Raw genomic sequence first — 106,047 nt, 5'->3', positions numbered from 1 at the left:
CAGGCGGGGCGGGTGGCGGAGCGGTTGGGGGGGATTTTGGAGGGGTGAATTAGTTGTGGGGAGCTGGGGCGTAAGCCCGACACGAAGCCCGCCGGTTGAAAGCTGAACTGAAGGGCCCTGGTCGTATCGGCTGAATCGACACGCCCGCAAGCCCCTCTCACGCTTAAAGACTCTGCATCGTTCGGCATTTGGGGAATGCCGAACAACCCCAAAACTGCTGCCCTGCCTTCGCCCCTGATTTGGCGGTCCGAACCAGCAGCGCATTGCCACATTTAGGGCATTGCCGCTCGGCTGTCGGGTCGCTGCGGCGTTTCAGGTTTTGCACATGCTCGCGGTGAGTAGCGCGGGTAGGGGCACGGCGGCCGGTTTGCAGGGTTTGCAGCATGGTGTTCACATCGGCCTCGGTGAACACCGGCTGATTAAACGATTTGATGTAGCGAATGAACTTGCTGCCTTGGGTAACGTTTGCAGGCATCTGCGTTTTGAACGTGCTGTCACCGACGAAGGTGATCACCGAGTGCAGGTGCTCGGCATTCACGCCCAAGGTCGTTTCCAGTGCTTTGAGGTGCTTGTAGTTCTGCCGCAGCGGGTTCTGGAATTTGAACGTGCGCTTGTAGAGCTTCTGCGTCCACTGGGGCTGCTTTTCGCTGCCGAAGATCCAGCCGTTCATATTCTTCGTTTCGAGCACGAAAATACCGTACACCGAGACGAAAACGTGGTCGATCTGGGTGGTGCCGTCCGGGGTGTCCAGGGTGATGTTGTGCAGGCGGCGATAGGTTTGCTCGTTCAGGTACAGGTAGGCGAAGTAGCGTACAAGCAGCTCGCCGAGGTAGCCCTTTACACCTGGAGACTTGAGTGCGAAAAGCAAGATGACGAGGGGGATGAACCAGCTCAGGGGGATCCAGTGCTGGGCGATGATGGGTGTGAAGTCCATTTCTTACCTTCCAAAAATATGGGTGACAGCGGCTATTCCAGACCGCTGTACGAACAGCCGTTGACCTAAAGGCTGGCTTTTACTTGAGCGATTGCTTCCCCGAGACGTTCGGTGAACCCCGACTCACCTTGATGGCTCATTACCAGGCGATCGACTGCGCGTGTCATCGCCACGTATAGCAAGCGCATCTCGTCAGCTTCATCTTCGCCCTTGGCTGGCATTTCATGCAGGCGCGGGATCATCACAAAACCAAACTCCAGCCCTTTGCTGGAGTGCATGCTGACGATTTTTACCGAATGGTGGGCGTAAAGCTTTGTGCGCTGAGAGCTCACGCGTGCGGTGGTGTAGGGGATACCTGCCGCCTTTAGCGCCTCTTCAACCCAGAAGGCCTGCTCGGTATGCCGGTAAATGACCGCCATGTCGTCCCAGGCTCTGCCGTTTTCATGTTCTGACCTCAGCCTAGCAACCAGGCATTGCGCCTCTTGTGCAGCCCCAGCAAGGCTTAGAAGCTGTGGCATCTCACCCCGGCGACCTGCACTTTGGGGTGCAAGCACAGGTACATGGTCGTCTTCGGCGTCGCGTGCGCTTAGCAACTCCTTGGAGAATGCATGGGCAACCGACAGCACTTCCAGCGTGTTGCGATAATTGATACGCAGCACCGTGGTACGGCCAGAAGCCTTGATGCCCACGCTGGCAAAACTGAACGCCAATTTTGTGCTCGGCGCCTTGCCGCGATAGATCGCTTGGGCGTCGTCATACAGTACCAATAGGTCCTCGCGCTCACGATCCACCTGATGGACGACTAAGCGGAACCACTCGGGTTTGAAGTCATGCCCTTCATCAATCAGGATGGCACCGTACTGTTCGGGCGCGAGGGCGCCGCTTTCCATTTGCCGAAGCACCTCTTCTTCCAGTGCTTGAATAAACTTCGCCCCTTTCATTTCGGGGATGGCGAGTTTTGCTTGGGTCAGCAAGCTGTGGCACCAGGCGTGAAAGCCTACGACGGTTACCTTGTGCTCCTGGCGGTGCTGTTGCAGCACCTGGTTCAAACGCGCGGCAAGTGTTTTGTTGAAGCACAAGACCAGCACCGGTTTAGTGGCTGCGCGAGCCAGGTACAAGCAGCGATAGACCAGGATCATGGTTTTACCGCTACCTGCTACACCATGGATCACCCGATGGCCATCGCCCATTGAGCGCGCCAACTGCTCTTGCTGAAGGTCCATCACTTTCAGCAGGCAGGGAAGGGGCGCGTCTTGTTCGCTGAACAACCCGAACTGGGCGGGGGCAGGGCTCAAGCGGATCTCTGGAAACAAGTGATAACGCACTCGGTCGATCTGTTCTGGTACCAGATGCACGGGAAACTGATGGACCAGCATCTTGCAAACCTGCTGTTCGAATACGCTGCTGTCGGCGGTTTCGTACATCTCGTCCTTGCAGATGACCCGCGTCCCCTCCATCGCGGCACCAAGCTGTCTTGCCTCGAACTCTTTGCGAGTGATCTCGGTGAGCACCACCCCCCAGCTGTACGGCATGATCAGCTTGCCGGGCCGGTAAGCCTCAGCACCTTGGGTCAGCGCGCTGTCTTTCTCCAGTGCCTGAACGGTTTCAAAGGCATTCTTGCGGGCCTGCGCCAGGGGATTGATAACGGTTTTTTCCTGACCATCATCATATTTTTTCACATCGCTGGCCGTTATCGAGATTAGCGAAGTCGTTTTCCAGTCTTTGACTTCGAGCACTAATAGCCCGATTTTCGGGTGCAACAGGACAAAGTCAGGTTGCAGACCCTTTGGGCCTACTGGCACGTTGAACCAGCATAGCCAGTCGTGTGAGAGCTTTTTCTCGAGTCGCTCCGCCAGGCGTTTTTCGCCGGGAGCGTCGAAGCGACAGGCACTGAGTGCCGGGAAGAGTTGGGCCATATCCTTATCGTCCATATCCAAAAACGCCGTGCACAGTAGGATTTAATGCTGCGAGGTGCAAATCCAACAGGAGGAGGGGGCGGTTTGGGGCAGCGGCGCTGGGGGATTCACTGACTGCGATTTTGGGCCGTGAGGGGAGGGCTGGGGGTAAGCGTTAAGCCGAGGCGGCTTACTTGATTTTACCAAATAGCAGCTGATAGGGCCGGGGTAAGTTGAATCGACGGATTAATATATTGATTATTAGGCTTAATTTCGGTTTGGATTTTAGCCTGGAATACCAACTGGAATGCTGAGATACCTAATCCTAGCCTGCCAACAAACAACAGTGACGACTGTAAGTCGACCTGCGCCCAAATCGCGGTCGACCTGGTCGAAGCGTCAGCCTGCTTCGACTGACCTGCGCGAGCTCCTGATCCGATCGTCGGCCCGACTCGACACCGACGCGGCGCATCGAACTGAAGGCATAGCCCGCCATCAGCCTGCACTGCACTTGCCTGAGGTTTTTCACCCCGATCAGATGTACCTAGAGGGCTGCTCTTAAGCTAAGCGGGTAGATGGGAAATCGCTTCGCTTCAGGATGCCGAATACAGGGGTTGAGCTTTCAGCTTTACGACAGTTACGGCTCAAGCTAAGGTGCTGGCATAAGGACATTATCTCCCTCCATTTGTCCACGGAAGGTTATAGGGTGCACGTGGTGCGCCGGCCCATTCCGAGTTTGTGGCGCCCCGAAGCGCGCGCTTGGCAAGGTGCTGTCATTGATCCAACTGGATTGGTCTTTGACGCATCAGTGTCGGTAATGCGGTCATGCTGAACATCAAGAATTAATTGAAGGCGGAAGGTATGGATTTTTCGACGTTGGTGCACCTATGGGGTGCAGCAAGCTCTGAGCAGCTGATCGCACCCAAAATGGTTGTTGGTCTCGTTTTCATTCTTTGCGCTTGGTATTTCGTCCGTTACTTCTGTAGGTCATTCAAGCTGAGCGCCAAGCTGAAACGTTTGACTGCAAGCTTGCAGAGCGTAAAAACTCTCGCTCCACCTCTTCGGCGCTCTGAGCTGGAACGTCTGTTCAGTGGCGGCAGGCTGGAGCATTCCTGGCGCGAGTATGCTGAAACGCTGCACGATCAGTTCGAGCTAAAGGAGGGCGAACAGGTCCTTGTCCGATCGCGAGCCACCGCAGGAGCTGCACACTTCTTCTCGCCGCAAAGTGTGGTTGATACCCCGCTGGGAACCGAATTCTATAAGCACCTGCCTGGTATCTTGACTGGTATCGGTATTGTCGGAACCTTCTTCGGCTTGATGCTGGGGCTTCAGCACTTTGACCCGAGCACGCCTGAGCAGGTTAACGCTAGCGTGGATAAGCTGTTGAAAGACGTGCTGTTCGCTTTCATCGGCTCCTTCATTTCAATCATGGCCTCTATCGCTGTCACGCTTACTGAAAAGTGGCGCTTGGGGCACTGCTACAAGCTGCTTGAGGCACTCAACGAAACAATCGACGGCCTTTTCGACAGCGGAGTCGGTGAGGAATACCTTGCCGAGCTGGTGCGATCAAGTGCTGAAAGCTCGGTGCAAACCCGCCAGCTAAAGGACAGCCTGGTTACCGATCTGCGGGAAATGCTACAGAACCTCGTTGATACCCAGGTTCGTGAAAGCCTCAAATTGGCAGATACCTTGTCCACGACGTACCGTGACTCAGGGCAACTGCTGGCCGACCAAGTGAGCGGCGCAATTGAAAATAGCCTCAAGTCGCCGCTTGAAGCTATCGCGGGAGCCGTGCAGGCCGCCAGTGGCGATCAGTCCGGGCAGGTGCAGAACCTGCTTCAGGATGTTCTGGTGGCGTTCATGAACAAGCTTGAAGGTACGTTCGGCCAGCAGTTCAATGGCCTGCACGAGTTGATGGGCCAGTCGGTTGCTGCCATGCAGTCGATGCAGCAAGGCTTCTCGACGCTGATCCAGGATATGCGTTCGGCTAGCGAGTCTTCGAATCAAAGCAGTTCGACCATGATTGCCCAACTACTGGCCGATATGCAGGCCGGACAAAACGCCATGCAAGCGGGGATGAACGAGATGCTTGCCAATCTTCAGGCTTCGGTTGCCCGTATCGGCAACGAAGGCGAGGGGGCTGGCGCGCGAATGGCCGAGCAACTGGAGAAGCTGTTTGCTCAAAGCGAGGCTCGCCAGCAGGCAATGGCGGAGAATCTCCAGGCTTTTGTCGAGTCAATCAAGCAGAGCATCGGCCAAGGCCAACAGGAAACCATGGCCAAAATTGCAGGCTCGGTCGAGGTGCTGGGTGAGCAGCTTTCTGCAGTCTTCAAGCAACTGGAACAGGGCCAGCAGCAGATGGATCAATCCACCCGCGCTGCCCAGGCAGACCTGCACCAAGGTACCCGCGACCTGGTGGGCGGCCTCGACGAGCAGGTCAAGGCGTTGCTGCAGACGGTTTCCGAGCAACAGAAGTCTGCCCAGGACACTGTCAATGCATTGAGCGCCCAGACAGAGCAGCATCTGCACAGCATGCAGCTAGGTGCGGACAAGATGCGGGCGGCGGCTGAGAGATTTGAAACTGCCGGGCAAAGCGTTGTGCGCGCCAGTGAGTCGACTGCAGGGCTGATGAGTACAGTTCAGGGCGCAGGGGCTGAGCTTGCACAGGCGTCGCGTGAGCTGAACACCGTTGTCGCGGACTATCGGAACAATCGTGAAGCGTTAGCGAAAACGCTCGCTGTCATCGAAGGGGTAGTTGCCAGTGCTCAAGGGGAAGCCAGCGGTCGCAGCCAGTATCTCCAGGACCTGAAGGTTCAAAGCGAGCGGATGCAGGCGCTCAACCGTGAAGTGTATGAGTACCTCGAAAACATCAGTGGTGTGCTGGGTAACGGCTTCAAGGAATTCGGTGAAGGCATGGACCGGGCGTTGAGACAAACCCTGGGTAGCCTCGACACCGAGCTCGATAAAGCAGTCAAGAGCCTCGCTGGCGGTGTGGAAGGGGTCAAGGAAAGCCTTGAAGACTTCGGCGACATCATGGAACGCATCAGGCGGTAACGGAGGCTAGTCGATGTTTGGTAAGCAAATGCCTTCGGCTGCCCGTTCAAAGGACGAGGGAGAGAAGCCTTTCTGGATTTCCTTTGCTGATTTGATGACCGCGATGATGATTCTGTTTCTCGTGGTCATGGTCGCGGCTTTGAGCTCCGTGACACAGCGTATCAACCAGTCGGAGCAGGGGGAGAAGCAGCGTAGCAAGGACATCAGTCAGATTTGCGAGCACCTCAGCCTCAAGGCGAAGACTGCCAGCAAGACCATCGTCGTGGACTGCAAGGACAACCGGATCAGCTTCGGCGATGCTGGCCGCTTTGGGCATAACCAGTACGCGCTGAGTAACGATGGCCAATCGGCACTTCAGGAGGTCGTGCCGATGATTCTGGACGCGGCCAACAGTGAAGAGGGGCGCAAGTGGTTCAAACAGGTCGTGATCGAGGGATCTACCGATACCGACGGTTCCTACCTTTATAACCTGCACCTGTCACTGCAGCGCTCGGAGTGGGTGATGTGCAGCCTGCTCGATAGTCGCAGCCCGCTCCAGGTCGGATTGTCGCCGGAGCATCAGCAGCAGATCAGATCGATGTTTCTGGCGGGTGGTGTGTCGTTCAACAATGCAAAGGACACCAAGGAAGAAAGCCGGCGTGTGGAGTTGCGCATGCAGTTCTTTGGCTTGAAGGAGAAGGAGGGCAATCTCAAGCCTGATGTGCCGGTGTTCACTAACACTGATGTGGAAAAATGTCAGTTGGCGATGAACCGATGACCAGTTCGATCGCGAGGCTTTCCGCCGCCATTAGCCAAAGCCTGTCAGCTCATCGCACGGTGCAGGCTCCAGAACCGTTGGAGCGATTTCCCCGTCTGGCTGCTGCGGGAGTCGATCTTTACGAGCGATTCGAGCGCGCAGAAAAGGCCTTACCGCCACCCGAAGAAAAGCGCCGTGCTGCGATAAGCAAGTTTCGCAATGTACTACCACTCAACGCCTCGGAATGGCGCTTGGTTTTCGCCGGCCTTTCCGACAAAAGTGAGCGCGTCGGGCCGATACTGGACGATGACCAGCTTTATGCCCGGGTGCACGAAGAAGTACATCAGCGTATCGAAAAGCGAAGACTGAGCCGCCGGGATTGGTTGGCGCTGTGCTTCAGCTACTTTGGCTACGACGCTGCCAAGCCTGCGCAGAATGCCAATTGGTGCCTGTTGCGCGAAGACGTTCAGCTCGGTTTCGAATGCGTCAGAGACCAGCAGAAGCGAGTGAAGGAATGGGTGCAGATCGTTCAGCAACATCAGGAGCTTTTTTCCGAGCAGGCAGGTGCCACGCTGGGTGACCAGATGTTCAAGGGCGAGATTAGCGACCTTTCGGCATTGCAGACGATTGCGCAGATCCCGGACAACAGCTGGCTGTGGCGCAGGGTTTTTACCGTACTGATTTCTCGCATTTTCATGTTGGATGACGCCGAGTTTTCTCAGCGCTTGCCCGATCTGGTCGACATCGGCCGACAGCACCCGCGGTACATGAACGACATTCTGAGTGCATGCCTGTCGCGTTACCACTTGGCAGCTTATCGGGAGAAGCCGTCGTCGCTGCTCAAACAGCTGGCGCTAGACAATTGGGGTAGTCCGCAGATCCGCTCTAGACAAAACAGCTGGCTGCAGTATGTCGATAAAGATGTCTGTGCCATGGTTGTGGCGTGGTTTGCGAAGGAGGATCTAGAGCACTTCTTCAACCTGCTCAAAGGGGAGGCAGAAGTCGATCAATCTCGTCTGCATTATTGGCTGCGTTTTGCCAACCAGATGAGTTACACCCGGATTGTCATGGGTTCGGATGCCTGGCATGACAGCGGGCGAGACTTCGTCCACTTCCGAGAGAAGAACAAGGGGCGCCTCAGCCGACTGCTAGGCGGGCCTGGCCATAACAATGCCGTCATCATGCAGATCGGGAACTACTTTTTCGTGGAATTCTCCGGTACGGGTAATGCCTGCTATGTGTATCAAGCAGACAAGTCGCCTTTCAACCCAGACAAGATGCAGCTCGAATTGGCGAGCGAGCTGAAGCAGCCTAATCGTGCACTGGATCGAATGCGGCATTCACCCGCACCCAGCCGCCCGGACCGCATAGAGGGTTGGCTCAGCAAATTCGATTATGCCCTCGAACAATGGGGTATTCGTGTACAGAGTCAGGCCGCAGCGGCAGGCTCAGCCAAAGCGTTGCCTTTTGAAGACCAGGTCCGTGACGCTCTAAAGTCGGTCAAACACAAGGTCTATGATCAGCGCGAGCGCGGCGGTGCATTTCAGGTCCAGCTTGATGATCATGACCCGGCCGCAGTAACTGCACTGCAGCGCCTGGGCTTCAGGCCCGTCAATAACCAGCCACTCCGGTTCTGGAGACAGTAATGCTCAAGCGTTTCCTCAAAGGCATTGGCCTGCAGCCTAACTCGGCAGCAGAAAATACTGAGCCGGTTTTTTCCATTGAAGAGCAGGGCATCTGTTATCCCCTGAGCTTGGCGGAGAGCACGGAGTCCTGGTCGCTGGCGAGTTACCTTGATCAGCTGGAAGAAGAGGAGTTCGTCTCCCAGTTGAGCGATCGCTGGCTCTTGACGTGGGATGAGCTCTACCGGCTGCTGGATGAGCCAGAGCACGAAACAAGCCTGCCACTATTGGGGTTGCCGCCGCAGACAGCCCTCATCCCTCAATTGAGCAGCCAGGGCAGCCTTGCCTCCGACGATTTCAAGGTCTCCATCAGTGGCTGGCGTGATCCGCAGTCCAATGCCAGCGTGCATGTGCAGCGAACGGGGGCCATCGTTCAACATCAGGGAGCCACAGAAACGCTGCCTGAGGCGTCCTGGAAACTGACCGGTGCTATACGGCAGCTTTATCAGGCACAACAAAATGAGCCCGGTGAAGTGACCAACCAGATCGGCTGGGCCAGCATCAGAAAGCTGGCGCGCAAGGCTGGCGCTGGCATGGATGGCTTCCTGGACAAGACCGTCGTTATCAAACCCGAGAAACTGCGGCTCAACCCACGAAAGTCGACGCTTGGCGACACACCAGTTATCGAGTTGCAACCGAGCTTTGATGGCCAGCCGGCCAACTGGCTTGAGAGCTTTGACGGTGCCAAGCAGGTTCAGGATCGGTACCGGATAACGGGTGACGATGGCTCGCTGACTCATGTTCTGATTGAGCCTGAAGTCAAATCGGTACTGGAGTACGTGCGTTCCTTACCCGGGCGTCGGGTTGCTGGTGACGATGCCCTTTCATTCGTCCGTAACCCTTACAGCACACTCGGCGAAAGTGCCGCACACGTGCTGGATGCCGAAGCCTATGAAGACGAGCTCGCTGAGGCCGGTATTTTCTTTCATCGCTTCCATCTGGAACCCAAACTGGATGAAGCGGGCCAGCGTATCGAGCAGGTAACACTGACGCTCGAGCCGATTTCTCCAACCCCGCAGGCGCCTATCGAAATTGAGTTCAAAGCGGCCCATGAATTCGCGCCGCTTGTGCATGAACTGCACCTGAAGTTGGCCGCCTGCATGCCTGCAGGCTTCTGGCAGGGCTATGAGCTGGAACTCAGCGATTTTGATTTGCGCCAGTTGGCAGGCATCAATGACCTGCTCAAGCGTTGGCAAAACGAAGCGGCCGGAATCGAGTTTGAATCGGTCCTGGACCTTTCTCTCTACGGCGACCGTGTGACAGGCATTGGTGAGGCGCAAAGAATTACTTCGCCTTTCCTGGTCAAAGAGGCGACCGAGAACTGGTTGCCGAAAGATGTGGCAGCGCTGGGCATCGACGCAGAAATCCTGGGGCGGTGGGATCCTTCCGATCGTGCTCAATTTGAAGCGTTTGGGCAGCGGCTGGATGAAGCACGCGCTGCCGGTGATGACACGGTCTGTTTGCCAGAGTCCGAAACACCACTCTCGATCGCCGCAGCAGAACAACTGTTGGATGCCTGGTCGAAGAAGATTGCACCTGTCGAGACCGGCCAAGTTGAGCAACGGGAGAAAGTTGGCCGCGCCGTACTACAAATCGGCCACAACATTGACGAGCCGACTTACGTACAGGTACGTCAAGCAGCGTTACGCGCCGCTTTGGATGCAACGCCAGAGTTGCCTGGTTTGCTCAAGCCTGAGGTCGTTCTGCGTGACCATCAGCTGCAAGGCGTGGCGTGGTTGCAGCATTTGTTCCGCTTGTCACCCACGGACGTATCGGGTTGCTTGCTCGCTGATGACATGGGGCTTGGGAAAACGATCCAGTTGCTCACCTTCCTGGTCTGGTACTTGGAACAGTACCCAAACGATCAACCAACACTGATCGTCGCTCCGGTTTCGTTGCTCGATAACTGGGAGCGAGAGCTTCACCGTTTCTTCTTTGCTGACGCGCTGCCTGTATTGAAGCTGTACGGCTCAGCCTTGAGTGCAGTGAAGTTCAAGAAAGATGAAATCCCAGCGGACTTGAAAGCCAAAGGCATCAAGAACCTGCTGCGTCCAGGTTGGATGGGCGATGCCCGAATCGTCCTGACGACTTACGAGACACTGCGTGATCAGGAGTTTTCCCTGGCGCGCCAGCAATGGTCCATCGTCGTGTGTGACGAAGCTCAGAAGCTGAAGAACCCGGCGGCACTGGTGACTCAAGCGATCAAAGCTATCCCTGCACGCTTCCGAGTGGCGTGTACTGGTACACCAGTCGAAAATACCTTGATCGATCTCTGGTGTCTGTTCGACTTCATTCAGCCAGGATTTCTGGGCGGCTTGAACCAGTTCGGTCGCGACTATCAGCGCCCCATCGAAGCCGCACTGGAGCGTGATACGGATGCGCTGGAACGCCTGCGTGGGCTTATCGAACCGCAGACTTTGCGGCGGACCAAGCAGGATATCGCCAAGGACCTACCGGCCAAGATCGAAGACGCAGCATGCCGTTCACTTGGCATGCATGTCCTGCAGCGTAACCTGTATCTGTCCGAAGTATCTGTATACAGCCAGAAGCAGCAGATCGAAGAGCAGCTCGATCAGAAGAGCTCCGGCATGCTGGGGTTGCTGCACAAGCTCAAGCTGATTTGTGCCCATCCTTATAGCGTTCAACCAGACACGCGGTTGCGCGACAACTCCCCGAAGCTTCAGTGGCTGATTCAGACGCTCGAGTCGATCAAAAGGGCTGGCAACGGCGACAAGGTCATCGTCTTTACGGAGTTGCGTGATATTCAGCGTGAATTGCAGCACGCGATTCAGCAGCATTTCGGGTTTCGGGCGACGGTCATCAATGGCGATACCAGTACCAGCAGTCAGAGCGCCAATAGCCGGCAGAGGCTCATCGATCAGTTCCAGGAGCTGCCAGGTTTCGCCGTCATCATCCTGTCCACTATCGCCGTCGGATTCGGGGTGAACGTGCAGGCTGCCAACCACGTCATTCACTTCACGCGTTGCTGGAACCCGGCCAAGGAAGATCAGGCGACCGATCGGGCTTATCGGATTGGGCAGCAGAAGGATGTGTATGTGTACTATCCGACGGTTCGAGATGCAGCGATGCCGACGTTCGAGGCGACGCTGGATGAGCTCTTGAGTAAGCGACGGGCGTTGGCGCGGGATATGTTGAGTGGGGCTTCGGAGCTTCATGCTTCGGATTTTGAGGGATTGCTGGGGGCGCGGTGAAGGCTGAGCCTTTAATTAATCAAAATCACAATCGAATTAGAAAGGTGACGGCCAGCCTCGACACACTGTTAATGCCTGCCTCCTTATGCGGGGTTACTTAGCTATGTGTCAATTTTGCGTGCAGGTTGTTCATTACTGCATTTGCAATTGCGGAGCTTTCAGCCGCCTGAGGGGTTTCCAACGCAGTATCGCCAGCGAGGCCTGCCTGGATTGTTTACCTGTGAGCTTGTCCAGTCTTGGCGCCGGCAGCTCAATGGCCTACGGTGCGCTGAAGTTTGCATCGCAGGTCGCATACGTCGAAGCAGCTGTGGTGTCCATGATGCCGAGTAGGTTGAGCGAAGAGCTATCCGCCTCGGACTCAGCATCGCATTCTTCGTGACGGCGGCATCGATGGCCTATTGGATTACTCGCATCCGCTGTTCTGTGAGCGCAACTGCCTTTGCTTTCTCACCGTGGACAGCTCCCGGCAGCTTCAGGACAGACGGGGGATAGGGATGATCCAGCGGCGTGATCCAATCGCACGGGGGATGTTCATTTCGCCATGCTCTGACGTCACAACGCCGCGCGAGTAGCTTGAGTGGAATACTGGTGCTACCTCTGCGCAAAAAACAACGCGTTCTGATGGGACGCGAGCTTTACCCATGCTGGCTGGATAGATATTGTGACGTCATTCGCACACAGTTAGGTCAAAGAGCCATCAGGGACGTAATCAAGGGTTCTAGCGTACAATTTACGCCGTCCCAATAATCGCCTCGCCAACCAGATATGCGAGGTCAAGGCAGTTCAACGGGACGGATACATGGACAAGAATTCACTGACTGAGCGTGACATCTGCAGCAAATACATCACACCGGCCATCACCGCGGCGGGCTGGGATTTGCACAAGCAGGTTCGTGAGGAAGTCAGCTTTACCAAGGGGCGCATCATCGTCCGTGGCAAGCTGCACAGCCGAGGCGAATCGCGCCGCGCCGACTACATCCTGTATCACCAGGCCAACCTGCCGCTGGCGGTTATCGAGGCCAAGGACAACAAGCACGCGCTCGGCTCCGGTATGCAGCAGGCGCTCGGTTATGCCGAGGCGCTGGATGTGCCGTTCGTATTCTCCAGCAACGGCGACGGCTTCCTCTTCCATGATCGCAGTGGCACCGGCGCGCAAAAGGAAACCGAGTTGAGCCTGGAGCAGTTTCCCAGCCCCGATGAGCTCTGGCAGCGCTACTGCCAGTGGAAGGGCCTGAGTGGCGAAAGCCAGCAGAAAGCCGAAGCCCCGTATTACGACGACGGTTCCGGGCGCATGCCGCGCTACTACCAGATGAACGCCATCAACCGCACCGTCGAGGCCGTGGCGCGCGGGCAGGATCGCATCCTGCTGGTCATGGCCACCGGCACCGGCAAGACCTACACCGCCTTCCAGATCATCTGGCGCTTGTGGAAGTCCGGGCAGAAGAAACGCATCCTCTTCCTCGCCGACCGCAACATCCTCGTCGACCAGACCAAGAACAACGACTTCAAGCCCTTCGGCCAGGCGATGACCAAGATTGCCAAACGGCAGATCGAAAAGTCCTACGAAATCTACCTGTCGCTGTATCAGGCCGTGACCGGCAACGAAGAAGAGAAGAATGTCTACAAGCAGTTTTCCCGCGACTTCTTCGACCTCGTGGTGATCGACGAATGCCACCGAGGCAGCGCCTCCGAAGACTCGGCCTGGCGCGAGATTCTCGACTACTTCTCCGGTGCCACCCACATCGGCCTGACCGCTACGCCGAAGGAGACCAAAGAGGTTTCCAGTATCACCTACTTCGGTGAGCCGGTGTACAGCTACACCCTCAAGCAAGGCATCGAAGATGGCTTCCTCGCCCCGTACAAAGTGGTGCGCATCGACTTCGACAAAGACCTGCAAGGCTGGCGCCCGCCCAAGGGCACGCGCGACAAGAACGGTGAGCTGATCGAAGACCGCGTCTATGACCTCAAGGACATGGACCGCGACCTGGTGATCGAAGCGCGCACCCAGTTGGTCGCCCGCAAGGTGACCGAATACCTGACCGCCACCGACCCCTTCCAGAAAACCATCATCTTCTGCGACGACATTGACCACGCCGAGCGCATGCGTCAGGCCCTGGTCAACCTCAACCCCAAGCGCGTTGAGGAAAACCGCAAATACGTGATGCGCATTACCGGCGACGACAAGGAAGGCAAGGCCGAGCTGGACAACTTCATCAACCCCGAGTCGCGCTACCCGGTGATCGCCACCACCAGCAAACTCATGACCACCGGCGTTGATGCCCAGACCTGCAAACTGGTGGTGCTCGACCAGCACATCAAATCCATGACCGAGTTCAAGCAGATCATCGGTCGTGGCACCCGTATCAACGAGGATTACGGCAAGTACTGGTTCACCATCATGGACTTCAAGAAAGCCACCGAACTGTTTGCCGACCCGGCCTTCGACGGTGAGCCGGTGGTGATCTACAACCCCGAGGGCGACTCCTCACCGGTGCCGCCGGAAGAAACCGAGGGTGAAGAGGGTGACGTGATCGACGGTGGTGCTGGGGCAACCGAAGGTGACGAAACCACCGGCGGCGCTGACGACGATGGCGGCAAGAAGCGCGTCAAATACGTGATCAACAACGTCGCCGTGCACGTCATTGCCGAGCGCGTGCAGTACTACGGCCCGGACGGCAAGCTGATCACCGAATCACTACGCGACTACACCCGCATCTGCGTTAAGAAACAGTTTGCCTCGCTGGATGACTTCCTGCACCGCTGGAGCGATGCCGAACAGAAGAAGGTCATCATCGATGAGCTGGCCGCTCAAGGTGTGATGTGGGAAGCTCTGGACGACGAAGTCTCAGCCAAGCGCGGCCAGCCGCTCGATCCATTCGACCTGATCTGCCATATCGCCTTCGACCAGCCGCCGCTCACCCGTAAGGAGCGCGCCGAGCAGGTGAAAAAGCGTAACTACTTCGCCAAATACTCCGGCGCCGCCCGCCAGGTACTGGAAGCCCTGCTCGACAAATACGCCGACACCGGCGTCGAGCACATCGAAGACATCAAGATTCTTCAGCTGGCGCCATTCAGCCAGATCGGTGCGCCGATTGAGCTGGTCAAGGCCTTTGGCGGCAAACCGGGCTATCAGCAGGCCATTCAGGAGCTTGAGCGACAGCTCTACGGATAACCGATGCGCAAACTTAACTCATTTGAAATCGCAGCTGCGCTCATCCGTAAGGGCTTTGTTCTGACCATCAAAAATCAACATGCTAACGGGTATGAGCATCCTGATTTTAACGGTCGTGTATTCGTCAAAATGAGCAGAGCGGGTGCTCCTGTTGCCAAGCAACCCTTCATCATTCATCCCGAACATGCCCCCGCAGGTAATTGGGACTCCATCAAGGCACTTTCCCCTTCGTTGCCAAATACCGGGTATCGAAACACCAACATGACGGGTTATCCCGCCGTAGCTGGCTCTGACAGTAAATTGGCAATTGCACTGGATATCGCTGTAGAGGCCGATCTTCATCAACTGCTTGATCTACTTGGTTATAAATCCTCTGTTTCTGCCCTCCAGTCCTGGGCTGCTCAACCTTCGGTCTCAACAGAGGAATTTCTAAACGAACCCAACCTCACCGACACCGAACGCGACGCCCTGATCAAGGCGCGCATCGGCCAGAGCGGCTACCGCGATGATCTGCTGGCCTACTGGGGCAGTTGTGCAGTTACCGACTGCTGCGTACCGGAGCTGTTGCGGGCCTCGCATATCAAACCCTGGTGTGCTGCCAGCCCGGCCGAGCGACTTGATCCATTCAACGGCCTGTTGCTCACCCCCAATCTCGATCTGGCCTTCGACCGTGGCCTGATCAGTTTTGACGATCACGGGCAGATTCTCCTTGGTGAGGATCTCGACCCCGACAGCAATCGTGCGCTCAACATTACCCCCTCTCTGCGCTTGCGCCAGATCGAGCCTCAGCATCGCGGCTATCTGGCTTGGCACCGTGAACACCTTTTCAGGAAGTAAGCATGTCTATCAGCAGCACCATCAAATCCATCCAGGACATCATGCGCAAGGACGTCGGCGTCGACGGCGATGCCCAGCGTATTGGCCAGCTTGTCTGGATGCTGTTCCTGAAAATCTTCGATGACCGCGAGCAGGAATGGGAACTGCTTGATGACGACTACCGCTCGCCGATTCCGGAGAGCTGCCGCTGGCGCACCTGGGCGGCCAACCCGGAGGGCATCACCGGTGATGCCCTGAAGGACTTCATCGACAACAACCTGTTCCCGCAGCTGCAGAACCTCCACGAATACAGCACCACGCCAGCCACCTACGTGGTGCGTGGCGTGTTCGAGGATGCCTACAACTACATGAAGTCCGGCCAGTTGATCCGCCAGGTGATCAACAAGATTCAGGAAGGGGTGGACTTCAACAAGGCGCAGGAGCGCCACGCCTTCGGCGACATGTACGAGCAACTGCTGCGCGACCTGCAGAACGCCGGCAATGCCGGTGAGTTCTATACCCCGCGCCCAGTCACCGAATTCATGGTGCGCATGGTCGATCCCAAGCTGGACGAAAAGGTCATGGACCCGGCCTGCGGCACTGGCGGCTTCCTCACCTGTAGCATCGAGCACAAGCGCAAGCGCTATGTGCAAACCGCCGAGGACGAGCGTACCCTGCAGTCGAGCATCTTCGGCGTGGAGAAAAAGCCGCTGCCGCACCTGCTGGCCACCACCAACATGATCCTGCACGGCATCGAGGTGCCCAACCAGATCAAGCACGACAACACCCTGGGACGTCCGCTGATCAGCTGGGGGCCGGCTGAGCGGGTCGATTGCATCGTCGCCAACCCGCCGTTTGGCGGCATGGAAGAAGACGGCATCGAAACCAACTTCCCCACTGCCTACCGTACCCGCGAAACCGCCGACCTGTTCCTGGTGCTGATCATGCACCTGCTCAAGGACGGCGGTCGCGCCGCCGTGGTGCTGCCCGACGGCTTCCTCTTTGGTGAAGGCATCAAGAGCCGGATCAAGGAAAAGCTGCTGACCGAATGCAACCTGCACACCATCGTTCGCCTGCCAAACGGCGTGTTCAACCCCTACACCGGCATCAAGACTAACCTGCTGTTTTTCACCAAGGGCACGCCCACCAAGGATGTATGGTTCTACGAGCACCAGTACCCGGCCGGTTACAAAAGCTACTCCAAGACCAGACCCATGCGCGTCGAGGAGTTCGCCGTTGAAGAAGCTTGGTGGGGCAGCGAGGCCGATGGCTTTGCCGCACGGCAGGAGAACGAATTCGCCTGGAAGGTCAGCTTCGACGAGCTGCAAAACCGTAACTGGAACCTCGACTGCAAGAACCCTCACATCGGCGAGCAGATCAGCCACAACGCGGACGAGCTGCTGCGCGACTACGCCGCGTTGCAAGACGAGATTGGCGAACTGCGCGACCAGCTCAAGGCCGTACTGGCCGAGGCCTTTGCCGATCAGGTCGCGGAGTGTCAAGCATGAGCGCAGTGTTGACCGACAATCTGCCGCTGCTGGCCGGCGCGCCCAATGGCATCAAGAAGCTGCGCGAACTGATTCTGGAGTTGGCGGTGCGCGGCAAGCTGGTGCCGCAGGATGCGAATGATGAGCCGGCCAGTGACTTGCTTGAGCGGATTGCCGAGGAAAAGGCGCGGTTGGTGGCGGAGGGCAAGATCAAGAAGCAGAAGCCGCTGGCTGAAATTAGTGAAGAAGAGAAACCGTTTGACGTACCTACCAACTGGGAGTGGGCGCGCGTAGCCGCAGTTGGTCACGATTGGGGACAGAAAACCCCGGACAAAAAATTCACGTATATCGACGTTGGGGCTGTTGATAATTCTGCTGGAAAGATTACTTCCCCCCAAGTTCTTATGGCTGAGGACGCGCCATCGCGAGCCCGGAAAGTGGTTAGGCCGGGAACGGTGATTTACTCAACTATTCGACCGTACCTTCTTAATGTTGCTGTCATTGAAGAGGTATATGAGCAGGAACCAATTGCTAGTACTGCTTTCGCGATCATTCACCCCTACTTAGAAATGCCTGCGAGGTATTTTCTCTGTTTTTTGAGAAGTCCCGTTTTTGTCAGATACGTTGAGTCTGTACAGATGGGAATTGCTTATCCAGCCATCAATGACGGTCAATTTTTCAGTGGGTTAATTCCGCTACCCCCTCTCCCCGAACAACACCGCATCGTCGCCAAAGTCGATGAGCTGATGGCCCTGTGCGACCGGCTGGAAGCCCGGCAGGCCGATGCCGATAGCGCCCATGCCCAACTGGTGCAGGTGCTGCTGGGCAGCCTGACGCAGGCCAGCGATGCCGAAGGCTTTGCACAAAGCTGGCAGCGCCTGGCCGAACACTTCCACACCCTGTTCACCACCGAATCCAGCATCGACGCCCTAAAGCAAACTCTGCTGCAACTGGCGGTGATGGGCAAGCTGGTACCGCAAGATCCTAGTGATGAGCCGGCACGGGAGTTGTGTAAGCGGATTGACATCGCGAAACAACGCGTATTGATTGAAACCAAAGCAAGAAAACAAAAAGAGCTAGCTGTCGATGCATTGTCAGTGCTCCCTTATAGCGTCCCGAATGGCTGGGAGTGGAAGACGCTAGATTCAGTTTTATATGTGACTGGTGGCGTCACGCTCGGACGTAAATTTGCAGGGCGAAAGCTGCTAATCAAGCCATATCTTCGTGTCGCGAATGTCCAGAGGGGGCACCTTGTCCTTGATCAGATCAAAGAGGTGGAAATTCCAGAGGATGAGGTCGAAAAATATCTCCTGTCGAATGGTGATTTGCTTATTACCGAAGGTGGTGATTGGGACAAGGTCGGACGTACTGCTATTTGGCGTGAAGAAATTTCGGAGTGCTTACACCAAAATCATGTATTCCGAGCCAGAGCAGTGACAACGGAATGGGAACCGCGCTGGGCCGAAATTTATCTGAACTCAGCTACAGCTAGAGAGTATTTCGCAGGATCGTCAAAGCAGACAACGAACCTCGCGTCGATCAACATGGCTCAGCTTCGAGCATGCGCTTTTCCGCTACCCCCTCTAGCCGAACAACACCGCATCGTCGCCAAAGTAGATCAACTGATGGCCCTCTGCGACCAACTCAAAGCCCGCCTTAACCAGGCCCGGCAGGTGCACGAGCATCTGGCCAGTGCGCTGGTCGAGCAGGCCGTGACCTGATTTAACAAGAACACCGATAAGGACATCCTATGCGTCCCGACAAGAAAGCCGTCACCGACCTGTTTACCGAGCGCGCGCAGTACCTGATCCCCTTGTTCCAGCGTGGTTACGTGTGGACGCTGAACGAGCAGGTGCAGCCGCTGTGGGAAGACTTCGTTGACCGCCTGGAGGCTATTGTCCAGCATCAGGCTGATGCAGCCATGGTCGGGGCTGGCCGGCTCAGGCCGCTACGCCGGCACTTTCTCGGGACAGTGGTGATCGGTAGCCTCAAGGGCGGCAGCAGTGATGCCGTGGGCAACCGCGATGTGATCGACGGCCAGCAGCGTATCACCACCCTGCAGATTCTGTTGCTGGCGTTTCGCGACCTAGTCGCGCCGCTGAATGACGAAGCGCTGAGCTATGACCTCAAGCCGCTGACGCAGAATATCGGCCGCTACCGCCTTGCCAGCGATACCCTCAAGGTACTGCCGACCAATGTCGGTCGCGATGTGATGCAGGCACTGGCCGAGCTGGGCTGCGCCGAAAAGATCTGCGAGCGCTTCCCGGCCAAGGTCGGTCGACAGTATCAGGAGCGTCCGGCCATGGTGCGCGCCTACCTGTTCTTCCACGCCATGCTGGCCTGCTACCTGCGCGGCCTGCGCTACGATGACCTGTTGCCGGACGCGGCTGCAGATGAAGAACGCACCGTGGCCCATTCGGTGATTCGCTCCATCGACGCGGATAGCCAGCTGAAACTGCCTGGCGCCGACCTACCGCTGCAGGTGGAGCGCGCCCATGCGCTGCTGGCCACCCTGCGCGAAGGCTTCCAGATCATGTCGCTGGAGCTGGAGGACGAGGACGACCCGCAGATTATCTTCGAAACCCTCAATGCCCGGGGTGCGCCGCTATTGCCGAGCGACCTGATCCGCAACTTCATCTTCCTCCACGCCACCCGCAACGGCGAAGACGTGGATGAGCTGTATCGCCAGGGCTGGCAGCATTTCGACGAGACGGTAGACACCAGCACTGGCAAGGGCGCCAAGTTCTGGAAGCAGCAGGAGCGGCAGGGCCGCCTGAAGAACTCGCGACTGGACCTGCTGCTTTACCACTACGTGGGCATGCGCAAGTGCGAGGATCTGAAGGTGGCCCACGTATTCAACGAGTTCAAGGACTGGTGGCAGGATGAGCCGCGCGACACTCAGCGCGAGCTGGCGCGCATCACGCACCTGGCGGGGTATTTCCAGACCTTTATGGTGCCGGGGCAGGCGAGTCGCCTCGATCTGTTCTGCCGGCGTCTGAAGCTGCTGGATGTATCCACGGTGACGCCGCTTGTGCTGTATCTACTGGAGCACCATAAGCCGGATTCCGCGGAGTTCCTGCAGGCCATTGGTGATCTGGAGTCTTACTTGGTGCGCCGCTTTATCTGTGGCTACACCACCAAGAGCTACAACCGCACCTTCCTCAACCGCTTACTGGCGGAGATGGTGCGCGAGCAGAAGACCGATGCCGCGACCCTGCGTGACAAGCTGCTGTCCCTGCAGGGCGACAGCCAGTGCTGGCCGGATGACGAGGCCTTCGCCCGTAACTGGTGCCATCGCGCTCTTTACCAGGGCCGCAACACCAGCAAGGTCCGTGCGGTTCTCGAGGCGCTGGAGCTGTCCATGCGCGGTAGCAAGCAGGAGAGCCTGGTGCTACCTGATGGCCTGACCGTGGAGCATGTCTTGCCGCAGAAGTGGCAAACGAACTGGCCGCTGGCCGAGGACACACCAGAGAACCAGGAAAGGCGCCGCCGCCTGCTGCACAGTATCGGCAACCTCACACTGGTGACCCAGGCCTTCAACTCCGCCCTGAGCAACGAACCCTTTGTCGTGAAGCGGCAGGAGATCGTGACCACCAGTCTGCTGATGCTCAATATGCACTTCCAGGCGTTTGGTGAGAACGATGCCTGGGAAGAAGAGCAAATCGTGTCGCGCGCCGACAAGCTGTTTTCCTATGCCCTGAGCCTCTGGCCTAGGCCGTAAGCCCCTCAACGTTGAGTTTTTGCAATTACGTCTTGGATGACTTGAAATGTTGGACCTTCTAAAGCTTCTCTGGCCGGATTTTTCGTTGCTGTTCTCAGCAGAAACCAATGGCGTCAGTGCCTGGTTCTGGATTGCTACGGCAGCTATCTTCGCTATTTCTGTGGTATTCGTCGGGCTTCACGTAGTGTCTTGGAGGAGCGATAAGCTGCTGGTCACAAAAATCGGATGGCGATCGGCACCAATTCTTTAGCATTTCGTCGCCCTTGCTGATGGCATTTTGCCTTTATGCCATTAAGGTTGAAAGAGTGGATTTTGAACAGGTTCACTCAGCGATAGAATGTCCACGCTAAGATAGTTGAAGGGGAAAAGAGAGCCCTGTGGACTGCCTACCCTCGATTCGAGCGTCAGATCAGCAATCCTCGGCCGCTCCCTAATCGCTTCCAGATCAATAGGGCGGTGAGTCGATAATAATACCGGGTGGCGTCGGAATGGTCTTTCAGGTGCTGAGTGAGAAACCAGCGCACATGCTTGAGCTGCCAGGTCCAGGGATTATCGCGTTGCCATCGCTGTTGAATGGCCGCTTGCATGACTCGTGCTTGGCGTAGGTGACGTTGCTGCGTGGCCTTCGAACCGGTCAGTACGCCGCTCAGGAACAGCGTCATATCGAAGGGTTTGCTCATATTCTCCCGCCAATGTAGGCCGACACCACAACGATCCGATTATGCCCGAGCTCTAGGCTGATTTGTTGGCGCGCCTGTTGATCAAGGTCACGGTCAATGCGATAGCAGTGGCCGCCATTGACCGGTGCGGCGTGGCCCGTGAGCTGCTCGTAACGTTCGCAGGCGTAGGCTGCGCGCAGTTCATGAAAACCCTTCAGCGCGTGTGCATGCAGCGTTTCGCGGGCGGGGAGCACGGTTTGGTGCAGAAACATGGCGTAGCTTTCGTCTCGGGCAAGCAAGTTGCGGCTGCCGGTCGGCGATGCCTGACGAACCAACTGCAGGGCCGCTTTCACCGCTTCATTGGCCACGACCCATCGCGGCGCTGATGAGCCTGAACGGCCGCCTTTGGTGCCGTCTTGGATGTTGATGCGGCCTAAGCGTTCGGCTTCGCGGTGTAAGCGTGGCAGGTCAGCCAGGATCGCTTCGCGCAGGCGCATGCCGGTTGCTCGAGCTAAAAGGACTATGGCGGCCACCCGATCGTGTTGCTGTTCGCCAAGCACCTCAGCCAGTCGCAGCACCTGTTGGTGATCTTTGCCATCCGGCGCGCGAGTGCGTACGCTCGAGCGCTGCTGTCCCAACGCCTGACTCGGGCTGGCGATCCTCACATCCTGATCACCGCGCAGCGCAGCAAGGGTGCGGTTGACGCTGCTCAGGCGGTCCTGCGCGGTGGCGATGCAGAGTGCACCTTGCTGGATCTGATGGCGCAGATACTCGGTGTAGTCTTGTAGCGTCTGTCTATTGATCTGGCGCGCATCGTTGTAGCCGGGGCCGTTCTCTGAGCGGCACCAGCGCACGAAGGCTTGCCAGCGATCGCTGTGTGCTTTGACCGTGGCGAAGTGGCCGCCGGCAAACAAATCTTCCAATGCCTGCCGACCGGCATAGGCCAGTTGGCGGCCGTAGCCAAAGTTGCGACCGTCACGCCGACCGACCAGCGCCATTGTCTTCACCTTGACCGTTGGTTTGTAGGTGCAGCAGCAGGGCTTTCCAGTGGGGACCGATGCTGTCCAACTGTCCCCAGTGTGCTGGGCGGATGAGAAGGGCGTTTTCGCTGTGTTGCAGCGAAGCTCCTTCTTCTTGCAACTGCTCGATAAGCCGAGCGAGGTCGGTTGACTCAGAGGTTGGAGTGGCGACAGCGGCGACACTGGCGACAACCCCCGCCGCATCTGGATTGGCACGTGGCGACAAAGTGGTGGCAGTGGTGGCGACACACCGTAAGTCGGTCGGCGAGCGATGTTGCGCTCGATAGCGGCGCACGGCGTCATTGAGTCGGAACATGGCGCACCTCGAATATGTCCCCGTCATTGTCCAGCCAGCTATGGGCAACCAGTTGCAGCAATAACTCGAAGGTGTGCCGCGTGCTTTTACGGGCAAAGCGGGGGCCGTTGCGCGTAAGGTCGCGCAGGCGAAACGGTGGCCAGTTCTTCTTTATCAACCAGCGCAGCAGGCAATCAGCCTCTGCGCGAAGCTTATTCAGAGGCTCCTGCTCGGTCAGTCGTTGGTTTTCGGCCAGGTAGTAATCCATCAGCGTAGAGGCGCGCTGAATGTGCATGTCTTCCAATACAGTCGATTCCTCAACCACCGCCATCACACCAGCCATGCGTAGTACGTTCGCGGCGGCTTTGCTCGCTGCAGCTTGGACGTTGACCAGCTCGCCGAACTCCCCTGACTCGCATTCGATGGTGTCGTGAATGGCAATCCATGCTTCACGGGCGCTGGAGCTCAACTCTATGACCGCAGGTGTGAGGCCACCATCTGTATGCCGTGACCAAGGCTTCTGCATCAGCGCGGCAATGCGCTGCTGGTACAGGTGCACCTTTGGATCTCGGGTCAGGTCGATGGCTTTGTACAGCCGTTGTCCAACCAGACGCTCCGGCCAACTGATCAGACAGCGTCCCAGGATGCCCTGGTCTTTGATATCAGCGTCCTGCAGCAAGCGGTCAGCCATGCGGGGTTGCAGCATCAAGTGCATGCTGAGGCGGCGATCATAGGCACGCAGACTTTCCCCAGCCATCGCGCGCGACCGATCAATCGGGCTACCGTCCCATAACGTCGACAAGTGAGTGATCGCCTTGATCATGTTGTCCTTGTTCATGGTGCTGCCGCCCAAAAACTGCCCGCCTTCATCGCTGAACAGCCCCATGCTCGGCAAACCATGGCAGAGGCTTTTGACCAGGCCTTCAATGGTCGGCTCAGCACTGAGGAGTCTCGGTTGGACGGGTTCAGGTTGGGCGTCCAGCGCTAGCTGTGCTGACTTTTTCGAGGTTGGCGATTTCGCGGTGAGGCTCATCGCTGCTCGGTGCGCCTTGAGTTGTTCGCCGTAAGCGATCCACTGCTGTCTCTCCCAGTCGCGTACGGCCTGCAGTGCAATATGGTCCACCGCGCTTTTGCGATCACCCGAGCAAGCTACCGTCAGCAAGTACAGCGACAATGGATAGATTCGGCCGTCGAGGTGAACATTGGCGTGCGCCTGGCTCGCCAAAGCTGCCGTGGCTAGAACAGATTGCGCGGCCATGGCGCAGGGCACGCCGATCACATCGGCCATGCGTTCCACGGCAGGCCCCAATAGATCGCCCAGCGCCGCGACCGGGTAGGGTAGGGGCGTAATCTGCTGTTCCAACAAGGGGCGTGGTGGCCCTTGTACTTCGCGCAGTTGCATAGCCTTCCTCCATAAATTACCGATCTCTCCCTCACGTCATCCCGCCAAGAATGCTGAGTGTTATCAGGGATCAAGGCCCCTGCGACCTGTGAGGGTGTCCACTGACGCGGGACTGGCGGCTCCTTACGACCAAGAGCAAGGGCATCTCATGATCTGGCCTCCTGAGCACCGATAGCGGTGGGCGGGTGGAGGCTGCATTGGCTGACGAGACCAGTGCCGCGAGATCCAGAGCAGGGTGCAAGCAGCACTGCGATGACAGGGGCATGCCTGACTGTCAGTCAGGTGCAGTCCATTCCCTGGTCTGCGGCACCATCATCTACAGCGCTGTTGCTGGTGACATCGGCGTTTGTCACGCCAATTGTCACGAGGGGGATTGCCGCAAAGCTTTGTGCGATCAGGGCTGCAGCAGTGTTAGAAGCGCCCGTCTCTTTTCTGGAAAAAGAGACGGGCGCAAGTTGGCGCAAAATTCGGCCAAGCGATTAGGTTGCTGCAGCACATCACAGTACGGTGTAGCTGGCGCACGAGGGCCATGAGGTTAAAGAGCACCCATCACCGGGAAGGTGACCGGGCGAGCTGCCGGATGCTAATCGCCCTTGGGAGAACCACCGCATAAAGCGGCGTGACCTTGAAGGTTCGGGCCACCTGGGTGCTGCCAACAGCAGCGCTTCGAGGCTTCTTTCTAGCGCCGGTGGGATGGCTGGGTCAATCAAGTTAGGCACTGCTCATTGCGCCAAAATTCGATAGCGGAAAGTGGTAGCCGTGAGTGGTGGTGAGTGGACGATGGGCCGTTTGTCGCCTTCTAGATGCGAGCCCCTGTGCATGGGAATGCGGAGCCTTCCCATGCACACGGACTTTGCCTGAAAAGCGCAGAGCAAACGGAGAATTGGCGACGGTCGCTATACCAGTCGCCATTCTGTACCCCAGGTATTTCAACGTGTAGCGCCGTTGTCGCCGCTGTCGCCAAAACAGTCAGCTTGCGCTTGTAGCCGGGTCAGCGGATCGGCACAACGTTCTTGTCTCTGACTTGGCCATATGCTGAGGCGAGCAGGTTGCCGGTCGCGGCTTTCAGGATGTACTCACTCCACCAAGCCATCATCGGACGCCGGCGCTCGATGTAGTCGGCTCGGTTGTAGGCACTGCGCACCTCATCCTTGTCTACGTGAGCTAGTGCGACTTCGATGAGCTCCGGATCCCACCCATGCTCATTCAAAATGGTGCTGGCCATAGAGCGCAGGCCGTGGCTGACTAGGCGATCCTGGAACCCCATGCGTTTCAACGCCATGTTGGCAGTCTGGCTATTGGCGTGGGTACGCGGATTTCTGTCTGACGGGAAGACGTATTCGCGATGGCCGCTGTGAGTTTTTAGTGATTGCAGCAGCGCGACTGCTTGATCACTCAACGGGATGCTGTGTGGGCGGCGCTTTTTCATTCGCTCCGGAGGGATGGTCCAGACACGCCTTTCAAAATCAATGTCTGCCCAGCGAGTAGTCGCCGCCTCGGCGGGGCGAGTCATCGTGTGCAACTGCCATTCGATCAGGCATCGGGTGGTGCGTTTGATACTGGCGTTCGCGATTTCCAGCATGAGCTCGGGGAGCTCTTCTGGTGGAAGAGCAGCCATGTTTTCTTTCTTCGGCTTCTTGAATACAGCACGAAGTCCATTGAGCGGATTCGCGTGTATCAGGCCGGCGTTCACCCCATAGGTCATGATCTCGTTGAGTCGTTGGCTCAACCGCTTCACAGTCTCCAGGCTGCCTTTCGCCTCGATTGGGCGGAGGATTATGATGACCATCGGGGCGCTGATTTCCGAAAGCGGCGTTGTCTTCAAATCGGGGAACACGTGCAGCGTGAGCGACCGCCAAATGTCCTCGGCGTAGGCGGGGGTTACCGAGTCTTTCTTCAGCTCGAACCAGGCGGTGGCCACCTTCTCGAAGGTGTGCTCGGTCTCAGCAAGCTTGGCTTGCCTTACCTCATCACGTTGGACCTTGGGATCAATACCCAGGGCAAGCAGCTCGCGCGCCTCGACAGCTTTTTTCCTAGCATTGGCTAGTGAGAGGTCGGGGTAAGGACCGAGTGCCATGTTGATACGGCTTCTGGTCAACGGCTCGCGGTAATTGAAGTTCCACATCATCGAGCCGCTGGCTCTGACGCGAAGCTGTAGGCCGTCACCATCGCTGAGGACGAAATCTTTACCAGTTGCTTTGACCGCCTTCAGCTGGCGGTCGGAGAGACGGGTTGCTTGAGTAGGCATGAGAGCTACCTCCGGCACCGTTTTGGTATCCTAAAAATAGCACCGGGTAGCCCGGGATACCACCTGGGATACCAAACCGTCTGGAACTCAAAAAACCTCTATGGCCCTCAAAAGCACTGTAAGTCATTGATTTCAATGAATTACAGGCACAAAAAAAGACGTCCGTGGACGTCTTTGATTGATCATTTGGTGGAGCCGGGGGGATTTGAACCCCCGTCCGCCAGTACTCCGCTGTCGGTACTACATGCTTAGCCGTGTCTACTGATTTAATCCGCAGCCGCCCGACGGGCAGGGTGCTTTGGATGAGTTGGGTAAGTTTTAGTCGCTTTGCCCCCAACGTGCTACACGACGATCCTGTTCTGTATGACAATCATTTCGGGTTTACAGGCATCCCCTGATGATTGCTGGAGCCGAAGCTACCAGGAGAGCGGGCTCAGCTGCTTACGCAGCGAGAGCGTAACCCTCGTAGTTTTCGTCATTGGCAACTATAGAAAGTTGCAACAGTGGATTTACGAGTTCTGTTACCAACTCGGCATGCACCTAGAGTTTCGCTACCGGCGTCGAATCCTAATCGGCCCCACACTCAGCTCTAGCTGACCGTACCTTTCGGCACGTGGGCTGAGTATACGCGCTAAAGCGGGCGGCGTCGACAGCAGGTTCCGCCGCCCGCTTCAGGCTCAGGCACCGCCGCCGCCCGAGCCGCTGCCTTTCTCGGTTTTTTCCAGGCGTTCCAGGACTTTGCTGGTAATGGCAATGCATTCCTTGGTGTCGCCCGAGGCCTGTGCGGCTTTGGCTTTGTCGACGTGCTCGGTGAGGGCTTTATCCAAGCCCTCGGAGGTGGCGCCGGCGGTGGCCATGCTGTCGTCGATTTTCTGCAGGTTGGCGGTGCAGAGGTCCTCTGCGGCGAACACTGGCGAGGCCAGGAGGGTAGCGGCCGCGAAGAGGGCCGAAAGCGCGGTACCTTTCATGGGTGACTCCTTCTGAGGCCTCTGGAAGGTGGGCCTGTAAGGTGGACTGTGCGGATTTGGTGAGGGTTCAATCGGGTTGGGGGCGGGGCGATATGATGGGGTGGCTAGGCGTGATTGCGTCGCTTTGGGCGGCGGGGCTGTAGGGGAATTCGGAACTTGAAACCAAATGCTTCAGGTGGAATTGGTTTAGGAATTATCCTACCGGCGCCGCAGCCGTTTCTCTGTTGTCGATGATGAGCGCAGGGGCTAGTTTCCCTGGGTCGCCATGGTTTGGCGATCGGGTGTGAGAGCCCGGCGATTACATCGTGCCAGTGTTATGGCAGCCGTTCGTGGGCAGGCTTCGGCCTGGCCGGAATTCCGATGTTCGCCGGTCTCTCACCCCGCGTACGGCTGCCACCTCCTTCTGTGAGAGGAAGAGGGTGATAGCTCCGTTTATGACATCGGAGAATTCATCATGAAGAAGAGTGTTCCTGACCCACCCAGCCAAACGTCTTCACGTTCGTTCTACACCATCGACAACAAGGTGCCTTCACCTGAGGCGCTGTTGTACGCCATTCAGCTGATGCGCGGTATTGAAGACACCTTGGACGAATACATCTGCGGTAATGCCGGTGAGCCGGGTATCGGTATGCTGGTGAATTCGGTGCATAACGTGCAGATGAGCAGGGCGTTGGCTGAGTTGGTGCTGGCACGCGAGCCTTGAGGGCTTTGGGGGCCTAGTGCTTGTCATGGCATTTTTGGCGCCCATGAGATCGAGCGCCGCCCGCGCGGCGCATCGCGACGCAAGGCCGCTCCTACATTTGTTTCGGGCCAGTTATTCCAGAGGCATTGGCGCGCGACCCCTTGGTGCCCGCCTCGATATCGCGTCGTACAAACAAGGCGGTCGCGCGCCAATGGCACAGGCCTCACTGGCCCGAAACAAATGTAGGAGCGGCCTTGCGTCGCGATGCGCCGCGCGGGCGGCGCTCGATCTCATAGGCGCTGAACATGCATTGGCGAACACCTGTCAGCCATAACGCCATCTCATGCTTCAGATACTACGCGCCCGCGTCACCCGATCCACCAGGTAAACCAACCCGTGATAATCAATACCACTATGGCTGGACAATCCAATCTCACAGGTGCGGCTGGTAGAAATCCCTTCACTGCAATACTGCACCGCATCCTTCAAGCTCCGCAGCGAATGTGCATTGAGCTCCGGGGTGGTAAACCCCTTGTCCCCGGCAAACCCACAACAGTGAATCCCTTCCGGAATCACCACCTGCTTGCTGCACCGCCGCGCCAGGTCGATCAGCGCCTGGCTTTCCCCCAAATGCTGGGTGCTGCAGGTCACATGCACCGCCACCGGCTCTTCCTGCGGGGTGAACTCCAGCCTGTCCAGCAGATGGCTACGAATGAAGCGCACCGGGTCGTACAGGTCCAGGCGGGTTTCCCCAAGGTCCTGAACCAGGCGCAAGGTACACGGGCTGGTATCGCAGTAGATCGGGTCAAGCCCTCCGCGGCTGGCATGCAGCAGGGCGTTGATCAGCTCCTGGCGCTTGTGCTCAGCCTGCTCCGGGTACCCCTTGGACGCAAACGGCTGCCCACAGCACAGGCTGTCGGCATTCTCCGGAAACACCACTTGGTAACCGGCCTTCTCCAGCAGCCCGCGGGTCTTGTCCAGCAATGAGCTTTGCTCCCGGTCTGCATAGGCCGGCCCCATCACGCGTGACACGCAAGCCGCCAGGTACACCACCCGTGGCCGGGCATCATGGCTCGCCGGGCCAAAGTCGATGCTGCGCAGGGGCTGTGGCATGGCCGGGGTCCACTGCGGCAGCCGGCCTTTGCTGGCTTTGCTCAACGCTGTGCTCAAGCGGCCCAGGCGCGGGGCGCCGAGCAGCTTGCGGGCGGTGTTGGCGGCGGTCAGGGTCAGGCGGGCACCGCTCAGTGCCGTGTGGAAGTGGTCGGCCAGCCAGTCGGCGGCCTTGTCGTGCTCGGCGGCCTGGCTGCGCAGCTTCTTCACCAGCTCGCCGGTGTTGATGCCGACCGGGCAGCGCTGGGCGCACAGGCCGGTGGCGGCGCAGGTGTCGAGGCCTTGGTATTGGTAGGTCTTGAGCAGCGCTCGGGTATCGACGCTGGCGCGTTTCTTGGCCTGGATATCACGCCACATGACGATGCGCTGGCGCGGGCTCAGGGTCAGTCCCTTGGACGGGCACACCGGTTCGCAGAAGCCACACTCGATGCACTTGTCGACGATTTCATCGGCGGCCGGCAGCGGCTTGAGGTTTTTCAGGTGGATATCGCGGTCTTCGCTCAGCACCACATCGGGGTTGAGGATGCCGTTGGGGTCGAGCAGGCGCTTCAGCGCCCACATCAACTGGTACGCGTCATGGCCCCACTCCAGCTCCACGAACGGCGCCATGTTGCGGCCGGTGCCGTGCTCGGCCTTCAGCGAGCCACCGAACTCCACGGCCACCAGCTGGGCCACGTCGTCCATGAAGGCTTGGTAACGCTTCACTTCCTCGGCGCTGTTGAAGCCTTGGGTGAAGACGAAGTGCAGGTTGCCCTCCAGGGCATGGCCGAAAATGATCGCTTCGTCGTAGTGGTGCTTGTCGAACAGCTGGATCAGGCGGTTGACGCCCTCGGCCAGTTGCTCGATGGGGAAGGTCACGTCTTCGATGATCACCGTGGTGCCGGTCTGGCGCACGGCGCCGACGGCGGGGAAGGTGTCTTTGCGGATTTTCCACAGCTGGTTGTACACCGCCGGGTCTTCGCTGAACTCGACCTTCTGCTCCAGCGGGAACTCGGCAATCGACGCCATCACCTGCTGCAGTTGCTCATGCAGCAGCGTCTGGCTGGCCGCGCGGGACTCGATCAGCAGCGCGCAGGCATTGTCTGACAGGCCTTTTACCCACAGCGGCATGCCGGGCATGTTCTGCACCGAACGCAGGCTGCGCCGGTCGAGCAGCTCTACGGCAGACACCGGCTGGCGCTTGAACAGGGTGACCGCGCGGCAGCAGCTTTCGACGCTGGGGAAGACCAGCAAGGCGCTGGCTTTGTGCGGGTGGTCGGGCACGGTGTCGTAGGTGACGGCGCTGATGAAGCCCAGCGTGCCTTCAGACCCGACCAGCAGGTGCTGCAGGATGTCGAGCGGCTGGTCGTAGTCCACCAGGGCATTGAGGGACAGGCCGGTGGTGTTCTTCAGCCGGTACTTGTGGCGGATGCGGTCAGCCAGTTCGGTGTTGGCGCGGGTTTCACGGCCCAGGCGCGCCAGTGCTTCGAGCAGGTCGGCGTGGCTGTGCTCGAAGGCGCTGACGCTGGCCGGGTCTTCGCTGTCCAGGCGGGTGCCGTCGGCCAGCACCAGGCGCAGGCCGGCCAGGGTGTGGTAGGTGTTTTGCGCGGTGCCGCAGCACATGCCGCTGGCGTTGTTGGCGACGATGCCGCCGATCTTGCAGGCATTGATCGAGGCGGGGTCCGGGCCGATCTTGCGCCCGAACGGTGCCAGCCAGGCGTTGGCCTGGGCGCCGATCACACCGGGCTGCAGGCGGATCTGCTCGCCCTGGCCACGGATTTCGCGGCCGTTCCAGTTGTCGCCGAGCACAATCAGCACCGAGTCGCTGATGGCCTGCCCAGACAAGCTGGTGCCGGCCGCGCGGAAGGTCACCGGCACGCGCTCGCGCTGGGCCAGTTGCAGCAGGCCGACCACTTCGTCCTCGGACTCGACGCGCACCACCAGCTTGGGGATCAGCCGATAAAAGCTGGCATCGGTGCCAAAGGCCAGGGTGGAGGTGGGGTCGTCGAAACGGCGTTCGGCGGGTATCAGGCGCTCGGCATCACGCAGGAACGCGGCGGGCAGGCTCATGCAATCTCCTCGCGGGGCCGCGGCGTCTGGTGCGCCGCATGCCCCGGTCAATCAGGCGGTGTTTCGTGCAGGCGTTCAGGCGCCCAGTTCGCGGACTAGCGAGTCGCGGGTGATCTCGCTGATCGACTTGGCGCCGGTGAGCACCATGGCCACGCGCATTTCCTTCTCGAACAGTTCGAGCAGGTTTTTCACCCCGGCCTCGCCATGCACGGCCAGCGCCCAGAGGAAGGCGCGGCCAATCAGCACGGTGTCGGCGCCCATGGCGATCATGCGCACCACGTCGAGGCCGCTGCGGATGCCGGAGTCGGCGAGAATCTTCAGCTCGCCCTTGACCGCATCGGCAATCGCCGGCAGCGCGCGGGCGCTGGACAGCACGCCGTCGAGCTGGCGGCCGCCATGGTTGGACACGACGATGCCATCGGCGCCGAACTTGACCGCGTCACGGGCGTCGTCGGCATCGAGGATGCCCTTGATGATCATCGGGCCCTCCCAGAAGTCGCGGATCCACTCCAGGTCTTTCCAGGAGATCGACGGGTCGAAGTTGTTGCCCAGCCAGCCGATGTAGTCGGCAAGGCCGGTGGGGTTACCACGGTATTTGGAGATGTTGCCGAGGTCGTGCGGGCGGCCCATCACGCCGACGTCCCAGGCCCACTCGGGGTGGGTCATGGCTTGCAGTACGCGGCGCATCGGGCCGTTACGGCCGCTCATGCCGGAGTGGGCGTCGCGGTAGCGGGCGCCGGGCACGGGCATGTCGACGGTGAACACCAAGGTCTTGACCCCGGCCGCCTTGGCCCGCTCCAGCGCATTGCGCATGAAGCCGCGGTCCTTGAGCACATACAACTGGAACCACATCGGCCGGTTGATGGCCGGGGCCACTTCTTCGATCGGGCACACCGACACGGTGGACATGGTGAACGGGATGCCATGGGCTGCTGCGGCGCGTGCCGCCTGCACTTCGCCACGGCGGGCGTACATGCCGGTCAGGCCGACCGGGGCCAGGGCCACGGGCATGCTCAGGGTTTCGTCGAACAGCTGGGTTTCCAGGCTGAGCTCGGACATGTTCTTCAACACGCGCTGGCGCAGGGCGATGCTGGCCAGGTCCGAGACGTTGTGGCGCAGCGTGTGCTCGGCGTAGGCGCCGCCGTCGGCGTAGTGGAAGAGGAAGGGGGGCAGCTTGCGTTGGGCCGCGGCGCGATAGTCGGTAGAGGCGGAAATGATCATGGATTCTCGCAGCGTTGCTTGAGGGGAACGCCGGGCGCGCCTTGGCGCCCGGCCCCTTTCACTTTAGTGATGAACCAGCATGCCGGTCAGCCAGTAAGCCTGGACCAAGGTGATCAGGCCCACGATGGTGGCGAAGAACAGGCTGTGCTTGACGGTGAAGCGGAACAGGTCGGACTCCTTGCCCACCAGGCCGGTGGCGGCGCAGGCCACGGCAATGGATTGTGGCGAGATCATCTTGCCGGTCACGCCGCCGCTGGTGTTGGCGGCCACCAGCAGGGTGTCGTTGACCCCGATCTGGTGCGCGGTGGTGGCTTGCAGCGAGCTGAACAGGGCATTGGACGAGGTGTCCGAGCCGGTCAGGAACACGCCCAGCCAGCCGAGGAACGGCGAGAAGAACGGGAACGCGGCGCCGGTGCCAGCCAATACCAGGGCCATGGTCGAGGACATGCCCGAGTAGTTGGTGACGAAGGCGAAGGCCAGCACCATACCAATCGACAGGATCGGCCAGCGCAGCTCCCAGAACGTCTCTTTGAAAGTGGTAAGACCAGTTTTGAAGTTGATCTTCAGCACCGCCATGGAGATCAGCGCCGAGAGGAAGATCGCGGTGCCGGTGGCGGAGATCGGGTCGAGCTTGAACACCGCTGGCATGGCGGTCGGCGCGGCAACGATCGGCGCGGTCTTGATCACCAGCTGGTCAAGGTGCGGGATGGCGAAGTTGAACACGAAGTTGTACATCGCACCGCCCGGCGCGAACGCGGCCTTGAACGGTTTCAAGGTCCAGATGGTGACCAGCACGGTGAGGATCAGGAACGGCGACCAGGCCTTGAAGATCTCGCCGAAGCTGTACGGGCTCGGCTGGCTGCCGCTTGATTGCACGACCGCGGCGCCGACGCTGCCCTTGGCTTGCGCGAACGAGCGCTTGGGCTGCCAGACTTTCAGGAACAGGGTCAGGCAGATCAGGCTGGCCAGGGCCGAGGTGATGTCGGGCAGCTCTGGGCCGATGAAGTTCGAGGTGAAGTACTGGGTCACGGCAAAGCTCAGGCCGGCGACCAGGGCTGCAGGCCAGGTCTCCTTCACGCCCCGCACGCCGTCCATCATGAACACCAGCCAGAACGGCACGAACAGCGACAGCAGCGGCAGCTGGCGGCCGGTCATGGCACCGATGTGGAAGGCGTCGATGCCCGTCACCTGGCCGGCGACGATGATCGGGATGCCCAGCGCGCCGAAGGCGACCGGTGCGGTGTTGGCGATCAGGCACAGGCCGGCGGCGTACAGCGGGTTGAAGCCCAGGCCCACCAGCAAGGCGGCCGTGATGGCCACCGGTGCGCCGAAGCCGGCCGCGCCCTCCAGGAAGGCACCGAAGCAGAAGCCGATCAGCAGCACTTGCAGGCGCTGGTCGTCGGTGATCGACAGCACCGAGCTGCGGATGACTTCGAACTGGCCGCTCTTGACCGTGAGTTTGTACAGGAACACCGCGGCAACGATGATCCAGGCAATCGGCCAGAGGCCGTAGAGGAAGCCGTAACCCGCGGCGGCCAAGGCCATGTCGACAGGCATCTGGAAGGCGAAGATCGCCACCAGTATCGACAACCCGAGGGTGATGCTGCCGGCGACGTGGCCTTTGAGGCGGAACACGGCCAGGGCAAGGAAGAAGAACACGATAGGGATGACCGCCGCCAGTGCGGACAGGCCGAGACTACCAAGCGGGCTATAGAGTTGTTGCCAGGTTTGCATATGGGGTGGCCCCTAATTGTTGTTGGTCAGCACTGGCATTGGATAATTGGTAAGACCAATTTACAATGTCTGGGCGCTAGGTTAAAAGCGCTGTCGTGGGTGTGTCAATTTGTCCGACACAAAACTTTCGTCGCGTGCCGATGAGCGGGCGTCTGATGAGCTTGGAAAAACACCGGGTGATGGGTGTGTGTGCAGCGCGGATCGGCGAGAATAGGCGCCCCCTGATATTTGCCGGGGGTTTGTGGAGAGCATGTGATGGTTTTTGATCAGGTCCGCCAACGGCGCCTGTCCGACGACATCGTCGATCGGTTGGAAGGGATGATTCTCGAAGGCACGCTGACCTCGGGCCAGCGGCTGCCGGCCGAGCGCGTTCTGGCCGAGCAGTTCGGTGTGTCGCGCCCGTCACTGCGTGAGGCCATCCAGAAGCTGGTGGCCAAGGGGCTGCTGATCAGCCGCCAGGGCGGTGGCAATTACGTCGCCGAGTCACTGGGCTCGACGTTCAGCGACCCGCTGTTGCAGTTGCTGGAGCACAGCCCCGAGGCGCAGCGCGACCTGCTTGAGTTTCGCCATACCTTGGAGGCGTCCTGCGCGTATTACGCGGCCCAGCGCGCCACCGAGCCGGACCGTGCCCGGCTCAAGGCAGCCTTCGACACGCTGCAGGACTGCTATACCCGGGTTGACCAAGTGACGCGGGCAGAGGAGGGCGCAGCGGATGCGCGCTTTCACCTGGCGATTGCCGAGGCCAGCCATAACGCGGTCTTGCTGCATACCATCCGCGGCTTGTTCGACCTGCTCAAGCGCAACGTGGTGACCAACATCGGCGGCATGTACCAACAGCGGACCGAAACCCGGGACATGCTGATCAGTCAGCACCGGGAGCTGTACCTGGCGATTGTCGAGGGCAGGGCGGAGGAGGCGCGGGAGGTTTCCAGCCGGCACATTCTGTATGTGCAGGAGGTGCTGGAAGAGGCGCACGAAGAGGCGCAGCGCGTGGCGCGGGCAGAGCGACGCAGCGGACGCTGAGGTCTGCGTTTGCAGTACCGGCCTCTTCGCGGGGCAAGCCCGCTCCCACACGTAACCCACCGAATTTGAAGGCAGTGGGTTAACTGTGGGAGCGGGCTTGCCCCGCGAAGAGGCCCGCACAGGCTAAAGAAGAGCTAGTCTTCCTTGCCCTTGTTCCGCACGGCACGCTGCAGCTCGCGGTTGGAATCGCGTTCGCGCACGGTGTCGCGCTTGTCGAATTCCTTCTTGCCCTTGCCAAGCGCGATCTCGCACTTGATCAGGTGCTTGCTCCAGTACAGCGCCAAGGCCACACAGGTGTAGCCCTTCTGCGCCACCGCCGCTTCCACACGCTCCAGCTCGCGCTTGTTCAGCAGCAGCTTGCGCGAGCGGATGGGGTCGGCGATGACGTGGGTGCTGGCCGTGGTCAGCGGGGTGATGTGGCTGCCGAACAGCCAGGCTTCGCCATCCTTGAGCAGCACGTAGCTGTCGGTCAGGTGCGCCTTGCCGGCCCGCAGGCTCTTTACTTCCCAACCGGACAGGACCAGCCCGGCCTCGAACTTGTGTTCGATGAAGTAATCGTGTCGCGCTTTCTTGTTTTGCGCGATGGTCCCGGTCGGATGTTTCTTTTGTTTAGCCATAGGGGCGGCATTATAGGCAACTCGATGCGTCGTCGGCTATGGGATTTCGGTGTGCTTGAGCCACCGCAATGAATACCGGACAATACAGGCCCTGTCGTAGGTACAGAACCTGTTTTCGGCACGCTGCGAAGCGCCGCCACCCAGCCTTGGAAGTGACGCCTGGATGACTACCCATATTCAACGCTCCGCCCTGCTGCCGTATCCCGCCCAGGCGCTCTATGATCTGGTCAATGACGTGGCCAGCTACCCGCAGTTCCTGCCGTGGTGCTCTGCCGCTACCGTGATCGAGGCCAGCGACACGCACATGCGGGCCAAGCTCGAAGTGGCCAAGGGCGGCATGAGCCAGCATTTCGTCACGCGCAATGTGCTGGTGCCGGGCCAATCCATCGAAATGAACCTGGAGGAGGGGCCGTTCTCCCAGCTGCATGGTGTGTGGGTGTTCAAGCCATTGGGCGAGAAGGCCTGCAAAATCAGCCTGGACCTGTCCTTCGACTATGCCGGCCCCTTGGTGCGCGCCACATTGGGGCCGCTGTTCAATCAGGCTGCCAACACCCTGGTCGATGCCTTCTGCCAGCGTGCCAAGCAGCTGAATAGCTGAGTGCTGGCCGCAAACGAAAAAGCCCGGGCCTAGGCCCGGGCTTTTTAATGCCACCCGCGTTTATTGCGGGGAGGTTTCCAGCGGTGCTGGCGTCGGGACCGGCGTGGCCTCGATGGTGTCGATTTCGCGCTGGATGGACTCTTCCACCGAACCCGGCTTGGCCGGTTTCTCTTCAGGCTGAGGCGTAGCCTGCTCTGGCTGAGCCGCAGGGCTGACAGTGGTGTCGCTGCTGCCACCGAGGATTTCCTGGTCGCGGCTCACCCCTGGCATGAAGTCGCCCGACAGGCTGACCAGTTGGTCGCCCTCGTTGAAGAAAATGCTCATGCGCTCTTGCTGGCGTTTTCCGCCACCAGGTTGCAGGCTGTACAGGTAGTCCCAACGGTTGGTGTTGAACGTATCCTGAATCAGGGGGTTGCCCATGATAAACCTTACTTGCCGTCGGGTCATTCCCGGGCGTAATTGGTCTATCATGTCCTGCGTGACGACATTGCCCTGCTGGATGTCGATTTTGTAAACCCCGGGAAACGAGCAACCGGCGAGTGCGAGCAGTCCCACTAGGGTGAGGCTGGTTAGCAAGAGCTTGGTGTTTTGCATCGGTGGGCGACTTCCACTATCTTGGCTGGACAACGTAAACCCCGATCATACCCGTATTAAGAGAAGCTGCGAAGCAGCATCGGCGAGAAAGCTGACCATGGTTGAAAATAGCGAATTACGCAAAGCCGGTCTCAAGGTTACCCTGCCTCGAGTAAAGATCCTTCAGATGCTCGACTCTACCGAGCAGCGTCACATGAGTGCCGAGGATGTGTACAAGGCCTTGATGGAAGCTGGTGAGGACGTTGGCCTGGCCACCGTCTACCGCGTGCTGACCCAGTTCGAAGCGGCGGGTCTGGTGGTTCGCCACAACTTCGACGGCGGCCACGCAGTCTTCGAGCTGGCGGATGGCGGTCACCACGACCACATGGTCAACGTGGAAACCAGCGAAGTCATCGAGTTCATGGACGCTGAAATCGAGAAGCGTCAGCGCGAGATCGTGGCCGAGCATGGCTTCGAGCTGGTGGACCACAATCTGGTCCTGTACGTGCGTAAGAAAAAGTAACGATTTCGATCGTTATAAATAGCAAAGGCGACCTTCGGGTCGCCTTTGTGCTTTGTGCTGCAGGAAAATGCTGGGGGCACGGCTCACGCCTTGCCGCTGACCACCATCTTGCGCGCATGCGCCAGGGATTCCTTGGTGAGGTCGATGCCGCCGAGCATGCGCGCCACTTCCTCGACCCGTTCGCGTTTGCCCAGGCTGGCCACCGCCGTGTGGGTGGTGTCGCTGTGGCGCACCTTGTGCACGAACAGGTGGTGGTGCCCTTGCGCCGCGACCTGCGGCAGGTGGGTCACGGTCAGTACCTGGCCGCGTTCACCCAGCCGGCGCAGCAGTTGCCCGACGATTTCGGCGGTGGGGCCGCCGATGCCGACGTCCACTTCGTCGAAGACCAGGGTAGGGATGCGTGAGGTCTGCGCGGTAATCACCTGGATGGCCAGGCTGATGCGTGACAGCTCACCGCCCGAGGCCACTTTCGCCAGGCCTTTGAGCGGTTGCCCCGGGTTGGCGCTTACCAGCAGTTCGATCTGCTCCAGGCCGTGGGGCGACAGGTCGTTGCCCTCGTTAGGGATCAGTTCGATACAGAAGCGCCCGCCCGGCATGCCCAGGCGCTGGACCTCCAGTTCCACGGCCACCGCCAGTTGCTGGGCGGCCTGCTGGCGCAAGGCGCTCAGTTCGCGCGCCCGTTCCTTGTAATGCTGGGCATAGGCCGCCAGTTCTTCGCCCAGGCGCTCGATCGACTCGTCGCTGGCGTTCAGGCCTTCCAGCTCTTCCATCAACCGTTGCTGCAGGTGGGGCAGTTCGGTGGGGTGCACGCGGTGCTTGCGGGCCAGGGTATAGATAGTGTCGAGGCGTTCTTCCAGGGCCTGCAGGCGCATTGGGTCGGCGTCGAAGTGATCGAGGAAGCGGTTGAGCTCGCCCACGGCTTCTTCGACCTGAATCTGCGCACTGGCGATCAGGTTGGCGGCCTCGCCCAAGGCCTTCGGTGAGTTGCTGGCGGCGCCCAGCCGGTTGAGGCTGGCGGTGAGGGCGCTGAGCACATTGCCCGAGTCGCTCTCGCTGCACTGGTCGATGACCTGGCGGCAGATGCCGAACAGGGCCTCGGCATTGGTCAGGTTCTTGTGTTCCTGCTCCAGCTGCTCCAGCTCGTTTTCGCCCAGGCCGAGGTTGTCCAGCTCTTCCAGCTGATAGCTGAGCAGCTGGTGGCGGGCGCGCTGCTCGTCACCTGAATTGGACAGGCGCTCCAGCTCCAGGCGGGTCTGGTTCCAGCGTTTGGCAGCCAGTTGCACCTGGCGGGCCAGGTCGATGGCGCCGGCGTACTCGTCCAGCAGGCGCCGATGGGTGTCGGTCTTGAGCAGCGACTGGTGCTCGTGCTGGCTGTGGATGTCGATCAACAGCTCGCCGAGCGACTTCAAGTCGCCCAGCGGGCAGGGCGTGCCATTGATGTAGCCGCGGCTGCGGCCTTCGGCGGTGATCACCCGGCGCAGGATGCACGGGCCGTCGTTGTCCAGGTCGCGCTCGGCAAGCCAGGTGCGCGCTTCGGGGATATCTGCCAGGTCGAAGGTGGCGAGGATGTCTGCCTTGTCTGCGCCGGGGCGCACCACGCCGCTGTCCGCACGGTCGCCGAGGGCCAGGCCGAGGGCGTCGAGCATGATCGATTTGCCTGCGCCGGTCTCGCCGGTGATGACGGACATGCCGCGGGCAAGTTCGAGGTCAAGGTGCTCGACGATGGCGTAGTTGTGAATAGACAGGTGCAGCAGCATGGGGGCGGCTCCCGAAGGGTCAGGTCTGGTTATTTATACAGTACTTTTTTCTACCCTGACAATGCCCGCTCGCACATTCTCATCCGCCCGGGAAAACCATGTTGCCCCTTGAAGCTGGTTTTTCCGGCCCCATATAGCCGACAACAAAGGCGAGCCTGGCTCGCAATCCAGAAATCTGCGCAGGAGAGACCCAATGGCTGACGAACAGCTGAATGAGAAAGACCTTAACGTCGAAGAGACTGGTGCAGCAGATGTCGGCGCCCGTGTTCTGGAGCTCGAGGAACAGCTGGCCGCCGCCAAGGATCAGTCGCTGCGCGCCGTTGCCGACTTGCAGAACGTGCGCCGTCGCGCCGAGCAGGATGTCGAGAAGGCGCACAAGTTCGCCCTGGAAAAATTCGCTGGCGACCTGTTGCCGGTGATCGACAGCCTGGAGCGCGGCCTGGAACTGTCCAATGCCGACGACGAAAGCATCAAGCCGATGCGTGAAGGCATCGAGCTGACCCTGAAGATGTTCCACGACACCCTCAAGCGCTACAACCTCGAGGCTGTCGACCCGCACGGCGAACCGTTCAATGCCGAGCACCACCAGGCCATGGCCATGGAAGAAAGCGCCGAGGTCGAGCCTAACAGCGTGCTCAAGGTGTTCCAGAAGGGCTACCTGCTCAACGGCCGCCTGCTGCGCCCCGCCATGGTGGTGGTCAGCAAGGCGCCGAGCGCCGCTCAGCCTTCGATCAATGAAAAGGCTTGAAATCTGTCGGGGCAACCCCATCTAGGTGTCAAGCCTTCAAGTATTACCGCAGTTGGCCAAAGTAGTCGCTGCTAACCAAATTCAAGTTTCGGGAGAGTTAACATGGGTAAAATCATCGGTATCGACCTGGGGACCACCAACTCGTGCGTCTCCATCCTGGAAAACGGTAACGTCAAAGTCATCGAAAACGCCGAAGGTGCGCGTACTACCCCTTCGATCGTGGCCTATGCCAACGATGGCGAAATCCTGGTAGGCCAGTCTGCCAAGCGTCAGGCTGTCACCAATCCGCACAACACCCTGTTCGCAGTGAAGCGCCTGATTGGCCGTCGCTTCGAAGAGCAAGTGGTGCAAAAAGACATCGAGCTGGTTCCGTACAAAATCGCCAAGGCCGACAACGGTGACGCCTGGGTCGAAGTCAACGGCCAGAAAATGGCGCCGCCGCAAATCAGCGCCGAAGTCCTGAAAAAGATGAAGAAGACCGCCGAAGACTACCTCGGCGAGCCTGTCACTGAAGCGGTCATCACCGTGCCGGCCTACTTCAACGACAGCCAGCGTCAGGCCACCAAAGACGCCGGCCGCATCGCGGGCTTGGACGTAAAGCGCATCATCAACGAACCGACCGCTGCGGCACTGGCCTATGGCATGGACAAAGCCAAGGGTGACCACACTGTCATCGTTTATGACCTGGGTGGCGGTACCTTCGACGTTTCGGTCATCGAAATCGCCGAAGTCGACGGTGAGCACCAGTTTGAAGTACTGGCTACCAACGGCGACACCTTCCTGGGTGGCGAAGACTTCGACATGCTGCTGATTGACTACCTCGTCGAGGAGTTCAAGAAAGAGTCCGGCATGAACCTGAAGGGCGACCCGCTGGCCATGCAGCGCCTGAAAGAAGCCGCTGAAAAGGCCAAGATCGAGCTGTCGTCCGCGCAGCAGACCGACGTCAACCTGCCGTACATCACTGCAGATGCCACCGGTCCTAAGCACTTGAACGTGAAAATCTCCCGCGCCAAGCTGGAGTCGCTGGTTGAAGGCCTGGTGCAGCGCACCATCGAGCCTTGCCGCATCGCGCTGAAAGATGCCGGCATCGACGCCAGCAAGATCGACGACGTGATCCTGGTCGGCGGCCAGACCCGTATGCCGCTGGTACAGAAAACCGTTGCCGACTTCTTCGGCAAGGAAGCCCGCAAGGACGTCAACCCGGACGAAGCCGTCGCCATGGGCGCCGCTATCCAGGGTGCTGTATTGGCCGGTGACGTGAAAGACGTACTGCTGCTGGACGTCAGCCCGCTGACCTTGGGTATCGAAACCATGGGTGGCGTGATGACTGCGCTGATCGAGAAGAACACCACCATCCCGACCAAGAAGTCGCAGGTGTTCTCGACTGCCGACGACAACCAGAGCGCCGTGACCATTCACGTGCTGCAAGGTGAGCGTAAGCAGGCTTCGAGCAACAAGTCGCTGGGCAAGTTCGACCTGGCCGAGATCCCGCCAGCACCACGCGGTGTTCCACAGATCGAAGTGACCTTCGACATCGACGCCAACGGCATCCTGCACGTCGGCGCGAAAGACAAGGCCACCGGCAAGACCCAGTCGATCGTGATCAAGGCCAACTCCGGCCTGTCCGATGACGAAATCGAGCGCATGGTGCGTGACGCCGAGGCCAACGCCGAGGAAGACCGCAAGTTCGAAGAGCTGGCCGCTGCCCGTAACCAGGGTGATGCACTGGTTCACTCGACCCGCAAGATGGTCGCTGATGCAGGTGACAAGGTCACCGCTGAAGAGAAAACCGCCATCGAAGCGGCAGTCGTTGCCCTGGAAGCCGCTGTCAAAGGCGACGACAAGGCCGCGATCGAAGCCAAGGTCGAAGAGCTGTCCAAGGTCTCCGCGCCAGTGGCTCAGAAGATGTACGCCGAGCAGCAAGCCGAACAGCCTCAGGGCGGCGCGCAGCAGGCCGAACCGGAAGCCAAGCACGATGACGTGGTTGACGCCGAGTTCGAAGAAGTAAAAGGCGACGACAAGAAGTAATTTTTGCATGTTGTCGGCCAGCTCACCGCCGTTTGGCGGTGAGCTGGTAGGATGTCGCCGCGCGGGGGCTTGCTCCCGCGTTGGTGTGTCTGGAATACGCGAATTTTTACAGCATCTGTCAGGACGCATTCGCGCGGCAGGTGCTTACGGCACAGCGCCCATGCGCCTATGCGCAGCGCTCTGTCGAACGCCCTCAAGAGTGCAAATGACCTATGGCAAAGCGTGATTATTATGAGGTCCTGGGTGTCGAGCGTGGCGCCAACGAAGGTGATCTCAAAAAGGCCTATCGCCGCCTGGCGATGAAGTACCACCCCGACCGCAACCCGGGCGACAAGGAGTCGGAAGAGCAGTTCAAGGAGGCCAACGAGGCCTACGAAGTGCTGTCCGATGCCAGCAAGCGCGCGGCCTATGACCAGTATGGTCACGCCGGCGTCGACCCTAGCATGGGTGGCGGTGGTGCCGGCTTCGGTGGTGCCAACTTCTCCGACATCTTCGGCGATGTGTTCAGTGATTTCTTCGGTGGCGGCCGTGGCGGCTCGCGCGGTGGCGCCCAGCGTGGCAGCGACCTGCGTTACACCCTGGAGCTGAACCTGGAAGAAGCGGTGCGTGGCACCACGGTCAGTATCCGCGTTCCTACCCTGGTCAACTGCAACCCTTGTGATGGTTCCGGTGCGAAGAAGGGCTCGACCCCGTCGACCTGCCCGACCTGCGGCGGTATCGGCCAGGTGCGCATGCAGCAAGGCTTCTTCTCGGTGCAGCAGACCTGCCCGCGCTGCCATGGCCAGGGCAAGATCATCACCGACCCTTGCGGCGCGTGCCACGGCGAAGGCCGTGTCGAGGAATACAAGACGCTGTCGGTCAAGGTGCCGGCCGGTGTCGATACCGGTGACCGCATTCGCCTGTCGGGCGAGGGCGAGGCCGGTACCCATGGTGGCCCGACTGGCGACCTGTACGTGGTCATCAACGTGCGTGAGCACGAGATCTTCCAGCGCGATGGCAAGCACCTGTACTGCGAAGTGCCAATCAGCTACACCGACGCTGCCCTGGGTGGCGAGCTGGAAGTGCCGACCCTCGATGGCCGGGTGAAGCTGAAGATCCCGGAAGGCACCCAGACCGGCAAGCAGTTCCGTCTGCGCGGCAAAGGTGTGGCACCGGTTCGCGGTGGTGGGGCAGGTGACCTGCTGTGCCGCGTGGCGGTGGAAACCCCGGTCAACCTCAGCCGTCGCCAGCGCGAGCTGCTCGAAGAGCTGCGTGATTCGCTGGAAGGCGACAGCTCCCATTCGCCCAAGGCCAATGGCTGGTTCGATGGCGTGAAGCGCTTCTTCGGCGATCTCTGACAAGGAACAGGTTATGCGACGTATTGCGGTAATGGGCGCGGCAGGGCGGATGGGCAAGACCCTTGTCGAAGCTGTGCAGCACCAAGCGCCTCAGGCGGGTTTGACGGCGGCGATCCATCGCCCTGACAGCAGCCTGGTAGGGGCTGATGCAGGGGAGTTGGCGGCCTTGGGTCGTATTGGCGTGCCGATCTCCGACGACTTGGTCAAGGTTGTGGACGAGTTCGACGTGCTGATCGACTTCACGCACCCTTCAGTGACCCTGAAGAACCTCGCGTTCTGCCGCAAGGCGGGCAAGGCCATGGTCATTGGCACTACTGGCTTTACGCCGGAAGAGAAAGCGTTGCTGGTCGAAGCGGGCAAGGATATCCCGATCGTCTTTGCCGCCAACTTCAGCGTTGGCGTCAACCTGTGCCTGAAGCTGCTGGACACCGCAGCGCGCGTGCTGGGCGACGAGGTCGACATCGAGATCCTCGAGGCGCACCACCGGCACAAGGTCGATGCGCCGTCGGGTACTGCGCTGCGCATGGGTGAAGTGGTGGCTCAGGCGTTGGGGCGTGACCTGAAGGAAGTGGCCGTGTATGGCCGCGAAGGCCAGACCGGTGCGCGTGATCGCCAGACCATCGGCTTCGCTACCGTGCGTGCCGGTGACGTGGTGGGTGACCACACCGTGCTGTTCGCTGCCGAAGGCGAGCGGGTGGAGATCACCCACAAGGCCTCGAGCCGCATGACCTTCGCCAAGGGTGCGGTGCGTGCCGCGCTGTGGCTGGATGGGCGTGAGCCGGGGCTGTACGACATGCAGGACGTGCTGGGGCTGCACTGATCTGTGTGGGAGCGGTCTGGTGTCGTGAAAGGGTCGCAGAGCGGGCCCGGGGTGTAGCGGCGCCGCTGGAATCCCGGGACTGCTGCGCAGTCCTTTCGCGACGCAAGGCCGCTCCTACAGGTCCCCAATGCCAGCGAGGTCAGCCTGTCGCAATCATGTGTTTTAGAGACACATATACGGTAGACCGAAAACGCACTTTTCTGTAAGCTACAGCTTTAGTGTGTCCACTAAAAGCGCGCAGCGAATTGAATTCAGCACATGAAAGCGGGGTGACGTGTCCATACGTCACTCCGCTTTTTTGCAACCTGCGATCGCCCTTTCATGCTTGATTTACGGGAGGTCTTCTTGACAAAGCCAGCCATACTCGCCCTTGCCGACGGCAGTATTTTTCGCGGTGAAGCCATCGGTGCCGACGGTCAGACCGTTGGTGAGGTGGTGTTCAACACCGCTATGACCGGCTACCAGGAAATCCTTACAGACCCTTCCTACGCCCAGCAAATCGTTACCCTGACCTATCCGCACATCGGCAACACCGGTACCACCCCGGAAGACGCCGAGTCGAACCGTGTCTGGTCTGCCGGCCTGGTCATCCGTGACCTGCCGCTGCTGGCCAGCAACTGGCGTAACACCCAGTCGCTGCCTGACTACCTCAAGGCCAACAACGTCGTCGCCATCGCCGGCATCGACACCCGTCGCCTGACCCGTATCCTGCGTGAAAAGGGCGCTCAGAACGGCTGCATCCTCGCCGGTGACAACATCAGCGAAGAAGCCGCCATCGCCGCTGCCCGCGCCTTCCCGGGCCTCAAGGGCATGGACCTGGCCAAGGTCGTTTCCACCAAAGAGCGTTACGAGTGGCGCTCCAGCGTGTGGGAACTGAAAACCGACAGCCACCCGACCCTGGAAGCTTCCGAGCTGCCTTACCACGTGGTCGCCTTCGACTACGGCGTCAAGCTGAACATCCTGCGCATGCTGGTTGCTCGTGGCTGCCGCGTGACCGTGGTGCCTGCCCAGACCCCGGCCAGCGAAGTGCTCGCACTCAACCCTGATGGCGTGTTCCTGTCCAACGGCCCTGGTGATCCGGAGCCTTGCGACTACGCCATCCAGGCCATCAAGGAAGTCCTTGAAACCGAGATCCCGGTATTCGGTATCTGCCTCGGCCACCAGCTGCTGGCCCTGGCCTCCGGCGCCAAGACCGTCAAGATGGGCCACGGCCACCACGGTGCCAACCACCCGGTCCAGGACCTGGACACCGGCGTGGTCATGATCACCAGCCAGAACCACGGTTTCGCCGTTGACGAAGCCACGCTGCCGGGCAACGTCCGCGCCATCCACAAGTCGCTGTTCGACGGTACCCTGCAGGGCATCGAGCGCACCGACAAGAGCGCGTTCAGCTTCCAGGGCCACCCTGAAGCGAGCCCAGGCCCGACTGACGTCGCGCCACTGTTCGATCGTTTCATCGATGCCATGGCCAAGCGCCGCTGAGCATCCTGCATCAAGGCCCCGGGCCGGCTCGCGCCGCGCCCGGAAGCGCCTGACCCAGATTGTTCAAGACGGCTTGCCGACTGACCCGCGGATTTGAGTGACAACCATGCCAAAACGTACAGACATCAAAAGCATCCTGATTCTCGGCGCTGGCCCGATCGTGATCGGCCAGGCCTGTGAATTCGACTACTCCGGCGCCCAGGCTTGCAAAGCCCTGCGCGAGGAAGGCTATCGCGTCATCCTGGTGAACTCCAACCCGGCCACCATCATGACCGACCCGGCCATGGCCGACGCCACCTACATCGAGCCGATCAAATGGCAGTCGGTGGCCAAGATCATCGAGCAGGAGCGCCCTGACGCCGTCCTGCCGACCATGGGCGGCCAAACCGCACTGAACTGCGCCCTGGACCTGGAGCGCCACGGCGTTCTGGAAAAGTTCGGCGTAGAGATGATCGGCGCCAACGCCGACACCATCGACAAGGCAGAAGACCGTTCGCGCTTCGACAAGGCGATGAAAGACATCGGCCTGGAATGCCCGCGCTCCGGTATCGCCCACAGCATGGAGGAGGCCAATGCGGTCCTCGAGAAGCTCGGCTTCCCATGCATCATCCGTCCGTCCTTCACCATGGGCGGCACCGGTGGTGGTATCGCCTACAACCGTGAAGAGTTCGAAGAAATCTGCGCCCGTGGTCTGGACCTGTCGCCGACCAAAGAGCTGCTGATCGACGAATCGCTGATCGGCTGGAAGGAATACGAGATGGAGGTGGTCCGCGACAAGAAGGACAACTGCATCATCGTCTGCTCGATCGAGAACTTCGACCCGATGGGCGTGCACACCGGCGACTCGATCACCGTTGCCCCAGCCCAGACCCTGACCGACAAGGAATACCAGATCATGCGCAACGCCTCGCTGGCGGTGCTGCGTGAAATCGGTGTCGAAACCGGCGGTTCCAACGTGCAGTTCGGTATCTGCCCAGACACCGGCCGCATGGTCGTGATCGAGATGAACCCGCGTGTATCGCGTTCGTCGGCCCTGGCTTCCAAGGCCACCGGCTTCCCGATCGCCAAGATCGCCGCCAAGCTGGCTGTCGGCTACACCCTCGATGAGCTGCAGAACGACATCACCGGCGGCCGTACCCCGGCGTCGTTCGAACCGTCGATCGACTACGTCGTCACCAAGCTGCCACGTTTCGCCTTCGAGAAATTCCCGAAAGCCGACGCCCGCCTGACCACCCAGATGAAATCCGTGGGTGAAGTCATGGCCATCGGCCGTACCTTCCAGGAATCCCTGCAGAAAGCCCTGCGCGGCCTGGAAGTCGGTGTTTGCGGTCTGGACCCGAAAGTTGACCTGGCCAGCGCCGAAGCGGCCAGCATCCTCAAGCGCGAGCTGACCGTGCCGGGCGCCGAGCGTATCTGGTATGTGGCCGACGCCATGCGTTCGGGCATGACCTGCGAAGAGATCTTCGCCTTGACCGGCATCGACATGTGGTTCCTGGTTCAGATGGAAGACCTGATCAAGGAAGAAGAGAAGGTCAAGACCCTGGCCCTGTCGGCCATCGATAAAGGCATGATGCTGCGCCTCAAGCGCAAAGGCTTCTCGGACCAGCGCCTGGCTGTGCTGCTCGGCATTACCGACAAGAACCTGCGTCGTCACCGCCACAAGCTGGAAGTGTTCCCGGTCTACAAGCGCGTCGACACCTGCGCTGCCGAGTTCGCCACCGACACCGCCTACCTGTATTCGACCTACGAGGAAGAGTGCGAGGCCAACCCGTCGACCCGCGACAAGATCATGATCCTGGGTGGCGGCCCTAACCGTATCGGCCAAGGCATCGAGTTCGACTACTGCTGCGTGCACGCGGCCCTGGCGCTGCGTGAAGACGGTTACGAGACCATCATGGTCAACTGCAACCCGGAAACCGTCTCCACCGACTACGACACCTCCGACCGTCTGTACTTCGAGCCGCTGACCCTGGAAGACGTGCTGGAAGTCTGCCGTGTCGAGAAGCCGAAGGGCGTGATCGTTCACTACGGCGGCCAGACCCCGCTGAAACTGGCACGCGCCCTGGAAGAAGCCGGCGTACCGATCATCGGTACCAGCCCGGACGCCATTGACCGCGCCGAAGACCGCGAGCGCTTCCAGCAGATGGTTCAGCGCCTGAACCTGCTGCAGCCGCCAAACGCGACCGTGCGCAGCGAAGACGAGGCCATCCGTGCCGCTGGCGGTATCGGTTACCCACTGGTGGTGCGCCCGTCGTACGTACTGGGTGGCCGCGCCATGGAGATCGTCTACGAGCTGGACGAGCTCAAGCGCTACCTGCGTGAAGCCGTACAGGTGTCCAACGACAGCCCGGTGCTGCTCGACCACTTCCTCAACTGCGCCATCGAGATGGACGTGGATGCGGTCTGCGACGGCACCGACGTGGTGATCGGCGCGATCATGCAGCACATCGAGCAGGCCGGCGTTCACTCCGGTGACTCGGCGTGCTCGCTGCCACCGTACTCGCTGCCGGCTCACGTGCAGGACGAAGTCCGCGAACAGGTCAAGAAAATGGCCCTGGAGCTGGGCGTTGTCGGCCTGATGAACGTTCAGCTGGCCCTGCAGGGCGACAAGATCTACGTGATCGAAGTCAACCCGCGCGCTTCGCGTACCGTGCCGTTCGTCTCCAAGTGCATCGGCACCTCGCTGGCCATGATTGCCGCCCGCGTGATGGCGGGTAAAACCCTGAAAGAGATCGGTTTCACCAAAGAAATCATCCCGAACTTCTACAGCGTCAAGGAAGCCGTCTTCCCGTTCGCCAAGTTCCCAGGGGTTGACCCGATCCTCGGCCCTGAGATGAAATCGACCGGTGAAGTCATGGGCGTCGGTGACAGCTTCGGTGAAGCGTTCGCCAAGGCTCAGATGGGTGCCAGCGAAGTGCTGCCAACCGGCGGTACCGCGTTCATCAGCGTGCGTGACGACGACAAGCCACAAGTGGCTGGCGTTGCCCGCGACCTGATCGCCCTGGGCTTCGAAGTGGTTGCCACTGCCGGCACCGCCAAGGTTATCGAGGCGGCAGGCCTGAAAGTGCGCCGTGTGAACAAAGTGACCGAAGGTCGCCCGCACGTGGTCGACATGATCAAGAACGACGAAGTGTCGCTGATCATCAACACCACCGAAGGCCGTCAGTCGATCGCTGATTCCTACTCGATTCGTCGCAATGCGCTGCAGCACAAGATTTACTGCACCACCACCATTGCGGCCGGTGAAGCCATCTGCGAAGCGCTGAAGTTTGGTCCCGAGAAGACCGTTCGTCGCTTGCAGGATCTGCATGCAGGACTCAAAGCATGAGCATTACCAAATACCCGATGACCGTCCAGGGCGCTCGCGCCCTGGAAGAGGAGCACCTGTTCCTGAGCAAGACCGAGCGCCCGCGCCTGAGCCAGGCGATCGGTGAAGCACGCGAGCTGGGTGACCTCAAGGAAAACGCCGAATACCATGCCGCCCGTGAAGAGCAGGGCATGGTCGAGGCGCGTATCCGCGATATCGAAGGCCGCCTGCAGAACTCGGTGGTGATCGATGTGACCTCTATCCCGCACACCGGCAAGGTCATTTTCGGCACTACCGTCGAGCTGGCCAATACCGAAACCGACGAGCGCGTGAAGTACCAGATCGTGGGTGAAGACGAAGCCAACATCAAGCTGGGCAAGCTGTCGGCAGGCGCGCCGATTGCCCGTGCCATCATCGGCAAGGAAGAAGGTGATATCGTCGTCATCAAGACGCCAAGTGGCACGGTCGAGTACGAGATTGTCGAAGTCCAGCACATCTGACCGGCGCCTGCGGGCGCCATCCCTTGAAGGGATCCTCTGGCAGCTGGCCCAGGTTTTCTGGGTCGGCGGCTTGTGGGTGTTTCATGTGGGGCTGGTGCCCGCGCTCAAGGTCAGTGGCCTGGCGCCCCTGCTGGTGCAGGATATTGCCGGGCAGATCGACCGCTGGTTGATTGGCGTGGCCTTGCTTGGCTTGTTGACCCAGCTGGCGGTATTGGCGAGGGTGGATGGCCTGGCGGCCTGGTGGCGACAGTTCCGTGGCCAGATGCTGTTGCTCGGCTTTGGTGCCTGCGTGGGGTATTACACCTTGCGCTACGGTATATCCGTGGGCGAGCGCTGGCAGATGTTCTGTTTCCTGGTGCTGGGTTTTTCCGGCATCGTGCTGGTGGCCCAGCCAGTACCGGTCAGGGCGCGCAAGGCGCGCCACTGATCGGAGCCGCTATTACTTGAAGCGGTGGACGTTCGACAGCTGCTTGTTCGGCTGCGGGTTCTTGCGGTAGATCAGCGCTTTCTTGCCGATGGTCTGCACCAGTTCAGCACGGCCGACCTTGCACAACTCGGCAATGGCGGCAGCGCGTTCTTCGCGATCTTCGGAGCGAATCTCGACCTTGATCAGTTCATGATCGGCGAGTGCGCGTTCCAGTTCGGCAGCAACGCCTTCGTTAACACCGTTGCCAGCAACGATCAGGACCGGCTTCAGGTCATGACCAATGGACTTGTATTGCTTCTTCTGCTCGTTATTGAGCGGCATAATCTGACCCTTTCCGTCTGATTCTGTAAAATTGACAGGCATTTTACCCGAGGGCCCCCGGCTCCGCCCAGTCAATCACGACGCATATCATCGAGGTGCCCCGTGGTACAACGTTCCAAAAGCAGCGCTAACTGGCTGCGTGAGCATTTTAACGACCCTTTCGTCAAACAAGCGCAGAAGGATGGCTACCGTTCGCGTGCAAGCTACAAACTGCTTGAGATCCAGGAAAAGGACCGGTTGATCCGCCCGGGCATGAGTGTGATCGACCTCGGCGCAGCCCCAGGAGGCTGGTCGCAGGTGACCAGTCGTCTGATTGGTGGCCAGGGCCGTCTGATTGCCTCCGATATCCTGGAAATGGACTCGATCCCGGACGTGACCTTCATTCAGGGTGACTTCACCCACGATGAAGTGCTGCAGCAGATTCTGGAAGCGGTCGGCGATTCGCATGTAGACCTTGTGATTTCCGACATGGCCCCCAATATGAGTGGTACGCCTGAAGTGGACATGCCGCGCGCCATGTTCCTTTGTGAGTTGGCGCTTGACCTGGCAACCCGCGTGCTGAAGCCTGGTGGTGACTTCCTGATCAAGATTTTCCAGGGCGAAGGCTTCGACATGTACTTGAAGGACGTTCGCACCAAGTTCGACAAGGTGCAGATGCGCAAGCCGTCGTCTTCGCGGGATCGCTCGCGTGAGCAGTACCTGCTGGGTAAAGGTTTCAAAGGCGTGTGAAAGGCGTGCTACGGGGTGGCTGATAGTTAATTCCAATCGGCCAGCCCGTCAGGATCGTCCGAACTTCGTGTAGTCTAGGTTTCACAAAGGGTTACAGACGGTGCCTGCGGATGCGTAGGTAATGTAGTAAGTTAGGGCGATGAATATCATGCGAGGCACGGCTGCGTCGTGCGCCGGCCTCAGAGGGTAGCGAATTGAACGACATGGCAAAGAATCTGATCCTGTGGTTGATCATCGCAGCTGTCCTGGTGACAGTGATGAACAACTTCTCAAGCCCTAACGAGCCGCAGACCCTCAACTACTCCGACTTCATCCAACAGGTCAAGGACGGGAAAGTCGAGCGTGTGACCGTCGACGGCTACATCATTACCGGCAAGCGCGCTGACGGCGACAGCTTCAAGACCGTGCGCCCGGCCATTACCGACAATGGCCTGATCGGCGACCTGGTCGACAACCACGTGGTCGTCGAAGGCAAGCAGCCCGAGCAGCAGAGCATCTGGACTCAGTTGCTGGTAGCCAGCTTCCCGATCCTGGTGATCATCGCGGTATTCATGTTCTTCATGCGCCAGATGCAAGGCGGCGCAGGCGGCAAGGGCGGGCCGATGAGTTTCGGCAAGAGCAAGGCGCGCCTGCTGTCCGAAGACCAGGTCAAGACCACCCTGGCAGACGTCGCGGGTTGCGACGAAGCCAAGGAAGAAGTCGGCGAGCTGGTCGAATTCCTGCGTGACCCGGGCAAGTTCCAGCGCCTCGGCGGCCGTATTCCTCGCGGCGTGTTGATGGTCGGCCCACCGGGTACCGGTAAGACCCTGCTGGCCAAGGCCATTGCCGGTGAGGCGAAAGTGCCGTTCTTCACCATTTCCGGTTCGGACTTCGTTGAAATGTTCGTCGGTGTCGGTGCCAGCCGTGTGCGCGACATGTTCGAGCAGGCCAAGAAGCACGCCCCGTGCATCATCTTCATCGACGAAATCGACGCCGTGGGTCGCCACCGTGGCGCCGGTATGGGCGGTGGTCATGATGAGCGCGAACAAACCCTCAACCAGCTGCTGGTAGAGATGGACGGCTTCGAGATGAACGATGGCATCATCGTCATCGCCGCGACCAACCGTCCGGACGTCCTCGACCCGGCACTGCTGCGTCCTGGTCGTTTCGACCGCCAGGTGGTGGTTGGCCTGCCGGACATCCGCGGCCGTGAGCAGATCCTCAAGGTGCACATGCGCAAGGTGCCGATCGGCGAGAACGTCAACCCGGCGGTCATTGCCCGTGGTACCCCAGGCTTCTCCGGTGCCGACCTGGCCAACCTGGTCAACGAAGCATCGTTGTTCGCTGCTCGCTCCAACAAGCGCCTGGTCGAAATGAAAGAGTTCGAGCTGGCCAAAGACAAGATCATGATGGGCGCCGAGCGCAAGACCATGGTCATGTCCGAGAAAGAAAAACAGAACACCGCCTACCACGAAGCCGGTCACGCCATCGTCGGTCGTCTGGTGCCTGAGCATGACCCGGTCTACAAGGTTTCGATCATCCCGCGTGGTCGTGCCCTGGGTGTGACCATGTTCCTGCCTGAAGAAGACCGTTACAGCCTGTCCAAGCGTGCGCTGATCAGCCAGATCTGCTCGCTGTACGGCGGCCGTATCGCCGAAGAAATGACCCTGGGCTTCGACGGCGTCACCACCGGTGCCTCCAACGACATCATGCGTGCCAGCCAGATTGCCCGGAACATGGTTACCAAGTGGGGCCTTTCCGAGAAGCTCGGCCCGTTGATGTATGCCGAAGAAGAAGGCGAGGTGTTCCTCGGCCGTAGCGCCGGCAGCCAGCACGCCAGCGTGTCGGGTGAAACCGCCAAGCTGATCGACTCGGAAGTGCGCAGCATCATCGACCAGTGCTACGCCACGGCCAAGCAGCTGCTCACCGACAACCGTGACAAGCTCGATGCCATGGCTGAAGCGCTGATGAAGTACGAGACCATCGATGCCGACCAGATCGACGACATCATGAATGGTCGTGCCCCGCGCGAACCTCGCGATTGGGATGGTGACTCGGCTTCGGGTACCCCGGCAGCCCAGGGTGATCGCCCGGAATCGCCGATTGGCGGCCCAGCGGCTCAACACTAAGGGCATCTATGAGCTCAGTGCAGTACCCGACCCGGTTGCCTTGCGGCAACCGGGTTCTTGATTTGTCGCGTACCCATGTCATGGGTATCCTCAATATCACCCCCGACTCCTTCTCCGACGGCGGGCGCTTCAGCCAGCGCGACGCTGCGCTGCGGCATGCCGAAGCGATGGTCGCCGCAGGCGCCACGCTGATCGACATCGGTGGCGAGTCGACGCGCCCTGGGGCGCGTGCCGTGTCCGTGACCGAAGAAATCGAGCGCGTGGCGCCGATGGTCGAGGCGATCAATAGCCGCCTGGATGTGGTCATTTCGGTTGATACCTCCACGCCAGCGGTCATCCGCGAGTCTGCGCGGCTGGGGGCTGGGCTGATCAACGACGTACGCGCGCTGGAGCGCGATGGTGCCCTGGACGCGGCGGCCGATACCGGCCTGCCGGTGTGCCTGATGCACATGCGCGGTGAGCCGGGCAATATGCAGGACGACCCGCATTACGATGATGTGACAGCGGACGTTACGCGATATCTTGAACAACGGATGGCCGCTTGCGCTGCGGCGGGCATCGATGCAAACAGAATCATTCTTGACCCAGGCTTCGGTTTCGCCAAGACACTGGCGCACAACCTGAGCCTGTTCAAGCACATGGAAGCGCTCTATCGCCTTGGGCGCCCACTGCTGGTGGGTGTTTCACGAAAGAGCATGATCGGCCTGACGCTGGATCGTCCGGTCGGCGAGCGTTTGTACGGCAGCCTGGCGCTGGCAGCGTTGGCCATGACCAAGGGGGCGAGCATCCTTCGCGTCCATGATGTGGCCGAAACTGTCGATGTGGTACGCATGATCGCTGCGGTTCAACACGCCGAATAAGAACATTGGAGTCGCTATGAGCAGAAAATACTTTGGTACCGACGGCATTCGTGGCCGCGTCGGCGAATTCCCGATCACGCCGGACTTCATGCTGAAGCTCGGCTGGGCGGCTGGCATGGCTTTCCGCAAGCAGGGCCATTGCCGTGTGCTGGTGGGCAAGGACACGCGTATTTCCGGTTACATGTTCGAATCTGCGCTCGAGGCCGGGCTTTCTGCGGCCGGTGCCGATGTGATGCTGCTCGGGCCGATGCCGACCCCGGCCATCGCCTACCTCACGCGTACCTTCCACGCTGAAGCCGGTATTGTCATCAGCGCGTCGCATAACCCGCACGACGACAACGGCATCAAGTTCTTCTCTGGCCAGGGCACCAAGCTGCCTGACGAAGTCGAGTTGATGATCGAAGAGTTGCTCGATCAGCCGATGACGGTGGTCGAGTCGGGCAAGCTGGGCAAGGTCTCGCGCATCAACGATGCGGCTGGCCGCTACATCGAGTTCTGTAAGAGCAGTGTGCCTTCGAGCACCAGCTTCGACGGCCTCAAGCTGGTGGTCGATTGCGCCCATGGCGCCACGTACAAGGTCGCGCCAAGCGTGTTCCGCGAACTGGGTGCCGACGTGACCATTCTGAATGCTCAGCCTGATGGCCTGAACATCAACGAAGGCTGTGGCTCTACCCATATCGAGTCGCTGCAGGCCGCCGTGCTGGTGGGCCATGCCGACCTCGGTATCGCCTTCGATGGCGACGGTGACCGGGTGCTGATGGTCGATCACACGGGTGCCATCGTCGACGGCGACGAATTGCTGTTCATCATCGCCCGTGACCTGCATGACCGCGGCAAGCTGCAAGGCGGGGTAGTGGGCACGCTGATGAGCAACCTGGGCCTTGAACTTGCGCTCAAGGAGCTGGATATCCCGTTCGTGCGGGCCAAGGTCGGCGACCGTTACGTCATGGCCGAACTGCTCGAGCGCGAGTGGTTGGTCGGGGGTGAAAACTCCGGGCATGTCGTGTGCTGCAACCACACCACCACCGGTGATGCGATCATCGCCGCGCTGCAGGTGCTGATGGCGCTCAAGCGTCGCGGCGAGACACTGGCCCAGGCCCGTCAGGCCCTGCGCAAGTGCCCTCAGGTACTGATCAACGTGCGCTATGGGGCAAGCAAGGTCGACCCTCTGGAGCACCCTGCGGTGCAGGAAGCCAGTGCCAAGGTCACCGAGGCGATGGCCGGTCGCGGTCGCGTGCTGCTGCGCAAGTCCGGTACCGAGCCGTTGGTGCGGGTCATGGTCGAAGGCGACGACGAAAGTCAGGTTCGCGGCCATGCCGAAGCCCTGGCGAAACTGGTCAGCGAAGTTTGTGTCTGAAGGCGCTTGCCAGCGCAGATCTGGTTGGGTAAGATCTGCGCCCACTTTGACCGACGAGGTAAAGCATGCGTCGCCCTATGGTAGCTGGTAACTGGAAGATGCACGGTACCCGCGCCAGCGTCGCTGAGCTGACCGAGGGCTTGAGCAATCTTGCCCTGCCGAGCGGAGTGGAAGTCGCGGTATTTCCACCGGCCTTGTTCATCAATCAAGTGATCGATGGCCTGGCAGGTAAAGAAATAACTGTCGGCGCACAGAATTCTGCTGTACAACCCGAACAGGGTGCGCTGACCGGGGAAGTTTGCCCGGAACAGCTGGCTGAAGTGGGCTGCAAGTTGGTGTTGGTTGGGCATTCGGAGCGTCGCCAGGTCATCGGCGAGAGTGATGAAGTGCTGAACCGCAAGTTTGCAGCCGCACAGGCCAAAGGTTTGAAGCCCGTGCTGTGTATTGGGGAAACCCTTGAAGAGCGCGAGGCGGGCAAGACACTCGAAGTTGTCGGGCGTCAACTAAGCAGTATCATCGAAGCGTTCGGTGTTAAGGCTTTTGCCAATGCAGTAATTGCTTATGAGCCTGTATGGGCCATCGGCACTGGCCTTACGGCCACGCCACAACAGGCTCAGGATGTGCATGCTGCCATCCGCGGTCAGTTGGCGGCAGAAGATGCTGAAGTGGCTGCGAAGGTGCAGCTGCTCTACGGCGGCAGCGTGAAGGCGGCCAATGCGGCCGAACTGTTCGGCATGCCGGATATCGATGGGGGGCTCATTGGTGGAGCGTCCCTGAACGCAGACGAATTCGGTGCAATTTGTCGCGCCGCAGGAAACTGAACAAATGCTGGAAACAGTCATCGTTGTTTTTCATCTGTTGGCAGCGCTGTCGCTAGTAGTGCTGGTTCTGTTGCAACAGGGTAAGGGTGCGGAAGCAGGTGCATCTTTCGGCGCAGGTGCCTCAAATACTGTGTTCGGAAGCCAAGGCTCTGCAACCTTCCTAAGTAAATTCACTGCAATACTCGCTGCCACTTTCTTTTTGACAGCACTTGGGTTAGGATACTTCGCCAAGGAACAAGCTCACAAGCTGACCCAGGCGGGCCTTCCAGATCCAGCAGTGTTGGAAGTGAAAGAGCAAAAGCCGGCAGTGAATGATGATGTACCGGTGCTCCAACAGCAGAAGAGCGAAGCCACTCCGAGTACGGGTGATGTACCTCCTCCGGCAGATGAGCAGAAGTAACGGGTTTCAAAAGTAGTATTGCCGAGGTGGTGGAATTGGTAGACACGCAACCTTGAGGTGGTTGTGCCCATAGGGTGTAGGGGTTCGAGTCCCCTTCTCGGTACCAATTGAAGCAAGAGAGCCCGCTTTATGCGGGCTTTCTTGTAGGTGGAGGTCGGATTGACCCCGTACGGGGTTCGGTCTTATACTTTCGCCCCAGCTTTGTCGCGGGGTGGAGCAGCTTGGTAGCTCGTCGGGCTCATAACCCGAAGGTCGTTGGTTCAAATCCAGCCCCCGCAACCAGCTTTAGCGGAGCCCCTTTTCAGGGGCTTTTTGCTAGCCGAACAGTTTTCGGCGTCGTTGTCCAACGGCGCTTTCAGGGATGGGCGCTTCGCCCATTTTTTATTTGCACAGCATGCACGAGGGGGTTCAGGTGTCGAGCAAGCTAGAACAGTTGCAGGCCTTGTTGGCCCCGGTGGTCACGGGGCTGGGCTTCGAATGCTGGGGGATCGAATTCGTCTCCCAGGGCAAGCATTCGGTACTACGTGTCTACATCGATAAGGAAGGCGGCATTCTGGTGGACGACTGCGCTGAAGTCAGCCGTCAGGTCAGCAGCGTCCTCGATGTGGAAGATCCGATCAGCTCTGAATATACCCTAGAGGTTTCTTCTCCTGGCATGGAACGCCCGCTGTTCACGCTTGAACAGTTTGCCTCGCATGCCGGCGAACAAGTGAAGATCAAGCTGCGCTCACCCTTCGAGGGTCGTCGTAACTTCCAGGGCCTTCTCCGCGGTGTGGAGGAGCAGGATGTGGTGGTCCAGGTGGACGACCAGGAGTTCCTGTTGCCGATCGACTCGATCGACAAGGCCAATATTATTCCCAGTTTTGACTGAGACGTGCCGGGCCCGGCGGACTATCCGGGCCCAATGGCTTGCGCAAGGCGAGGCGTACGATGAGCAAAGAAGTACTGCTGGTTGTTGAATCGGTATCCAACGAAAAGGGTGTACCGCCCGGCGTCATTTTCGAAGCGCTGGAAGTGGCCCTGGCCACTGCAACCAAAAAACGTTTTGAGGACGAAGTCGACCTGCGTGTGGAAATCAACCGCCACACCGGTAGCTACGAGACCTTCCGTCGCTGGACCGTGGTCGATGAAGCCGATCTTGATGATCCGGCAATCGAGACCTGGTTGAGCAAGATCCACGAGACCCACCCTGAAGCCAAGGTCGGTGACGTGATCGAGGAGAAGATCGAGTCTATCGAGTTCGGTCGTATCGCCGCCCAGACCGCCAAGCAGGTCATCGTGCAGAAGGTCCGTGAGGCCGAGCGCGCCCAGGTGGTCGATGCCTACCGCGAACGCGTAGGCGAGATCATCTCCGGTACCGTCAAGAAGGTTACCCGCGACAACGTCATCGTTGACCTGGGCAACAACGCCGAGGCCTTGCTGGCTCGCGAAGACATCATTCCCCGCGAGACTTTCCGGGTTGGCGTGCGCCTGCGTGCGCTGCTCAAGGAAATCCGCACTGAAAACCGTGGCCCCCAGCTGATCCTGTCGCGCACTGCGCCACAGATGCTGATCGAGCTTTTCCGCATTGAAGTGCCGGAAATTGCCGAGGGCCTCATTGAAGTCATGGCTGCCTCCCGTGATCCGGGTTCGCGAGCCAAGATCGCCGTCCGCTCCAAGGACAAGCGCATCGACCCGCAAGGTGCCTGTATCGGCATGCGCGGTTCGCGCGTCCAAGCCGTATCCGGAGAGTTGGGTGGTGAGCGTGTGGATATCGTCCTGTGGGACGATAACCCGGCGCAGTTCGTCATCAACGCCATGTCGCCGGCTGAAGTCGCGGCGATTATCGTTGACGAGGATGCCCATGCCATGGACATCGCCGTCGCCGAAGACAACCTTGCCCAGGCCATTGGCCGTGGCGGTCAGAACGTTCGTTTGGCCAGTCAGTTGACCGGCTGGACCTTGAACGTGATGACCGAAAAGGACATCCAGGCCAAGCAGCAAGCAGAAACCGGTGACATCCTGCGCAATTTCATCGATGAACTGGAAGTCGACGAGGAGCTGGCCCAAGTGCTGGTCGACGAAGGCTTTACCAGCCTCGAAGAAATTGCCTACGTACCGTTGGAAGAAATGCTCAACATCGATGGCTTTGACGAAGATATCGTCAATGAGCTCCGCGCTCGAGCCAAGGACCGTTTGTTGACCAAGGCCATCGCTACCGAAGAAAAACTGGCAGACGCCCATCCGGCCGAAGACCTGCTCTCCCTTGAGGGCATGGACAAGGACCTGGCGGCGGAACTGGCGGTGCGCGGCGTGGTTAACCGCGAAGACCTGGCCGAGCAGTCGATCGACGATCTGCTCGACATCGACGGCATCGACGAAGAGCGTGCCGGCAAGTTGATCATGGCCGCCCGAGCCCACTGGTTCGAGTAATTAGGCGCGGCCTGAGGAGAGAAGTGCATGACGCAAGTCACGGTGAAAGAACTGGCCCAAGAGGTCGAGGCACCGGTAGAGCGCCTGCTGCAGCAGATGCGTGAGGCAGGTCTGCCGCACACCGACGCCGGTCAGGTAGTGACCGACAATGAGAAGCAGACTCTGCTGACTCATTTGAAAAGCAGCCACAAGAGCAAGGCGGAAGAGCCGCGCAAGATTACCTTGCAGCGCAAAACCACCAGCACCCTGCGTGTCGCCGGTAGCAAAAGTATCAGCGTAGAAGTACGCAAGAAGAAAGTATTCGTGCAGCGCAGCCCGGAAGAAATCCAGGCTGAGCAGAAACGCGAGCAGGATGAGCGCCGTGCGGCGGAAAACGCTGCGCGCGACAAGGTTGACGCCGACGTTCGCCAGCGCAACGAAGATCAGGCCCGCCGTCAGGCTGCTGATGCCGCCCCTGCGGCCCCAGCTGCCAAGCCGGCTGCCGCTGCCGCCGCACCTGCGCCGGCACCGGTAGTGGCTGACGCGCCTGCCTCGGAAGATGCCGCTGCGCGTGCTGCCGAGCGCAAGAAGGACGAGACCCGTCGCAACGAAAGCCGCACTCGTGATGACGACCGTCGTCGTGGCGAGGCGCCTCGCGTGTCGATCAAGGTCAAGGTCAAGGAGAAGGAAAAAGCACCGACTCCACGCGCTGCTCCGCGTACCACCGAAGAAGAGAGCGATGGCGCTCGTCGTGGTCGTGGCGGCAAGGGCAAGCTGAAGAAGCGTAACCAGCACGGCTTCCAGAGCCCGACCGGCCCCGTCATCCGTGACGTGACCATCGGTGAGACCATCACGGTCTCGGAGCTGGCCAACCAGATGTCCGTCAAGGGCGCTGAAGTGGTCAAGTTCATGTTCAAGATGGGCACGCCGGTTACCATCAACCAGGTGCTCGACCAGGAAACCGCTCAGCTGATCGCAGAAGAGCTGGGCCACAAGGTCACCCTGGTCAGCGATACTGCCCTGGAAGACTCCCTGGCCGAATCGCTGAAGTTCGAAGGCAAAACCGAATCGCGCGCCCCGGTCGTTACCGTCATGGGCCACGTTGACCACGGTAAGACCTCGCTGCTCGACTACATCCGTCGTGCCAAGGTTGCTGCTGGCGAAGCCGGCGGTATCACCCAGCACATCGGCGCCTACCACGTGGAAACCGACCGCGGCATGGTCACCTTCCTCGATACCCCGGGCCACGCTGCGTTCACTCAGATGCGTGCTCGTGGTGCCAAGGCGACCGACATCGTCATCCTGGTGGTGGCGGCGGACGACGGCGTGATGCCGCAAACCCGTGAAGCCGTTCAGCATGCCAAGGCAGCTGGCGTCCCACTGGTTGTTGCAGTGAACAAGATCGACAAGCCTGGTGCCGACCTCGATCGCATCCGCAACGAGCTGTCCGTCGAAGGCGTGACCTCCGAGGAATGGGGTGGTGACACGCCTTTCGTCAAGGTTTCGGCGAAGATGGGTACTGGTGTGGACGAGCTGCTCGAAGCCGTTCTGCTGCAGGCCGAGATCCTCGAACTGAGCGCTACCCCGACCGCACCTGGTCGTGGTGTCGTCGTCGAATCGCGCCTGGACAAGGGCCGTGGCCCAGTGGCGACCATCCTGGTTCAGGACGGTACTCTGCGTCAGGGCGACATGGTCCTGTGCGGCTCCAACTATGGCCGCGTACGTGCCATGCTCGACGAGAACGGCAAGCCTGTGAAGGAAGCTGGCCCGTCGATCCCGGTCGAGATCCTTGGCCTGGACGGTACCCCGGAAGCCGGTGACGAGCTGTCGGTGGTTGCTGACGAGAAGAAAGCCCGCGAAGTTGCCCTGTTCCGTCAAGGCAAGTACCGCGAGGTCAAGCTGGCCCGTGCTCACGCTGGCAAGCTGGAAAACATCTTCGAGACCATGGGTCAGGAAGAGAAGAAAACCCTCAACATCGTCCTCAAGACCGATGTACGTGGTTCCCTGGAAGCGTTGAACGGCTCGCTCGGCGGCCTGGGCAACGAGGAAGTACAGGTTCGCGTGATCGGCGGCGGTGTGGGTGGTATCACCGAGAGCGACGCCAACCTGGCGCTGGCGTCCAACGCGGTGCTGTTCGGCTTCAACGTGCGTGCCGATGCCGGTGCGCGCAAGATCGTCGAGCAGGAAGGTCTGGATATGCGTTACTACAACGTGATCTACGACATCATCGAAGACGTCAAGAAGGCCCTGACCGGCATGCTCGGCAGCGATGTTCGCGAGAACATCCTGGGTGTCGCCGAAGTGCGTGACGTGTTCCGTTCGCCGAAGTTCGGCGCCATCGCTGGCTGTATGGTCATCGAAGGTACCGTGTACCGCAACCGTCCGATCCGCGTACTGCGCGAGGACGTTGTGATCTTCGAAGGCGAGCTGGAATCGCTGCGTCGCTTCAAGGACGACGCTGCCGAAGTACGTTCGGGCATGGAGTGCGGTATTGGCGTCAAGAGCTACAACGACGTCAAGGTCGGCGACAAGATCGAAGTCTTCGAGAAAGTCCAGGTGGCTCGTACCCTCTAAGGGTGAGCTTGCCGCAAGCCCCCGCTACAGGGCGGTTGGCGGCGCCTTTACAGGTAGCGCCCGGTCAGGCATCAGCTTGACCGGGCGTTTGCCGCTTTAAGTTACAGGTAGCAAGAATGGCCAAAGAATATAGCCGTACCCAACGTATCGGTGATCAGATGCAGCGCGAGCTGGCTGAGCTGATCCGCCGCGAAGTCAAGGATCCACGTGTCGGTCTGGTGACCATCACCGCCGTGGATGTCAGCCGCGACCTGGGCCATGCCAAGGTGTTCATCACCGTCATGGGCGAGGAAACGCCAGATGCCGTGAAGCAGTCGCTCAAGGCACTGAACAGCGCCGCCAGCTTCCTGCGCCTGCACCTGGGGCGTTCGATGCAACTGCGCAGCGTGCCCCAGCTGCATTTCCACTTCGATGAAAGCGTCAGCCGCGGTGTACACCTGTCGGCGCTGATCGAGCGTGCAGTGGCTGAAGACCGCCTGCACAAGGCTACCGACGAGCTGGACACCAAGGAGTAAGCGGTGGCCCAGGTCAAACGTATCCGCCGCAACGTCAGCGGCATCATCCTGCTGGACAAGCCACTGGGCTTCACCTCCAACGCGGCACTGCAGAAAGTGCGCTGGTTGCTCAACGCGGAGAAGGCCGGCCACACTGGCAGCCTCGACCCGCTGGCAACCGGCGTGCTGCCACTGTGCTTCGGCGAAGCGACCAAGTTTTCGCAGTACCTGCTCGATTCCGACAAGGGCTACGAAACCGTCATGCAGATGGGGCAGACTACCAATACTGCCGATGCTGAAGGCGAGGTCCTGCAGACCCGTGAAGTAACCGTTGGTCGTGCCGACATCGAGGCGCTGCTGCCCCGTTTTCGTGGCCCGATCAGCCAGATACCGCCGATGTACTCGGCGCTCAAGCGTGACGGCCAGCCACTGTACAAACTGGCTCGTGCTGGAGAGGTAGTGGAGCGCGAGGCGCGTTCTGTTACTATTAACCGCTTGGAGTTGCTCGAGTGCGAAGGCACCCGTGCACGGTTGACGGTAGGATGCAGCAAAGGCACCTATATCCGCACCCTGGTGGAGGATATCGGCGAAGCCCTTGGCTGTGGCGCTTATGTCGCCGAGCTGCGCAGGACCCAGGCCGGGCCCTTCGAGCTGGCACAGACGGTGACCCTCGAGGAACTCGAACAGGCCCATGCCGAAGGTGGCAACGAAGCGCTCGATCGCTTCCTGATGCCTTCCGATAGCGGGCTGCAGGACTGGCCAATGGTGAGTTTGTCCGAGCACAGTGCGTTCTACTGGCTGCATGGCCAGGCAGTACGTGCGCCGGATGCACCGCAGTTTGGCATGGTCCGCGTACAGGATCACAATGCGCGCTTCATCGGTATCGGTGAAGTGAGCGAAGACGGGCGCATTGCGCCACGTCGGCTGATTCGGTCGGAATGACCGAAACCGCAGGGTCTGGCTTCGGCCGGGCCCTACGGGATCAAGGGTGGCTGTCAGTAGGCACGGTCACACCTTTCTTATTAATACAGGGATTTGTCCCTGGCCTATTGGACCCCGCTCGCGGGATCCGTTATCAGGAGAAGCCAAATGGCCCTCAGCGTTGAAGAAAAAGCTCAAATCGTTACCGACTACCAGCAAGCTGCTGGCGACACTGGTAGCCCGGAAGTTCAGGTTGCTCTGCTGACCGCGAACATCAACAAGCTGCAAGGCCACTTCAAGGCCAACGGTAAAGACCACCACTCGCGTCGTGGCCTGATCCGTATGGTTAACCAGCGTCGTAAGCTGCTGGACTACCTGAAGGGTAAAGACACCACTCGTTACAGCGCCCTGATCGGTCGCCTGGGCCTGCGTCGCTAATAGCGGCCTGGTCAGTGGTGTGCATGGCGTCTCATGCATTGGCAACGCTGCCTGGCAGCGTTGTCTTTGGGCACGCCATGCGTATCTCCGAGGTTGGCAGCCTGGTTACGTTGAGCGGTTTTCCGCACTTCGGCCAGGCTCCCAGCCTCGTGTTGTATCTGGACGGTCAATGGGGCCGATTCCCCGTTCTGCCCAAGAATTCGCAAGAAACCAGTTCCCCCCAGAGCCACTGAAAAGGTAGGAAACCGTGAACCCGGTAATCAAGACATTCCAGTTCGGTCAATCGACCGTTACTCTCGAAACGGGCCGCATTGCCCGTCAGGCAACCGGCGCAGTGCTGGTTACCGTCGACAACGACGTCACCGTGCTGGTGACTGTGGTAGGTGCCAAGCAGGCCGATCCAGGCAAGGGTTTCTTCCCGCTGTCGGTCCACTACCAGGAAAAGACCTACGCCGCCGGCAAGATCCCGGGTGGCTTCTTCAAGCGTGAAGGCCGTCCTTCCGAGAAAGAGACCCTGACCTCGCGCCTGATCGACCGTCCGATCCGCCCGCTGTTCCCTGAAGGCTTCATGAACGAAGTCCAGGTCGTCTGCACCGTGGTTTCCACCAGCAAGAAGACCGACCCGGACATCGCTGCGATGATCGGTACCTCGGCTGCCCTGGCTATTTCCGGCATTCCGTTCGAAGGCCCGATCGGCGCAGCCCGCGTAGCCTTCCACGAAAGCACCGGCTACCTGCTGAACCCGACCTACGAGCAACTGGCTGCCTCGAGCCTGGACATGGTCGTTGCCGGTACCTCCGACGCCGTGCTGATGGTTGAATCGGAAGCCCAAGAGCTGACCGAAGACCAGATGCTGGGCGCCGTACTGTTCGCCCACGACGAATTCCAGTCCGTTATCCAGGCTGTCAAAGAGCTGGCCGCCGAAGCGGGCAAGCCGACCTGGGACTGGAAACCCGCCGTTGCCAACACCGAGCTGCTCAACGCCATCCGCGCCGAGTTCGGCGAGGCTGTTTCGCAGGGCTACACCATCACCGTCAAGGCCGACCGCTACGCGCGCCTGGGCGAGCTGCGTGATCAGGCGATCGCCAAGTTCTCCGGTGAAGAAGGCCAGCCTTCGGCTTCCGAAGTCAAAGAAATCTTCGGCGAAATCGAATACCGCACCGTTCGCGAAAACATCGTAAACGGCAAGCCACGTATCGATGGTCGTGACACCAAGACCGTTCGCCCGCTGAGCATCGAAGTCGGCGTGCTGCCGAAGACTCACGGTTCGGCACTGTTCACCCGTGGTGAAACCCAGGCCCTGGTCGTCGCGACCCTGGGTACTGCGCGTGACGCCCAGCTGCTGGACACCCTCGAAGGCGAGAAGAAAGACCCCTTCATGCTGCACTACAACTTCCCGCCGTTCTCGGTGGGCGAGTGTGGCCGCATGGGCGGTGCTGGCCGTCGTGAAATCGGCCACGGCCGTCTGGCCCGCCGTTCGGTACAGGCCATGCTGCCTGCCGCCGACGTGTTCCCGTACACCATTCGTGTGGTATCGGAAATCACCGAGTCCAACGGTTCGAGCTCCATGGCTTCGGTCTGCGGTGCTTCCCTGGCCCTGATGGACGCCGGTGTACCGATGAAGGCGCCAGTGGCCGGTATCGCCATGGGCCTGGTCAAGGAAGGCGAGAAGTTCGCCATTCTGACCGACATCCTGGGTGACGAAGACCACCTGGGCGACATGGACTTCAAGGTTGCCGGTACCGCCAAGGGCGTTACCGCACTGCAGATGGACATCAAGATCAACGGCATCACCGAAGAGATCATGGAAATCGCCCTGGGCCAAGCCCTGGAAGCGCGCCTGAACATCCTCGGCCAGATGAACCAGATCATTGGTCAATCGCGTACCGAGCTGTCGGCCAACGCCCCGACCATGATCGCGATGAAGATCGACACCGACAAGATCCGTGACGTCATCGGTAAAGGCGGCGCCACCATCCGCGCCATCTGCGAAGAGACCAAGGCTTCGATCGACATCGAAGACGATGGCTCGATCAAGATCTTCGGCGAAACCAAGGAAGCGGCTGAAGCAGCTCGTCAGCGCATCCTGGGCATCACTGCAGAGGCCGAAATCGGCAAGATCTATGTCGGCAAGGTCGAGCGCATCGTTGATTTCGGTGCCTTCGTCAACATCCTGCCTGGCAAGGATGGCCTGGTGCACATCTCCATGCTGAGCGATGCTCGCGTCGAGAAGGTCACCGACATTCTGAAAGAAGGTCAGGAAGTGGAAGTACTGGTACTGGACGTGGACAACCGCGGCCGTATCAAGCTGTCGATCAAAGACGTTGCCGCGGCCAAGGCCTCCGGCGTCTAAGCGACTGACGCGCAATGAAAAAAGAGCCCTTCGGGGCTCTTTTTTTATGCCCGCAGGGAACCTTTTGCACAGTTGCATCTTGCACGCAGGTTTACCCCGCAGGTTGCAAATTGCACGACTCATGCAAATCGCTAATATGTATAAGTCATTGATTTATAAAGATTAAATGGAAGCTGAAAAACTGGCACAGCACGTGCAACTACCTTCATACCTGCAGCCAGGAATAACGGCGCAGACCTTTCGAAAAACAGGAGTGACTCACATGAAGAAGTTCGCCATTGCTGCCGCTACTGCTACTGCTACCGCTCTGACCCTGACCATGGCTAATGCGGCATTTGCCCAACAGTCCACCCAGGCCCCGATGACGCTGGCGGCTGGTGAGATGACCGAAGCCAAGGAAGCTACTTCCGACACTTGGATCACCACCAAGGTGAAGGCTGACCTGATGACCGAGAAAGGTGTACCTGGCAGCGACATCAAGGTTGAAACCAACAAAGGCGTCGTATCGCTGTCTTCCGATACGGCAGTCACCGATTCGCAGAAAGAGATGGCCGTGGCCATCGCCAAGAAGATCAAAGGCGTTCAGGCCGTTTCGGCTGATGGCCTGAAGTCCGAATAAGGAATGTCCCATAGGCCAAACGGAATTGGCCACTTTTCAGGAAAGCCCTGGCATCACTGCCGGGGCTTTTTACTGTGCGCCTCAAAACACCGGGTTACGGGCGATGACGTTGCTCTCGAAACACGCCTGCTCGACGATCAGCGGTTCGACCAGCGGGCGACTGTCGCGAAAGTGCGCTGTCAGGGTGTGTGCCTCGTAGGCGGCATCGTCACGGTAGATCTCGTAGAGGTAGATCACGTCGGGATCGAGGCGGTCCTGAGACACGTCGAACACCAGGCAACCGGGCTCGGTTGCCACGGAAGCAGCGGCATTGGCCTTGATGGCGGTCAGAAAAGCCTCGGCGCTGCCGGGCTTCACGCGTGTCTTGATAAACAGGCTATACACATGGCGCTCCTTTTGTTTTAAATTCAGATATGAATTGTATACAAAAAAGGAGTTTCGCCAATGTCCGAGTTGCCTGCCCGCCCTGGCCGTCTGAATGGCCTGCGCCATATTGCCTTGCTGGTCCCTAACCTTGAGGAGTGCGAGCGCTTTTACGTCGACGTGCTTGGTATGGAGGTGCTCAACCGGGCCAATGAAGACTTGGTCTACCTGACCTGCGGTAACGACAATTTGTCATTGGGGCGCGGGGCGGGGGCGGCCAATGGTTTGCAGACACTCGATCACTACGGCTTCATCGTCGACAGCGTGGAAGAGCTGGAGGCCTGGTACCAGTACTTCAAGGCGCGCGGGGTGACCTTGCTCGACCGCCCGTTCAACCATGGGGATGGCGCACGCAGCTTCCACTTGCTGGACCCGGCAGGTAACAAGGTACAGCCGCTGTATCACCCGGCGGTGTCGGGCCAGCGGTTGGTCTGATTGCAGCTTTTATTGCCGGTACCGGCCGCTTCGCGGGGCAAGCCCGCGAAGCGGCCCGGGTTGATCACTCGGCATCCAGGTGCATCGGGGTGATCACCCGGCCATCCTTCTCAGCCTGACCCAGGGTGGTATCGATGAAGTACACCCGGTCGTCTTCCAGCTTGCCCTTGTCCACCAGGTAGTCCTTGATGCTGCTGGCCCGCTCCTGGCCGAGCGTACGCAGCAAGGGGGCGCTCTCGGCCCAGGACTTGATCACCGCTTCACGCAGCTTGGCGGTGCGCTCGTCGCGCCCCAGTTGTTCCCACTCAGCCGGTGGTTGCTGCTTCAGGCGATTGCGGTAGATACCTTCGAGCATCGCCGGCTTGTCGCTGTCGTCGACCACCAGCATCGAGGCATTGGCAGGCACCTTGTCGCCACGACGCTGCAGGATCTTGTACCAGGTGGCCTGGTACTCGCGGTCCAGGCGCTGCTGGGCGATCAACGGGCCGTCGCTGGTCTGCGCGCTGGTGCCTTCGATTTCCAGGCGCAGCTCCGGGCGCTCCTTGAGGGCCGAGGCCAGTTTGTCCAGCGACGACTGGGCGTCGCCACTGAGTTCACTCGAGCCCGGGGCGAATGACACGTTGCCGAGGTCTTCCGAGCCCCCGCCAGCAATCAGCCCGCCAATGAACTTGAACGGTGCCTGGGCCGCGCGCAACACCAGGTTGCGCAGGGTTTGCCAGACGATCGGCATGACGCTGAACTGCGGGTTGTTGAGGTCACCCGTCACCGGCAACTCGATGGAGATCTTGCCTTCGGTATCCTTGAGCAGCGCAACCGCCAGGCGGATCGGCAGGTCCACGGCATCCGGGCTGTCGACCTTCTCACCCAGCTGCAATTGCTCGACCACCACCTTGTTCTCGGCCTTGAGCTGGCCGTTGGTGATCAGGTAGTGCAGGTCAAGGTTGAGCCGGCCCTTGCGGATACGGAAGCCTGCGAACTTGCCGGAGTAGGGCGTCAGCGTGGTCAGTTCGACCCGCTTGAAGCTGGTGGCGATATCCAGGCTGGCCAGCGGGTTGAACGGGTTGAGCGCACCCTTGATGGTAACCGGCGCATAGCGGTCGACCTTGCCCTTGATGTCCACCTTGGCCGGGTTCGGCTTACGGTTGTCGATCGTGCCGACCTGGCCGTTGAGCTGTTGCACGGCCGTGGCGAAGTTGGGCGTGAGGGACAGGTCAGCGAAGTTGGCCGAGCCGTCGTTGATGTCGATCTGGCCGATGTGTATGCCCAACGGCTTGTCGTTGCTGGCCGGTTTGGCAGCCTTGGACGCAGGCGCGTCGGCCGGTTGCGGGATCAGCAGGTCGTTGATGTTGGTGGTGCGGTCTTCGTTGATGATGAAGCGCGCATAAGGCTGCAGCAGGGTCACCTTGTCGATCGACAGGGCATCACCGTGCACATACGACAGGCCGTCGACGTCCACTTGCTGCCACTTCACGAAGTCGCGGCCCTTGATGGTGTCGAGCGTATGCAGCTGGTTGACCTGGGCCTTGCCGGCGACGTTGAAGGCCAGTGGCTCGGTACTTTTCAAGTCGACCTTCAGGTCGCTGGCGAGCATGCCGCTGCGAAGCTCCAGAAGGATGAACGGGTTGATGTAGGCCTGGGCCACACGCAGGTCGATGTCGCGCGTGCTGACATCCAGCTTGGCCCAGATCGGCGCCAGATTGACCTGGCCAGCGGCCTGCAGCTTGCCTTGCTTGCCCACACCAGTATCGAGCTTGAGCGTGAAAGGCGTCTGGTTGAGGCTGTCGAAGCCTTGCAGGTCGACATTCAGCGGGCCGACGTCCAGGGCCACGGGTTCCTTCTGGCTGCGGTCTGCCAGGTGCACGCTGTAGTTGCGCAGCTGCACGTCCTTGAGCAGCACCTGCCAGGGCTTGCTTGGCGTGTTGGCGGTTTGCGCATCGGGCGCAGGCTCGGCAGCGGCGGGTTCGGCCTTTTCCTTGGGGGTGGGCTTGGCCGGTTGGCTGGCGAACAGCTTCTGCCAATCGAGTTGGCCGTCTTTTTCCAGCGCAGCCCAGGTTTCGAGTTTTTCGCTACGAATCTTGCCGACGATCACCTGTTGCTTGGCCAGGTCGATGGAGGTTTCACTCACCTCAAGGCTGGCCAGACGCGCGAGTTTGCGCCCATCTGGCGCCTTGATGGCGAAAGGCGCGATGCGTACCGAGGTGTTGTCCAGCAACAGCTCGGTCTGCTTGGACAGGTTGAGCTTGTAGTGGGTATCGAGGCTGATCACGCCGTCTTCGAGCACCAGCGGCACGGCATCACGCACATACGGCCAGAACAGTTTCATCTTGCCGTCGGTGATCTTCAGCGTGCCTTCGGAGGCGATCGGCGACAGGCCAAGGGTGCCTTTCCAGTCGATGCGCCCACCGTTGGGGCCGTTGGCCACCAGCGTCATGTCGGCATTGTCGTCCGGCAGGGTGCTGAGGTTTTTCAGCTCCAGGTTCATGTTGTCGTAGAGGAATTCGATCGGCTCGCTCGGGCGTTGATCCTCGAAGTGCAGGTAACCTTCGGTGAGCTTGATGCTGCCGATGCGAAGCGGGAACGGGTCGCTGGGCGGCTGGTCCGGCTTGGCCTCACTGGCGGGCAACTTGAACAACTGGGTGAGGTTGAGCGTCCCGTCCTTGGCAAACAGCACTTCGTTGCGCGGTTTGTCGAGTTCCACCGCGGCCAGGTGCAGGGCACCGCTCCACAGGCTGTCGAGCGAGAGGTTGGCGTACAGCCGCTCGAAACCGACTTGTTCCTTGCCAGGCTCGCCGATCTGCAAGCCCCATAGCGTCAGTTCGAGGCTGAAGGGGTTCAGCTCGATGCGCTGCAGGTGCGCCGGCACGCTGGCATAGTGCGCCAACTGCTGGTTGGCGATGCGCAGGGCGACACCGGGAAGAATGAGGAAGCCGAGCAGGCTATAGAGGGCTACGAGGGCCAGCATGGCGCCGAGGGCGCGAGTCAATCCTTTGTACATGTGTCGCTTCGTCTGTCTAAGCAGGAGTGCTTGGAGTATGGCACGTTAAATCAGTTCCGCTGAGGCGACCATTTCGCCTCATTCGATGCCCATGCGGCGTTTTGCCCGATGCGCCGAGCCGTCGCGCATGGCCCAGCGCAGTACCGGCGCCGTGCGTTGCAGGCCAAGGCGGATCATGCGGCGCTGCAAGGGGCCTTGTTGCAGGCCCAGCATGGCCTGGGCCCAATCGGGCAGCAGGTCGATGCCCGCGTTCAGCATCAGCTTGCCGACAGGTTGCGCCAGGCGGCTGGGGGCCGGTGCGGCAAGCAGGATGTCGACCACCTCGAAGCTGCGCGCATCGCTCTGCAACTGCGGGCGCATCTGCCGCAGGTAGTCTTCGACTTGCTGGCAGGAGCGCGGTACATCACGGGCGCCAAGGCGTTCGGCGATCAGGGCAATCTCGTTGTAGTAGGCATCCTGCTCGGCACGCGGCAGGTGCGGGTTGCGGTAACGCAGGTGGGCGGCGAGAAAACTGCTCACCTCGGCGACGTGCACCCAGGTCAGCAAGCCCGGGTCGCTGGCCGCATAGGGGCGGCCATCCGGCGCGGTACCGGTGACTTGCAGGTGAATGGTGCGGACCTTTTCGATCAGCCAGTCGGCGTCGCGGGTCGAGCCAAAGGTGGTGCCGGAAATGAACTGGCTGGTGCGGCGCAAACGGCCGAGCAGGTCCTGGCGAAAGTTCGAGTGGTCCCACACCCCGGCAAGGGCCAGAGGGTGCAGCAGTTGCAGCATGAGGGCACTGATGCCGCCGACCAGCATGCTCGGGAAGTCACCGTGTACCTGCCAACTGATGCTTTGCGGGCCAAACAGACCAGGGTCGCCCTTGGGCGATTCCAGGTCGAGCTGGCCGAGGGCCAGCCCGGTGAGGCTCATGACCTGGGTTTCGATGCGGCGGCGAAGGGCTTCCATGGCGACCTGTCGTTCAGGGCGGCCATGAACATGTGCCGCCGGCTATTGGTTGAGGCGTTTGTCGATCAAGCCCTGGACCACGCTCGGGTCGGCCAGGGTCGAAGTATCGCCGAGGTTTTCCAGCTCGTTGCAGGCGATCTTGCGCAGTATACGCCGCATGATCTTGCCCGAGCGGGTTTTGGGCAGCGCCGGCGCCCATTGGATCAGTTCCGGTTTGGCGAAGCTGCCGATTTCCTTGCTGACCAAGGCCAGCAGTTCGGCCTTGAGCGCGTCGTCCGGGTCCACGCCGTTCATGGTCGTGACAAAGGCGTACACCCCCTGGCCCTTGAGGTCATGGGGGTAGCCGACCACTGCCGCTTCGGCGACGCTGTCGTGCAGGACCAGCGCGCTTTCCACCTCGGCCGTGCCGATGCGGTGGCCGGACACGTTGATAACGTCGTCGATGCGCCCGGTTATCCAGTAGTCGCCATCGGCATCGCGGCGTGCGCCGTCACCGGTGAAGTAGTAGCCGGGCAGGGGCTTGAAGTAGGTTTCGACCATGCGCTGATGGTCGCCATAGACGCTGCGAATCTGCCCGGGCCAACTGGCCTTGATGGCCAGCAGGCCGGCGCCGGGGCCTTCGATGAGTGCGCCTTTTTCGTCCAGCAGCACTGGCTGCACACCGAACATGGGCTGGCTGGCGCAGCCGGGCTTGAGCCGCTGCGTGCTGGGCAACGGGGTGAGCATGATGCCGCCGGTTTCAGTCTGCCACCAGGTATCGACGATCGGGCAGCGCTTGCGCCCGACTTCTTCGAAATACCATTCCCACGCTTCCGGGTTGATCGGCTCGCCAACACTGCCGAGCAGGCGCAGGCTCTGGCGCGAGGTGCTCTGCAGCGGGCCGGAGCCTTCGCGCATGAGGGCGCGCAAGGCCGTGGGCGCGGTGTAGAAGATGTTCACCTGGTGCTTGTCCACCACCTGCCAGAAGCGCGATGTGTCCGGGTAATTGGGCACGCCTTCGAACATCAGTGAAATCGCACCATTGGCCAGCGGGCCATAGACGATGTAGCTGTGGCCGGTGACCCAGCCCACGTCCGCCGTGCACCAGAACACCTCACCCTCGCGGTAGTCGAACACCACCTTGAAAGTGAGTGTGGCCTGCAGCAGGTAGCCTGCGGTGGTATGCAACACGCCTTTGGGTTTGCCGGTGCTGCCGGAGGTGTAGAGGATGAACAGCGGGTCTTCTGCGCCCATGGGTTCGGGCGGGCAGTCGTCACCCGCCTGCTCGGTTGCCTGGTGATACCAGAGGTCGCGGCGTTCATCCCAGGCGATGTCGCCCCCGGTGCGGCGCACGACGAATACGCTGCTGACATCGGGGCAGTTGGCCAGTGCCTTGTCGACGTTCAGCTTCAGCGGGATGCGCTTGCCCCCGCGTACGCCTTCATCGGCGGTGATCACGGTGCGGCAATCGGCATCGAGGATGCGGTCGCGCAGGGCATCGGGCGAAAAGCCCCCAAACACCACCGAGTGCACGGCGCCCAGCCGCGTGCAGGCGAGCATGGCAAAGGCCGCTTCAGGGATCATTGGCATGTAGATGCAGACCCGGTCGCCCTTTTTCACCCCACGCGCTTTCAGGGCATTGGCCAGGCGGCAGACCTGGCGGTGCAATTCGCGGTAGCTGATGGCCTTGGCGTCTTTAGGGTCGTCGCCTTCCCAGAGCAAGGCGGTCTGTTCGCCGCGCGTGGCCAGGTGGCGGTCGATGCAGTTGTAACTGACGTTCAGCTGGCCGCCGTCGAACCAACGGGCCTTGCCGGTTTTCAGGTCGCATTGCTGCACGCTCGACCAGGGCTTGACCCAGTCCAGGCGCTTGGCCTGCTCGGCCCAGAACGTATCGGGGTCGTCGACCGATTGCTGGTAGAGGCGGCGGTACTCTTCGTCAGTGAGGGCGGCCGATTGGCTGACGGCCAGGGCCTGGGGGTAGTCGCGTATATCGAACATGGCGGTTGTCCTGCTCTTGTCGGGGCGATGGACTGCAACGGCTATTCGATGGACAAGTGTAGCCAGGCTGGGTTCGCCTGGGCATGAAAGACGAAGGGCCCACCTTGGCGGTGAGCCCTTCTGTCATTTCAGCTGGCGGTTGGCCCCGCTGGCATCAACCGCGGTGACGGCCGCGGAAGTAGTTGATCAGGCCCTGGGTCGAACCGTCTTCGGCGCTGTCTTCCAGGCTGCCTACAAGGCGCTGGTAGACACCCTTGCCCAGCTCTTTGCCCAGCTCCACGCCCCACTGGTCGAAGGCATTGATGCCCCAGATCACGCTCTGCACGAAGACCTTGTGCTCATACATCGCCACCAGTGCGCCCAGGCGGCGCGGGCTGATGCGCTCGACCACCAGAGTGTTGCTCGGGCGGTTGCCCGGGATCACCTTGTGTGGTGCCAGCTTCTCGATGTCTGCTTCGTTCAGGCCTTTGCCGCGCAGTTCGGTCTCGGCTTCGTCACGGGTCTTGCCGAGCATCAGCGCCTGGCTCTGCGACAGGCAGTTGGCGTACAGCCACTGGTGGTGGTCGGCAACCGGGTTGAAGCTCACCACCGGCACGATGAAGTCGGCCGGAATCAGCTGGGTGCCCTGGTGCAGCAACTGGTGGTAGGCATGCTGGCCGTTGCAGCCAACGCCACCCCAGATCACCGGGCCGGTGTCGGTGTTCACCGGTGTGCCGTCCTGCAGCACGCTCTTGCCATTGGACTCCATGTCCAGCTGTTGCAGGTGCTTGGTGATGTTACGCAGGTAGTGGTCATACGGCAGGATCGCATGGCTGCGCGCGCCCCAGAAGTTGCCATACCACACGCCCAACAGGGCCAGCAGCACTGGCATGTTCTGTTCGAACGGCGCGGTCTGGAAGTGCTGGTCCATGGTGTAGGCGCCAGACAGCAGCTCCTTGAAGTTGGCGGTGCCGATGGCCAGGGCGATCGGCAGGCCGATGGCCGACCACAGCGAATAGCGCCCACCCACCCAGTCCCACATCGGGAAGATGTTCTCTTCACGAATGCCGAAGGCCACGGCGGCGGCCTTGTTGCTGGAAACAGCGATGAAGTGGCGATACAGCTCGGCTTCCGAACCGCCCTGGGCCAGGTACCAGGTACGCGCGGCCATGGCGTTCTTCAGTGTTTCGAGGGTGTTGAACGACTTCGACGAAACGATGAACAGGGTGGTTTCGGCGCGCAGGTTGGCCGACAGTTCGTGGAACTCGCTGCCATCGATGTTCGCCAGGTAGTGGCAGCGCACGCCACGTTGCGCGTAGGGCAGCAGTGCCTCGGAGACCAGCTCGGGGCCGAGGAACGAGCCACCGATGCCGATGTTGACCACGTCGGTGATCGGTTTTTCGCTGTAACCGCGCCACAGGCCGTCGTGGATGCGCCCCACCAGTTCAGTGATCTGGTTGAGCACCTTGTGCACTTCGGGCATCACGTTGACGCCGTTGACGCTGAGCTTGTCGCCGACCGGGCGGCGCAGGGCGGTGTGCAACACCGGGCGGCCTTCGGAGGCGTTGATGATCTCGCCGTTGAACATCGACTTGATGGCATCTTGCAGGCCGACTTCTTTGGCCAGGTTCACCAGCAGGTCACGGCTTTGTTCGTTGATCAGGTTTTTCGAGTAGTCGAGAAACAAGCCGCAGCAGCTCAGCGAGAACTGGTCAAAGCGCTTGGGGTCGGCGGCGAAGGCGTCACGCATGCTGAAGTCTTGCATGGCGTCGCGGTGTTGCTGGAGCGCCTGCCATGCGGGCAGGGCCGTCACATCATGGGGTGTACGGTAATACGCCATTGCGGAGGGTTCCTTGGTGCGTTGTGAGGCCTTGGACATTGGCCTTGGCTGTCAGTTGCAGGCAGTCATTATAGGCATTGGCGGCGCGGGGGGAATGGGGGCGTGACGGGATATCGCGGGGCATCTGCACGGTGTGTTGCGGGGGCGGCCTTGCGCCGCGAAAGGGGCGCAAAACGCCCCCGGAAAACCGCGTGATCAGGCGGTCTTGTCTTCCACGTGCAGGTACAGGTTGTCGATCAACCGGGTGTTACCCAGGTAAGCCGCCGCGATCACCACCAGGTCCCGATCATCGATCAGCGCCGGGCGCAGGCTCACGGCATGGCGAATTTCCAGGTAGTCCGGGCGCAACCCCGCAGCGGTCAGTTGCGCCAGCCCTTCTGCGGCCAGTGCCGCAAAATCACGCTGGCCACGGCCAAGCGCCGCCCCGATGTGCTGCAGGGTGCGGTACAGCGCAGGCGCGGTAACACGTTGCTCGGGCGTGAGGTAACCATTGCGCGACGACAGCGCCAGGCCGTCCTCGGCGCGCACGGTCGGCTCACCGATGATCTGGATGGGCATGTTCAGGTCGCGCACCATGGCGCGGATCACGGCCAGCTGCTGGAAGTCCTTCTCGCCGAACACGGCGAGGTCCGGCTGGACCATGTTGAACAGCTTGCTGACCACCGTCGCCACACCCTCGAAATGCCCTGGCCGGCTGGCGCCGCACAGGCCTTCGGAGAGCTGGGGCACGCTTACCCGGGTTTGCACGCTCATGCCGTCGGGGTACATCTCGTCGACAGTCGGGGCAAACAGCAGGTTGCAGCCGGCCTGGAGCAAGCGCTCCTGGTCGGCAGCCAGGGTGCGCGGGTAGGCGTCGAGGTCTTCATTGACGCCGAACTGCAGCGGGTTGACGAAGATGCTGGCAACCACGAAATCGGCTCGCTGGGCGGCCTTGGTGACCAGGGCGGCATGGCCGCTGTGCAGGTTGCCCATGGTCGGCACGAACGCGATGCGCTTGCCTTCGCCGCGGGCGCGGCCAACGGCGGCGCGCAGTTCACGGACGGTCTTGACAGTGTTCATGCGCTGAACCCATGTTCGCTGGCGGGGAAGCTGACGTCCTTGACCGCCTTCACGTAGGCGGCGAGGGCGCTGTCGATGTCCGGCTGGCCGGCCATGAAGTTCTTCACGAACTTCGGTACCCGGCCACTTAGCGACAGGCCGAGCATGTCGTGCAGTACCAGCACCTGGCCATCGGTGGCGCTGCCGGCGCCGATGCCGATCACCGGAATGCTCACCGCCTGGGTGATTTCCGCTGCCAGTTCACTTGGCACGCATTCGAGCAGCAGCATGGCCGCGCCGGCCTGTTCCAAGGCAATGGCGTCGGCACGCATCTGCCGCGCCTGGGCTTCCTGGCGGCCCTGCACCTTGTAACCGCCCAGCACGTTGACGGTCTGTGGCGTCAGGCCCATGTGCGCACACACCGGTACACCGCGCTCGGCCAGCAGGCGAACGGTCTCGGCCAGCCAGGCGGCGCCTTCGAGCTTGATCATGTGGGCGCCGGCCTGCATCAGCGTGGCGCAGTTGGCGAAGGCCTGCTCGGGGGTGGCGTGCGCCATGAACGGCAGGTCGGCCAGAATCAGCGCGCCATCGTTGCCACGCTTGACGCAGGCAGTGTGGTAGGCCATTTCCGCCGTGGTCACAGGCAGTGTGCTGTCGTGGCCTTGCAGGACCATCCCCAGCGAGTCGCCCACCAGCAACACTTCGACACCGGCCTGGCTGGCGGCCTTGGCGAAGGTCGCGTCGTAGCAGGTCAGCATGGTGATTTTTTCACCCTTGGCCTTGAGGCCATGCAGGGTGGTCAGGGTTACTTCAGGCATGTAGGAAAATCCTCGTTCAGGCGCTGTTAAAACGACTGCATACAACGCGTGTAGTCATCTTCCGGAGCGGCACATCATCGCGCGTGATGTTTGCAGGTCCGTCCGGGCCTAAATACGGGTATGCGGCACAGGGGTGCCACACGGGACGCCTATAGTCGTGAGCGAGGTGGGGGAAGTCAATCACCCTGTTACCGCATTGTTACGAACAGGGTGTTACTGGCGTTACCGTCGCCTGGAGCGCCCGAATTACAGGCGCTCGAGACCGACGAACGGGCAGGCGCGGATGAGCTCGGCGAGTTCGCGGCCATCGGGCAGGCAGAAGCCGTCTGGCACCAGTTCGGCCAGGGGGTACAGCACGAAGGCGCGGGCGTGCATGTGGTAATGCGGTACCTGCAGGCGCGGCACGTCGATCAGCTGGTCGCCGAACAGCAGGATATCCAGGTCGAGCGTGCGAGGGCCCCAACGCTCCTTGCGCACGCGGCCCTGGTCATTTTCGATGGCCTGCAGGGCGTCGAGCAGGGCCAATGGCTCGAGCGAGGTGTCGAGCGCCGCCACGGCGTTGGTGTAGCGCGGCTGGCCAGGCAGCAGCGAGTCGCTGGTGAACAGGCCCGAGGCCGCCACCAGGCGGGTGCCTTCGGCCTGGCCCAGCGCCTGGAAGGCGTTCTGCAGTTGTTCTGCAGGCGCGTCCAGGTTGCTGCCCAGGCCGATGTAGGCGCGCGTTGTCACTCGAACGCCTCGTCGCCACCGCGTTTACGCTTGCTGGGGCTGCGTTTGCGCTTGCGCGGGCCGGCGCCGGTACCTTCGTCGCGGCTGCCCAGCTCACGGATCATGTCGCGGCGCTGGCTGTCGTTGGCATCCTGGTAGTCAGTCCACCATTGGCCGAGGTCATCGGTTTCCTCGCCAGCGCTTTCACGCAGCAGCAGGAAGTCGTAACCGGCACGGAAGCGCGGGTTGTCCAGCAACTGGTCGGCGCGCTTGCCGCTGCGACGTGGCAGGCGTTCCTGCATGTCCCAGATCTCGCGGATCGGCAGGGTGAAACGCTTCGGGATAGCAATGCGTGCGCACTGTTCGGCGATCAGGTCGTGGGCCGCACCGTTCATGGCTGGGATCGGTGGCACACCCTGGTTTTGCAGGTGCAGCACACGGGCCGGCAGGGCGGGCCACAGCAGCGCGGCGAAGAGGAAGGCCGGCGTGACCGGTTTGCCCTGTTTGACGCGCAGATCGGTGTTGGTCAGCGCCTGGCTGATCAAGGTATGGGTGTAGCTCGGGCGTTCGTCCAGGGCTTGCGCGCTGGCCGGGAACAACGGCTCGAACAGCTGCAGGTCGACCAGCATTTCGAAGGCCATCGCACCTTGGCCCGAGAGGAACAGCTTCAGGCTTTCCTCGAACAGGCGCGCAGGCGGGATCTCGCGCAGCAGCGGGGCCAACTCGCGGATCGGCTGCACCGTGTGCTTCTCGATGCCGAAGTCGAGCTTGGCGGCGAAACGCACGGCACGCAGCATGCGCACCGGGTCTTCCTGGTAGCGGTGGGTCGGGTCACCAATCAGGCGCAACAGCCGGTTGCGCACATCGTGCACGCCGTTGGCGTAATCGAGGATGCGCTCGCTGACGGGGTCGTAGTAGAGGGCATTGATGGTGAAGTCGCGGCGTTGCGCGTCTTCTTCCAGGGTGCCGTACACGTTGTCACGCAGGATGCGGCCACTGGCATTGTGCGACGAACGGTGGTTATCACCTTGGTCGTCTTCCGAGTGGTGGGCGCGGAAGGTGGCGACTTCGATGATTTCACGGCCGAAATGCACGTGGACCAGCTTGAAGCGGCGACCAATGATGCGCGCGTTACGGAACTCGGCACGGACCTGTTCGGGGGTGGCGCTGGTGGCGACGTCGAAGTCTTTGGGCGTGATGCCCAGCATCAGGTCGCGGACACAGCCACCGACCAGGTAAGCCTGGTAGCCCGCACTCTGCAGGCGCTCGACGATGTTCACCGCGTGGCGGCTGAACTGGTGGCGTTGCAGCGAGTGTTGGCTCTTGTTGATCACCTCGGGCGTGGTGCGCCTGTGGTGCTGGCCCGGTACGGGAGGGCGGAACGACTGGAACAGCTTCTTCAGCATGGGATGCACTGTTTGAAGGAATGTTCGGCCAAGAATAGGAGAATGGCCGCATGATGGGCGGGGATTCTAGCATTTACTCAAGGAATGGTGTAGGCGGGTAGCAGGATGACTGCCAGAAGGAAGAAACGACAAGGGGAGCCTAAGCTCCCCAAGAAGTCGTTGCGTGCTCTTATTATTTTTTTGCTGGGCTTCTTGTTTTTGTTGAGTGCCCTGCCCACAAATCGCAAAGCTTGTGGACGACCCCTAATCCAGGGGTAAAGAGCAAACGGATTGCTTTGGCCGCTGATGTCACGTTGATCTGTCGATCCAACCAGTTCAGGCGCTGCTTTTTAGTGCAGTTTTTGTTGTTCTCTGCCTGGTCGTGGGGCAAGCCCCAAACACGCATCCTCTCCAAAAGAATCAGTTAGCTGCGCCTCCGCCGTCTTGTTTTTATTGTGCGTGAGCCGTTTCGTCTTGTTCTTATTCTGAGTTGCAGTGCTTGTTATTGTTTTTGTACTAAGCATATAGCAGGTGCCGTGCCAACTTTTCGAAACCCAATGAAATCAATGGTTTGCAGGTTTTCGCAGGATTCTGGTGGGCGGAAAATGGCGGGGTTTCGTTACCGTACACCTCGGCAACTGTTACGTCTGAAAGGTTGGGTAACAGATTTTTGCGGTAACTGATGTGTTACCTGGGGTGTGCCCAAGGCCAAGTGTGTTCGCCACAACCTGTTCAGCGCCTATGCGATCGAGCGCCGCCCGCGCGGCGCTTCGCGGCGCAAGGCCGCTCCCACATTTGTTTCGGGCCAGTTATGCCTGTGCCATTGGCGCGCGTACCCTTTGGTGCACGGCGCTATATCGAAGGGGGCAAACAAGGGGGCGCGCGCCAATGGCTCAGGATTGATTGGCCCGAAACAGATGTGGGAGCGGCCTTGCGCCGCGAAGCGCCGCGCGGGCGGCGCTCGATCTCCCAGGCGCCGCACTTGCTGCGGCGAACACTGGGCAGGTTGAATTACTCGCTGGTAGCGTTACTCTTGCGCCGCGGGATGCCCAGGCGCTGACGGCGTTCCCACAGGCATTTGCGGCTGACGCCAAGCTTGCGGGCAAGCTCTGTCTCGGTCATGTGGTCCTGGTGCTCCAGGACGAAGTGCTGGAAGTAGTCCTCCAGTGACAGGTCCTCGGTCGGCTCATGGCTGGCATTGCCCGCGCTGGCGCCGCCCAGGGCGTTGTCGAGCAGGTCGTCGTCTTCCAGGTCGCCCAGCTCAATGTCGATGCCCAGCAGGTCGGCGGAAATTTCTGCGCTCTCGCTGAGAATCACCGCGCGCTCGACGGCGTTTTCCAGTTCACGCACGTTACCCGGCCAGCTGTAATGACGAATGGCCTGTTCGGCGTCGGCAGAGAAGTGCAGGTCATCACGGCCGATGCGTGCGCTCTGGCGGGCCAGGAAGGCGCTGGCAATCTCGTTGACGTCGCTGCCGCGCTCACGCAGGGCGGGCAGTTTCAGGGCGATCACGTGCAGGCGGTAATAAAGGTCTTCACGGAACTGGCCGGCCTTGGCCAGGTTCTTTAGGTCGCGGTGGGTCGCGGCAATCAGGCGCACATCGACCTTTTGCGACTGCACCGAGCCGACCCGGCGGATTTCGCCTTCCTGCAGCACGCGCAACAGGCGAGCCTGTGCTTCCAGTGGCAATTCGCCGATCTCATCGAGGAACAAGGTGCCGCCGTCCGCCGCTTCCACCAGCCCGGCGCGCCCTGCGCTGGCGCCGGTGAAGGCGCCTTTTTCGTGGCCGAACAACTCGGACTCGATCAGGGTCTCCGGGATGGCCGCGCAGTTCACCGAGATCATCGGTGCCTTGGCCCGCCGCGACAGGTTGTGCAGGGCGCGGGCGACCAGCTCCTTGCCGGTGCCCGATTCGCCCTGAATCAGGACATTGGAGTCGGTCGGCGCCACCTTGCGGATCTTGCTGTACATGTCCTGCATCGGCGGGCACGAGCCGATGATGCCAATTTCGCCGTTGGCCGAGGCATTGCTGCCCTTTTCGGCAGCGGCGGCCTTGCCGTTGCTGCGCGGCTCGGTAGCCGGTGCGGCAGCGGGCGCGCTTGGCCGGTCACGGAGGATGCGCGCCACAGCTTGTAGCATCTCGTCGTGGTCGAAGGGCTTGGCGATGTAGTCCACCGCGCCCATTTTCATCGAATCCACCGCCGAGCGCAGGCTGGCGTAACTGGTCATGATCAGCACCGGGGTGCCCTGGCCGAGCTTGATCAGCTCGGTGCCAGGTGCGCCCGGCAGGCGCAGGTCGCTGACGATCAGGTCGAAGGTGGCAATGCTGAAGCGTTCCTGGGCTTCCTGCACCGAGCCGGCTTCGCTGACTTGGTACTGGTTCCGCTCGAGCAGGCGACGCAAGGCCGAGCGGATGATGGTTTCGTCTTCGACGATCAGAATATGCGGCATTGATTCAATTCTCTCGACGGTCTCGAATTTCAGGGGACGTCGCTACGACATGCCGGGGCAGGGTCACGCGGATCCGGGTGCCACGTTGCCGTTCGATATCGGCAGGGCTGTCGATGGTGATTTGCCCATAATGCTCTTCCACGATGGAATAGACCAGAGCGAGCCCCAGTCCGGTTCCTTCGCCCGGGTCCTTGGTGGTGAAGAAGGGTTCGAACAGGCGGTCCATGATGTTCTTCGGGATGCCACTGCCCTCGTCTTCGACGATCAGGTCTACGGTGTGTTCGCTGATTTCGCTGCGCACGCGCACGGCACTGCCTGGCGGCGACGCGTCGCGGGCATTGGAGAGCAGGTTGATCAGCACCTGGGCCAGGCGCTGGGGGTCCCCTTCGGCCCAGTGTTCCGGGTCGCAGAGGTTGAAGAACTGGACTTCGAAGTTGCGCCGGTTCAACGCCAGCAGGCCGATGGCATCCTGCGCCACTTCGGCCAGGCACACCGGCTCTTCGCTGTTCTGGTGGCTGCCACCGGCATGGGCGAAGCTCATCAACGACTGGACAATGCGTGAGACCCGTTTGGTCTGCTCCAGAATCTGGCTCGACAGCTCGGTGATCTCGCCATCGCCCTCGCGTTCCTCGCGCAGGTTCTGCGCCAGGCAGGCGATGCCGGTGATCGGGTTGCCGATTTCGTGGGCCACGCCCGCCGCCAGGCGGCCGATGCTGGCCAGGCGCTCGGAGTGCACCAGCTTGTCTTCCAGGGCCTGGGTTTCGGTCAGGTCTTCGACCAGCAGCACCAGGCCGCTGTTACCCGGTGCCAGTGGCTCGTCGATGGCGGCCTTGTGCAGGTTCAGCCAACGGGGCTGGCCGTCGAGGGCCAGGCGTTGCTTGTGCAAGTGTTCGTCGGGCAGGTCGATGAAGCCTTGCAGCAGGCCGCGCCACGGCTCGCCGATGGTCACCAGGCGCGACCCGACCACGTGCTTGGCAGCGATGCCGGTGAGCTCTTCCATGGCCTTGTTCCACATCAGGATCTCTTGGTCCTTGGCCAGGGAGCACACGCCCATGGGCAGTTCCTGCAGGGTCTGGCGGTGGTAGCGGCGCAAGGCGTCGAGCTCGGCGGCAAGGCCGGTCAGGCGTGAGTGATAGTCTTCCAGGCGGCTTTCGATGAAGTGGATGTCTTCGGTGACGTAGTTTTCGTTGCCGGACTTGTAGGGCAGGAAGGTCTCGACCATGTCCTGGGCCACGCTCGGGCCCATCAGGCCCGAGAGGTTGGCCTCGATGCGGTCGCGCAGGCGGCGCAACGCGTAGGGGCGGCGCTCGTCGAATGGCAGGTAGAGGTCGCGCAGTGCTTGTTCCACTTCTTTCTGCGCGGCCTTGGCGCCCAATGGCTTGGCCAGTTGGGTGGCAAACTCCTGCGGCGAGGCGGCATGCAGCTCACGGCGCTGCGGGCGCCGCACGTTGTCCACCGCGCACGCTTCGGCGGCGCTGACCTCTTCGCTGCTGGCGTTGGTGAACAGCGAGATCAGGGTAAACAGCAAGACGTTGGCCGCCAGCGAGGCGATGGCCGCCATGTGCCAGCTGGTGTCGTCGAGCACATAGATCATGTCCAGCAACGGGATGTAGAAGCCCTGCAGATTGCCCAACAGCGGCAGCAGCATGGTCACCATCCACACCAGGGTGCCGGCCAGCAAGCCGGCGATGAAGCCGCGGCGGTTGGCGGTCGGCCAATACAGTACCGACAGCACGCCCGGCAGGAACTGCAAGGTGGCGACAAACGCGACGATGCCCAGGTTGGCCAGGCTCTGGTGGTTGTTCTGGGTCAGGTAGAACATGAAGCCGGCGGTGATGATGGCGACGATCAGCGCGCGGCGTGTCCATTTCAGCCAGCGGTAGATGTTGCCTTCGGCCGGCGGCTGGTACAGCGGCAGCACCAGGTGGTTGAGGGCCATGCCCGACAGCGCGAGGGTGGTGACGATGATCAACCCGCTGGCCGCTGACAGGCCGCCTATATACGCCAGCAGCGCCAGCGCCTCGTTGTTGGCAGCAATGCCAAGGCCCAGCGTGAAGTACTCGGGGTTGGTGCTGGCGCCCAGACGCAGGCCGGCCCATAGCACCAGCGGCACGGCCAGGCTCATCAGCAACAGGAACAGCGGCAGGCCCCAGCTGGCACTGACCAGCGAGCGCGGGTTGAGGTTTTCGGTAAAGGCCATGTGGTACATGTGCGGCATGACGATGGCCGAGGCGAAGAACACCAGCAGCAGGGTGCGCCATGGCCCTTCCTGCAGCGGTGTGTGCAGTGCGGCCAGGGCGGTCTGGTTCTGCAGCAGCCACACTTCAAGCTCGTGCGGGCCGCCGAACACACCGTACAAGGCATACAGCCCGATACCGCCCAGGGCCAGCAGTTTGATCACCGACTCGAAGGCAATGGCGAACACCAGCCCTTCGTGCTTCTCGCGCGTGGCGATGTGCCGCGAGCCGAAGAAGATGGTGAACAGGGTGATCAGTGCACAAAAGGCGAAGGCCACCCTGGCCTTGACCGGCTCGCCGGTAAGGATGCTGATCGAATCGGCCACCGCCTGGATCTGCAGGGCCAGCAACGGCAATACGCCAATCAGCATGATGACGGTGGTCAGCGCGCCGGCCCAAGTGCTGCGAAAGCGAAACGCCAGCAGGTCGGCCAGGGACGATAGCTGATAGGTGCGGGTGATCTTGAGGATCGGGTAGAGCAGCACCGGCGCCAGCAGGAAGGCCCCGGAAACCCCCAGGTAGCAGGCCAGGAAGCCATAGCCGTACTGGTAGGCCAGGCCGACCGAGCCATAGAAGGCCCAGGCACTGGCATACACGCCCAGCGACAGGGTGTAGGTCAGCGGGTGGCGAATGATCGAACGGGGAATCAGCCCGCGCTCGCTGATCCAGGCCACGCCGAACAGTACCATCAGGTACGCGGCGCTGATCAGGATCATCTGGGTCAGGCTAAAGCTCATCGGCATCTCGTTGGCTCTGCAGGATGAAGGTGACGACGATCAGGATCAGCCAGAGCAGGTAGGGGCGGTACCAGGCACCGGTTGGTTCGATCCACCAGTCCATGATGGCCGGGGAGAACAGGTAGATCCCCACGACCAGAAGCAGGACCAAACGATAGATGTACATGCTGGCCTCGATGGTTGGGCGCTGCGGGCTTGGACTTATTATTGGCGCAAATGGCGGGGGGGATGCTAGCGGGAATCCATTGCGTTAGCCAAGGTTTTGAAAGTATTGGGCTTTTGTTTTTGGTGAGATGCGCGGTGTTTAGCATCACGCGATTCCTGTAGGAGCGGCCTTGTGTCGCGATGGGGCGCGTAGCGGCCCCAGGATTTCAGCTCTGCCGCACCTATTGCCGGGGCTGCTTTGCAGCCCTTCGCGACACAAGGCCGCTCCTACACTGACCGAATTGGCCGGTCAGATCCGAGGCTCAGCGCAAATCAGCTTCAGGCACTGTGGTCCGCTGCGCAATCGCCTCCGGCCGCCACTGCTGGCGGGCTATCGCCAACACTTCAGCCGGCGTAGCCAACAGCAAATCGGGGTCTGCTTCCTGCCCCAACGCCCGCAATGCCCGCAACAGCAGCGGTGTAGCATGCTCCGCCTGCAGGGGTGGCGAGCGGTACGATTTGCCCAGCTTGTGCCCATCCGGTTGCACAATCAGCGGAATATGCAGGTAGCGCGGCTGCGACAACCCCAGCAGCTCTTGCAGGTACAGCTGGCGCGGTGTGTTGTCCAGCAGGTCGGCCCCGCGCACGATATCGGTAACACCTTGCCAGGCATCGTCCAGCACCACGGCCAACTGATAGGCGTACAACCCGTCACGGCGCTGGATGACGAAGTCGCCTACCTCGCGGCCCAGATGCTGCTCGAACGTGCCCTGCACCCGGTCGCTGAACCGGTAGATCAACTCCGGCACCCGCAGGCGGATCGCCGCACCTTCGCGGGCATGCCCGGCGTTACGGCACAACCCCGGGTAAATGCCGTTGTGGCCTTCGAGCTGTTTGCGCGAACAGGTGCAGGCGTAGGCCAGGCCCATGTTGAACAGGCGGTCGACCACGGCTGCATAGGCATCGTGGCGCTGGCTCTGGAACACCACCTCGCCGTCCCACGCCAACCCGTAGCGCTCCAGGGTCTGCAGGATGGCATCGCGGGCGCCGGGCATTTCCCGGGGCGGGTCGGTGTCTTCCATGCGCAGCAGCCAGCGGCCATTGACGGCGCGGGCATCGAGCCAGGAGGCGAGGGCGGCGACCAGCGAGCCGAAGTGCAGAAAGCCGCTGGGGGTAGGGGCGAAGCGCCCGATGTAGCTGGAGTCGTTCATGGCTGTCGTGCGTCTGAAAATGAAACGGGGCGCAAGATGCGCCCCGTTCGGATGGGAAAAGGATCAGCCTTTGCCGACGGTTTTTTCCTTTTTCTCCGCGATTTCCTTGCAGTCGAAGCACAGGTCGGCGGTTGGGCGGGCTTCCAGACGGCGCAGGCCGATCTCGATGCCGCAGGATTCACACCAGCCGTATTCTTCGTCCTGGATCAACTGCAGGGTTTTATCAATCTTCTTGATCAGCTTGCGCTCGCGATCCCGGCTACGCAGTTCCAGGGCAAACTCTTCTTCTTGGCTTGCACGGTCTGCAGGGTCAGCGAAGTTGGCCGCTTCTTCCTTCATGTGGTCGACGGTTTTATCGACACCCTCCATGAGGTCTTGTTTCCAGGCGTTGAGGACTTTGGTGAAGTGCTCTCGCATGGGCTTACCCATGTACTCCTCACCCTTTTTTACCTCGTAAGGATCGACGCCATGAAGAGATTGATTCGATTTTTGCTTTTCTAGGGTGGACATGAATAGACCGCCTCTTACTCATCTGATCCAATGCGCAGGCTGCTCCATCTCCGGCAACTACCGGCCCTGCGACTGCTAGCCGCCGAACTTACCAGATAGATCAGGGGTGCGCTCCCCGCCCGATCCAGATAATTGACAGCGGCGCGAGCCACACGTTCGGTAGTGCGCAGAGGTAGAATCTCCAGTTTAGACCCAATTGAGAGAAGGTCATGGCCCACCCCTACAGTGCGCGCAGCCGCGCCATCGAACCCTTCCACGTCATGGCGCTGCTGGCGCGGGCCAACGAGCTGCAGGCGGCCGGGCACGACGTGATCCACCTGGAAATCGGCGAACCGGACTTCACCACGGCTGCGCCCATCGTCGAGGCCGGCCAGGCGGCATTGGCTGCGGGCCACACCCGCTATACCGCTGCCCGTGGCCTGCCGGCGCTGCGTGAGGCGATCGCCGGTTTCTATGGGCAGCGTTACGGGGTGAGTGTCGACCCCGAGCGCATTCTGATCACCCCGGGCGGCTCTGGCGCGCTGTTGCTGGCCAGCAGCCTGTTGGTCGACCCCGGCAAGCACTGGTTGCTAGCCGACCCGGGCTACCCCTGCAACCGCCACTTCCTGCGCCTGGTTGAAGGCGGCGCACAATTGGTGCCGGTGGGGCCAGAGGTCAATTACCAACTGACAGCCGACCTGGTTGAGCGCTACTGGGACAAGGACACGGTCGGCGCCCTGGTCGCCTCGCCGGCCAACCCGACCGGAACGGTGCTGGACCGTGCCGAGCTGGCCAGCCTGTCCGCCGCCACCCGCGAACGCCATGGCCACTTGGTGGTGGACGAGATCTACCACGGGCTGACCTACGGTATGGATGCCCCCAGTGTGCTGGAAGTGGACGATGAAGCCTTTGTGCTGAACAGTTTTTCCAAGTATTTCGGCATGACCGGCTGGCGCTTGGGCTGGCTGGTGGCGCCGCCTGGCGCGGTGGCCGACCTGGAGAAACTCGCGCAAAACCTGTACATCAGTGCGCCGAGCATGGCCCAGCATGCTGCTCTGGCGTGCTTCCAGCCGCAAACCCTGGCGATTCTGGAAGCGCGTCGTGCCGAGTTCGCCCGCCGTCGCGACTACCTGCTGCCGGCCCTGCGCGAGCTGGGCTTCGGCATTGCCGTGGAGCCCCAGGGGGCCTTCTATCTGTATGCCGACATCAGCGCCTTCGGCGGCGATGCCTTCGCCTTCTGCCGGCACTTCCTCGAAACCGAGCACGTGGCGTTTACCCCTGGGCTGGACTTTGGCCGCCACCTGGCAGGGCATCACGTGCGCTTTGCCTACACCCAGAGCCTGCCGCGCCTGGAGCAGGCGGTGCAGCGTATCGCTCGCGGCCTGCGCAGTTGGCAAGGCTGATGGCATTCTTCCCTCCACTCGAGCAGGGGCGCCTGCTGCGTCGCTACAAACGGTTTCTGGCGGACATCGAACTGGCCAGTGGCGAGCAGTTGACCATTCACTGCCCCAACACCGGTTCCATGCTCAACTGCATGCGCGAAGGCGGGCAGGTGTGGTTCAGCCGCTCCAACGACCCCAAGCGCAAGCTGCCCGGCACCTGGGAAATCAGCGAAACGCCACAGGGGCGGCTGGCCTGCGTGAACACCGGGCGCGCCAACGCACTGGTTGAAGAGGCGTTGCGGGCCGGGGTGATCAGCGAGCTGGCCGGCTTCACGGCGCTCAGGCGCGAAGTGGCCTATGGCGAAGAGGGCAGCCGCATCGATTTTCGCCTGGAGTTCGACAGCGGCCCGGCCTATGTCGAGGTCAAGAGCGTGACCCTGGGCTACCCCGACACTGATGTTGCGGCATTTCCCGATGCCGTCACCCAGCGCGGCGCCAAGCACCTGCGCGAGCTGGCGACGTTGGCCCGCAATGGTGTTCGTGCCGTGCAGCTTTATTGTGTGAACCTGACCGGGGTCGGAGCGGTGCGCCCAGCCGAGGAAATCGACGCGGCCTATGCCGAGGCGTTGCGCGCCGCCGTGGCTGAAGGGGTCGAGGTGCTGGCCTACGGCACCCATCTGGATGCCGAACGCATTGTCATCAACCGCCCATTGCCCGTGTTGCTCAACCCGTGAGCCAGATGCCCTGGCTGTCTTCGTGGCAGCCCAGGGCCTGCAGCGCATCGCCCTCGCAAGGCCCAGCCACGCATTCGCCGCTCTCTATAAGAAACAAGGCGCCATGATGGGCGCAGTGAATCAGGCTGGCGCTGTCATCGAGAAACGCATCGGTTGCGCAGTTCAGGGGGGTGCCCCGGTGTGGGCAGCGGTTGCGATAAAGGTACACCTGGCCCTGGCGGCGGACGCCGAGCAGGTCGACGCCGTCTACGCTGAAGGCGCGGCTGTGGCCCTCGGCCAATGAGCTGGAAGTACAAAGCAAGTGCATGGCAAGGAAGACTCGTGAAACACGTGATGGCTTGACGCTTCAATGCGAATAATTATCAAATTTCCCGCATTCGCTGCGCCCAGCCGTCTATGGTGCGCAGTTCCGCCGCCCGCCACAAGGCGCGCGGCCCGCCTTCAGAAGGAAATCCGATGATGCGCCGCCCCGTCGCCCTGATCGCCCTGTGCGCAGGTTTAGTGCTGTCTACCCAGGCCCTGGCTGCCGAACTGCCGCAGCGTTGGGTCAGCGCTGGTGGCGCGCTTAGCGAATGGGTCAGTGCGCTGGGCGGCGAAGCGCACCTGGTTGGCGTCGATACCACCAGCCAACACCCCGAGTCGCTGAAGGCGCTACCGAGTGTCGGTTATCAGCGGCAGTTGTCCGCCGAAGGCGTTCTGAGCCTGCGTCCTGATGTGTTGGTGGGTACCGAAGAGATGGGGCCGCCACCGGTGCTGGCGCAGATCCGCAAGGCGGGCGTGCGGGTTGAACTGTTCTCGAGCAAGGCCGAACTCGACGCGGTCGATGAAAACCTCAGGCACCTGGGGCAATTGCTTGGTGCAGAGCAACAAGCCACTGCGCTGGCAACAGGCTATCGCCAGCAGCTGGATGGGCTGCAGGCCGAGGTCAAGCAAGCCCAGGTGGGCCAGAAGGCGCCCGGCGTGTTGCTGCTGGTTGGCCATGCCGGTGCCAAGCCGTTGATCGCTGGCCAAGGCACCGCGGGCGACTGGCTGCTGCGACAGGCCGGGGCGCGCAACCTGGCGGAGCACCAAGGCTACAAGAACTTCTCCAGCGAAGCGCTGGCAGCGCTGGACCCGGACGTGGTGGTGTTTTCCGACCGTGCGTTGGCCGATGAGCAGGCGCTGCAGGCGTTGCTCAAGGAGAACCCGGCGCTGGCGGCCTCCCGTGCGGTGCGTGAGCAGCGCCTGGTGTCACTCGACCCGACGCTGCTGGTGGGCGGCCTTGGGCCACGCTTGCCGGCGTCCCTGCGCACGTTGGCTGGGGCCTTCTACCCAGCAGCCAAGGCCAGCTTCGCGCAATGAAGCAGCGCGTTCAGCCACGCACACTGATCGTCTGCCTGAGCCTGTTGTGCCTGTTGGCGGTGTGGTTGTCCCTGGCCCTGGGGCCGGTCAGCCTGCCGCTGTTCGATACCTTGCGCGCGGGCCTGCGTTTGTTGGGGCTGCCCGTGGCGGGTGATGACCTGCAGCAGGCCGAGATGATCCTCGGCCAGATCCGCCTGCCGCGCACCTTGCTGGGGCTGGCGGTCGGGGCGGTGCTGGCGCTGTCCGGCGTGGCCATGCAGGGGCTGTTCCGCAACCCGCTGGCCGACCCGGGGCTGGTGGGGGTCGCTGCCGGGGCGGCGATGGGCGCTGCGGTGGCCATCGTCGGTGGCAGCTGGTTTGGCGGCATGCCCGATGTGCTCGCGCCCTATCTGTTGTCGCTGTGTGCCTTTATCGGTGGCCTGGGGGTGACCGCGCTGGTCTATCGCCTGGGGCGGCGTGACGGCCAGACCAATGTCGCCACGATGTTGCTGGCCGGCGTGGCGATGACCGCATTGGGCGGCGCAGCGGTGGGCTTGTTCTCTTACCTGGCCGATGATGCCACCTTGCGCACCTTGACCTTCTGGAACCTGGGCAGCCTCAATGGCGCCAGCTACGAGCGGTTGTGGCCGCTGCTGATGGTGGCCGGGGGCGTGGCGCTGTGGTTGCCACGTCGGGCGCGGGCGCTGAATGCCTTGCTGCTGGGTGAATCGGAGGCGCGGCACCTGGGTATCGAAGTGGAGCGGCTCAAGCGCGAACTGGTGTTCTGTACCGCCTTGGGGGTGGGTGCGGCGGTGGCCGCCGCCGGGCTGATCGGCTTCATTGGCCTGGTGGTGCCGCACCTGGTGCGATTGCTGGCAGGGCCCGACCATCGGGTGGTGTTGCCCGCCTCGCTGCTGGCCGGCGGTGTGCTGATGCTGTTCGCCGACTTGGTGGCGCGGCTGGTGCTGGCGCCGGCCGAGCTGCCGATCGGTATCGTCACCGCCCTCATCGGTGCGCCGTTTTTCCTGGTCCTGCTGATTCGAGGGCGTAGCTGATGTTGCAAGTCGAGGGCCTGCACCTGCGGCGGGGCAGCAATGAAGTGCTGCATGACATCCACCTGCAACTGACCCCGGGGCAGGTCGTGGGTGTGCTCGGCCCCAATGGCGCGGGCAAGAGCAGCCTGCTGGGGGTGTTGTGTGGCGAACTGGCCCCCGGCCAGGGGCGAGTGACGCTACAGGGCAGGCCATTGACTGACTGGGCCGGGCAGGCGCGGGCACAGCGCCTGGCGGTGCTGCCGCAGGTGTCCAGCCTGGGCTTTTCGTTCAGGGTCGAAGAGGTGGTGGCGATGGGGCGGATGCCCCATGGCAGCGGCCAGCTGCGCGACGCCGAGATCGTCGAAGCGGCCTTGCGTGCGGCGGATGCCTGGCACCTGCTGGGGCGCAGCTACCTGGCATTGTCGGGCGGTGAGCGGCAACGGGTACACCTGGCCCGCGTGCTGGCCCAGCTGTGGCCAGGTGAGCAGGGCACTACACTGCTGCTTGACGAACCGACCTCGATGCTCGACCCACTGCACCAGCACACGACCCTGCAAGCGGTGCGGCGTTTCGCTGATCGCGGCGCTGCGGTGCTGGTGATCCTGCATGACCTGAACCTGGCGGCACGCTACTGTGATCGTATCCTGCTGCTCGAACAGGGCCGCTGCCATGCCCTTGCATCACCCCAGGAGGTGTTGACGCCGGGGGCACTGAAGGCGGTGTTCGGCATCGATGTGCTGGTGCAGGCGCACCCCGAGCGCGGCCACCCGCTGATCATCACGCGTTAGGTTCTGTACGAAAAGTATGGTCATTCATCATTGTGGGAGCGGCGGTGCGGCGATCCGACTTGCCCCGCGATCTGCCGCAACGCGGCAGCAAAGCCTGAATTCGCGGCGTCTTTGACACTATTTAATATCGGGTACAGGAGCGCTTCGCACTCCATCGCGGGACAAGCCCGCTCCCACAAAACTTTTCGTATAGAGCCTAGTGTGGTGTTTCAGAAATACCACTGAAAATCATTTGCCCAGCGCTCGCGCCGCGCGAGCGACTGAGGCAAGGATGTCATCGGCCTTCTTGTGCCACCGAAATGGCTTCGGGTTCTGGTTGTAGGTTTCCAGGTAGTACTCGATCGACGCCTCCAGATCTTTAACGCTGACATGTGCCTGCCGCTTGATCCACTTCTCGCTCAGCGTTGAGAAAAACCGCTCAACCAGATTCAGCCAAGATGCCGAGGTCGGCGTGAAGTGGATGTTGTAGCGCGGTCGCGCCGCAAGCCACGCCCTGACTTTGTCGGTCTTGTGAGTCGCGTAATTGTCCATGATCAGATGGATCGGCATATCGGCAGGCACTGACACATCGATCTCCCTTAGGAAGGCGAGAAACTCGGTACTGCGATGTTGTCGTTTGAGTCGGCCAATCACCTCACCGGTTGCCACATCCAGGGCTGCGAACAGCGAGGTCGTTCCGTGTCGTTTGTAGTCATGTGTGCGGGTTGCTGGGTTACCTGGGGAAAGCGGTAGGCCCGGCTGCGTGCGGTTCAGCGCTTGGATCTGGCTCTTCTCATCAACGCAAAGCACCAAGGCTCGTTCGGGTGGGTTCAAGTAGAGCCCAACGATGTCGTGAACCTTGTCGACAAACAACGGATCAGTGGAAAGCTTGAAGGTCTTTTCCAAGTGCGGCTTGATCCCGAACGCGTGCCAGATGCGCATCACGCTTGCAGGAGACAGGCCCGTCTCACGACTCATCCGTCGCGTGCTCCAATGACTGGAGTCGTCGGGCTTACCTTGCAGCACTTGGTTTACCACTTGCTGAACTTGCTCATCGGAAATAGTGCGAGGCCGGCCAGAGCGCGGTTCATCGTTCAGCCCCAGCAGCCCCAACTTAGAGAAGCGCTGACGCCACCGCGAAACCACATCCTTGCTCGTGCCTAAGCGCTGAGCGATGTCATTGCCTGATTCGCCTGCGGCACAGCCGAGAATTATCTCTGCGCGCAGGCGGGCATCCTGAGCGCCTTTGCGAAGTTTGATCCAGCGTAGCAGTTCCGACTTTTCAGTTTCGGAAAGGGTAATGACGGTTGCTGGTCGGCCCATGTCGATGCCCTTGGAGAGTTGGCTTCTACAGAGCCTAGCTCAGATTTTCAGCGGCATTTGTGAAACACCACACTAGGAGGCATTGCCGATGCGCCATCCGTTGCTGTCCGGTCTTGCGCTGTGCCTGGTGCTGGCGTTGGCGGGGTGCCAGGCCAGCCTGCCGCCGTTACCGGGCTGGCAGAGCCCCGAAGGGCGTGCCCACGCCCAGCTTGGGCAAATCACGGACCTGGCCAGCGGCCGGCTCATCAGCCCTGAGCAACTGATCAGGCAGTTGGCCGACGCGCCACGTGTACTGGTAGGGGAGAAGCATGACAACCCCGATCATCATGCGTTGCAGTTGTGGCTGTTGCGCGCCCTGCAGGCTCAGCGCCCCCAGGGCAGCCTGCTGATGGAGATGCTGCAGCCCGAGCAGCAGCCGCTTGTCGACAGACTTGAGGCGCAGCAAACGCTGCCTGCGGACCTGCCCAAGGCACTGGCCTGGGAGGATGGCTGGGACTGGCAGCTGTACGGGCCTATTGCGACGCACGCTTTGCAGGGCGACATTGCGCTGTTGGCCGCCAACCTTTCGCCCGCTCAGATGCGCCAAGCCTATCGCCAGCCGGCGCCGTTGTCGGGCGCGCGTTCCAATGCCCCAGGGGTGAAGGCCGCGCTGCTTGAGCAGGTGCGTACCGGGCACTGCGGCCTGCTACCGCAAAGCCAGTTGCCAGCCATGCTTGCGGTCCAGCAGCAACGTGACCGGCGCATGGCCGAACGCTTGATGGCGGCACCGCAGCCCGCCTTGCTGTTGGCGGGCGCTTACCACGTACGCAAGGACCTGGGGGTGCCGTTGCATCTGGCCGACCTCGGGGCGCAGGGGCGCAGCGCGGTCGTGCTGTTGGCCGAGGTGGGGGAAGAGGTCGAGGCGGGTATGGCCGACTATGTCTGGTTCACGGCGGCGGTGCCTGAGCAGGACTATTGCGCTCAACTGCGTCAGTAAGGCCAAACGACAGGCAAAAAAAGACCCGGCAAAAAGCCGGGTCAATAACCGTGATTAGCCTGATGAGGAGATAATCTGAGAGTCCGAACCAGGGGCTTTCAGTTTATCCAACCAGTCTCGCGACCAGTTGTGATAATCATAACGATTCTCATTTCGGAGTCAATCCCCTGCACAGGTTTATTTTGAATTTTTTTGCGGAGGTCTTTTTTCAGCCAGTTGTTGATTGAGCGCTTCCTTTCGTTCGATCGGCAAATCATTCCAGTGCATGTCCAGCAACGCGCCTTCTATGGCGTACAACAGCACTTTAGAGGCCCGGAACCCTCGCGTTTTTACCGCCTGGTACGCACCCACCGCGCCCAGGCGGCGCAAATCCGACGCACTGTGGATACCGGCTGCGTGCAACCACTGCGCAGAGGTCTTGCCAAGATTCTTCAGATGCTGCAATTCATCGTTCATCGAGCCTCCTTGCGATGGCTGAACGGGTCTTGGGGATAAATCGCGAGCAGGTCAGAGAGGAGTGTAGCGGGGCTTGGAAAATGCGCGGCTTTTTGCCATCTGTGGCGACGAACAGCCCTGAATACGGGGCCTCCTGGCTTTTCAGTAGCCGCCTCTTTTGGTGTGGCAGGGCCCCAGTGGTGCGGGTTTACCCGCTACCACAGGGGCCCTGCGAGGATTACAGGCCCGGCAAGCGCTGACGCACCTGTTCGATCACCTGGTCCATGCTGGCACCTTCCTGGGTGTCGACGCGCTTGCTGACCAGCAGTTCTTCCTCGCTCAACGCATCACGGCTGGCCTGTTGCGCCTTGACCACCTCCAGGGTGGCGTCCGACGGGTCGCTGTTTGCGGCTTGGCGCTGGGCCAGCCAGCTGGCAATGACCGCTTCCGGTGCGTGGCAATCGAGGATCAAGAAGGGGACGCCCGTCTGGTTGGCGACATCCGCCGCCGCCTGGCGCTGTTCACGCTTGAGGTAGGTGGCATCCAGCACGACCGGGAAGCCCGCGCGCAATACCGTCTCCGCTACCTCGTGCAGGCGCTGGTAGGTGGCGGCACTGGCATCCTGGTCATAGATGCCGGCAGTCAGCTGGCCGACGTTTGCTTGCTGCTGTTCGCCGAACAGGCGCTTGCGCTCGACATCGGAGCGTACGCGGATCGCGCCCAGGGCCTCGACCAGGCGCATCGCCACGTGGCTCTTGCCCACTGCCGAGACGCCATGGGTGATGGCCAGCAGCCGCGAAGGGATGGCGCTGTAGCTTTCCGCCAGGTTGGCGTAGTTGCGGTAGGTGCGCAGGGTCGTGGCGCGTTGCACGCCATCGGCGTCGGCCGGCATGCTGAACAGCGCCACCTTGGCGCGCACCAAGGCGCGGTAGGCCTTGTAGAAGTTCAGCACTTCCAGGCCTTCATAATCGCCGGTCAGTTCCAGGTACTGGCTGACGAAGCGCCGGGCCAGGCACTTGAGGCCACGGTCTTCCAGGTCCATGGCCAGGAAGCCGGTGTCGGCCCAGACGTCGGTCATGCGGAACGGTTCGTTGAACTCGATGCAGTCGAAGATCACCACCTTGCCGTTGATCACGGTGGCGTTGCCCAGGTGGATGTCACCGTGGCATTCACGGGTGAACCCATTGGCCTTGCGGGCCGCGAACAGGCCTTGGAGCCGCTCGAAGCTGCTACGTGCCCAGGCCTGGAGGTTGTCCAGTTGCTGCAGGTCGGCCTTGTCGGTGAGGAATGGGCGGATCTGTTCGAAATTCTGCTCGACCGGGGCCATCACGCTTTCAGGTGAGCCGTAAGGTTGCTCTGCCGGCACCTTGGGCGTCTGCAGGTGGAATTCGGCAACCTGCCGGGCCATCTGGTCGATGTGCTCGGCGTTGAGCTCGCCGTTGGCCTGCAAGGTGCTGAGCATCTGCCCTTGGGGGAACTGGCGCATCTTCAGTGCGTACTCGATGGCCTCGCCCTCGCCGCCGATTTGCGGGGCTTCGGCACTGCCGGTGATCGGCAGCACTTCAAGGTACAGGTCTTCGGTCAGGCGCTGGTTCAGGCGCAATTCTTCGTTACAGAAATGCGCGCGCTGATCCAGGCGGGTGAAGTCGAGGAAGCCGAAGTTCATTGGCTTCTTGACCTTGTAGGCGTACTCGCCAGTCAGCAGGACCCAGGAGATATGCGTCTCGATGAGTTGGAACCCATCCACGGGGTGAGGGTAGAGGGCTGGGTTCTGCAACGCAGTAATAAGAGCTTGGCTCACGGGAAATCCTTCCGAGGGCAGGGAATTCGAATGCGCCATTATGGTCAATGGTGCCGTCCCTGCATACCGCCGGGGGCGCCTGCCCAGCCTTTACAAAGTGCGTATAATCCGCCGCCATGACTCGAACTCGAAACGCTCGTACCCCTCAGAAACGCCCGACCGGCCGCTCTCGCGCCTGGCTGGGCTGGGCTTTGAAGCTCAGCCTGGTCGGCCTGGTGATCATCGCCGGCTTCGCGGTTTACCTCGATGCTGTCGTCCAGGAAAAGTTCTCCGGCAAGCGCTGGACCATCCCGGCCAAGGTGTATGCCCGGCCGCTGGAGCTGTTCGTCGGCCAAAAACTGAGCAAGAACGACTTCCTCACCGAACTCGACGCCCTTGGCTATCGCCGTGAAAGCGCGGCCAACGGCCCGGGCGCAGCGGCAGTCAACGGTAATACCGTCGACCTCAATACCCGTGGTTTTCAGTTCTACGAAGGGATGGAGCCAGCGCAGTTCGTGCGCGTGCGCTTCTCTGGCGATTATGTCGCCGGGCTTTCCGGCGCCAACAACGGCAAGCTCGATGTGGTACGCCTGGAGCCGTTGATGATCGGCGGCATTTACCCGAAAAACCTCGAAGACCGCATCCTGATCAAGATCGATCAGGTGCCGCCGTACCTGCTCGAAACCCTGGTGGCAACCGAGGACCGCGACTTCTACAGCCACTTTGGCGTGTCGCCCAAGTCCATCGCCCGTGCGGTGTGGGTCAACACCTCGTCCGGGGCCATGCGCCAGGGCGGCAGTACCCTGACCCAGCAGTTGGTGAAGAACTTCTACCTCACCAGCGAGCGCAGCCTCAGCCGCAAGCTGACTGAAGCGATGATGGCCGTGCTGCTGGAGTTGCATTACGACAAGCGCGAGATCCTCGAGGCCTACCTCAACGAGGTATTCGTCGGCCAAGACGGCCAGCGTGCGGTGCATGGCTTCGGCCTGGCCAGCCAGTTCTTCTTCAGCCAACCGCTGTCAGAGCTCAAGCTGCACCAGATCGCCTTGCTGGTGGGCATGGTCAAGGGGCCGTCCTACTACAACCCGCGGCGTTATCCTGACCGCGCCCTGGCCCGTCGTAACCTGGTGCTCGACCTGCTGGCCGAGCAGGGCGTGGCGAGCAAGGACGTGATCGAGGCGGCGAAGAAGATGCCGCTGGGCGTGACCAAGCGCGGCAGCCTGGCAGACAGCTCGTTCCCGGCGTTCCTCGACCTGGTCAAGCGCCAGTTGCGCCAGGACTACCGCGACGAAGACTTGACCGAAGAAGGCCTGCGTATCTTCACCAGCTTCGACCCGATCCTGCAGATGAAGGCCGAAACCTCGATGAACGAGACCTTCAAGCGCCTGGCCGGGCGCAAGGGGGCTGACGAGGTCGAGTCGGCGATGGTCGTGACCAACCCGGAAACCGGGGAAGTCCAAGCGCTGATCGGCAGCCGTCTGTCGGGCTTTGCCGGCTTCAACCGGGCCATCGACGCAGTGCGGCCGATCGGTTCGCTGGTCAAGCCGGCGGTGTACCTGACCGCCCTGGAGCAGCCCAGCAAATACACCCTGACCAGTTGGATACAGGACGAGCCGTTCTCGGTCAAAGGGGCCAACGGCCAGGTTTGGCGCCCGCAGAACTATGACCGCCGGCCCCATGGCACCATTTATCTGTACCAGGGCCTGGCCAACTCCTACAACCTGTCGACGGCCAAGCTCGGCCTGGAAGTGGGCGTGCCCAATGTGATCAAGACCATTGGTCGGCTGGGCGTGAATGTCGACTGGCCAGCCTTCCCGGCGATGCTGCTGGGGGCCGGTGGCATGTCGCCGATGCAGGTCGCGACCATGTACCAGACGATTGCCAACGGTGGTTTCAACACGCCGATGCGCGGTATCCGCAGCGTGCTGACCGCCGAGGGCGAACCGCTCAAGCGCTACCCGTTCCAGATTCAGCAAACCTTCGACCCGGGTTCCATCTACCTGGTGCAGAACGCCATGCAACGGGTGATGCGCGAAGGTACCGGCCGTTCGGTGTACAACGTGTTGCCCCGTTCGCTCACCCTGGCCGGCAAGACCGGTACCAGCAACGACTCGCGTGACAGCTGGTTCTCCGGCTTCAGCCAGGACCTGCTGGCGGTGGTGTGGATGGGCCGCGATGATAACGGCAAGACGCCGTTCACCGGTGCCACTGGCGCCCTGCAGGTCTGGACCAGCTTCATGAAGAAGGCCGACCCGTTGCCGCTGGACATGCCGCAGCCGGACAACATCGTGCAAGCCTGGATCGACCCGTACAGCGGGCAAGGTTCCGATGGCAGCTGTCCGGGAGCGGTGCAGATGCCGTATATTCGCGGCAGCGAACCGCCCGCCGGGGCAACCTGTGGCGGTGAGCAGAATCCGGCAGAATCGGTCATGGACTGGGTCAAAGGCTGGATGAATTAAGCGCGAGCTGCATTGATGAGGTGTGAAGTGAATAAGTGGCTGTTTCCTGCCTTGACGGCGTTGGTTGTGCTTCAGGGTTGCTCCAGCGTCCAGCGTGGCAATATCCCGGTGGTCGACTCGAGCACGCGCGTGTCCAACAGTGAACGCGTAACGGCCAACCGCTCGGCGGCTGGCATGAACAGCGGCACCTCACAAGCGCAAACGCTGCCTGAGGACTCCGGCGTGACCGTGATGATTCCGCAGGGGGCCGGTGCCTCGGGCATCCAGACGTTCCCGGCCGCCAATGGGGCGGCACCGATCAGCGCCATGCCGATTACCCCTGGCCCGGTCTCCACCGGGCCGATGACCACCAACCCCAACCCGATTGCCGACGAACCGTTCGACATCGCGTCGATGAACAGCCCGGCGAAAGCCAGTAGCGCGCCGACCGGTATTCCGCGTAGCACTGCGGCAGCCGGTGGGCTGTCTGCCGATGAACAGCTCGACGGGCCAGTGCTGGCGCTGTTGACCACTGCCCAGCAACAACAGGGCAGTGGCGACTTCAATGGTGCTTCGTCGAGCCTGGAGCGTGCGCAGCGTATCGCGCCGCGCGAACCGCAGGTGCTGTTCCGCCTGGCCCAGGTGCGCCTGGCCCAGGGTGATGCCGCGCAGGCCGAGCAGTTGGCCCGCCGAGCCCTGACCTATGCCAATGGCCGCCCTGACCTGCAGGCCGAACTGTGGAACACCATCGCCCAGGCCCGCGAGAAGCAAGGTGACAGTGCCGGTGCGGCGCTGGCGCGGCAGAAGGCACGGGTGAACTCGTAATGATCGAGCAACGCATTTTGGACATCGCCGACCACCTGCTGCTGATCGAGCGTGAACTGAAGGTGCAGGGCTGGTGGGGCGATGAGCCGCCCAGCGATGAAGCGCTGGCCAGCACCGTGCCCTTCGCGGTCGACACCATGAGCCTGGAGCAGTGGCTGCAATGGATCTTCCTGCCGCGCATGAAGATCATCATTGAGCTAGGCCAGCCGCTGCCTAACGCGTCGGGCATTCTGGTAATGGCCGAAACGGTGTTCACCGATCGCCCGGAGCAGAGTCGCGAGCTACGGCGCCTGCTAGCAGAGTTCGATCAATTGATCGCTGCTTGAGCCTGATTTCTTCTCTTTTTCCTTCAAGGGCCGCAGATTGTGGCCCTTTTTTATGGAAATCTTATTAATTCTGCTGCTGGTATCCTTTTTAGTGGTGGCAGGAATTCATCTTGAGGAAAAATTGGCAATAATTTTTCTTGACTTGTAGCCGCCAAATCACAAGAATCCAACTTCCGCTGTAGAGGGACTGCCAGAAGCAGACCCGCTAAGCAGATCATGAGGCGCACACCCGCGCCGACCTGTAACACCCCGCAACGCGTTACCTCGCGCTGGGTGGGAAAACCCCGCAACACTCTGGGGCGCTCCCAATACTTGCTCAGTCAGTGCTGACGTTCGCTCGTGCTCTGCTTGGCAGTAAACCTATTAAGACCCGTCCACTAGGGACGGTATTCTGGCGTTTTAGAGGTGAACAACGTGGAGCTTTTATCTGGCGCTGAGATGGTCGTCCGCTTCTTGCGTGACGAAGGCGTTAAGCACATCTACGGGTACCCTGGCGGTGCTCTTCTTCATGTTTACGACGCCCTGTTCAAGGAACCGGAAGTCGAACACATCCTGGTTCGTCACGAACAGGCTGCGACCCATATGGCGGACGGCTACGCCCGTGCCACCGGCAAGGCCGGTGTGGTGCTGGTAACCTCCGGCCCGGGTGCGACCAATGCCATCACCGGCATTGCCACCGCCTACATGGATTCGATTCCGATGGTCATCCTCTCCGGCCAGGTGCCTAGCACCATGGTGGGTACCGATGCCTTCCAGGAAACCGACATGATCGGTATCTCGCGGCCGATCGTGAAGCACAGCTTCATGATCAAGAATGCCACCGAGATCCCTGAAGTTCTGAAAAAAGCCTTCTATCTGGCGCAATCCGGCCGTCCCGGCCCGGTCGTGGTCGACATTCCAAAAGATATGACCAACCCGGCCGAGAAGTTCGAGTACGTCTATCCGAAGAAGGTCAAGCTGCGCTCCTACAGCCCGGCGGTACGTGGCCACTCCGGCCAGATCCGCAAGGCCGCCGAGATGCTGCTGGCTGCCAAGCGCCCCATTGTCTATGCCGGTGGTGGCGTGATCCTCGGCGGTGGCTCCGAAGCCCTGACCGAAATCGCCAAGTCGCTGAACCTGCCGGTTACCAATACCCTCATGGGTCTGGGTAGCTACCCGGGTACCGACCGTCAGTTCGTCGGCATGCTCGGCATGCACGGCAGCTTCACGGCCAACATGGCCATGCACAATGCCGACGTCATCTTCGCCGTCGGCGCGCGCTTCGATGACCGCGTGGTCAACGGCCCGGCCAAGTTCTGCCCGAATGCCAAGATCATCCACATCGACATCGACCCGGCGTCGATTTCCAAGATGATCAAGGCCGACGTGCCTATCGTGGGCCCGGTCGACAGCGTCTTGAACGAGATGCTCGGCATCCTCAAGGAAATCGGCGAGCAGCCTGACAAGGCCGCCGCAGAAGCCTGGTGGAAGCAGATTGACGAGTGGCGTGGCGATGGCGACCTTTTCCCTTACAACAAAGGGGACGGCAGCGTCATCAAGCCGCAGACCGTGATCGAAACCCTGTGCGAAGTGACCAAGGGCGATGCCTTCGTCACCTCCGACGTTGGCCAGCATCAGATGTTCGCGGCGCAGTACTACCGCTTCAACAAGCCTAACCGCTGGATCAACTCCGGTGGCCTGGGCACCATGGGCTTCGGTTTCCCGGCGGCCATGGGCGTCAAGCTCAACTTCCCGGATCAGGACGTGGCGTGCGTCACTGGCGAAGGCAGTATCCAGATGAACATCCAGGAGCTGTCTACCTGCATGCAGTACGGCCTGCCGGTAAAAATCGTCAACCTGAACAACGGTGTATTGGGCATGGTCCGCCAGTGGCAGGACATGGCGTACAACGGCCGTCATTCGCACTCCTATGTCGAGTCGCTGCCTGACTTCATCAAGCTGGCCGAGGCCTATGGCCATGTGGGTATCCGCATCACCAGCCTGAAGGACCTCAAGCCGAAGCTGGAAGAGGCGTTTGCGATGAAAGACCGCCTGGTGTTCATCGACATCGCGGTTGACCGTACCGAGCACGTCTATCCGATGCAGATCAAGGATGGCTCGATGCGTGACATGTGGCTGAGCAAGACGGAGCGTACCTGATATGCGGCACATCATTTCCCTGCTGCTGGAAAACGAACCCGGTGCCTTGTCTCGCGTCGTTGGCCTGTTCTCCCAGCGTAACTACAACATTGAAAGCCTGACCGTGGCGCCGACCGAAGACCCGACCCTGTCGCGTCTGACGCTGACCACCGTTGGCCATGACGAAGTGATCGAGCAGATCACCAAGAACCTGAACAAGCTCGTCGAAGTGGTGAAGCTTGTCGACCTGTCGGAAAGCGCTCATATCGAGCGCGAACTGATGCTGGTCAAGGTCAAGGCCACCGGAGCCCAGCGCGCCGAAATCAAGCGCACCACGGATATCTTCCGTGGCCAGATCGTCGATGTGACCGCCAGTGTGTACACCGTGCAACTGAGCGGCACCAGCGACAAACTGGACAGCTTCATCCAGGCCATCGGCACCGCATCGATTCTCGAAACCGTGCGCAGTGGCGTCACCGGCATTGCCCGTGGCGACAAAGTGCTCAGCATCTAAATTCAAAAATTAGCGATGGCTCCGCAGGGGCCGAGATATAACCAGGGGTATTTTCATGAAAGTTTTCTACGATAAAGACTGCGACCTTTCCATCATCCAGGGTAAGAAAGTCGCCATCATCGGTTACGGTTCCCAAGGCCACGCCCAGGCGTGCAACCTGAAAGACTCCGGTGTAGACGTTACCGTCGGTCTGCGTAAAGGCTCGGCCACCGTTGCCAAGGCCGAAGCCCACGGTCTGAAAGTTGCCGACGTGGCTACCGCTGTCGCTGCTGCCGACCTGGTCATGATCCTGACCCCGGACGAGTTCCAAGGCGCTCTGTACAAGAACGAGATCGAGCCGAACATCAAGAAAGGCGCCACCCTGGCCTTCTCCCACGGCTTCTCTATCCACTACAACCAGGTTGTTCCGCGTGCCGACCTCGACGTGATCATGATCGCGCCGAAAGCCCCGGGCCACACCGTGCGTTCCGAGTTCGTCAAAGGCGGCGGCATCCCTGACCTGATCGCTATCTACCAGGACGCTTCCGGCAACGCCAAAAACGTTGCGCTGTCCTACGCTGCAGGCGTCGGTGGCGGCCGTACCGGCATCATCGAAACCACCTTCAAGGACGAGACTGAAACCGACCTGTTCGGTGAGCAGGCTGTTCTGTGTGGCGGTACCGTCGAGCTGGTCAAAGCCGGTTTCGAAACCCTGGTCGAAGCGGGCTACGCGCCAGAAATGGCCTACTTCGAGTGCCTGCACGAGCTGAAGCTGATCGTTGACCTCATGTACGAAGGCGGCATCGCCAACATGAACTACTCGATCTCGAACAACGCCGAGTACGGTGAGTACGTCACCGGCCCAGAAGTCATCAACGAAGAATCCCGCAAGGCCATGCGCAACGCTCTGAAGCGCATCCAGGACGGCGAGTACGCGAAGATGTTCATCTCCGAAGGTGCCACCAACTACCCATCGATGACCGCCAAGCGCCGCAACAACGCTGCCCACGGCATCGAAGTCATCGGCGAGCAACTGCGCTCGATGATGCCTTGGATCTCGGCGAACAAGATCGTCGACAAAGCCAAGAACTAAGTTTCTCGCAACATGAAAAACGCGGCTTCGGCCGCGTTTTTTCGTTTAGGCAGCCGGCATCTGGTATAAAGCAGACCAGTGGCCTGCCGTCAGAACCTGTTTCGCAGGCCCGTGTCGAACATATTCCACCCTGTTGCAAGGTACCCTACATGAGCGAACGTCCCGAAGAGCCGAACAAGCCCTCCGACGCCGAAAGCCTGCTACCTGTCGATGAGCACATTGAAGAAGGCCATGACGCCGAAGGGCGCAAGGTCCGGCATCGCGGCATTTATTTGCTGCCCAACCTGTTCACCACCGCCAACCTGTTCGCCGGCTTCTATTCCATCATCAACTCGATGAGCGCGCAGAGTGCGCTGAGCGCCGGTGACCCGCGCGAGGCAAGCAAGTACTTCGCCTTCGCCGCCATCGCTATCTTCGTTGCCATGGTGCTCGATGGCCTTGATGGCCGTGTAGCACGCATGACCAACACCCAGAGCGCCTTCGGCGCCGAGTACGATTCGCTGTCGGACATGGTCGCCTTCGGTGTGGCCCCGGCGCTGCTGGCCTTTGGCTGGGCACTGGGCGACATGGGCAAGGTCGGCTGGATGGTCGCCTTCATCTATGTGGCGGGAGCCGCTCTGCGGCTGGCGCGCTTCAACACCCAGGTGGGTACCGCCGACAAGCGTTACTTCATCGGCCTGGCCAGCCCGGCCGCTGCCGGGGTGGTTGCAGGTACCGTGTGGGCCTTCAGTGACTACGGCATCCAGGGCTCCAAGCTGTCGTTCCTGGTGGCGCTGCTGGTTGCGGCTGCCGGCATGCTGATGGTCAGTAACATCAAGTACAACAGCTTCAAGGAGCTCGACCTCAAAGGGCGCGTGCCGTTTGTGGCTATCCTGGCTGTGGTGCTGGTATTCGCGGTGGTCTTCAGCGACCCGCCCCGCATTCTGCTGCTGATCTTCCTGGCCTACGCGGCGTCTGGGCCGATCCAGTTCCTGCTGCGGTCTCGCCGTCGTAAGTCGTGACAATGATTTAATGATGGAATAACCCTCCGGCTCCATAGTCTTACTGGTACATCCGTTATCCAGTGCTGTGGAGCCGTCCATGCTCATCAAGCTACCCAGGTCGTCCGAGTGCAATGCATCGGAGATCACCCCCGAAGGTCTCTATCTCTCTCGTCGCAGCTTGCTCGGTGGTTCGCTGGCAGGGCTAGCCCTGGGCGCACTGCCAGGCCTGGCGCATGCGGCCGAGGCCAGCCGTTACGCTGATGTCGAGGCGGGCGCCGCACCAGGCTGGTTCAGCGACAAGCTGGCTGCCACGCAATGGCAGGCGGTAACGGTCAAGGGCGAGGCCATCACCCCGTTCAAAGATGCGACCCAGTACAACAACTTCTATGAGTTTGGGCCTGACAAGGGCGACCCAGCGGCCAATGGTAATAGCTTGAAGACCGAGCCGTGGTCGGTGGTGGTCGATGGCGAGGTTGGTAAGCCAGGGCGCTATGCCCTCGAAGACTTCGTCAAGCCGTATCAGCTCGAAGAGCGCATCTACCGGTTGCGCTGTGTCGAGGCCTGGTCAATGGTCATCCCCTGGCTTGGATTCCCGCTGGCTCAGGTACTCAAACAGGTAGAGCCGACATCGAAAGCGCGCTACGTGCGATTCGAGACGTTGAAGGACCCGGAGCACATGCCCGGGCAGCGCTCAGGCTTTGCCTTGATCGACTGGCCTTATAGAGAAGGGTTGCGCCTGGATGAGGCGATGCACCCCTTGGCGATTCTGGCGGTGGGCATGTATGGCCGCGAGCTGGCTAACCAGAATGGCGCGCCGCTGCGGCTGGTGGTGCCGTGGAAGTATGGGTTCAAGAGCATCAAGTCGATCGTGCGTATCAGCTTGGTGGCCGAGCAGCCGCAAACCACCTGGGAGGGGCTGGCGCCAGACGAGTATGGCTTCTATGCCAACGTCAACCCGGAAGTCGATCACCCGCGTTGGAGCCAGGCGCGTGAACGCCGTTTACCCAGTGGCCTGTTCAGCCCCAATGTGCGGCAGACCCAGATGTTCAATGGCTACGCCGATGAGGTGGCGTCGCTGTATACCGGCCTCGACCTGCGGAAGAACTATTGATGCGTTATCCCTGGTTGCGCCTGGCCATCTTTATAGTGGGGTGCGCGTTGCCGCTTTGGTGGTTGTATGAAGCGGCGATGAGCCTGCTGGGGCCTGACCCGGGCAAGATCCTGATGGACCGGCTGGGTTTGGGTGCGCTGACGTTCTTGCTGGTGACGTTGTGCATGACGCCGTTGCAGCGGCTGACCGGGTGGTCGGGCTGGATCGTCGTGCGCCGGCAGCTGGGGCTGTGGTGTTTTGCTTATATCGTGCTGCACATCCTTTGTTATCTGTTCTTTATTCTGGGGTTGGACTGGGGGCAGTTGGCTGTCGAGCTACGCAAGCGGCCCTACATTTTTGTGGGTGCGCTGGGTTTTCTTGGTTTGCTGGCCCTGGCGGTCACCTCCAATCGGTACAGCCAGCGGCGGTTGGGGGCCCGTTGGAAAAAGCTGCACAAGCTGGTGTATGTGATTCTGGGGTTGGGGTTGCTGCATTTTCTGTGGATTGTGCGCTCGGACCTGCGGGAGTGGGCTATCTATGCGGGCATTGGTGGCTTGCTGTTGGTATTGCGGATTCCCGCAGTAGCGCGGCGCGTGCCGCGGTTGGTGGGGCGGCGGGGGAGGGTGGCTTCGTAGGGGGGCTTTCTCGTCGTTGGGTTTGTGGGGGGCAGAAGTGTTCGCCACAGCAGTTTCAGCGCCTATGAGATCGAGCGCCGCCCGCGCGGCGCATCGCGACGCAAGGCCGCTCCTACATTTGTTTCGGGCCAGTGAGGCCTGTGGCATTGGCGCGCGACCGCCTTGTTCGTACGACGCGATATTGAGGCGGGCACCCAAGGGTCGCGCGCCAATGCCTCTGGAATAATGGGCCCGAAACAAATGTAGGAGCGGCCTTGCGTC

At 60.9% G+C, this 106,047-nt stretch carries 84 protein-coding genes, 2 tRNA genes and 1 other RNA gene; 53 read left to right on the top strand and 34 right to left on the bottom strand.

Annotated features, from left to right (window positions below):
* Positions 1-163: 163 nt before the first annotated feature.
* Both PC358_RS18145 and PC358_RS18140 read right to left on the bottom strand, forming a co-directional pair.
* Positions 164-934: a nuclease-related domain-containing protein gene (locus tag PC358_RS18145; protein WP_033701654.1), complete on the bottom strand. Its 771-nt coding sequence runs from the start codon at positions 932-934 to the stop codon at positions 164-166.
* A gap of 65 nt (positions 935-999) precedes the next feature.
* Positions 1,000-2,850 carry a 3'-5' exonuclease gene (locus tag PC358_RS18140; RefSeq protein WP_033701653.1) on the bottom strand — a complete coding sequence of 617 codons (1,851 nt, stop codon included), beginning with the start codon at positions 2,848-2,850 and terminating at the stop codon, positions 1,000-1,002.
* A gap of 840 nt (positions 2,851-3,690) precedes the next feature.
* On the opposite strand from PC358_RS18140, the gene zorA1 reads away from it, so the two are divergent.
* From zorA1 to PC358_RS18095, 9 genes are all read left to right on the top strand, one after another.
* Positions 3,691-5,883, top strand: a complete 2,193-nt coding sequence (gene zorA1 / locus PC358_RS18135; protein ID WP_033701651.1) for a type I Zorya anti-phage system protein ZorA1 — start codon at positions 3,691-3,693, stop codon at positions 5,881-5,883.
* Positions 5,884-5,896: 13 nt separating this feature from the next.
* Entirely contained in the window at positions 5,897-6,640 is a 744-nt protein-coding gene (zorB1, locus tag PC358_RS18130) for a type I Zorya anti-phage system protein ZorB1 (RefSeq protein WP_033701649.1), read from the top strand.
* Positions 6,637-8,265 (top strand): type I Zorya anti-phage system protein ZorC, encoded by a 1,629-nt coding sequence (gene zorC, locus PC358_RS18125; RefSeq protein ID WP_033701648.1) that lies wholly within the window; start codon positions 6,637-6,639, stop codon positions 8,263-8,265. The genes zorB1 and zorC overlap by 4 nt, the downstream gene beginning before the upstream one ends.
* On the top strand, positions 8,265-11,513 hold the full coding sequence (gene zorD, locus PC358_RS18120) for a type I Zorya anti-phage system protein ZorD (protein ID WP_033701643.1): 3,249 nt from the start codon (positions 8,265-8,267) through the stop codon (positions 11,511-11,513). Before zorC ends, zorD begins: the two co-directional genes overlap by 1 nt.
* 799 nt (positions 11,514-12,312) lie before the next feature.
* Positions 12,313-14,685: an EcoAI/FtnUII family type I restriction enzme subunit R gene (gene hsdR, locus PC358_RS18115; RefSeq protein ID WP_033701642.1), complete on the top strand. Its 2,373-nt coding sequence runs from the start codon at positions 12,313-12,315 to the stop codon at positions 14,683-14,685.
* A 3-nt stretch (positions 14,686-14,688) separates the two neighbouring features.
* A complete protein-coding gene (locus tag PC358_RS27315; RefSeq protein ID WP_077068665.1) occupies positions 14,689-15,522 on the top strand; it encodes an HNH endonuclease in 834 nt (277 codons plus the stop codon).
* 2 nt (positions 15,523-15,524) lie between these two features.
* The gene (locus PC358_RS18105) at positions 15,525-17,009 is read left to right on the top strand and encodes a type I restriction-modification system subunit M (RefSeq protein WP_033701640.1); all 1,485 of its coding nucleotides are present in this window, start codon (positions 15,525-15,527) and stop codon (positions 17,007-17,009) included.
* On the top strand, positions 17,006-18,709 hold the full coding sequence (locus PC358_RS18100) for a restriction endonuclease subunit S (protein ID WP_033701637.1): 1,704 nt from the start codon (positions 17,006-17,008) through the stop codon (positions 18,707-18,709). The genes PC358_RS18105 and PC358_RS18100 overlap by 4 nt, the downstream gene beginning before the upstream one ends.
* Before the next feature lie 29 nt (positions 18,710-18,738).
* Positions 18,739-20,709, top strand: coding sequence for a DUF262 domain-containing protein (locus PC358_RS18095; RefSeq protein ID WP_033701634.1), 1,971 nt, complete (start codon positions 18,739-18,741; stop codon positions 20,707-20,709).
* Between the two features lie 404 nt (positions 20,710-21,113).
* On the opposite strand, the gene PC358_RS18090 is transcribed toward PC358_RS18095, so the two are convergent.
* The 7 genes from PC358_RS18090 to PC358_RS18070 form a co-directional block, all read right to left on the bottom strand.
* The gene (locus tag PC358_RS18090) at positions 21,114-21,389 is read right to left on the bottom strand and encodes a hypothetical protein (RefSeq protein ID WP_033701633.1); all 276 of its coding nucleotides are present in this window, start codon (positions 21,387-21,389) and stop codon (positions 21,114-21,116) included.
* Entirely contained in the window at positions 21,386-22,366 is a 981-nt protein-coding gene (locus PC358_RS18085) for an integrase domain-containing protein (RefSeq protein WP_033701632.1), read from the bottom strand. The genes PC358_RS18090 and PC358_RS18085 overlap by 4 nt, the downstream gene beginning before the upstream one ends.
* Positions 22,344-22,703 carry a hypothetical protein gene (locus tag PC358_RS27310; protein WP_077068664.1) on the bottom strand — a complete coding sequence of 120 codons (360 nt, stop codon included), beginning with the start codon at positions 22,701-22,703 and terminating at the stop codon, positions 22,344-22,346. Before PC358_RS27310 ends, PC358_RS18085 begins: the two co-directional genes overlap by 23 nt.
* Entirely contained in the window at positions 22,687-24,084 is a 1,398-nt protein-coding gene (locus tag PC358_RS18080; protein ID WP_033701629.1) for a YfjI family protein, read from the bottom strand. The genes PC358_RS27310 and PC358_RS18080 overlap by 17 nt, the downstream gene beginning before the upstream one ends.
* A gap of 991 nt (positions 24,085-25,075) precedes the next feature.
* The gene (locus PC358_RS18075) at positions 25,076-26,332 is read right to left on the bottom strand and encodes an integrase domain-containing protein (protein WP_033701628.1); all 1,257 of its coding nucleotides are present in this window, start codon (positions 26,330-26,332) and stop codon (positions 25,076-25,078) included.
* Positions 26,333-26,519: 187 nt separating this feature from the next.
* Positions 26,520-26,911: a transfer-messenger RNA gene (gene ssrA / locus PC358_RS27300) on the bottom strand.
* 98 nt (positions 26,912-27,009) lie between these two features.
* The gene (locus PC358_RS18070) at positions 27,010-27,300 is read right to left on the bottom strand and encodes a hypothetical protein (RefSeq protein ID WP_033701626.1); all 291 of its coding nucleotides are present in this window, start codon (positions 27,298-27,300) and stop codon (positions 27,010-27,012) included.
* A 454-nt stretch (positions 27,301-27,754) separates the two neighbouring features.
* Between PC358_RS18070 and PC358_RS18065 the strand changes: the two genes are divergently transcribed.
* The gene (locus PC358_RS18065; RefSeq protein WP_033701625.1) at positions 27,755-28,003 is read left to right on the top strand and encodes a hypothetical protein; all 249 of its coding nucleotides are present in this window, start codon (positions 27,755-27,757) and stop codon (positions 28,001-28,003) included.
* A 327-nt stretch (positions 28,004-28,330) separates the two neighbouring features.
* On the opposite strand, the gene PC358_RS18060 is transcribed toward PC358_RS18065, so the two are convergent.
* The 3 genes from PC358_RS18060 to PC358_RS18050 all read right to left on the bottom strand — a co-directional run bounded on the left by PC358_RS18060 (position 28,331) and on the right by PC358_RS18050 (position 34,096).
* A complete protein-coding gene (locus tag PC358_RS18060) occupies positions 28,331-31,141 on the bottom strand; it encodes an FAD-binding and (Fe-S)-binding domain-containing protein (RefSeq protein ID WP_033701624.1) in 2,811 nt (936 codons plus the stop codon).
* Between the two features lie 75 nt (positions 31,142-31,216).
* Positions 31,217-32,362 (bottom strand): FMN-dependent L-lactate dehydrogenase LldD, encoded by a 1,146-nt coding sequence (gene lldD, locus PC358_RS18055; RefSeq protein WP_033701621.1) that lies wholly within the window; start codon positions 32,360-32,362, stop codon positions 31,217-31,219.
* Between the two features lie 63 nt (positions 32,363-32,425).
* Positions 32,426-34,096 (bottom strand): lactate permease LctP family transporter, encoded by a 1,671-nt coding sequence (locus PC358_RS18050; RefSeq protein ID WP_033701618.1) that lies wholly within the window; start codon positions 34,094-34,096, stop codon positions 32,426-32,428.
* A 255-nt stretch (positions 34,097-34,351) separates the two neighbouring features.
* Between PC358_RS18050 and PC358_RS18045 the strand changes: the two genes are divergently transcribed.
* The gene (locus PC358_RS18045; RefSeq protein WP_033701616.1) at positions 34,352-35,119 is read left to right on the top strand and encodes an FCD domain-containing protein; all 768 of its coding nucleotides are present in this window, start codon (positions 34,352-34,354) and stop codon (positions 35,117-35,119) included.
* A 134-nt stretch (positions 35,120-35,253) separates the two neighbouring features.
* Here PC358_RS18045 and smpB read toward each other — a convergent pair whose 3' ends face one another.
* A complete protein-coding gene (gene smpB / locus PC358_RS18040; protein ID WP_012312633.1) occupies positions 35,254-35,736 on the bottom strand; it encodes an SsrA-binding protein SmpB in 483 nt (160 codons plus the stop codon).
* Positions 35,737-35,899: 163 nt separating this feature from the next.
* Here smpB and PC358_RS18035 point away from each other — a divergent pair, with 163 nt between their 5' ends.
* Entirely contained in the window at positions 35,900-36,334 is a 435-nt protein-coding gene (locus PC358_RS18035) for a type II toxin-antitoxin system RatA family toxin (RefSeq protein ID WP_033701615.1), read from the top strand.
* A gap of 60 nt (positions 36,335-36,394) precedes the next feature.
* Here the strand turns inward: PC358_RS18035 and bamE are convergent, their stop codons facing one another.
* The gene (gene bamE / locus PC358_RS18030; RefSeq protein ID WP_033701613.1) at positions 36,395-36,928 is read right to left on the bottom strand and encodes an outer membrane protein assembly factor BamE domain-containing protein; all 534 of its coding nucleotides are present in this window, start codon (positions 36,926-36,928) and stop codon (positions 36,395-36,397) included.
* Between the two features lie 97 nt (positions 36,929-37,025).
* Between bamE and fur the strand changes: the two genes are divergently transcribed.
* On the top strand, positions 37,026-37,430 hold the full coding sequence (fur, locus tag PC358_RS18025) for a ferric iron uptake transcriptional regulator (RefSeq protein ID WP_019470441.1): 405 nt from the start codon (positions 37,026-37,028) through the stop codon (positions 37,428-37,430).
* Positions 37,431-37,513: 83 nt separating this feature from the next.
* Here fur and recN read toward each other — a convergent pair whose 3' ends face one another.
* Positions 37,514-39,187 carry a DNA repair protein RecN gene (gene recN, locus PC358_RS18020; protein WP_033701611.1) on the bottom strand — a complete coding sequence of 558 codons (1,674 nt, stop codon included), beginning with the start codon at positions 39,185-39,187 and terminating at the stop codon, positions 37,514-37,516.
* A gap of 193 nt (positions 39,188-39,380) precedes the next feature.
* Between recN and grpE the strand changes: the two genes are divergently transcribed.
* The 8 genes from grpE to PC358_RS17980 all read left to right on the top strand — a co-directional run bounded on the left by grpE (position 39,381) and on the right by PC358_RS17980 (position 49,836).
* Positions 39,381-39,935, top strand: a complete 555-nt coding sequence (gene grpE, locus PC358_RS18015) for a nucleotide exchange factor GrpE (protein WP_033701610.1) — start codon at positions 39,381-39,383, stop codon at positions 39,933-39,935.
* A 102-nt stretch (positions 39,936-40,037) separates the two neighbouring features.
* Positions 40,038-41,963, top strand: coding sequence for a molecular chaperone DnaK (gene dnaK, locus PC358_RS18010; protein ID WP_033701608.1), 1,926 nt, complete (start codon positions 40,038-40,040; stop codon positions 41,961-41,963).
* A gap of 212 nt (positions 41,964-42,175) precedes the next feature.
* Entirely contained in the window at positions 42,176-43,300 is a 1,125-nt protein-coding gene (dnaJ, locus tag PC358_RS18005) for a molecular chaperone DnaJ (RefSeq protein WP_033701606.1), read from the top strand.
* A 13-nt stretch (positions 43,301-43,313) separates the two neighbouring features.
* Complete coding sequence (gene dapB / locus PC358_RS18000) at positions 43,314-44,120, top strand: 4-hydroxy-tetrahydrodipicolinate reductase (protein ID WP_033701604.1); 807 nt, start codon at positions 43,314-43,316, stop codon at positions 44,118-44,120.
* A 345-nt stretch (positions 44,121-44,465) separates the two neighbouring features.
* Positions 44,466-45,602 (top strand): glutamine-hydrolyzing carbamoyl-phosphate synthase small subunit, encoded by a 1,137-nt coding sequence (gene carA / locus PC358_RS17995; RefSeq protein WP_033701601.1) that lies wholly within the window; start codon positions 44,466-44,468, stop codon positions 45,600-45,602.
* A gap of 106 nt (positions 45,603-45,708) precedes the next feature.
* Entirely contained in the window at positions 45,709-48,930 is a 3,222-nt protein-coding gene (gene carB / locus PC358_RS17990) for a carbamoyl-phosphate synthase large subunit (RefSeq protein WP_033701599.1), read from the top strand.
* Positions 48,927-49,409 (top strand): transcription elongation factor GreA, encoded by a 483-nt coding sequence (gene greA, locus PC358_RS17985; protein ID WP_077068663.1) that lies wholly within the window; start codon positions 48,927-48,929, stop codon positions 49,407-49,409. Before carB ends, greA begins: the two co-directional genes overlap by 4 nt.
* Positions 49,387-49,836, top strand: coding sequence for an MFS transporter (locus PC358_RS17980; protein WP_081874760.1), 450 nt, complete (start codon positions 49,387-49,389; stop codon positions 49,834-49,836). The genes greA and PC358_RS17980 overlap by 23 nt, the downstream gene beginning before the upstream one ends.
* A gap of 12 nt (positions 49,837-49,848) precedes the next feature.
* Here PC358_RS17980 and PC358_RS17975 read toward each other — a convergent pair whose 3' ends face one another.
* Positions 49,849-50,157 carry a YhbY family RNA-binding protein gene (locus PC358_RS17975; protein WP_033701598.1) on the bottom strand — a complete coding sequence of 103 codons (309 nt, stop codon included), beginning with the start codon at positions 50,155-50,157 and terminating at the stop codon, positions 49,849-49,851.
* Between the two features lie 102 nt (positions 50,158-50,259).
* On the opposite strand from PC358_RS17975, the gene rlmE reads away from it, so the two are divergent.
* The 16 genes from rlmE to PC358_RS17895 all read left to right on the top strand — a co-directional run bounded on the left by rlmE (position 50,260) and on the right by PC358_RS17895 (position 66,222).
* Positions 50,260-50,886 (top strand): 23S rRNA (uridine(2552)-2'-O)-methyltransferase RlmE, encoded by a 627-nt coding sequence (rlmE, locus tag PC358_RS17970; protein ID WP_033701595.1) that lies wholly within the window; start codon positions 50,260-50,262, stop codon positions 50,884-50,886.
* 203 nt (positions 50,887-51,089) lie between these two features.
* Positions 51,090-52,994 carry an ATP-dependent zinc metalloprotease FtsH gene (gene ftsH, locus PC358_RS17965; protein ID WP_033701593.1) on the top strand — a complete coding sequence of 635 codons (1,905 nt, stop codon included), beginning with the start codon at positions 51,090-51,092 and terminating at the stop codon, positions 52,992-52,994.
* Between the two features lie 8 nt (positions 52,995-53,002).
* Entirely contained in the window at positions 53,003-53,854 is an 852-nt protein-coding gene (gene folP, locus PC358_RS17960) for a dihydropteroate synthase (protein ID WP_033701592.1), read from the top strand.
* A 16-nt stretch (positions 53,855-53,870) separates the two neighbouring features.
* On the top strand, positions 53,871-55,211 hold the full coding sequence (glmM, locus tag PC358_RS17955; protein WP_033701591.1) for a phosphoglucosamine mutase: 1,341 nt from the start codon (positions 53,871-53,873) through the stop codon (positions 55,209-55,211).
* 65 nt (positions 55,212-55,276) lie between these two features.
* Entirely contained in the window at positions 55,277-56,032 is a 756-nt protein-coding gene (gene tpiA / locus PC358_RS17950) for a triose-phosphate isomerase (RefSeq protein WP_033701590.1), read from the top strand.
* Positions 56,033-56,036: 4 nt separating this feature from the next.
* Positions 56,037-56,432 carry a preprotein translocase subunit SecG gene (gene secG, locus PC358_RS17945; RefSeq protein WP_033701589.1) on the top strand — a complete coding sequence of 132 codons (396 nt, stop codon included), beginning with the start codon at positions 56,037-56,039 and terminating at the stop codon, positions 56,430-56,432.
* 20 nt (positions 56,433-56,452) lie between these two features.
* Positions 56,453-56,538, top strand: a tRNA-Leu gene (locus PC358_RS17940).
* A 99-nt stretch (positions 56,539-56,637) separates the two neighbouring features.
* Positions 56,638-56,714: transfer RNA gene (locus PC358_RS17935), tRNA-Met, on the top strand.
* A gap of 130 nt (positions 56,715-56,844) precedes the next feature.
* Entirely contained in the window at positions 56,845-57,303 is a 459-nt protein-coding gene (rimP, locus tag PC358_RS17930) for a ribosome maturation factor RimP (protein WP_033702568.1), read from the top strand.
* 59 nt (positions 57,304-57,362) lie between these two features.
* On the top strand, positions 57,363-58,844 hold the full coding sequence (gene nusA / locus PC358_RS17925) for a transcription termination factor NusA (protein ID WP_027595024.1): 1,482 nt from the start codon (positions 57,363-57,365) through the stop codon (positions 58,842-58,844).
* 27 nt (positions 58,845-58,871) lie between these two features.
* Positions 58,872-61,397 carry a translation initiation factor IF-2 gene (gene infB / locus PC358_RS17920; RefSeq protein WP_033701587.1) on the top strand — a complete coding sequence of 842 codons (2,526 nt, stop codon included), beginning with the start codon at positions 58,872-58,874 and terminating at the stop codon, positions 61,395-61,397.
* Between the two features lie 116 nt (positions 61,398-61,513).
* Positions 61,514-61,912, top strand: coding sequence for a 30S ribosome-binding factor RbfA (gene rbfA / locus PC358_RS17915; protein ID WP_033701584.1), 399 nt, complete (start codon positions 61,514-61,516; stop codon positions 61,910-61,912).
* Positions 61,913-61,915: 3 nt separating this feature from the next.
* Entirely contained in the window at positions 61,916-62,833 is a 918-nt protein-coding gene (gene truB, locus PC358_RS17910; RefSeq protein WP_033701583.1) for a tRNA pseudouridine(55) synthase TruB, read from the top strand.
* Positions 62,834-62,980: 147 nt separating this feature from the next.
* Positions 62,981-63,250 carry a 30S ribosomal protein S15 gene (gene rpsO / locus PC358_RS17905; protein ID WP_016489163.1) on the top strand — a complete coding sequence of 90 codons (270 nt, stop codon included), beginning with the start codon at positions 62,981-62,983 and terminating at the stop codon, positions 63,248-63,250.
* 247 nt (positions 63,251-63,497) lie between these two features.
* Entirely contained in the window at positions 63,498-65,603 is a 2,106-nt protein-coding gene (gene pnp / locus PC358_RS17900; protein ID WP_033701582.1) for a polyribonucleotide nucleotidyltransferase, read from the top strand.
* 262 nt (positions 65,604-65,865) lie between these two features.
* Complete coding sequence (locus PC358_RS17895) at positions 65,866-66,222, top strand: BON domain-containing protein (protein ID WP_033701581.1); 357 nt, start codon at positions 65,866-65,868, stop codon at positions 66,220-66,222.
* Between the two features lie 81 nt (positions 66,223-66,303).
* On the opposite strand, the gene PC358_RS17890 is transcribed toward PC358_RS17895, so the two are convergent.
* The gene (locus tag PC358_RS17890) at positions 66,304-66,606 is read right to left on the bottom strand and encodes a heme-binding protein (protein ID WP_033701578.1); all 303 of its coding nucleotides are present in this window, start codon (positions 66,604-66,606) and stop codon (positions 66,304-66,306) included.
* A 60-nt stretch (positions 66,607-66,666) separates the two neighbouring features.
* Here PC358_RS17890 and PC358_RS17885 point away from each other — a divergent pair, with 60 nt between their 5' ends.
* Positions 66,667-67,080, top strand: coding sequence for a VOC family protein (locus tag PC358_RS17885; protein WP_019470460.1), 414 nt, complete (start codon positions 66,667-66,669; stop codon positions 67,078-67,080).
* Between the two features lie 64 nt (positions 67,081-67,144).
* Here the strand turns inward: PC358_RS17885 and PC358_RS17880 are convergent, their stop codons facing one another.
* From PC358_RS17880 to dksA, 13 genes are all read right to left on the bottom strand, one after another.
* Complete coding sequence (locus PC358_RS17880; protein WP_033701576.1) at positions 67,145-70,075, bottom strand: DUF748 domain-containing protein; 2,931 nt, start codon at positions 70,073-70,075, stop codon at positions 67,145-67,147.
* 78 nt (positions 70,076-70,153) lie between these two features.
* Positions 70,154-71,023: an oxygenase MpaB family protein gene (locus PC358_RS17875; protein ID WP_033701574.1), complete on the bottom strand. Its 870-nt coding sequence runs from the start codon at positions 71,021-71,023 to the stop codon at positions 70,154-70,156.
* A gap of 42 nt (positions 71,024-71,065) precedes the next feature.
* A complete protein-coding gene (gene acs / locus PC358_RS17870) occupies positions 71,066-73,000 on the bottom strand; it encodes an acetate--CoA ligase (RefSeq protein WP_033701572.1) in 1,935 nt (644 codons plus the stop codon).
* A 154-nt stretch (positions 73,001-73,154) separates the two neighbouring features.
* Entirely contained in the window at positions 73,155-74,819 is a 1,665-nt protein-coding gene (pgi, locus tag PC358_RS17865; RefSeq protein WP_033701571.1) for a glucose-6-phosphate isomerase, read from the bottom strand.
* A 195-nt stretch (positions 74,820-75,014) separates the two neighbouring features.
* Positions 75,015-75,878 carry a pantoate--beta-alanine ligase gene (gene panC / locus PC358_RS17860; RefSeq protein WP_033701570.1) on the bottom strand — a complete coding sequence of 288 codons (864 nt, stop codon included), beginning with the start codon at positions 75,876-75,878 and terminating at the stop codon, positions 75,015-75,017.
* On the bottom strand, positions 75,875-76,675 hold the full coding sequence (panB, locus tag PC358_RS17855; RefSeq protein ID WP_033701569.1) for a 3-methyl-2-oxobutanoate hydroxymethyltransferase: 801 nt from the start codon (positions 76,673-76,675) through the stop codon (positions 75,875-75,877). The genes panC and panB overlap by 4 nt, the downstream gene beginning before the upstream one ends.
* Positions 76,676-76,921: 246 nt before the next feature.
* Positions 76,922-77,401, bottom strand: a complete 480-nt coding sequence (folK, locus tag PC358_RS17850; protein WP_033701567.1) for a 2-amino-4-hydroxy-6-hydroxymethyldihydropteridine diphosphokinase — start codon at positions 77,399-77,401, stop codon at positions 76,922-76,924.
* Entirely contained in the window at positions 77,398-78,786 is a 1,389-nt protein-coding gene (locus tag PC358_RS17845) for a polynucleotide adenylyltransferase PcnB (protein WP_033701566.1), read from the bottom strand. The genes folK and PC358_RS17845 overlap by 4 nt, the downstream gene beginning before the upstream one ends.
* Before the next feature lie 990 nt (positions 78,787-79,776).
* Positions 79,777-81,216, bottom strand: a complete 1,440-nt coding sequence (locus PC358_RS17840; protein ID WP_033701565.1) for a sigma-54-dependent transcriptional regulator — start codon at positions 81,214-81,216, stop codon at positions 79,777-79,779.
* A 4-nt stretch (positions 81,217-81,220) separates the two neighbouring features.
* A complete protein-coding gene (locus PC358_RS17835) occupies positions 81,221-84,196 on the bottom strand; it encodes a sensor histidine kinase (RefSeq protein WP_077068659.1) in 2,976 nt (991 codons plus the stop codon).
* Entirely contained in the window at positions 84,180-84,356 is a 177-nt protein-coding gene (locus PC358_RS27795; RefSeq protein ID WP_003250005.1) for a hypothetical protein, read from the bottom strand. The genes PC358_RS17835 and PC358_RS27795 overlap by 17 nt, the downstream gene beginning before the upstream one ends.
* 301 nt (positions 84,357-84,657) lie before the next feature.
* On the bottom strand, positions 84,658-85,545 hold the full coding sequence (gene gluQRS, locus PC358_RS17825) for a tRNA glutamyl-Q(34) synthetase GluQRS (RefSeq protein WP_033701562.1): 888 nt from the start codon (positions 85,543-85,545) through the stop codon (positions 84,658-84,660).
* Positions 85,546-85,608: 63 nt separating this feature from the next.
* Positions 85,609-86,055 (bottom strand): RNA polymerase-binding protein DksA, encoded by a 447-nt coding sequence (gene dksA, locus PC358_RS17820; RefSeq protein ID WP_033701561.1) that lies wholly within the window; start codon positions 86,053-86,055, stop codon positions 85,609-85,611.
* Between the two features lie 209 nt (positions 86,056-86,264).
* On the opposite strand from dksA, the gene PC358_RS17815 reads away from it, so the two are divergent.
* On the top strand, positions 86,265-87,437 hold the full coding sequence (locus PC358_RS17815) for a pyridoxal phosphate-dependent aminotransferase (RefSeq protein WP_033701559.1): 1,173 nt from the start codon (positions 86,265-86,267) through the stop codon (positions 87,435-87,437).
* Complete coding sequence (gene sfsA, locus PC358_RS17810) at positions 87,437-88,150, top strand: DNA/RNA nuclease SfsA (protein ID WP_033701558.1); 714 nt, start codon at positions 87,437-87,439, stop codon at positions 88,148-88,150. Before PC358_RS17815 ends, sfsA begins: the two co-directional genes overlap by 1 nt.
* On the opposite strand, the gene PC358_RS17805 is transcribed toward sfsA, so the two are convergent.
* Entirely contained in the window at positions 88,140-88,457 is a 318-nt protein-coding gene (locus tag PC358_RS17805; RefSeq protein WP_033701557.1) for a Rieske (2Fe-2S) protein, read from the bottom strand. The two genes, sfsA and PC358_RS17805, sit on opposite strands and share 11 nt — an antisense overlap.
* 149 nt (positions 88,458-88,606) lie before the next feature.
* Between PC358_RS17805 and PC358_RS17800 the strand changes: the two genes are divergently transcribed.
* From PC358_RS17800 to PC358_RS17790, 3 genes are read left to right on the top strand one after another with little or no spacing between them, the layout of a single operon-like run.
* Complete coding sequence (locus PC358_RS17800; RefSeq protein WP_033701556.1) at positions 88,607-89,491, top strand: heme/hemin ABC transporter substrate-binding protein; 885 nt, start codon at positions 88,607-88,609, stop codon at positions 89,489-89,491.
* Between the two features lie 50 nt (positions 89,492-89,541).
* Complete coding sequence (locus PC358_RS17795; protein ID WP_162181160.1) at positions 89,542-90,525, top strand: FecCD family ABC transporter permease; 984 nt, start codon at positions 89,542-89,544, stop codon at positions 90,523-90,525.
* Positions 90,525-91,292, top strand: coding sequence for a heme ABC transporter ATP-binding protein (locus PC358_RS17790; RefSeq protein WP_033701554.1), 768 nt, complete (start codon positions 90,525-90,527; stop codon positions 91,290-91,292). The genes PC358_RS17795 and PC358_RS17790 overlap by 1 nt, the downstream gene beginning before the upstream one ends.
* 228 nt (positions 91,293-91,520) lie before the next feature.
* Here PC358_RS17790 and PC358_RS17785 read toward each other — a convergent pair whose 3' ends face one another.
* Entirely contained in the window at positions 91,521-92,594 is a 1,074-nt protein-coding gene (locus PC358_RS17785) for an IS630 family transposase (RefSeq protein WP_033701553.1), read from the bottom strand.
* A gap of 88 nt (positions 92,595-92,682) precedes the next feature.
* Between PC358_RS17785 and PC358_RS17780 the strand changes: the two genes are divergently transcribed.
* Positions 92,683-93,570 carry a ChaN family lipoprotein gene (locus PC358_RS17780; RefSeq protein ID WP_033701552.1) on the top strand — a complete coding sequence of 296 codons (888 nt, stop codon included), beginning with the start codon at positions 92,683-92,685 and terminating at the stop codon, positions 93,568-93,570.
* Between the two features lie 177 nt (positions 93,571-93,747).
* On the opposite strand, the gene PC358_RS17775 is transcribed toward PC358_RS17780, so the two are convergent.
* Together PC358_RS17775 and PC358_RS17770 are read right to left on the bottom strand one after the other, a co-directional pair.
* Positions 93,748-94,026 (bottom strand): TfoX/Sxy family protein, encoded by a 279-nt coding sequence (locus tag PC358_RS17775; RefSeq protein ID WP_033701551.1) that lies wholly within the window; start codon positions 94,024-94,026, stop codon positions 93,748-93,750.
* Between the two features lie 217 nt (positions 94,027-94,243).
* A complete protein-coding gene (locus tag PC358_RS17770; RefSeq protein WP_033701550.1) occupies positions 94,244-95,806 on the bottom strand; it encodes a bifunctional aminoglycoside phosphotransferase/ATP-binding protein in 1,563 nt (520 codons plus the stop codon).
* Between the two features lie 116 nt (positions 95,807-95,922).
* Here PC358_RS17770 and mrcB point away from each other — a divergent pair, with 116 nt between their 5' ends.
* The 9 genes from mrcB (at position 95,923) to msrQ (ending at position 105,786) form a co-directional block, all read left to right on the top strand.
* Entirely contained in the window at positions 95,923-98,244 is a 2,322-nt protein-coding gene (gene mrcB / locus PC358_RS17765; RefSeq protein WP_033701549.1) for a penicillin-binding protein 1B, read from the top strand.
* Positions 98,245-98,259: 15 nt separating this feature from the next.
* Positions 98,260-99,048: a tetratricopeptide repeat protein gene (locus tag PC358_RS17760; protein WP_033701548.1), complete on the top strand. Its 789-nt coding sequence runs from the start codon at positions 98,260-98,262 to the stop codon at positions 99,046-99,048.
* Positions 99,048-99,374 (top strand): YqcC family protein, encoded by a 327-nt coding sequence (locus PC358_RS17755; protein WP_033701546.1) that lies wholly within the window; start codon positions 99,048-99,050, stop codon positions 99,372-99,374. Before PC358_RS17760 ends, PC358_RS17755 begins: the two co-directional genes overlap by 1 nt.
* 414 nt (positions 99,375-99,788) lie before the next feature.
* Positions 99,789-101,513 (top strand): acetolactate synthase 3 large subunit, encoded by a 1,725-nt coding sequence (locus PC358_RS17750; protein WP_033702567.1) that lies wholly within the window; start codon positions 99,789-99,791, stop codon positions 101,511-101,513.
* 1 nt (position 101,514) lies between these two features.
* Positions 101,515-102,006 carry an acetolactate synthase small subunit gene (gene ilvN, locus PC358_RS17745; protein WP_003250040.1) on the top strand — a complete coding sequence of 164 codons (492 nt, stop codon included), beginning with the start codon at positions 101,515-101,517 and terminating at the stop codon, positions 102,004-102,006.
* Between the two features lie 55 nt (positions 102,007-102,061).
* Positions 102,062-103,078, top strand: coding sequence for a ketol-acid reductoisomerase (ilvC, locus tag PC358_RS17740; RefSeq protein WP_033701544.1), 1,017 nt, complete (start codon positions 102,062-102,064; stop codon positions 103,076-103,078).
* A 149-nt stretch (positions 103,079-103,227) separates the two neighbouring features.
* Positions 103,228-104,079, top strand: coding sequence for a CDP-diacylglycerol--serine O-phosphatidyltransferase (gene pssA / locus PC358_RS17735; RefSeq protein WP_027594991.1), 852 nt, complete (start codon positions 103,228-103,230; stop codon positions 104,077-104,079).
* 79 nt (positions 104,080-104,158) lie between these two features.
* Complete coding sequence (gene msrP / locus PC358_RS17730; protein WP_033701543.1) at positions 104,159-105,172, top strand: protein-methionine-sulfoxide reductase catalytic subunit MsrP; 1,014 nt, start codon at positions 104,159-104,161, stop codon at positions 105,170-105,172.
* Complete coding sequence (gene msrQ / locus PC358_RS17725; protein ID WP_033701542.1) at positions 105,172-105,786, top strand: protein-methionine-sulfoxide reductase heme-binding subunit MsrQ; 615 nt, start codon at positions 105,172-105,174, stop codon at positions 105,784-105,786. Before msrP ends, msrQ begins: the two co-directional genes overlap by 1 nt.
* Positions 105,787-106,047: the final 261 nt, after the last annotated feature.

It is taken from the genome of Pseudomonas capeferrum (genome assembly GCF_000731675.1).
In the GTDB taxonomy this organism is placed as follows: Bacteria; Pseudomonadota; Gammaproteobacteria; order Pseudomonadales; family Pseudomonadaceae; genus Aquipseudomonas; species Aquipseudomonas capeferrum.
The sequence above is the reverse complement of the archived record's forward strand: the minus strand, read 5'-3'. Positions and strand labels throughout refer to the sequence as shown.

Bases quoted from the DNA above. Each gene is read 5' to 3' on its own strand.
- rpsO (WP_016489163.1), top strand. From the start codon at position 62,981: ATGGCCCTCAGCGTTGAAGAAAAAGCTCAAATCGTTACCGACTACCAG.
- secG (WP_033701589.1), top strand. From the start codon at position 56,037: ATGCTGGAAACAGTCATCGTTGTTTTTCATCTGTTGGCAGCGCTGTCG.
- PC358_RS18065 (WP_033701625.1), top strand. From the start codon at position 27,755: ATGAAGAAGAGTGTTCCTGACCCACCCAGCCAAACGTCTTCACGTTCG.
- pgi (WP_033701571.1), bottom strand. From the start codon at position 74,819: ATGGCGTATTACCGTACACCCCATGATGTGACGGCCCTGCCCGCATGG.
- PC358_RS18050 (WP_033701618.1), bottom strand. From the start codon at position 34,096: ATGCAAACCTGGCAACAACTCTATAGCCCGCTTGGTAGTCTCGGCCTG.
- zorA1 (WP_033701651.1), top strand. From the start codon at position 3,691: ATGGATTTTTCGACGTTGGTGCACCTATGGGGTGCAGCAAGCTCTGAG.
- msrQ (WP_033701542.1), top strand. From the start codon at position 105,172: ATGCGTTATCCCTGGTTGCGCCTGGCCATCTTTATAGTGGGGTGCGCG.
- mrcB (WP_033701549.1), top strand. From the start codon at position 95,923: ATGACTCGAACTCGAAACGCTCGTACCCCTCAGAAACGCCCGACCGGC.
- zorD (WP_033701643.1), top strand. From the start codon at position 8,265: ATGCTCAAGCGTTTCCTCAAAGGCATTGGCCTGCAGCCTAACTCGGCA.
- carB (WP_033701599.1), top strand. From the start codon at position 45,709: ATGCCAAAACGTACAGACATCAAAAGCATCCTGATTCTCGGCGCTGGC.
- gluQRS (WP_033701562.1), bottom strand. From the start codon at position 85,545: ATGAACGACTCCAGCTACATCGGGCGCTTCGCCCCTACCCCCAGCGGC.
- PC358_RS17775 (WP_033701551.1), bottom strand. From the start codon at position 94,026: ATGAACGATGAATTGCAGCATCTGAAGAATCTTGGCAAGACCTCTGCG.
- PC358_RS17780 (WP_033701552.1), top strand. From the start codon at position 92,683: ATGCGCCATCCGTTGCTGTCCGGTCTTGCGCTGTGCCTGGTGCTGGCG.
- recN (WP_033701611.1), bottom strand. From the start codon at position 39,187: ATGCTGCTGCACCTGTCTATTCACAACTACGCCATCGTCGAGCACCTT.
- greA (WP_077068663.1), top strand. From the start codon at position 48,927: ATGAGCATTACCAAATACCCGATGACCGTCCAGGGCGCTCGCGCCCTG.
- PC358_RS18060 (WP_033701624.1), bottom strand. From the start codon at position 31,141: ATGAGCCTGCCCGCCGCGTTCCTGCGTGATGCCGAGCGCCTGATACCC.
- glmM (WP_033701591.1), top strand. From the start codon at position 53,871: ATGAGCAGAAAATACTTTGGTACCGACGGCATTCGTGGCCGCGTCGGC.
- PC358_RS18070 (WP_033701626.1), bottom strand. From the start codon at position 27,300: ATGAAAGGTACCGCGCTTTCGGCCCTCTTCGCGGCCGCTACCCTCCTG.
- ftsH (WP_033701593.1), top strand. From the start codon at position 51,090: ATGGCAAAGAATCTGATCCTGTGGTTGATCATCGCAGCTGTCCTGGTG.
- PC358_RS27795 (WP_003250005.1), bottom strand. From the start codon at position 84,356: ATGTACATCTATCGTTTGGTCCTGCTTCTGGTCGTGGGGATCTACCTG.
- infB (WP_033701587.1), top strand. From the start codon at position 58,872: ATGACGCAAGTCACGGTGAAAGAACTGGCCCAAGAGGTCGAGGCACCG.
- acs (WP_033701572.1), bottom strand. From the start codon at position 73,000: ATGTTCGATATACGCGACTACCCCCAGGCCCTGGCCGTCAGCCAATCG.
- PC358_RS17805 (WP_033701557.1), bottom strand. From the start codon at position 88,457: ATGCACTTGCTTTGTACTTCCAGCTCATTGGCCGAGGGCCACAGCCGC.
- PC358_RS17785 (WP_033701553.1), bottom strand. From the start codon at position 92,594: ATGGGCCGACCAGCAACCGTCATTACCCTTTCCGAAACTGAAAAGTCG.
- hsdR (WP_033701642.1), top strand. From the start codon at position 12,313: ATGGACAAGAATTCACTGACTGAGCGTGACATCTGCAGCAAATACATC.
- sfsA (WP_033701558.1), top strand. From the start codon at position 87,437: ATGGCATTCTTCCCTCCACTCGAGCAGGGGCGCCTGCTGCGTCGCTAC.
- PC358_RS17835 (WP_077068659.1), bottom strand. From the start codon at position 84,196: ATGCCGATGAGCTTTAGCCTGACCCAGATGATCCTGATCAGCGCCGCG.
- PC358_RS17845 (WP_033701566.1), bottom strand. From the start codon at position 78,786: ATGCTGAAGAAGCTGTTCCAGTCGTTCCGCCCTCCCGTACCGGGCCAG.
- PC358_RS18085 (WP_033701632.1), bottom strand. From the start codon at position 22,366: ATGGCGCTGGTCGGTCGGCGTGACGGTCGCAACTTTGGCTACGGCCGC.
- smpB (WP_012312633.1), bottom strand. From the start codon at position 35,736: ATGGCTAAACAAAAGAAACATCCGACCGGGACCATCGCGCAAAACAAG.
- PC358_RS27315 (WP_077068665.1), top strand. From the start codon at position 14,689: ATGCGCAAACTTAACTCATTTGAAATCGCAGCTGCGCTCATCCGTAAG.
- PC358_RS18090 (WP_033701633.1), bottom strand. From the start codon at position 21,389: ATGAGCAAACCCTTCGATATGACGCTGTTCCTGAGCGGCGTACTGACC.
- dnaJ (WP_033701606.1), top strand. From the start codon at position 42,176: ATGGCAAAGCGTGATTATTATGAGGTCCTGGGTGTCGAGCGTGGCGCC.
- PC358_RS18095 (WP_033701634.1), top strand. From the start codon at position 18,739: ATGCGTCCCGACAAGAAAGCCGTCACCGACCTGTTTACCGAGCGCGCG.
- zorC (WP_033701648.1), top strand. From the start codon at position 6,637: ATGACCAGTTCGATCGCGAGGCTTTCCGCCGCCATTAGCCAAAGCCTG.
- PC358_RS18045 (WP_033701616.1), top strand. From the start codon at position 34,352: ATGGTTTTTGATCAGGTCCGCCAACGGCGCCTGTCCGACGACATCGTC.
- PC358_RS18105 (WP_033701640.1), top strand. From the start codon at position 15,525: ATGTCTATCAGCAGCACCATCAAATCCATCCAGGACATCATGCGCAAG.
- panB (WP_033701569.1), bottom strand. From the start codon at position 76,675: ATGCCTGAAGTAACCCTGACCACCCTGCATGGCCTCAAGGCCAAGGGT.
- fur (WP_019470441.1), top strand. From the start codon at position 37,026: ATGGTTGAAAATAGCGAATTACGCAAAGCCGGTCTCAAGGTTACCCTG.
- panC (WP_033701570.1), bottom strand. From the start codon at position 75,878: ATGAACACTGTCAAGACCGTCCGTGAACTGCGCGCCGCCGTTGGCCGC.
- grpE (WP_033701610.1), top strand. From the start codon at position 39,381: ATGGCTGACGAACAGCTGAATGAGAAAGACCTTAACGTCGAAGAGACT.
- pssA (WP_027594991.1), top strand. From the start codon at position 103,228: ATGAGCGAACGTCCCGAAGAGCCGAACAAGCCCTCCGACGCCGAAAGC.
- PC358_RS17895 (WP_033701581.1), top strand. From the start codon at position 65,866: ATGAAGAAGTTCGCCATTGCTGCCGCTACTGCTACTGCTACCGCTCTG.
- PC358_RS27310 (WP_077068664.1), bottom strand. From the start codon at position 22,703: ATGTTCCGACTCAATGACGCCGTGCGCCGCTATCGAGCGCAACATCGC.
- ilvC (WP_033701544.1), top strand. From the start codon at position 102,062: ATGAAAGTTTTCTACGATAAAGACTGCGACCTTTCCATCATCCAGGGT.
- PC358_RS17875 (WP_033701574.1), bottom strand. From the start codon at position 71,023: ATGGAAGCCCTTCGCCGCCGCATCGAAACCCAGGTCATGAGCCTCACC.
- lldD (WP_033701621.1), bottom strand. From the start codon at position 32,362: ATGATCATTTCCGCCTCTACCGACTATCGCGCCGCGGCCCAACGCAAG.
- zorB1 (WP_033701649.1), top strand. From the start codon at position 5,897: ATGTTTGGTAAGCAAATGCCTTCGGCTGCCCGTTCAAAGGACGAGGGA.
- tpiA (WP_033701590.1), top strand. From the start codon at position 55,277: ATGCGTCGCCCTATGGTAGCTGGTAACTGGAAGATGCACGGTACCCGC.
- PC358_RS17760 (WP_033701548.1), top strand. From the start codon at position 98,260: ATGAGGTGTGAAGTGAATAAGTGGCTGTTTCCTGCCTTGACGGCGTTG.
- PC358_RS17880 (WP_033701576.1), bottom strand. From the start codon at position 70,075: ATGTACAAAGGATTGACTCGCGCCCTCGGCGCCATGCTGGCCCTCGTA.
- PC358_RS18075 (WP_033701628.1), bottom strand. From the start codon at position 26,332: ATGCCTACTCAAGCAACCCGTCTCTCCGACCGCCAGCTGAAGGCGGTC.
- PC358_RS18145 (WP_033701654.1), bottom strand. From the start codon at position 934: ATGGACTTCACACCCATCATCGCCCAGCACTGGATCCCCCTGAGCTGG.
- PC358_RS18035 (WP_033701615.1), top strand. From the start codon at position 35,900: ATGACTACCCATATTCAACGCTCCGCCCTGCTGCCGTATCCCGCCCAG.
- PC358_RS18100 (WP_033701637.1), top strand. From the start codon at position 17,006: ATGAGCGCAGTGTTGACCGACAATCTGCCGCTGCTGGCCGGCGCGCCC.
- PC358_RS17975 (WP_033701598.1), bottom strand. From the start codon at position 50,157: ATGCCGCTCAATAACGAGCAGAAGAAGCAATACAAGTCCATTGGTCAT.
- PC358_RS17790 (WP_033701554.1), top strand. From the start codon at position 90,525: ATGTTGCAAGTCGAGGGCCTGCACCTGCGGCGGGGCAGCAATGAAGTG.
- ilvN (WP_003250040.1), top strand. From the start codon at position 101,515: ATGCGGCACATCATTTCCCTGCTGCTGGAAAACGAACCCGGTGCCTTG.
- PC358_RS17885 (WP_019470460.1), top strand. From the start codon at position 66,667: ATGTCCGAGTTGCCTGCCCGCCCTGGCCGTCTGAATGGCCTGCGCCAT.
- PC358_RS17755 (WP_033701546.1), top strand. From the start codon at position 99,048: ATGATCGAGCAACGCATTTTGGACATCGCCGACCACCTGCTGCTGATC.
- dksA (WP_033701561.1), bottom strand. From the start codon at position 86,055: ATGTCCACCCTAGAAAAGCAAAAATCGAATCAATCTCTTCATGGCGTC.
- folP (WP_033701592.1), top strand. From the start codon at position 53,003: ATGAGCTCAGTGCAGTACCCGACCCGGTTGCCTTGCGGCAACCGGGTT.
- nusA (WP_027595024.1), top strand. From the start codon at position 57,363: ATGAGCAAAGAAGTACTGCTGGTTGTTGAATCGGTATCCAACGAAAAG.
- bamE (WP_033701613.1), bottom strand. From the start codon at position 36,928: ATGCAAAACACCAAGCTCTTGCTAACCAGCCTCACCCTAGTGGGACTG.
- PC358_RS17840 (WP_033701565.1), bottom strand. From the start codon at position 81,216: ATGCCGCATATTCTGATCGTCGAAGACGAAACCATCATCCGCTCGGCC.
- PC358_RS17815 (WP_033701559.1), top strand. From the start codon at position 86,265: ATGGCCCACCCCTACAGTGCGCGCAGCCGCGCCATCGAACCCTTCCAC.
- PC358_RS17800 (WP_033701556.1), top strand. From the start codon at position 88,607: ATGATGCGCCGCCCCGTCGCCCTGATCGCCCTGTGCGCAGGTTTAGTG.
- msrP (WP_033701543.1), top strand. From the start codon at position 104,159: ATGCTCATCAAGCTACCCAGGTCGTCCGAGTGCAATGCATCGGAGATC.
- dnaK (WP_033701608.1), top strand. From the start codon at position 40,038: ATGGGTAAAATCATCGGTATCGACCTGGGGACCACCAACTCGTGCGTC.
- PC358_RS18080 (WP_033701629.1), bottom strand. From the start codon at position 24,084: ATGCAACTGCGCGAAGTACAAGGGCCACCACGCCCCTTGTTGGAACAG.
- rbfA (WP_033701584.1), top strand. From the start codon at position 61,514: ATGGCCAAAGAATATAGCCGTACCCAACGTATCGGTGATCAGATGCAG.
- PC358_RS18140 (WP_033701653.1), bottom strand. From the start codon at position 2,850: ATGGCCCAACTCTTCCCGGCACTCAGTGCCTGTCGCTTCGACGCTCCC.
- dapB (WP_033701604.1), top strand. From the start codon at position 43,314: ATGCGACGTATTGCGGTAATGGGCGCGGCAGGGCGGATGGGCAAGACC.